The sequence below is a fragment of the Pseudooceanicola aestuarii genome (assembly GCF_010614805.1).
Lineage (GTDB): Bacteria > Pseudomonadota > Alphaproteobacteria > Rhodobacterales > Rhodobacteraceae > Pseudooceanicola > Pseudooceanicola aestuarii.
In genome coordinates this window covers 620321-731737 of the sequence record NZ_JAAFZC010000001.1, presented here as the reverse complement: position 1 = coordinate 731737, position 111417 = coordinate 620321, and the positions used below count along the sequence as shown (strand labels likewise).

Here is a 111417-nt window from a genome sequence, read left to right as displayed (position 1 = left end):
TCGCGTCACGAAGCGGATGCAGAAGCCGCCGCCGAACAGCTGGCCGAGGCCGAGGCTGCTATGCAGGTTCTGCCTGACCTGGACGCCGCGCGCGCCGCGCTGGACGCGGTCAAGACGGCGGTGGATGCCGCGCGCGGCCACATGATGGCCCTGCGCACCGCCCATGACGAGCTGCGCCGCGAAGGCGAGGCCCGCAGCCGCCGCAGCCGGGAGATCGTCACTGAAACCGACAGCTGGCGCACCCGCCTGCAAAGCGCCGACAGCCGGATTTCCGAGCTTGACCAGCGCCGCCGCGAGGCGGAGGCCGATCTGGCCGAAGCCCGCGATCTGCCCGACATGCTGGCCGATCGCCATGCCACGCTGAGCGATCAGATCGCCGTGGCGGAGGGGCGCAAGGCCAATGCCGTCGATGCGCTGTCGGTGGCGGAGACGCATCTGCGCGACGCTGTGCAGGCGGAGCGGGAGGCGGAGCGCACCGCCTCGGAGGCGCGCGAGGCCCGCGCCCGTGCCGATGCCCGCGCCGATGCCGCGCAGGAGGGCGTTGAAACCGCCGCCGAACGCATCGCCGAGGCGCTGGAAATGTCACCGAAGGAGCTGCTCCAGAGCCTCGACGCCGAGGTCGGCAAGATGCCGGGGGTCACCGCGCTGGAGGCCGACGTGACCCGGCTGCGCCGCCAGCGGGATGCCCTGGGCGCCGTCAACCTGCGCGCCGAGGAAGACGCCAGCGAGGTCGGTGCCGAACACGAGACCCTGACGCGGGAGAAAGCCGACCTGGAGGATGCGATCCGCACCCTGCGCGGCGGAATATCGGGCCTGAACCGCGAAGGCCGTGAACGCCTGCTGACCGCGTTCGAACAGGTGAACAGCAATTTCTCCCTGCTGTTCCGGCATCTTTTCGGCGGTGGGGAGGCCAGCCTGATGCTGGTCGAAAGCGATGATCCGCTGGAAGCCGGGCTGGAAATCATGTGCCAGCCGCCGGGGAAGAAGCTGTCGGTCCTGTCGTTGCTGTCGGGTGGGGAACAGACATTGACCGCGCTGGCCCTGATCTTCGGCGTCTTCCTTGCCAATCCCGCCCCGATCTGCGTTCTGGACGAGGTGGACGCGCCGCTGGACGACGCCAACGTCACCCGGTTCTGTGACCTGCTGGACGAAATGTGCCGCCAGACGGAAACCCGGTTCCTGATCATCACCCACCACGCCGTCACGATGGCGCGGATGGATCGCCTGTTCGGTGTGACGATGCAGGAGCAAGGGGTCAGCCAGCTGGTGTCGGTGGATCTGAAGAAGGCCGAACAGATGGTCGCCTGAGGCGGTGCCAAACCTCTGGCCCACGCCTTCGGTCGGGCCACCGGTCCGGCCTGCGACGAGGCCCCGCACCTGATCCGCCGGTGCCAATCGCTGATCAACCTTTTCCGGGTCACCTTTCCCCGCCGCGACCCTTCGGGGTGGAAGGAGGGGATGATATTGAACGATCAACAGTTCAGGACGTGGATGGTCTGTATCGTGGTGGCAACGCTGTTGGTGACGATCATCCGGCTCTTGATCGGTCTATAGGCTGAAAAAGAGCGGCCCGGCGCAGTAGCAGCTCCGCCGGGCCGTTTTGAAAGTGGTGACGTCGGACGCCCTCAGTTCAGGAATGGCCAGGATAATTCCATACATCCAAACAAACCGTAAACGCCTTCAGAGACGGCGCAGCAGCTCCATCGTGGGCCAGGCGTCGGCGGGCAGGCCCAGCTCCTGTTGCACGGATTGCACCGCCCGGCGCGTGCCGGCGCCCAGGATGCCGTCGATCTTGCCCACGTCATGGCCCCGCGCCTGCAACTTCTGTTGCAGCTGCTTCATCTGCGCGCCCGACAATCCCGGATCGGGGTTGCCCGCATCGAACACCGGCGCCCCTTCCAGCCGATTGGCGAAATAGGCGGCGGTCAGAACGTAGGTAAAGCTCTGGTTCCATTCAAAATAGACATTGAAATTCGGATAGGCGAGGAAGGCCGGACCCTTGCGCCCCTGCGGGATGATCACCGATGCGGGCAGGTCCGACAGCCAGCGGCCCGACCGGGGCTGCACCCCCATCGCCTGCCAGTCCTGCGGGCGCAAGGTGGTGCGTAGCCCGGTCTTGGACCAATCCATCTGATCGGGCACGCGGATCTCCTGCATCCACGGCTGGCCTGGTGCCCAGCCCAGATGGCGCAGCATCCTGGCGCCTGACAGCAGGGCATCGGGGGCGGAACCTTTCAGGTTCACATGGCCGTCGCCATCGCCATCCACGCCATTGTCGATGATGTCGCGCGGCAACATCTGGACCATCCCGATTTCACCCGCCCAGGCGCCGGTGGTGCGGGCGGGGTCGAAATCCCCTGCCGCGTACAATTCCAGCGCGGCCAGAACCTGGGGCCGGAACAATTCGGGGCGGCGGCAATCGTGGGACAGGGTGACCAGCGCATTGGCGGTGTTGAAATCCCCCTGGAAGGCGCCGTAATCGGTCTCGAACGCCCAGAAGGCCAGAAGAACCCCGCGCGAAACGCCGTATTCGCGCTCCATCCGGTCAAAGACGCTGGCGAACTGGCGCGCCTTGGATTGACCGGTCTGGATCCGGTTCTGCGAGATCAGGCGCCGGGCAAAGGTGGTGAAGTCGAGGGTAAAGACACCCTGACGGCGATCCGCCGCGATCACCTTGGGATCCTGGCGCACGGGGGCAAAGAACGCGTCCACCGTCGCGGCGTCATGGCCCAGGGCGCGGGCCTCCTGTTTCAACCCGTTGACGAAGGTGCCGAAATTGCCACCGCAGGATTGTGCCGCCACGGGCAGGGCTGCAAGGGCCAGCGGTATGGCAAGGGCTAGGCGGGCGATGCGGGCCATGGCGGTCATGGTCACTCCTCTGACTGGAAACCGGCGCCACCTTAGCAGGCTGCGGCCGTGGGGCAATCCGGTCAGAACAGGGCAATCCCCGCAGATCCCAGCACCAGCACCGCCCACAGGCGCCACAGGACCGCGACCGCGGCGTCTATCCGGGCCGGGTCGGGGTGGCGCGCGCCGCCGGGATGGATGAACGGGTCGTCGGTCGGCACGCCGTCATAGATGCGCGGCCCCGACAGGGCGGTATCGACGGCGCGGGCCATCGCGGCCTCGGCCCAGCCGGCATTGGGAGAGCGATGGCGCCGCGCCTCGTCGGTGATCTCCCGCCAATCGCTCAGCCGCGCGGACAACGCCGCCAGGATCAGCCCGGTGATCCGCGCCGGCACCAGGTTCAGCAGGTCGTCCAGCCGTGCGCTGGCGGCGCCAAAGGCGCGGTGGCGCGGCGTGCGGTGGCCGATCATGCTGTCGGCGGTGTTCACCAGCTTGTAGATCAACAATCCGGGCAGACCGCCGATCAGGAACCAGAAAGCCGGGGCGACGATGCCGTCGCTGGCATTTTCCGCCGCGCTTTCTATGGCGGCGCGGGCCACGGCGGGGCCGTCCAGCGCAGCCGTCTCGCGCCCGACGATCCGGGCGACGGCGCGGCGCCCCTCGGTCACGGAGCCGCGCAGCGCCTGGGCGACCTGGCTGACGTGATCGACCAGCGACCGATGTGCCAGCAAGGCGGTGGCCAGCGCCAGCTCCACCCCCCAGCCAAGTGCGCCCAGCAGATGGCCCGCGCCCCAGCCCAGGGCCACCAGCCCCAGGGCCAGGAACAGCCCGTTGCGCCCTGCCCGCCCGGCGGTGTTGAACCGTTTGTCGGCCCAGTCGATCAGGCGGCCCATCAGCACCACGGGATGCGGCAGGCGGGTCCACAGGCGGCGCGGTTCGCCCAGCAATGCATCAAGGCACAGCGCCAGGGTCAGGATCAGGGCGGTGCTCATGTCAGCGCGGCCTCCAACCGGGCCCAGCCATGGGCGGGCGGCAGCCCCAGGCGCAGCCAATGGCGATTGTAGGGGAAGACGCGGGACCAGATGCGGTGCCGGGCCAAACGCGCCTGTACCTCCAGCGCCGGGCGGGGCGCCGTCTCGTACAGGCGGAACAGCGGCGTGCCTCCGGCCAGGCGCAGCCCCGCCGCATCCGCCAGCCCGTCCAGGCGGGCGGTATCCGCCAGCAGGCTGTCGCGTGCGCATGTGGCCCAGCCGTCGTCCTCCAGCGCCGCGCGGCCCAGCACCAGCGCGGGTCCGGACACCGGCCAGGGCCCCAGCATCGCGGCCAACCGCTCTGTCACCGCGCCCTGCGCAATGACAAAGCCCAGCCGCAGCCCGGCAAGTCCCCAGAACTTTCCGAAACTTTTCAGGATCAGCGTGTCGGGGCGGGTGGTCAGGGCCACGTGGCTGCGGGTCGGCGCGATGTCGCCAAAGCTTTCATCGATGACGGTCAGCGGCCCGGCGGCGGGGGCGGGATGGAACCGACCGTCGGGATTGTTGGGATGAACCAGCACCTGGGCCTGAACGGGGGCGGTGGGTGTCGTTTCGGCATCCACCGTCCAACCGGCGGCGGCAAAGCTGGCGGCGTGTTCGTTATAGGTGGGGCCTGGGATATGGACCCGCCCCGCCGGCGTCAGTCGCGGGATCTGCGCAATCGCGGCCGAGGCACCAGGCACGGGCAGGATCTCCACCCCGCGGGGCACGTCCCACCGCCGCCGGGCGCTGGCGATCAGCGCTCGGGTCAGGTGGCGGTCGGGCAGGGCCTGCCAGGTGGCGGCGGGCAGGTCGGTCAGCAGTCGGGCGATGGGGTAGGGCACCGGGTTGATGCCGGTGGACAGGTCGATCCAGTCGCCGCGCGTGCCGCCATGGTGGGCGATGGCCGCGTCCAGGTTGCCGCCGTGGTCCAGCGGGCGGGCGCCCGTGATCATCGGATCATTCGTCCTGAGGCAGAGGGGGATGGCGGGTCACGAAATGCCCCTTGACCCCCTGGGGCCAATCCCGAAACGGCACGCGCCCGGTGTCGGAGGCCTGGTGCATCTGCGCGTAATCGGCGATCGCCGCTGCGCTGTCGGCATCGGGTTCGAACCGGCCCAGAGTATAGGCCAGCTTGCCCTCGGCCTGGATCGCGATGTTGCAGCCATGGGTGCAGCCCATCAGGCAGGACACGCGCCGGGTGCGCAGGCCGCGTGCGGCGGCTTCGGCCTCCACCAGAGTGGCGAGGGTTTCGCCATGCAGCGGGGTGTCAGGCACCCAATCCTCGCGCTTGCAGGTGTCGCAGATGGTGATCCAGGTGGTCATGCCGCTCTCCGTCAAGTCCGGAATTCTTCGAATTTCATGCAATTTTGTGGAAAGCAATGCGGATCTCGCCAGAACCGGGCGAAAGTTAACGAATTGTTAGTGGTTTGGAGACAGTTTCGATCTCGCCTGCCTTGTGTGAAGGTCAGAGGAGTCGCCAGATGCCAGAACTTGCCACGGTCATGGCCTTGCCCGCACAGGTCAGGCCACCCCTGAACGTCCTGATCGTGGAAAGCGAGCCGGATCTCGGCACCTTGTGGCAGCATTACCTGTCCCGCAGCGGCTGCAAGACTTCCCTCGTTCACGAGGAGGACGCCGCCATTGCCTGTCTGCAAAGCATGACCTTCCAGGTGATCGTGATGAATCTGGTGCTGGAAACCGGCGCGGCGCTGGCCATCGCCGATTTCGCCAGCTACCGCCAGCCCGGCGCGCGGATCATCTTCGTCACTGACACCAGCTTTTTCTCCGACGGGTCGATATTCTCCTTCGCGCCCAATGCCTGCGCCCTGATGCGCAGCGACATGGCCCCCGACGATCTGGTCGCCGTGGTCGAATACCACGGCAGCGCCGCCCGCCCTGGCTAGGCTCCGTCGGAGGCGGCAGACAAGGCGCCGGGGCGATCCCGGCGAGAGGCCGGCGCTGGCGGCGCGGGCAGGGCCGCGAACACAGCACCGGCAGTGTCGCTGTCAGGGCATCTGCGCCGCCGTCGCGGAATCCGCCGCACGCCGGGTGCCACGGCCATGGGGGGCGTCGAAATCCGGCCGGGGGTTGATCGGGATGATCCGGTGGGGGTTCACGCTGTCGTGGCTGTAGTAATAATGGCGCACGATGTGATCGAACCGCACCGTCCCCGCCACGCCCGGCCATTGGTACAGCTCCCGCAGGTAACCCCATATCGCGGGGTATTCGGTCAGGAAGGCGCGGTTGCACTTGAAATGGGTGTGGTAGACCAGATCGAACCGGATCAGCGTGGTGAACAGACGCCAATCCGCTTCGGTCACGCGGTCGCCCATCAGATAGCGGTCGCGGCCTAGCCGGGCTTCCAGCCAGTCGAGCGTGTCGAACAACGGGATCACGGCGGCATCATAGGCCTCCTGCGTGGTCGCGAACCCGGCCTTGTAGACCCCGTTGTTCAGAGTGTCGTAGATCCGGTCGTTCACCGGTGCGATGTCCGCGTGCAGTGCTTCGGGCCAATAATCGTCGGCGTTGCCGGTGATCCCGTCGAAAGCGGAGTTGAACATGCGGATGATCTCCGCGCTTTCGTTCGACACGATGGTGCGCCGCTCCTTGTCCCACAGCACCGGCACCGTGACGCGGGCGGTGACCTGGGGGTCGGCCTCGGTGTAGACCTCGTGCAGGTAGCGTTTGTCCATCAGCGGATCGCCGGTGGCGCCGGGGAAATCGTCGCGCAGCTCCCAGCCCTGGTCCATCATGTCGGGATGCACGGCGGAGACACCGATGTGGTCCTCCAACCCCTTCAGCGCGCGAAAGATCAGTGCGCGGTGCGCCCAGGGGCAGGCGTAGCAGACATAGAGGTGATAGCGCCCTGAGGCCGCCGGGAACCCACCTTCGCCCGAGGGGCCGGGTGCGCCGTCCGGGGTGATCCAGTTGCGAAACGTCGTGGTGGCGCGCTTGAACTTGCCATCCCCGCCCGAGGCGATCAGCGCCTCGGTCTGCCATGTGCCGTCTTTCAGCATTCCCATTCGCCGATCCTCCGTTCATCCTGCCGTGCCGGAGGATCTAGCCCGGCCCGTCTCGCCGACAAAGCTGCGCCGCCGCGCAGGACCCCTGCGTGACCGCACAGGCCCCCGAGCGGCCGCACCGGCCGGCCGTCTGCGGGCAGGTCGCGACCGGCCCGCGAACCGCCGCAGAACCCGATTGCGCCGTTCTCCCCGATTGCCTACACAGGTCCGAAGACGAGCCCCCTGCGGGGCCGGAAAGAAGTGTGCGGCCAGGTCGACCCAAACAGGGGGCCGGGGCGCCGTCGTCGGAGATCTGTCGATCGGCCGCCCCTTTGGGGTGGTCTCTTTCCGCCGCCCGCACGGCCCGCGCCCGACGCGTTCAGGAAAGGACAGGACAGATGCCCCGCTTTGCCCCCGCCATACCCACGACCTTTGCCGCGATGATCCCGGCTGTGCTGACCCCCGGCGCCGCGCTGGCCCACCCCGGCCACCTGGCCGAAGTGGCGGGCCACGGGCATTGGTTGGGGGCTGCGGCATTGGGCGCGGCGATTGCCATCGGGCTTTGGGCGTCGTTGCGTCCGCGCGCCAAACAGCGGCCCGAGGACGAGGCGGCGGACAGTGAAGAGGAGCTTCCCGAAGAGGAGCTTCAGGACGCCTGAGGATGGCCCATGACCATGTGCCCGCCCGCGCCGCCTCCGCCGCTGTGCCGGGGTCCGCTGCCGGGCCCGACAAGATCGGTGTGATGATCTGCGGCCATGGCTCCCGCTCGCAGGCGGCGGTGGATGAATTCGCCGTTCTGGCGGAAAAGCTGCCGGCCCTGCTGCCCGAGGATTGGGCGGTGGATTACGGTTATCTGGAATTTGCCAACCCGGTGATCCGCGACGGGCTGGATCGGCTGCGAGACCAGGGGTGCGACCGGATCCTGGCGGTGCCGGGGATGCTGTTCGCGGCGATGCACTCAAAGAACGACATTCCCACTGTGCTGAACACCTATGCCGCGAAACACGACATCGCGGTCAGTTACGGCCGCGAACTGGGCGTGGACCCGCGCATGATCGCCGCTGCGGCGGACCGGGTGCAGGCCGCCGTCGACCAGGCCAATGCCGACCAGGGGGAGGTGCCGTTGCATGACACCTGCCTGGTGGTGATCGGGCGCGGCGCCTCTGACCCCGACGCCAATGCCAACGTGGCCAAGATCGCGCGGATGCTGTGGGAGGGCATGGGCTTTGGCTGGTGCGAGACGGGGTATTCCGGCGTCACCTTTCCGCTGGTCGAACCCTGCCTGACCCATGTCGCGCGGCTTGGGTACAAGCGGGTCATCGTCTTTCCCTATTTCCTGTTCACCGGCATCCTGATCGATCGCATCTACGGCTTTACCGACCAGGTCGCCGCCGCCCATCCCGATATCCATTTCGTCAAGGCGGGGTATCTGAACGACCACCCCAAGGTGCTGGAGACCTTTGCCGAACGGGTACGCGAACTGGCCTCCGGGGCGGCGATCCCCAATTGCGGCATCTGCGCCTATCGCGAACAGGTGTTGGCGCTGGAGGACGGGGTCCATCGCCACATCACCCCGGATCAGCGCCGCCACCCGGCCTTTGCCGAGATGCCGCCACCGACCTGCGTGCTGTGCAAGTACCGCACCCAGGTCACGGGCTTCGAGGCGGAGGTGGGCGCCATCCAGGAAAGCCACCACCACCATGTCGAGGGGCAGGGCGCGGCCGCCCCAGGCTCCAACGTGGCGGATTGCCGGCTTTGCACCGATTTCTGCACCGGGGAATGCCGGCTTGACATCGTTCACCACCACCATGGGCACGATCACGATCACGAACACGAACACGGCCACGATCATCACCACCATCATGCCGAATACCCCCATGCCGCCCATCCGCTGGGCCCGGAAAGCGCCCGCAGATCCGGGCGCTGATCCGGTGCTCTTTCGCCCGACACCCCGCCGGAGGCGGCGCCTGCCCCTCCCTCCCAGACGAAGGTCCGCCCTTGCGCCCGTATGAGAAGAACCCCGCTGCGATCTATGAACAAAGCTTCGCCACCGTCCGGCGAGAAGCCCGGCTGGAACGGTTCGCGCCGGGGATGCAACGCCTGGCGATCCGCCTGATCCACGCCTGTGGCATGGTGGAGGTCGCCGACCGGCTGGCGTATTCCCCTCTTGCCTGGGACGCCGGTCGGACGGCGATGCTGGCCGGGGCGCCGGTGCTCTGCGATTGCGAGATGGTCGCGGCGGGTATCATCCGCCGGGCCCTGCCGGCGCGGAACGAGGTGATCGTGACGCTGAACGATCCCGCCGTGCCGGCCCTGGCCACGGGGATCGCCAACACCCGGTCCGCCGCGGCTGTGGAACTGTGGGGCGACCGGTTGGCCGGTGCCGTGGTGGCGATCGGCAATGCGCCCACCGCGCTGTTCCACCTGCTGGAGCTGATCGACCAGGGTGCACCGCGCCCGGCGGTGATCCTGGGGTTTCCCGTCGGCTTCGTCGGCGCCGCCGAAAGCAAGGCAGAGCTGGCAGCCCATCCGCGCGGCTGCGATTTCATCGCCCTGCGCGGTCGGCGCGGCGGCTCGGCCATCGCGTCGGCGGCGGTAAACGCGCTGGCTGCCGGGCTGCCCGGGGAGGCGATCGGATGATCTGCCGCGCAGGCTGTGACATGGGCCGCTGGCGGGCGGAACCGGCGAGAGATGAAGGGAGCGGCGCGCGATGATGGATCGCTGGTTGCATATCGTGGGCATAGGAGAGGACGGCCTCGACGGCCTGACCCCGGCCACCCGTGCCGTGGTCGAGGCTGCCGAGATCATCGTCGGCGGGGAGCGTCATCACGGGTTGTCCGACGCGGTGCGTGCCGAACGGCTGGCCTGGCCGCATCCGTTCGACGCGCTGGTGGAGACGCTGCTGGCCATGAAGAGCAGGCGCGTCGTGGTGCTGGCCACCGGGGATCCTCTTTGGTTCTCGGTCGGGGCGCGCATCGGACGGGCGATCCCGGCGGACCAGATCACCTATCACCCGCAGCTGTCGGCCTTTCAGCTGGCGGCGGCGCGCATGGGCTGGTCGATGGCGGATCTGGAAACGCTGACCGTGCATGGCCGGCCGGTGGAGCAGATGATCGCCTTTATCCAGCCCGATGCGCGGCTGCTGATCCTGACCACCGGGGCGGAAACGCCGGGCCGGATCGCGCGCTTTCTGTCTGCGCGGGGCTTTGGTCGCAGCCGGATGACGGTGCTGGCCAACATGGGCGGCGCCGAGGAAGCCCGATTCGACGGGCTGGCCGAAAGCTGGGACCACGACGTGCCGCCGTTCAACACCCTGGCGGTAGATTGCGTGGCCGCTCCCGATGCGGCGCTGTTGCCCCGCGTGCCGGGCCTGGCCGACGACCTGTTCCGTCATGATGGCACGATGACCAAGCGCGAGGTTCGCGCCGCGACATTGGCCCGGCTGATGCCGATGCGTGGGGCGCTTTTGTGGGATATCGGTACCGGTTGCGGGTCGGTCGCCGTGGAATGGATGCGCGCCGCCCGCTACGCCCGCGCCATCGGGATCGAGCCGCGCGCCGACCGGCGCCAGATGGCGGCGGAGAACGCGCTTGCCCTGGGCACCCCCCGGCTGGAACTGATCGAGGGAGAGGCCCCCGCCGCGCTGGTCGGGCTGGAGCGGCCCGACGCGATATTCATCGGCGGCGGGCTGAGCGTGGCCGCGCATGATGCCGCCTGGGAGGCGCTGAAGCCGCTGGGCCGGCTGGTGGTCAATGCCGTCACCCTGGAAAGCGAGGCCTTGCTGGCCGATCTGCATGCCCGCCACGGTGGTGAACTGGTCCGGCTGAGCATCCAGCGCGCCGAACCCGTGGGGCCGCGCCGGGGCTGGCGCGCCGCCATGCCGGTCACGCAATGGAGCCGGGTGAAACGATGACTGCTGCACCCGTTCCTGGAACTCTTTTTGGTGTCGGTCTGGGTCCGGGCGACCCGGAGTTGATCACCCTGCGTGCCGCCCGTCTGATCGCTGCGGCGCCGGTGGTGGCCTATCCGGCGCTGGCGGGCGCGCCCAGTTTCGCCCGCGCCATCGCCGCCGATCTGATCCCGGCAGGCGCGCGGGAAATCGCCATGGACGTACCGATGACCCCCGACCGCGCCCCGGCGCAGGCGGCCTATGACACCGGCGCCGCGCGGATCGCGCAGGCGCTGGAGGCGGGGCAGGACGTCGTCTGCCTGTGCGAGGGCGATCCGTTCTTCTACGGGTCGTTCATGTATCTCTTTGCCCGGCTGTCGTCCCGGTTCCGGGTCGAGGTCGTGCCCGGCGTGACCTCGGTCACCGCCTGTGCGGCGCGGGCCGGTCTGCCCCTGGCGGCGCGGAACGCGCGGCTTGCGATCCTGCCCGGCCCCCTGCCTGAAACGGAGCTGCGGGCCCGGATCGCCGAGGCGGACAGCCTGGCGATCATGAAGGTCGGCCGCCACCTGCCCAAGATCCGTGATGTTCTGGAGGCGCTGGGCCTGACCGGGCGCGCGGTCTATGTCGAACGCGCGACCACGGCGCAGGAGGTGATCCTGCCACTGGCAGAGGCGCCGGAGGCAGCGCCATATTTTTCGATGATTCTGGTGACAAAGGGGGATGACCCATGGCTGTAGGCGACAGGTCGGATGTGGTGGTCATGGCGGTCTCCGGCGCCGGGGCCTTGGTGGCGCGCGCGGTGGCCGATGCGCTGGGCGTGCCGCTGCATGGCCGCGCAGGGCGGGTTGCGGGTGCCGATGTCGCCTTTGACGACGCGTTGGTCCATGCGCGCGATGCCTTCGCCGCCGGGCGGGCGGTGGTTGGGATCTGTGCCAGCGGCATCCTGATCCGCGCTGTCGCGCCTTTGCTGGCGGACAAGCGGGGCGAACCGCCGGTCGTGTCGGTCAGCGACGATGGCGCGGTGGTGGTGCCGCTGCTGGGTGGGCATCGCGGTGCCAATGCCCTGGCGCGCCGCATCGCCGCCGGGCTGGATGGGGTCGCCGCCGTGACCACGGCGGGCGATGTGGCCCTGGGTGTCGCGCTGGATGAACCGCCCGCCGGCTGGCGGCTGGGCACGCCCGACCTGGCCAAGGGCGCGATGGCGGCATTGCTGTCGGGCGCCCGCGCCCGGATCGCCGGGGCTGAGGCCGCCCGCGCCACCTGGTTGAATCAGCTGCCGACCGGGAACACCGCCGAACAGGTCGAAATCGCCGCCACCTGCGCGCCCGGCGCCGACGGAGTGCTGACCTTTCACCCGGTGCGCTATTCCCTGGGCGTGGGCTGTTCGCGCAATTGCCCGCCGCAGGAGCTGGCGGCGCTGGTAGGGGACATGCTGCGCGATGCCGATGTCGCGCCGGGGGCCATTGCCGCCGTGCATTCCATCGACGTGAAGGGCGATGAACCGGCGGTGATCGCGCTGGCCCGTGCGCTGGACCTGCCGCTGCGGCTGTTCACCGCCGCCGAGCTGGAAGCAGAGGCCCCGCGCCTGGCGACCCCCTCCGATGTCGTCTTTGCCGAGGTCGGCTGCCACGGTGTGGCCGAGGGCGCGGCGCTGGCGGGTGCGGGTGCTTCCGGCACGCTGGACTGGCCCAAGCGCAAGACCGCCAACGCCACCTGCGCGCTGGTCCAGGTGCCGCAGGTGATCACCGCCCCGCGCGGACGGGCGCGCGGGCGGTTGTCGATCGTGGGCATCGGGCCGGGGCAATCGGCCTGGCGCACCCCCGAGGCCTCGCGCCTGCTGGCGGAGGCGGAGGAACTGGTGGGCTATGGTCTCTACATTGATCTGCTGGGGCCGCTGGCCCATGGCAAGACGCGCAGTGATTTCCCGCTGGGCGGGGAGGAAGACCGCTGTCGCCACGCGCTGGAGCGCGCGGGGGGGGGGCGCGACGTCGCGCTGGTCTGTTCGGGCGATGCGGGGATCTATGCCATGGGGGCGCTGGTCTTTGAACTGCTGGATCGCGGCGCGGCGTCGGGGGGTGTCAGCGATGCCGCGCGGCGGGTGGAGGTCGTTTGCGCCCCGGGTGTCAGTGCCCTGCAAGGGGCGGCGGCACGGGCGGGCGCGCCGCTGGGCCACGATTTCTGCGCCATCTCCCTGTCCGACCTGCTGACCCCGCGCGACGATATCCTGCGCCGGCTGCGCGCGGCGGCGGAGGGGGATTTCGTCATCGCCTTCTACAACCCCGTCAGCCGCACCCGCCGTACCCTTCTGGCCGAGGCGCGCGACATCCTGCTGCGCCATCGGCCTGCCGATACGCCGGTGATGCTGGCCTCCAACCTGGGTCGGGCGGAGGAGAAGCTGCGCTATCGCCGGCTGGACGCGCTGGAGGTGGACGAGGTCGACATGCTGACCGTGGTGCTTGTGGGGTCGTCGAACTCCCGGCTGGCGCAGCGGGGCGACGGGCCGCGCATGTTCACCCCGCGCGGCTATGCCCGGCGGATCGACGGTGATCTGCGGGCGGTGGGGAACCGGCATCTCGGGGTGGAGGCATCGGCGGAACCTGTTCGCGAAAAGACGAAGGAAGCAGGGGCATGAAGGTCTATTTCATCGGCGCGGGGCCGGGCGACCCCGAATTGCTGACCCTGAAGGCGCAGCGCCTGATCGGGGCGTGTCCCGTCTGCCTCTATGCCGGCAGCCTGGTCCCGGCCGAGGTCGTGGCCGGTGCACCCACGGGCGCGCGGGTTCTGGACACCGCGCCGCTGACGCTGGACGACACCCATGCGGAGATCCTGGCCGCCCGCGACCGCGGGGAGGACGTCGCCCGTGTGCATTCGGGCGATCCGTCTCTCTATGGGGCCATCGCGGAACAGGTGCGCCGCCTGCGCGCCGATGGCATCCCCTACGAGATCATCCCCGGCGTCCCGGCCTATGCCGCCGCCGCCGCCGCCCTGGGACAGGAGCTGACGGTGCCGGAAGTGGCGCAAAGCATCGTGCTGACCCGCGTCAGCATGAAAAGCACCGCCATGCCGGAGCGCGAGACGCTGGAGAATTTCGCCCGCACCGGTGCCACGCTGGCCATCCATCTGGGCGTGCGCAACCTGCGCGAGATCGAGCGGCAGCTGGCCCCGCATTACGGCCCCGATTGCCCGGTGGTGGTCGCCTATCGCGTCGGCTGGCCGGACCAGATGTTCATCCGGGGAACGCTTGCCGATATCCAGGCCAAGGTCCGGGCAGAGAAGATCACCCGCACCGCGCTGATCCTGGTCGGGCCGGTGCTGGGAGAAATCCGGGATTTTCGCGATTCGGCGCTTTATGATGCGGCGATCCCACATGTGCTGCGTCCGCGTGTCACCGTCCCCCGCTGAGCGCGTGCGCGGGGCGGCGGGCCTTGCAGGACAGGGCCGCATGCCGAGACCGGTGAAACTTTAATGAAACTACCGGGAAATTCGCCGGTCCCCAGCTTGACCTGACGGGCCGGACGGCCAATTCTGCAAGGACCGCGCTCCGCGTCGGGGCCGTGACCACGGGGGCTGCCATGACCACCTATCTTTCCGAGGAACTGCGCGCCGGGCTCGAAGCCGCGCGCAAGAAGGCGTTGAAGAAATCGTCCCGCCTGCGCGTCCACGTGGGAGAGGAACGGTTTCGCGTGCTGCGGATGGAGGAAAACGGCTTCACCGTCGACCTGGAGGACGCGCCACGCCTGCGCGGTTTGGTGGACCTTTATGACGGCGGCAAATGGCTGTGCCAGTGCCTGATCGTCGCGTCCGAGGAAGACGGCAGCGAAATGCGCTACGAGTTCAAGCGCAACACCGCCGCCACCGACCGCGCGCCGCTGGATTTCTTCCGGGACGAAAACGCGCCGATCGCATTGCTGGGCTCCTCCTGATCCGGACCTTGGGTCGGACCCTGGCCCAGACCTTCACACTCGGCAGGGGCCGCCATGGCGGCCTGGCGACGTATCACCATTTGACACTGCAAGCCCGCCCATGCATCGTGCGGAGGTAGGACGCGCCCGTGGGGCCGCTGGCCGGTTTCGAAGGCCCCGGCCCGGCAGGGCAGGGCCATCCGACCGACCGCCCCCGAGGCGCTGTCAGGACGATGGGAGGAGACCCGAATGACCTTTATCAAGACCAGCCTGCGCGGCCTTGCGGCCGGCGCGCTCGTGGCCGGGTTCGGCACCGCCGCCCTGGCGCAGGATGTCACCCTGAAGATGCACCAGTTCCTGCCCGCGCAGGCCACCGTGCCGAAGATGATCCTGGACGTCTGGGCCGACAAGGTGGAAGCCGACAGCGATGGCCGGATCAAGGTGGATCGCTACCCCTCCATGCAACTGGGCGGCAGCCCGCCGCAGCTGATCGACCAGGCGATCGACGGCATTGCCGACGTGGTCTGGACCCTGCCGGGCTACACCCCCGGGCGCTTCTCCTCGACCGAGGTGTTCGAACTGCCGTTCATGATGACCGATGCGGAGGCAACCAGCCGCGCCTATTGGGAATATGCCGAGAAACACATGATGGACACCGAGTTCGCCGAGCTGAAGATGCTGGGCCTCTGGGTGCATGGGCCGGGGGTGATCCATTCCTCTGACCCGGTGGCGGAACCGGCGGACCTGAACGGCGTGAAGCTGCGCGCGCCGACGCGGATGACCAACCAGCTGTTCACCCAGCTGGGCGCCACCACCGTGGGGATGCCCGTTCCCGCCGTGCCGGAGGCGCTGTCGAAAGGTGTGATCGACGGCACCGTCATCCCGTGGGAGGTCACTTCTTCCCTCAAGGTCGGGGAGCTGGTGGGCAACCACACGGAGTTCGGCGGAGAAAGCCTGTATACCGCGACTTTCGTCTTTGCGATGAACAAGGCCAAGTATGACAGCCTGCCCGATGACCTGAAAAAGGTGATCGACGACAATTCCGGTGCCGATCTGTCGGCCTTTGCCGGAAAGACGATGCAGGATGCCGATGCCCCGGCCCGCCAGGTGGCCGCCGACCTTGGCAACAACATCATCACCCTGACGCCGGAGCAGGTGCAGGTGTGGCGGGATGCCTCCGCCGGGATCGAAGAAGGCTGGATCGAGGAAATGACCGCCAAGGGCATGGATGGTGCCGGGCTGGTCGAAGATGCGAAATCCCTGATCGAGACCCACACCAAGTAACCGGGCCGGGCGCGGGCGTTCGGATCCCGCGCCCGCGCCGTCCCGCCAGTCCCTTCGCCGAAAGCCGTGCAGGTCGCATGCTCCCTGACGGGTCGGCGAGGCCCGGCGATCCCTGATTTGCCCGCACCGGAACCCGACCGCATGTTGCACAACCTGTTTCGCACCATCGCGAGCGCCATGGCTGTTCTGGGCGGCATCGTCCTGACCGCGCTGATCCTGCTGACCTGCCTGTCGGTCCTGGGCCGGGGCGGCAACACCTTCGCCCATTGGGAGACGCTGGAGCAGGGCTTGCCCGCCCTGTCGAACTGGCTGATCGCCAGCGGCATCGGCCCGGTCAAGGGCGATTTCGAACTGCTGGAGGCCGGGGTGGCCTTTGCCATCTTTGCCTTCCTGCCCTGGTGCCAGGTGACCGGGGCCCATGCCTCGGTCGATATCTTCACCTCCCGCCTGCCGAAGCCTGCGAACCGTGCGCTGACCCTGCTGTGGGACACCATCTTTGCCCTTGCGCTGGTTGTCATCGCCTGGCGGCTCTATGACGGGATGGCGGGCAAGATGCGCTATGGCGAGACGACGTTCATCCTGCAATTTCCGGTCTGGTGGGCCTATGCCGCCAGCTTTGCCGCCGCGTCGGTCGCGGCCGTGGTCGGGGTGCATGTCGCCCTGGTTCGGCTACGCGAATTGACCACGGGCCTTGACATCATCCGCGCCGGGGAGGCGGAGCTGTGACCAATTTCGAGATCGGGCTGGCCTCCTTTCCCGTCCTGCTGATGTTGATTTTCCTTCGGATGCCGATCGGGCTGGCGATGTTCTCCGTGGGGTTCGGCGGGCTGTTCCTGGTGACCGACGGCACGCTGGTGCCGCTGGCGAAGTTGAAGTCGGAAACCTATGTCACCTTCTCGTCCTATTCGCTGTCCATCGTGCCGATGTTCCTGCTGATGGGCCAGTTCGCGACGTTGGGCGGGCTTAGTCAATCTCTGTTTCGCGCAGCGGAAAGCTGGCTGGGCCACAAACGCGGCGGCGTGGCGATGGCTGCGGTGGGGGCCTGTGCCGGGTTCGGCGCGATCTGCGGGTCGTCGCTGGCCACGGCGGCAACCATGGGCCAGGTCGCCCTGCCGGAGCTGAAACGCTACGGCTATTCGGGCGGCTTCTCCACCGCGACGCTGGCCGCGGGGGGCACGCTGGGCATCCTGATCCCGCCTTCGGTCATACTGGTGATCTATGCGATCCTGACCGAACAGAACATTGCCAAGCTGTTTCTGGCCGCTTTCATTCCCGGGATATTGGCCGCCATCGGCTACATGATCACCATTTCCATCTACGTGCGGCTGCATCCCGATGCGGCGGGCACCCGGCCGCCGGTGCCGATGGCCGAGCGCATCCGTGCGTTGGTCGATGTCTGGCCCGTCCTGATGGTCTTCCTGGCCGTGGTGGGCGGGATCTACCTGGGCTGGTTCACCCCGACCGAGGGTGCGGCGGTGGGTGCCTTTGGCACCGGGTTGATCGCATTTCTGAACGGTGGGCTGCGGGGGCGGGCCTGGGCGGACAGTTTCCGGGCCACGGCGAAATCCACCGCCATGATCTTCTTCATCGTGCTGGGGGCGGCATTCTACAATGGGTTCCTGGCGCTGACCCAGGTGCCGCAGGAATTGTCACTCTGGGTGGTTGAACAGGGGCTGAACCCCTGGCTGGTGCTCTCGGGGGTCTTGCTGCTCTATCTTGTGTTCGGATGCCTGATGGACAGCCTGTCGATGATCCTGCTGACCATCCCGATCTTCTTTCCCATCGTCTCCGCGTTGGATTTCGGTATGGGAGCGGAGGAATTCGCCATCTGGTTCGGGATCATCGTGCTGATCGTGGTGGAGGTCGGGCTGATCACGCCGCCGGTGGGGATGAACCTGTTCATCATCAACTCCATGGACCGGGAGACGCCGATCGGGCGGACCTATGGCGCGGTGATGTATTTCATCGCCTCCGACATCGCGCGGGTCATCCTGCTGGTGGCGTTTCCGGGGATCACCTTGGTGTTGTTGCGGCTGTTTTACTAGCGCGACACGCAAACGGCCGCCCCCGGAGGGACGGCCGCCCGAATTCAGATGGAGCAGGTCAGTCCAGCAGGCGCCGGGCGATGACCTTGGCCTGAATTTCGGCCGCGCCTTCAAAGATGTTGAGGATCCGCGCATCGCACAGGAGGCGCGACACCGCGTATTCCAGCGCAAAGCCGTTGCCGCCGTGGATCTGCAATGCGTTGTCCGCGCAGGCCCAGGCGACGCGTGCGCCCAGCAGCTTGGCCATTCCGGCTTCCAGGTCGCAGCGGCGGTCATTGTCCTTTTCGAAGGCCGAGAAATAGGTGAGCTGCCGCGCCACCATGATCTCTGCCGCCATCATCGCCAGCTTGCCCGACACACGGGGGAAGGCGATCAGCGCATCGCCAAAGGCCTTGCGGTCCAGCGCATATTGCAGGCCCACATCCAGCGCCGATTGCGCCACGCCGATGGCGCGCGCTGCTGTCTGGATACGCGCGGATTCGAAGGTCTGCATCAGCTGCTTGAAGCCTTTGCCTTCCTCTCCGCCCAGCAGGTTCTCCCCCTTCACATGGAAATTGTCGAAGCCCAGTTCGTATTCCTTCATCCCGCGATAACCCAGAACCTCGATCTCTCCGCCGGTCATGCCGGGGGTGGGAAAGGGGTCGGTATCGGTGCCGGGGGTCTTTTCTGCCAGGAACATCGACAGGCCGCGGTGATCGGTGCTGTCAGGATCGGTCCGGGCCAGCACGGTCATCACATGGGTGCGCGCGGCATGGGTGATCCAGGTCTTGTTGCCGGTGATCTTGTAATCGTCGCCGTCCTTCACCGCGCGTGTCCGCAGGGAGGCAAGGTCAGAGCCGGTGTTGGGTTCGGTGAAAACGGCGGTGGGCAGGATCTCTCCGCTGGCGATGCGGGGCAGCCAGTGGGATTTCTGGTCGTCGGTGCCGCCGCACAGGATCAGCTCGGCCGCGATTTCCGACCGGGTGGCGAGGGAGCCGACGCCGATATACCCGCGCGACAATTCCTCGGACACCACCACCATCGAGGCCTTGGACAGGCCAAATCCGCCAAGGTTTTCCGGGATGGTCAGGCCGAAGACGCCCATTTCGGCCAGCTCTCCGATGATCTCCATCGGGATCAGCTCGTCCTTCAGGTGCCAATCGTGGGCATGGGGTTCGACCTTGTCCACGGCATAGCGCCGGAACTGGTCGCGGATCATCTCCAGCTCTTCATCCAGGCCGGAGGCGCCGAACATGGTGGTGCCCTGCTGTTCGACCATCAGTTCGGCCAGCCGGCTGCGCGCCGCCTGCGAATTGCCGTGCCGGCACAGGGTCTCCACCGCGTCGGTCGTCAGGGGGGATTCGTCCTGCGCATCGAGACCCAGATCATGCAGGCGCACGATCTCGTTCTGGGACATCTGAATGCCACCGCGCATCTGCCAGAGGTATTCGCCAAAGGCGATCTGGTGCAACAGCTGCTCTGTCTCGCCGAAGCTGCCGTCGGCGGACAGGCGTTCGGCCCATTTCTGCATCTGGCGCAGGGATTCGACATAGGTCGCCAACCAGGCCAGCCCGTGGGTCGCCGTTTGCTGCGCATCGACCAGCGCGTTGGACACCCGGCCGTCGCGTTCGACCATGGCGCGCACGCGGGCGCGGGCGGTGGTCAGGATGGTCTCCGCCGGGGCGATTGCCGCTGCGGTCAGCGCCAGAAGGTCGGGAAGGATCGCGCCCCTGGCGCCCTTCGGGTCCGTTCCGTCATGTGCCATGAAAATCCCCTTTTGCATCTCTTGGACGATTTGGGCCGGGTCTATCCACTTCGCAGGTGCAGCGCAACAATTTTGCTACATGCTGCGTTGTGGCGATGTAAAGTTGCGCGAAGGATTTGGCGCTGGCGCATCCTTGGCGGAGTGGTAAAGCATCGCCATGGACAGTATTCTTCCCGGCCTCAGCCCCGCCGCCTTTGCCCTGTGTCTCCTGATCGGCCTGGTCGCCGGCGTGATCAAGGGGATGGTCGGCTTTGCCATGCCGATGATCATGATTTCCGGCCTTGGCTCCATCGTCGGGCCGGAATGGGCGCTGGCCGGGCTGGTGATCCCGACCCTGCTGACCAATGGCTGGCAGGCCCTGCGGCAAGGGATGGGGGAGGCCTGGTCCTCGGTCAAGCGGTTCCGGGTGTTCCTGTTGGTCGGGCTGGTGGCGCTGTTGATCTCCGCCCAGTTGGTGCGGGTGCTGTCGGCCGAGGCGATCCTGCTCATGATCGGCCTGCCCATCGTGATCTTCGCCATTACCCAATTGATCGGCCTTCCGCTGAAGCTGTCGGGTGCGCCATCGCTGAAGGTGGAGGTCGGCGTTGCCTCCTTCGCCGGGTTCATCGGCGGGTTCTCCGGAGTCTGGGGGCCGCCGACCGTCGCCTACCTGACCGCACTGGACACGCCCAAGGCCGACCAGGTGCGGGTGCAGGGGGTGATCTACGGGCTGGGTGCGGTGGCGTTGTTCTTTGCGCATGTAGGATCGGGGGTCATCCGGTGGGAGACGCTGCCGTTCTCCCTGTCGCTGGTGCCCGTGGCGCTGATCGGCATGACCATCGGCTTTGCCGTTCAGGACCGGATCGACCAGGCGGCGTTTCGCAGGGCGACGCTGGCGGTCTTGCTGATCGCTGGCGGGAACCTGGTGCGCCGGGGGCTTGGGCTGTGAGGGCGGGACCGCCCTGAGCGGGCGGTGCCTCCGGCGGCGGTATTTGACGCCCGAAGGGGCGCGGCGTCGGATCAGGACAGCAGCTGTTGGCCAAAGCAGAGGTCGATGGCGGCGGGGGCCTGCCGCGGTGGCACGACCTCGAAGCTTTGGCGCAGATAGGTCGTGGTGCCATCCGTGATCTCGAACACCCAGGCGCCGGGGCGCAATTCACGGTCGAATTCGAACTCGAACAGCCGCACCCCGTAATCCGTGCCGATTTCGGCGTTCCAGACCTCACGCGTAACCGCGCGGGGGCCGACGGGCGGATGGGTCAGCACCACGCTGTAGGGGCCGGGCGGAGCGCCGGGTGCCAGGCGGATGCGGATGCCGAAGGACAGGCCGATATGTGCGGGCACGCGGTGGTCGTGCAGGGCGACGCGGTGGTCGCCGTCGATCAGGTTGATCACGCCGCTTTCGGTGCCGGGCGCCGGGGCGGTCCCGGCGGAGGGGATCGGACAGAAGATCCCGGCCTCCGACAATTCCAGGCGAGGGGCGATGAAATCGGCGGATTGCGCCAGGGCGGCTGGGCAGAGCAGACATGCAAACGCCCCGCCGAGACCGGCGAGGCGCAATAGATCGGTACCGAAGGCGCGCCGGAGCATCAGCCGATTGCCGCGGCTTTCACGTCTTCGTCGATATAAGGCAGATACTGGGCGAAATTCTCCGAGAACATTGCGACCAGTTTCGCCGCCTGCGCATCGTAGGCGTCGGCGTCTTCCCAGGTGCGGCGCGGGTCCAGAAGGACTTCGGCCACGCCAGCGACCGACACGGGCACGTCAAAGCCGAAGTTGGGATCCTTGCGGAACTCAGCCTCGTTCAGGGATCCGTCAAGCGCGGCGGTCAGCAGCGCGCGGGTGGCACGGATCGGCATCCGGGAGCCGGTACCATAGGCGCCGCCGGTCCAGCCGGTATTGACCAGCCAGCAGGTCGCGCCGTGCTTGGCGATCTTTTCGCGCAGCAGGTTGCCGTAGACCTCGGGCCGGCGCGGCATGAAAGGTGCGCCGAAACAGGTGGAGAAGGTCGGTTCCGGTTCCGTCACACCGCGTTCGGTGCCCGCGACCTTGGAGGTGAAGCCCGACAGGAAGTGGTACATCGCCTGCGCCGGGGTCAGCCGGCTGATCGGCGGCAGCACGCCGAAGGCGTCGCAGGTCAGCATGATGATGTTCTTGGGATGCCCGCCAAGCGCCGTTTCCGACGCGTTGGAGATGTAGTTCAGCGGGTAGGCGCAGCGCATGTTCGCCGTGAGGCTGTCATCCTCGAAGTCGAGTTCCTTGGTCTCCTCGTCGTAGACCATGTTCTCGATCACCGTGCCGAATTTCGACGTGGTGGCGTAGATTTCCGGCTCCGCCTCGGCCGAAAGGGAGATCGTCTTGGCGTAGCACCCGCCCTCGAAGTTGAAGGTGCCGCGATCGGACCAGCCGTGTTCGTCATCGCCGATCAGCACGCGCTGCGGATCCGCGGACAGGGTGGTCTTGCCGGTACCCGACAAGCCGAAGAACACGGCGCTGTCCACCGGGTTGCCCTGTGCGTGGTTGGCCGAACAATGCATCGGCATCACTCCCTTTTCGGGGAGCAGGTAGTTCAGCAGGGTGAACACGGATTTCTTGTTCTCGCCCGCGTATTCGGTGCCGCCGATCAGGATGATCTTCTTGTCGAAGTTCAAGGCGATGACGGTGTCGGACCGACAATCGTGACGTGCCGGATCGGCCTTGAATCCAGGGCAGTTGATGATGGTGAAATCGGCGACGAAATCGTTCAGCGCCTCGCGCACCGGGCGGCGCAGCAGGTGGCGGATGAACAACGAGTGCCAGGCCAGTTCCGTGACCATGCGGACATTGATCGCATAGGCCGGATCGGCGCCGCCGACCAGATCCTGCACGTAATAGTCCCGCCCCTTCATGTGGGCCAGCATGTCCTGGTGCAGCCTGTCGAACCCTTCGGGCGACATGGCGGCGTTGTTGTCCCACCAGATCGTGTCCGCGACCGTGTCGCTGGCCATGACGTGCTTGTCCTTGGGGGAGCGGCCGGTAAACTTGCCCGTGCTGACCAGCAGGGCGCCGCCATTGCCCAACGTGCCCTCGCCATTCCGCAACGAAGCTTCGACCAGGGCCGGCTCCATCAGGTTGTAATAGACATGGCCCAGCCCTTCGATGCCTTGATCCTCAAGCCGGAAATGCGGGTTCACCCGTCCGAATGCCATTGTGCCATCTCCTGTAGCCGCGACCGCGCGGCGGTCCTCCGTAGGGGCGTGGGAAAACGCCCGATCGGCCCTGTAGCAAGGCCGATAGCGCGGCTCTTAACACGTTGGTTCGGCACATGAACAGGCCGGTCTTGGACGTTAGCGCAACCAAATTCGGAATGCCGCAAGGGGCAGGAAACCTCTGCCGCCGAACGGAAATTCGCAGCGGAATTCAGGCTTTGCTAAGACATTTTGGCCACATTTGGCTCCGGCTCGGTCGCGCGAATCGCAGAAGGCCATTGCTAGGCAAGGGGAAAAAGGCGAATACTCATGAAAAAAATAATCGGGCAAGTGCAGTATAGGGAAACCCAAGATGTCCAAGATCGCCCTCGTGGACGATGACAGGAACATTCTGACATCCGTCGCCATCACGCTGGAGGCCGAAGGCTTCGACGTGGAAACCTACAGCGACGGTCAGGCCGCCCTGGACGCGTTCAACAAGAAGCTCCCGGACATGGCTGTCCTGGATATCAAGATGCCGCGTATGGACGGGATGGACCTGTTGCAGCGCCTGCGGCAGAAAACCCAGATGCCGGTCATCTTCCTGACCTCCAAGGATGACGAGATCGACGAGGTTCTGGGCCTGCGCATGGGCGCCGACGACTACGTGAAAAAACCATTTTCGCAGCGTCTGTTGGTGGAACGTATCCGCGCGCTGCTGCGGCGCCAGGACGCGATCGACGGTGACATCGTCGGCGATACCGAAGAGACCAAGGTGATGGAACGCGGACAGCTGCGGATGGATCCGCTGCGCCATTCGGTGACCTGGAAGGGCAACGACGTCTCCCTGACCGTGACCGAATTCCTGCTGCTTCAGGCGCTGGCGCAGCGCCCCGGTTTCGTCAAGAGCCGCGACCAGCTGATGGACGTCGCCTATGACGATCAGGTCTACGTGGATGACCGCACCATCGACAGCCATATCAAGCGGCTTCGCAAGAAGATGCGAACCGCCGATACGGAGTTCTCCGCGATTGAGACACTCTATGGCATCGGGTACAGATACAACGAAGAGTGATGGCACTCGCAGAGAGGATCCGCTTGCGCGACGACGCCCCTGAAAAGAGCGGTGATGTCGTTCTGGGTGACGACTTCGTCGCGCCCAGTGGCGTTGTCGAGGAAGAGCTGCGCGTTCGGCGGGAACGGCGCGGCTTCTTCTCGTTGAAGGCCTCGCCGCTGACGCGCAAGATCATCATCTTCAACCTGATCGCCCTGAACGTGCTGGCGGCCGGGATCCTTTATCTGAACTCCTCCAGGGAATCGCTGGTGGCGGAGCGTGAACGCGCCCTGCGCAGCGAGGCGCAGCTGATTTCCGACGTGTTCGAGGCCCAGTTGCCGGAGGCCGCGCCGCGCCTGACCTCCGCCAATGCGCCGGGGGTGAACCAGACTCTTTCGGCGCTGGATCTGCGACCGGGCTTGCGGCTGTTCATCTTCGATGGCGACGGCGTGCTGGTCGGCCAATCGCAAAGCGACAGCATTCCCGACCTGCCCGAGGACGCGACCCATATCAGCGACTTTCTCAACCTGCTGTGGACCGGGATCACCCAGGTGTTTTCCTCTGGCCGGGTCGATCCGGTGTTGACCACCCCCGAGGCGCAGGCCCGCGACATGGCCGGACCGGCGATGCGGAACGGCACCCGCACCACCACGGCGCGCGGCGCCGATGGCAGTTTCTTTACCGCCGCGGCACCGATCGCGCGCAACGGACAGGTGATCGGTGCCGTGGCGCTGGCCTCCTTTGCGGGGGAGATCGACGCCACCGTCCGGGCGGAGCGGGAACGGGTGCTGCAAATGTTCGTCATCGCGACCCTGGTCTCCATCGGGTTGAGCCTTGTGCTCGCCTCCACCATCGCCAACCCCTTGTCGGATCTTGCCGCCGCCGCCGAGCTGGGGGGCAGCCGGGACAATCACCGCGTCTCCCCCTCGCGCATCCGGATCCCGGATTTGACCGCGCGCCCGGACGAGATCGGGCGCCTGTCGGGGGCGCTGCGCGGGATGGTGGCTGCGCTATACGAACGTATTGATGCGAATGAACAATTCGCCGCCGACGTCGCGCATGAGATCAAGAACCCGCTGGCCTCCCTACGCTCGGCTGTGGGCACTTTGCGGCTGGCAAAGCGGGACGACCAGCGCGCGCAGCTGCTGGATGTCATCGAACATGACGTGCGGCGGCTGGACCGGTTGGTGAGCGATATTTCCAATGCCTCCCGTCTCGACAGCGAACTGGTGAAGGAAGAGGAAGAGCAGTTCGACCTGCTCAAGATGCTTGACGGGATCTGCCGCTACCTGGGCGATCAGGCGGGCGGCAAGGGCGTGGATTTCATTACCGATCTGCCCAGCGGCCCCATCGTCCTGCGCGGGCTGGAGGCCCGGCTGGCGCAGGTCTTCGTCAACCTGATCACCAACGCGACATCGTTCTGCGAGGATGGCGACGCGATCCGCGTCTGGGCGCGCCGGCGGGAGAACCGCGTTCTGATCGTGGTAGAAGACACCGGGCCGGGCATACCCGACCAATCACTGCAAAAGATCTTCAAACGGTTCTATTCCCACCGTCCGGCAACGGACTTCGGGAACAATTCCGGCCTGGGCCTGGCGATTTCCAAGCAGATCGTGGAGGCGCATGGCGGCGTGATCTGGGCGGAGAACATCCGCCCCACCGATGCCGACATCACCTCCGAACCGCTGGGCGCACGGTTTGTTGTCGGCCTGCCGATCTGATCCCATGGGGGCGCATCCTGTCCCGCCCGGCCCTGCCAGACCCGCGCTATGCCTGCACGGCAGCTGCGTCGCGGCCGACGGGCGCGGGCTGCTGATCCGGGGCGCCTCGGGGCGCGGAAAATCCGCGCTGGCGCTGGAGTTGATCGGATTGGGCGCCGATCTTGTCGCCGACGACCGCACTGACCTGACCTGCGATGGCGCCCGGATCATCGCCAGCGCTCCCGCCGCCCTGCGTGGCCTGGTAGAGGCCCGCGGCCTGGGCCTGCTGCGTGCCGATCACCGGCCCGCCGCCCCGCTGGTCGCCATCCTGGACCTGGACGCGGAAGAACCGGAACGCCTGCCGCCGCATCGCACCACCGACCTGCTGGGCGTTACCCTGCCGCTGATCCGGGGATATCACAATGGCGGGATGCGCATTCCAGCGCCGGCCATTCTGCAATATCTGCGTAAGGGGCGCGCGGCATGACACCCAGGCCGCGCCAGAGGACAGGATCGTGAACGCGGAAGCAGAAACAGGCGCCCTGACGCCGCCACGCGGTGGAACCTCGCTGGTGATGGTCACCGGCCCGGCCGGGGCTGGCCGTACCACGGCCATCCGCGCGCTGGAGGATATCGGGTTCGAGGCGATCGACAACCTGCCCTTGCGCCTGCTGCCCGCCCTGCTGGCCAATGCCCCGGCGCGGCGTCCGATCGCCCTGGGCGTTGATCCGCGCAACCGTGACTTTTCGGCCCAGGGATTGGCCGACGCGATGGAGGAATTGTCCCGCCACGCCGAATTGCAGCCGCAGATCCTGTACCTGGATTGCCGCGCCGACGTGTTGTTGCGCCGGTTCTCGGAAACGCGGCGGCGCCACCCCATGGCGCCCGCTGAAACGCCATCCGACGGGATCGCGCGGGAATTCGACCTGCTGGAGCCGATCCGCTCCAGCGCCGACATCCTGATCGACACGTCGGAGCTGACCCCTCATGATCTGCGCGCGGAGGTCGAGCGCCTGTTCGCCGGCCGCGACGGCGCGCCGCTGGCGCTGTCGGTGCACAGCTTCAGCTACAAGCGCGGAATGCCGCGCGGTCTGGACATGGTGTTTGACGTCCGGTTCCTGCGCAACCCATACTGGGTGCCGGAACTGCGCGGGCTGAACGGCACGTCGCAGGCGGTGCAGGCCCATGTGGCGGGCGATCCGCGCTACGATGATTTCCTGAGCCGGGTCACCGATCTGACGGTCAGCCTGCTGCCCGCCTACCGTGCGGAGGGAAAGGCCCATCTGGGCATCGGCTTTGGCTGCACCGGGGGTCAGCATCGTTCCGTCACTTTGGCGGAAACCCTAGGCGCTGCCCTTGCACAGGCGGGCTGGCAGGTGTCTATAAGACACCGAGAACTGGAACGGCGCAGGTCCGGGGGCGCGGCATGAGCAGCGCCCTCCAACCCACAGGAGCCCCGATCTTGATTGGCATCGTGATTGTCGCGCATGGCGGGCTGGCCCGAGAATACAAATCCGCCGTCGAACACGTCGTGGGGGAGCAGAGCAACATCGTCGCCATCGCGATCGAGGTGAACTGCGACCGTGGCGACAAGCAGCGGGAGATCTGCGATGCCGCCGATCAGGTCGATCAGGGCGGCGGTGTCGTGGTGGTGACTGACATGTTCGGCGGTTCTCCGTCGAACCTGTCGCTGCTGGCCTGCCGGCCCGAGGATCGGCGAATCCTCTACGGCGCGAATCTGCCGGCGCTGATCAAGCTGGCCAAATCACGCCACCTGACGCTGCCCGATGCCGTGCGTGCCGCGACGGAAGCCGGACGCAAGTATATCGACAGCCGCAACCTCAGCGGTCTTTGACCCGACGTTAGATTACCCGGAGGCCTGAACATGAACGGATCGGTCACGCGACGCCTGACCATCGTCAACGAAAAGGGCCTGCACGCCCGTGCCTCTGCCAAGTTGGTGGAGGTGGTCGAAGGCTTTGATGCGCGCGCGGAAGTCCGCCGCGAGGGGATGTCGGCGGGCGGTGACAGCATCATGGGCCTTTTGATGTTGGCAGCCGCCAAGGGAAGCACTATTGAAATCGAAACCTCCGGCCCCGATGCCGCGGCTTTGGCAGATGCGCTGGACGCCCTGGTCTCTGACCGCTTCGGGGAGGACATGTGACACGCCAGGGATGGGCGCGCTGCGCCTTCTCCCCGTGAAAGGGCAAGGTACAAGTCTTTGGTAGATCAGACGCACAATCAGGCTGATCGGAAGACGGTGACGTTCACCAAGTACGATCGCCGGTCCCTGACCTATTCCACCACCTTCGAGGATCCGCTGCGGCGGGAAATCGTGCGGACGATGGAATGGTTGACGGGGAAGATCACGATCCTTCGCCTGATCCGCAAGTTCGAGAAACAAGGCGCGCCGCAGGGGCAGGCCTTCTGGCGGGCCTCGCTGGACGTGATGGGCATTCCGCTGCTCACGCCCGAGGAACAGCTGGCGCGCATCCCGACCGACGGGCCGGTGGTGGTGGTGGCCAATCATCCCCATGGCATGGTCGATGGCATGATCCTGGCCGATCTGATCGGGCGCGTCCGGTCGGATTACAAGATCCTGACCCGCGCCCTGCTGACCGGCATCGACGAAATCGCCTCCAGCTACATGATCCCGGTGCCGTTCCCTCATGACGCGGATGCGCAGCGCAAGAGCGTTGAGATGCGGGCCAAGGCAATGGCTCACCTGAAAGAGGGCGGGCTCGTCGCGCTGTTCCCTTCGGGGGTGGTGGCGGCGTCGGAAACCATGTTCGGCCCGGTGATCGAAGCGGATTGGAACGTGTTCACCGCGCAGATGATCCGCCGCTCCGGCGCGCGGGTGGTGCCGGTGTTCTTTCCCGGCAACAATTCGCGCTGGTACCAGATCGCCAACCAGCTATCGCCGATCCTGCGTCAGGGCCTGCTGCTGCACGAGATCGTGCACAGCCTGAACAAACCCCAGACCCCTGTCGTGGGGCAGCCCCTGCGCGAGGCGGAGATGGCCCAGCTGAAGACCGATCCGCGCGGTTTCATGGCCTGGCTGCGCGAACATACGCTGGGCCTGAAGGACTGATCTTCGGGAATTGACGACGCGCGCGCCGATGCGGGCGGGTGCGGCGCGGCCGCTCCGGTCAGCTGCGCAGCATTCGGAACGCGGCCGAGGCCAGCCAGCCCGCCGCAATCGCGATGGCCAATGACAGCAGCCCGTACAGAAACGGCTGTTGCTGCGACAGGTTGAACAGCCAGCGTTCCAGCCCGACCTTGTTGACGTTGATCGCCGTCTCGTAGGTGTTCACCACCCGCCGATCGCGGGTCAGGTGGACGCGGGCGCTGTAGGTGCCTTCGGTCAGGTTGGCGGGCAGGGTGATGGCGGTGCGGAACAGGGTCTGCCGGTCGACCTGCACCTGGCTTTCCAGCATCTGGTAGCTCGCGGATTTGGACCGGATGCGGATCAGCGCCTCCAGGAACTGATCCTCGTCGGTCACTGTCTCGGCCGAGGTGATGGAGCGGACGGCCTTGGGGATGGTGATCCGGTGGCGCAGGTTTTCCGTGGCCGACAGGATGTCCTCAACCGGGGCGGAGGTCGCGATGGCGTAAAAGCTGGGGGCCTGGTAGATCGTCACGTTGTCCGCGTTTACCCAGATCCCGGCGCGCCGCTCCTTGCGGTGGACGCGCAGCGCGCGATGCGGCCCCTCCAGCGTGATGATGACGCCCAGCGGCTCGTCCAGGATCGGGCTTTCGCGGCGCACTGCCCCAAAGATCAGGATTTCCGAACCGTCGAAATTCGCCGTGATCGCGACGCGGTTCTGGCTGAGGCCCAGCACGGCCTCCTCCTCCGCCGCGGCCCAGAGAGGGCGGCACAGGGTGAATACCAGAAGAAGGAGAATGCGCAGCGCCATCTCAGACCCCGACCGGCCCGATGGAATAGATTTCGCCCGGCGGCAGCAGCAGGTCCAGCGCCAGCTTGCCACAGACGGCCAGTACCAGCGCGGCCAACAGGATGCGCAGCTGTTCGGCCTTCATCCGGGCGCCGATCTGGGTGCCGAATTGCGCGCCCACGACACCGCCGATCAACAGCACGACCGCCAGCGCCATGTCCACGGTCTGGTTGGTCGTGGCGTGCAGCAGGGTGGTGAAGGCGGTGACAAAGATGATCTGGAACAACGACGTGCCCACCACCACCTTGGTGGGCATCCCCAGCACGTAGATCATCGCGGGCACCATGATGAACCCGCCGCCCACGCCCATGATCGCCGACAGGATGCCGACGAAGAAGCCGACCAGCACCGGCGGAATGACCGAGATATAAAGCCCGGAGACCCGGAACCGCATTTTCAGCGGCAAGGCATGGACCCAGTAGCGTTGCCGCCGTTTGGGTTTCGTGCCCGTGCCGGGACGGTAGGGGGTGCGGGCGCGTCGCAGGGCCCGCAGGCTTTCCACGAACATCAGCGCACCGACAATGCCCAGGAACACGACGTAGCAAAGGTTCACCAGCAGATCGACCTGGCCGAGTTGACGCAGGTAGTTGAACACCACCACGCCAATTCCCGCACCGGCCAGACCGCCGGTCAGCAGCACGGTGCCCATCTTCAGATCCACCGTGCGCCGCTTGAGATGCGCCAATACCCCCGAGATGGAAGACGCCACGATCTGGTTCGCGCTGGTGGCCACGGCCACGGCGGGCGGGATGCCGACAAAGAACAGCAGTGGCGTGATCAGGAACCCGCCTCCGACGCCGAACATGCCGGACAGCACTCCGACCAGCCCGCCGATCCCCAGCAGCAGGAAGAAGTTGACCGAGACCTCGGCTATCGGGAGGTAGATCTGCATGACGCTCAGTAGCCCGAAATGCCGCGCCGCCGCAACTGGACGCTTTGGGAATCTGCGCGCTCAGCGTTCCTTTACATAAGGCTGGCCACCGGCGCGGGGGGGAATGGCGCGACCGACGAACCCGGCCAGAATGACGATGGTCAGGATATAGGGCAGGGCGTCCATGAATTGCACCGGGATCACGAAATCACCGATGTCGATGTTCTGATACCGCACCGCAACCGCCTGAAGCAGCCCGAACAACATGGTGGAGGCCAGCGCATACCAGGGCCGCCATTTGGCAAAGATCAGCGCCGCCAGCGCGATGTAGCCCCGGCCGGCTGTCATGTCCTTGACGAACCCGGCTTGCAAGGCAGTGGCCAGGTAGGCGCCCGCGATCCCGCACAGCAGCCCGCAGATCGCGACGGCGGCAAAGCGCAGCCCGACGACAGAGACCCCGGCAGTGTCCACGGCGGCCGGGTTTTCGCCCACGGCGCGCAGGCGCAGGCCGAACCGGGTGCGGTAGAGGATCCACCAGGTCAGCGGCACCGCCAGGAAGGCGACATAGACCAGCACCGTATGGCCCGAGATCAGATCATGGTAGAGCGGCCCGAGGACGGGCACGTCGCGCAGCGTGTCGGCCAGCGGCAGGGTGATCGGCGGGAACCGCGCATCGCCCAGCGGCGGGGTGCGGCCCCCCTGCGCGAACCAGTCTTCCGCCACCAGGACCGTGGCGCCGGCGGCCAGGAAGTTGATCGCCACCCCGGAAATCAGTTGGTTCCCGCGAAAGGTGATGGAGGCCAGCCCATGGATTGCCGACAGCACCATGGACGCCGCGATCCCGGCCAGCAGGCCCAGCATCACGCTGCCCGACAGCACCGCCACCGCAGCGGAGAAGAAGGCCGCGGCGAGCATCTTGCCCTCCAGCCCGATGTCAAAAATCCCGGCGCGTTCGGAGAACAGACCGGCAAGGCAGGCCAGCAGCAGTGGCGTGCCCAACCGGACGGTGGAATCGAGGATTTGCAGGATCGTCTGGAAGTCCATGGATCAGACCTTTGTAGTGGCCAGCTTGACCGCGAAGAAGGTGAAGAACACGCCCAGTGTCGCCTCCACGCCCCGACGGGCGCGGGCGTAAAGGGCGCGGAACGGTGCAGAAGACAGCAGCAGCGCCCATAGCGCATGCCCGCCGAAGGAGATGCAGAAGGCCCCGGCCACGAACAGCGCGATCATTGGCGCCGGGGCATCTCCGACACCGCCGACGGCGGCAACGGCGATCCAGAACAGGATCGCCTTGGGGTTGGTCATCTGCATGGCGAAGCCCAGCCCGATATCGCCCGCGCGTCCTGTGGCGGGGGCGGCGACATCGGCCAGCCGGGGCGGGTGCGCGGCCTTGCGGAAGGATTGCCAGGCCAGCCACAGCAGATAGGCGGCGCCGGCGATCTTGATCGCGATCATGGCGATGCGCGCCTCTGCCAGCAGGGTGGCCAGCCCGACCGCCGTGGCCAGTGCCAGCAGCACCGCCGCCGCGCCGATCCCCAGACACAGGCCCAGGGCGGGGGCCCGGCCACGGGCCGTGGCCACGCCCAGAATCAGCATCACCCCCGGTCCGGGGGAGGCGACTCCGGCGGCCTGCACCGACCAGGCCAGAAGAAGTTGCGGCAGGTGCTCGGCCAGCATCAGGCGTCCTTCCGGCGCAGGGCCATGAACAGTTTTTCCAGCGGGATGCGCACCATGTTGTCCAGCGCCCCGGTGAACAGGATCACCAGCGCCTGGATCACCACGATCAACTCTCGCGGGATGTTGGTCCACAAGGCCAGTTCGGCGCCGCCCTGATACAGGAACCCGAAGAGGATCGCGGCCAGCAGCACGCCGAACGGATGGTTGCGCCCCATCAGCGCCACCGCGATCCCGATAAAGCCCGCGCCTTCGGTGGAGTTCAGGATCAGGCGTTCGGCCTCCCCCTGGGTGGTGTTCACGGCCATCATGCCCGCCAGCGCCCCGGAAATCAGCATGGAAACGATGATGATGCGCGACGGCGAGATCCCGGAATAGCGCGCGCCGGATTCCGAATGCCCCTGGGCGCGGATCTCGTAGCCCAGCGGTGTGCGCCAGATCAGCAGCCAGACCAGCACGCAGGCCAGCAATGCCAGGAAGAAGGTGACATTGGCCGGTGCGCCCCGGAACAGGATCGTCTCGCCAAAGGAGAACATGTCGCGGAACGTCGGCAGATGCGTCGGTTCGGGGAATTTTGCCGTCGCCGGGTCCATCGCGCCCACCGGGCGCAGCAGGTTCACCAGGATGTAGTTCAGGAAAGCGGCGGCGATGAAGTTGAACATGATCGTGGTGATCACGATATGGCTGCCGCGTTTGGCTTGCAGATAGGCCGGGATCAGCGCCCAGAGCGCACCAAACACAGCCGCCCCGACCGAGGCGCCCAGGATCGCCAGCGACCAATGCGGCCAGGGGATGTAGAGACACATCAGCGCCACGCCCAGCCCGCCCAGCGTCGCCTGCCCCTCGCCGCCGATGTTGAACATCCGGGCGTGAAAGGCCACCGCGACCGCCAGGCCGGTGAACATGAAATTGGTCGCGTAATACAGCGTATAGCCCCACCCGGCGGACCGCATCAGCGCACCGTCGATCATCAGGGTATAGGCCTCCACCGGGTTTTCCCCGATGGCCAGAATGGCCAGGGTGGACAGGATCGCGGCCAGCAGCAGGGAAATCAGCGGGATCAGGACCACGTCGGCCCAGGCGGGCATTCTATCCATTCTGCGGTGTCTCCCCGTGTTCCACCGCGGTCAGGTTTTCCTCGACCGCCTTCCAGTCTTCCTTGCCCGGATCGCCCTCGATCCCGGCCATCAGCAGGCCCAGTTCGCGCTCGTCCGTCTGGGCGGGGTCGCGCAGGCCCATGATCTTGCCGTCGAACATCACCGCGATGCGGTCGGACAGGGACATGATCTCGTCCAGTTCGACAGAGACCAGCAGGATCGCCTTGCCGGCGTCGCGCAGACGGATGATCTCCTGGTGAATGAACTCGATCGCGCCGATATCGACGCCGCGCGTCGGCTGGCCGATCAGCAGCAGGTCGGGGTTCCGCTCGATCTCCCGGGCCAGAACGATCTTCTGCTGGTTCCCCCCCGAGAAATTCTTGGCGGACAGGTTGGGATCGGGCGGGCGCACGTCATAACGTTCCATCATCCCCGCCGCCTCTTCCTGGATGGCGGCGTTGTTCATCAGCGGGCCGGATTGCCAACGCGGATCGCGGTGATAGCCGAAGACACTGTTTTCCCAAGCCGCGTATTCCATGATCAGCCCTTCGCGCTGCCGATCCTCGGGGACGTGGGCGATGCCGCGCGCGCGGCGGGACCGGCCGTCGGAATGGCGGCCCGTCAGATCGATGGCCTGGCCGTTCATGGTGATGGTGCCGGTGGCGCTGGTGACGCCGCCCAGCACCTGCATCAGTTCGGACTGGCCATTGCCGGCCACCCCCGCGATGCCCAGGATCTGCCCGGCCCGCAGGTCGAAGCTGATGCCTTTGACCCGCTCCACGCCCTTGTCGTCGACGACGCGCAGATCCTCGACCGACAGGACCGTCTCTTTTGGTTCGGCGGGCTTCTTGTCCACGCGCAGCAGCACCTTGCGGCCCACCATCAGCTCCGCGAGATGTTCGGGGCTGGTCTCCGACGTCTTGACCGTGGCGGTCATCTCGCCCCGGCGCATCACGCTGACAGTGTCGGTGATCTCCATGATTTCCCGCAGCTTGTGGGTGATCAGGATGATCGTCTTCCCCTCGCGCCGCAGGTTGTCGAGGATGCGGAACAGGTGGTCCGCCTCCGCCGGGGTCAGCACGCCGGTCGGCTCGTCCAGAATCAGGATGTCGGCCTCGCGGTACAGCGCCTTCAGAATCTCGACCCGCTGCTGATGACCGACCGACAGGTGTTCGATCAGCGCGTCGGGATCGACGTTCAGTTCATATTCCGCCGCAAGGCTTTTCAGGCTCTTGCGGGCCTTCGAGATGGAGGGACGCAGCAAGGCGCCGTCTTCGGCGCCCAGGATCACATTCTCCACCACGGAAAAATTCTCGACCAGCTTGAAGTGCTGGAACACCATGCCGATGCCCGCCGCGATGGCGGCCTGGCTGTCGGGGATGTCGGTCTTGCGCCCGTTGATGAAGATCTCTCCCCGGTCGGCCTTGTAAAAGCCGTAGAGGATCGACATCAACGTCGACTTGCCCGCGCCATTCTCGCCGATGATCCCGTGGATCGTGCCGGGCATGACGCGGATCGCGATGTCCTTGTTCGCCTGAACCGGACCGAAGGCCTTGGAAATGCCCTTCAGCTCGATGGCGGGAGGAACGGCGGAGGCAGCCGTTTCCGGCTGCCCCTGTGTTGCGCTGCTGTCCATCGGGATTATTCGACGGGGCAGGTATTGTCGGAGGTGTAATCATGCACCTCGATCTCGCCGGCGGCGATCTTGGCCTTGGCCTCGTCCACCTGTGCGGTCATTTCGTCGCTCACCAGGTCGGCGTTGTGCTCGTCCATGGCGTAGTCGATGCCGCCGTTGCCGACGCCCATCACGTTGATGCCCACTTCCAGCTCGGTGCCGGCGGTCATCGCGTCATAGACGGCATTGTCCACCCGCTTCAGCATGGAGGTCAGGACCTTGCCGGGGTGCAGGTGGTTCTGGTTGCTGTCCACGCCGACGGACAGGATGTCCTCGTCCGCTGCGGTTTGCAGAACGCCGACACCGGTGCCACCGGCCGCCGCATAAATCACGTCCGCCCCGTCGGAGATCTGGGCCTTCGCCAGTTCGGAGCCCTTCACCGGGTCGTTCCATGCGGCGGGGGTGGTGCCGGTCATGTTCTGGATCACGGTCGCGTCGGGGTTCACCGCCTTCACGCCCTGCACATAGCCACAGGCGAACTTGCGGATCAGGGGGATGTCCATCCCGCCGATAAAGCCGACGGTGTCGGTCTCGGAGGCCAGCGCCGCCATCATGCCGACCAGGTAGGAGCCTTCGTGCTCGTTGAACACGACAGAGCGCACATTGGGCTCATCCACCACCATGTCGATGATCGCGAACTTGGTGTCGGGGTAATCGGGGGCGACTTCACCCAGCACGTTGCCGAAGGCAAAGCCGGTCATGACCACCGGGTTGGAGCCGGCTTCGGCGAACCGGCGCAGAGCCTGCTCCCGCTGCGCTTCGGAGGAGAGTTCGATCTCACGGAAAGACCCGCCGGTTTCGTCGGCCCAGCGTTTCGCGCCGTTGAACGCGGCCTCGTTGAAGGATTTGTCGAACTTGCCGCCCAGGTCGAAGATCAGGGCAGGTTCGGCCATCGCGGCGCCGGCGGTCAGGGCAAGCCCGGCGGCGGCGCTCAGGAATTTGGTCATCAGGGTCATCAGGGTCTCCCAGTTGATGCGGGTCTTGTCGGGCGCGTCGGCCCGGCCCGTCTCACAATCGGATCAGGTTGATCACCGTGGATTTAGGACTGACCGCCCTTGGAGGGTCAATAGCAAACTGGGCGACGCAGGGGGAAGGAGGCGCGATTTCGCGCCACGTCACGCCAGGGAAATGCCCATGATTTCAGCGTCCACGCGGCTGCCGTCGGGGGTGCGGTAATATTGCCTCCGACGTCCCGTCACCTGCCAGCCGCAGGCCAGGTAAAGCGTCCGGGCCGCTGAATTTTCCGCGGAGACCTCCAGAAAGGCCGCCGTGGCGCCGCGCGTGCGGGCCTGTTCCGCGAAATCCGCCACCAGCGCACGGCCCAGCCCCCGGCGCCGGGCCACGGGTGCCACGGCCAGGGTCAGCAATTCCGCCTCTCCGGCGATGACGCGGCCCAGCAGGAAGGCATCGGGCGCCTCCAGCAGGAAACAGGAGGCGTCGTTCAGGAAGCTGGCGATCTCGGCGGCCCGCCACGGGCGCGGGGTGGTAAAGGCGGCATGGTGCAGCGCGGCCAGCCGGTCCGCGCGGGCGTCAGCCGCCGTCACGCCACGATCCTGGGGGGCGCATCCCGTGGCGGCGCGGCATCGGCCGGCCTGACGTAGAGCGGCGCCGGCAATGGCGGCATCAGCCCGGCGCGCTGCCAGGTGCCCGCGATCGCCACCAGCCGGGGGCCGATGTCGCGCAGTTGCGCGGGGCAGGGGGCCAGGTTCAGCAGGGCGGCCGTCTCGGCGGCGCGGTGGCCGATGGCGCGCCCGGCAGTTCCCGCGGCGATCAGGTCGGCATCGGGGGCGGCGGGATCGACCAGGCGCGGCGCGCCCGCGCCTTCGGCGGAATAGACCGCCGCATAGGCCAGTTCGCGCGGCGCGGGCAGAGTGATCAGTTCCACCCCGTCGGCGGGTAGGGCAGCGGTGCCGCGCATCAGGTCAAATCCGCTGACCCCGTGCACCGGCAGGTCCAGCGCCAGCGCCAGCCCCCGCGCGGCCGAGACGCCGATACGGATGCCGGTGAAATTGCCCGGCCCGACGCCCACCGCCAGCGCGCTCAGGTCGGACCAGCCGATATCGGCCTCAGCCAGGCATTCATCAAGCAGCGGGATCAGGCGCTCCGCCTGGCCTCGGGTCATGTCCTCGTGACGCGTGGCGATCACCTCGGTGTCGCGGGCCAGCGCCACGGCGCACCATGGCCCGGAAGTGTCAAACCCGAGAATCATCATCGCCTCAGACGGCGACAGGGCGAACTTCGGTGACTTCGGGAATATAGTGCCGCAACAGGTTCTCGATCCCCATCTTCAGGGTCAGGGTCGAGGACGGGCAGCCCGCGCAGGCGCCCTGCATGTGCAGGTAGACGACGCCGCGATCAAACCCGTGAAAGGTGATGTCGCCGCCATCCTGCGCCACGGCGGGCCGCACGCGGGTGTCCAGCAGATCCTTGATCTGGTCGACGATCTCTCCGTCCTCGCCCTCATGCGCGGCATGTCCGGATGCGGCGGCAGCGTCGCCCGCCATCACCGGCTGGCCGGATTGGAAATGCTCCATGATCGCGCCCAGAACGCCGGGCTTCACATGGTCCCAATCGGTGCCTTCGGCCTTGGTCACGGTGACGAAATCGGTGCCGAAGAACACGCCGGTCACGTCGGTCACGCCAAAGATCCGGGCCGCCAGCGGTGACTTGTCCGAGGCCTCCGCCGTGGGGAAATCCGCAGTACCCGCGTCCAGAACAGTCTGGCCGGGCAGGAACTTCAGGGTGGCGGGGTTCGGGGTGGATTCGGTCTGAATGAACATCTGTGATGCGCCTTTCTGCCAGTGGCCCCCTATGTGCGGCTTTGCGGCGCCGAAGTCAAGATTTGGAACCGTTCTAAATTGTTGCCCGGAGGCCTGCGCCCATCCCCTTTGCCCGCGTCGCGCCGGGCGGTATTGCGCGGGCGACAGGCTGATCAGAGCGTTGCGGGAGCGGTGCCCGCGCAAGGGTGGCGCACGGGTGGCGGGCACCCGTCACGCGGGTTGCAGCAGATCCCAGCGGTTGCCGAACGGGTCGCGAAACACGGCGACAGAGCCATAAGCCTCGTGCCGGGGGGCTTCCTCGAACTCGACGCCGGCGGCGGTCATGCGGGCGTGGTCGCCGGCGAAATCGTCAGTGTGCAGGAACAGGAAGACCCGGCCACCGGCCTGGGCGCCCACCACCTGCTCTTGTGCCGGGCCCACGGCGCGGGCCAGCAGCAGGCGGGTCTGCGCCGCACCCGGCGGCGCGACCATGACCCAGCGTTTGCCGCCGCCCTGGTCCTCGTCCGCGATCAGGGTGAATCCCAGCTTGCCGACGTAGAAGGCAAGCGCCGCGTCGTAATCGGGTACCACCAATGCCACGGCGTGAAGATGCTGGCTCATGTGATCGCCTCCAGCCGGTCCTTGGACAGGTCGCCGGGCACGATGGTCACCGGCACCGGCAGGCTGCCGGAACTGCGCGAGAGCTGGGTCACCAGCGGCCCCGGCCCGGTCTTTTCCGTGCCCGCGCCGAGCACCAGAACGCCAATTTCGCCGTCCTCGCGGATATGGGCCAGGATCTCGGGCATCGGTTCGCCTTCGCGGATGACCAGTTCGGGATCGACCCCTTGGCGGTCGCGCATCCATTTGGCGAAAACCTCGAAATGCGCCTCGATCCGCTCGCGCGCCTCTTCGCGCATGATGTCGCCGACGCCGATCCAGTGGGAAAATTCCTCGGGCGGGATCACCGACAGGATCGCCACACCGCCGCCGGTCCGGGCGGCGCGCATCGCGGCGAACCGCATCGCGTTCAGGCATTCGCGGCTGTCGTCCAGCACGACCAGGAACTTTCTCATGGTATCGTCACTCCCCTGTGGGCGCATGATGGCGCAAGGGGTTCGGGGCGTCCATGGCCAATTGACGGGCCGTCCGCGACGCTTTGTGCGTTGACCGGGCGGGGTTTGCCGCGCTATGGCCCCGCCTGCGCGGAGGGCCGGATGGCCGCGTGATCCCCTCTCCGGGGGTCGCGAGGAAAGTCCGGACTCCACAAGGCAAGGGTGCCGGGTAACGCCCGGCGGGGGCAACCCCAGGGAAAGCGCCACAGAGAACAGACCGCCTCTCGGCCCCACGGTTCGCCACGGGATCCGCCGCAGGGGTAAGGGTGAAACGGTGCGGTAAGAGCGCACCGGGGGGCCGGCAACGGACCCCGCATGGCAAGCCCCACCCGGAGCAATGCCGAATAGGGACTTCGCGCGGGCCGGTCGCGTCAGCGATACCGCCGCAGGGCCGCCTTGGCCCGGAAGTCCGGGTTGGCAGCTAGACGCCCGCGGGCAATCGCGGGCCCAGATGAATGGTCATCGAACCGGTCCCGGCAACGGGCTGGGGAACAAAATCCGGCTTACAGGCCCTCCGCGCATTTCGACATCCTTTTTCATCGGTCGGGACTGGCCCCGGCCCGAAGGCACGGTGCGCCACCCGCGCAGTGGTTCCGCAACAACTTCTCACATTCCCGTGACTGGCCGGAACCCGCCGCGCTGCATCGCGGCGTTGGGCTGGATTCCGCCACGCGGATATCAGGGTGCAGGAACCGGTGCGGGGGTGGCTGGTTGGCTCTCCGACACGCAGCGCCGAGGATGATGGCTTCGGGCTGATGCAATCGTAGAGGAGACTGTCATGAACTTGTTCCAGACCACCAGCCGTGCCGCCCTCGTGGCCCTGATCGCCGCAGCCCCCCTGGCCGCCCATGCCCAGGACGCGACCCAGACCGATCCCCAAGCGGAGGAGACCCTGCCGCAACAGACCGAAGGCACCGAGACCGGCGGCGCCTCGGGTGATTTCCCGACGGAGCAGGCCCAGACCGCACCGGGCGACCAGACCGGCGCCACGGACGAGGCGGGTTCCGACATGGCCGCCGACGACGCCACCACCGAAGACGCGGATGTCGCGGCCGATGCCGATGCGGAAGTGACCGATGACGGCGCCGATGCGACCGCGACAGCCGATGCCGAATCCACCGCGCCGGCGGCTGACACCGGGACTGATATGGGCGCCGACACGGGCATGGCCGCCGACAGCGGCCTGACCGATCCTGCCGCCGATCCCGCCGCCGAGGGTACCGACATGGCCGCGACCGAGGAACCGGCCAAGCCGGTCGAAGGTCAGATCACCATGCAGGACGCGGACACCATGCTGGTCAACGACCTGCTGGGCGCCTCGGTCTACAATGGCCAGGACGAGAACGTCGGCGACATCAACGATCTGATCGTTGGTCTTGATGGCAGTGTCGAGGGCGTCGTGATCGGCGTCGGCGGCTTCCTGGGCCTGGGGGAAAAGAACGTCGCCGTGCAGATGTCCAGCCTGAGCGTGGTTGACGCCGAAAGCGGTGCCCCCCGCCTGATGACCAGCGCGACGGAGGCCGATCTTGAGGCCGCGCCGGAATTCGTCACCGCCGAGGAGCAGCGCGACGCCGCCGAACAGCAGCGCCTGCAAAACGACACCGGCATGGACAACGGCATGACGGGCACCACCGCTCCGGTGGAATGACCGTCGCGGGGCAGCTTGGCCGCACGAGTCGCAAGGTGCACAACTTGTCCCGATGGGGGCGGTCTTCGGGCCGCCCCCCGTTTTTATGCCGGCTCCGGTCGCCGCTGTACCGGTTCCGCGCCGATGCCGCGCTTTTCCGCCCGAAAACGGCAAGACCCGGTTGACTCCCCGTCGATTGCCGGTAAAAGGCGGGCTTCATGAGATTTCGCGGGCGGCCCTCGGGGTGCGCCTTGCCGTAGGAGACCGACAATGGCGAAGCCGACCACCATCAAGATCCGCTTGAACTCGACCGCGGGCACGGGCCATTTCTACGTGACCAAGAAGAACGCACGTACCATGACCGAAAAGATGGTTGTACGAAAGTACGACCCGGTGGTGCGCAAGCATGTCGAGTACAAGGAAGGCAAGATCAAGTAAGATCAACCCCCTTGAAGATGTTGCAAAGCCGCGCCGCAGAGCGCGGCTTTCTTCGTTTACGGGCCGCGCCTGCTTCCTCCCTTCCGAAGCAAGGAGCCCGAGATGTCCGCCCCCGTCCTGCCCCCGCCCGATTGCGCCCCGTCTTCTGCCGGTCCGCACCCTGCCGTGCCGCGCAAGGTCGCCCCGCCTGCGCCCGGCGGTACGCTCTCCGCGCCGGGTTCCCTGCCTGATGACCTTCTGATCCGCCCCGCCCTGCCCGCCGATACAGAGGCTGTCAGCCGGATGCTGGCGCGGTCCTATCGGGCGCTTCTGGCCCCCGATTACGCCCCCGCCCTGCTGCGCGAGGCGCTGCCCCTGATCTCGCAGGCCCGCCCCAGCCTGCTGAGCTGCGGCACCTATTTCGTGGCCGAATCCGATGATCGCATCCTAGCCGCCGGGGGCTGGACGGATTTCTCCCCCCATGGTTCGCCGGGCCGGACCGGAGAGGGGCACCTGCGCCATGTCGCCACTGATCCGATGTTGGTGCGCGCGGGCCTGGGGCGGCGCATCCTGACCCGGATCCTGAGTTCGGCCCGCGCGGCGGGGGTGCGGCGTTTGCATTGCCAGGCAACGCTGACGGCGGTGCCGTTCTACGCTGCTCTAGGTTTTGAGCGGGTGGCGCGGATCGACGTGCGCCTGCCCACCGGCGTGTTGTTTCCCGCCGTGCAGATGCGCCGGCTGGAGTGACGCCGCGCGCCCGGCGGGCATCCACAAGGCGCGGATGCAAAAGGGGCCGATCCTTTCGGATCGGCCCCGCGTCTGTCTGGTTCAGCCTCGGGCGGCTGCGATCACTCGCGATTGCCCAGGAGTTGCAGCAGGAACATGAACAGGTTGATGAAGTCCATGTAGAGGTTCAGCGCGCCCATGATCGCGGCTTTGCCCAGCCATTCGCTGTCCGCGTGACGGGCGTGTTCGATGTAGGTCGTCTTGATCTTCTGGGTGTCGTAGGCGGTGAGCCCGGCAAAGATCAGCACACCGATCAGCGTGATCGCGAATTGCAGCGCGGGGGAGCCGAGAAAGATGTTGATGATCGACGCCACGACCAGGCCGATCACGCCCATGATCAGGAACGACCCCCAGGCGGAAATGTCCTTCTTGGTGGTGTAGCCCCACAGCGAAAGCCCGGCAAAGGAGATCGCGGTCACCAGGAACACCTGCGCGATGGAGAAGCCGGTAAAGGCGACGAAGATCCAGCTGAGCGACAGGCCCATCACGGCGGCAAAGACATAGAAGAACGTCTGTGCCCCGGCCGCGGACAGTCGGTTGATCATCGCGCCGAAGGCAAAGACCATGATCAGCGGGGCGAACATCACGATCCAGCCCAGGATGTTCGGCTGCAACGTCGCGGGATCGCGGAACACGCTCAGCAGTTGCGGTGAAGTCCCCACCGCCCAGGCGACCGCGAAGGTCAGCAACATGCCCACGGACATGGTGCCGTAGACCTTGTTCATGTGGGCGCGAAGGCCCGCGTCGATCGCTGCGGTCCGAGACCCGGCCGCCGTGCGCATGGTGTTGTAGTCAGCCATTCAAGCCTCCGATGGTAAGAACGTTCTCCTGCTTGGAGAATTCGCTACCAATATCGTGCGCGAGGGGCGGTATTTCAAGAATGATACCGCCCCTTCGGACCTGATATTTTCCGGACAGGTCAGGCTGAAGACCGATCAACGGATCGGGTTGTCCCAAAGCGGGCGACCGGCTTCGCGCAGGGCCTGTTCACGGGTCACGCCGATATCGGCCAGCATCTTGTCGTCAAGGCGGGCCAGGCTCTGGCGTTCGCGGTACAGCGACAGCATGGAAAAGACGCGTCCGACCAGGCCACGGAAGGCCGGGGTGGAGGAGGAGATGGAGCCGAGAGTGCGGGTCGTCATGGGGTTAGCCTTTCGTAAATGTCATGTGACAACGCTGGGTGATGATTTCTGTTGATGTATATGGTCCGGTGTGTTCAATTTGTGAAATGAATGTTTCTGAGCCGCAGCATCACAGGGATTGATGATATGAGAAACCTCGACATGACCGCCCTGCGCAGCTTTGTCGCCGTCGCCGACCACGGCGGCGTGACCAAGGCCGCAGGGATGCTGAACTTCACCCAGTCGGCTGTCTCCATGCAGTTGAAACGGCTGGAGGAAATGCTGGGCCTGTCGCTGTTCGACCGCACGGGTCGGCGGATCGCGCTTACCCCTTCGGGGGAGCAGTTGCTGGGCTATGCCCGCCGCATGGTGGAAATGAATGACGAGGCGATGACCCGCCTGACCTGCGATACATTCGAAGGAGAGGTCGTGCTGGGCGTCCCTCATGACATCGTCTACCCGGTGTTGCCGCGAATCCTCGCCCGCTTCAACGCCGAGTTTCCCCGGCTGAAGGTGCACTTGCTGTCGTCCTACACGCGGAAGCTGAAATCGGAACTCGACCAGGGCCGCGCCGACATCATCCTGACGACGGAGCCCGAGGTGATGCCCGGCGGGGAGATCCTGGACGAACGTCCGCTGCGCTGGATCGGTGCGCCGGGCGGCCAGGCCTGGCGGCAGCGCCCGCTGCGCTTCGCCTCCGGCGCCTCCTGCCTGTTCCGTCCGCAATCGCTGCGGGCGCTCGACCGCGCCGGAATCGACTGGGAGCTGGCCGTCGACACCGAATCCGACCGCACGGTCGAGGCGACGATCAGCGCCGACCTCGCCGTCGGCACGATGATCGAGGACACGCAGCCCGCCCATCTGGCGATGATCGTGCATGACGGAGATCTGCCCGAGCTGGGGACGCAGAAGATCTGCATGTACACGCTCGATCGCGGGCGGGGCGGTGTGCAGGACCGGCTGGTCGCCCTGTTGCGTCAGGGCTACACCGCCAATCGCGATATCCGCCCGCCCATCGTCGCCGACAGCCCGCGGCTGTCCGCCGTTTCCTGAGCTGCGCGACCGCGCGGGGCCGGGCGCCACGCGGGGCCCCCTTCGGGCCGAAATACCGCGGGGGTGAATTGAGCCAACGGCTCAAGAGGGGGCAGCGCCCCCTTTGCCACGTCTGCCACGTCCCGAACCGTGGCTGCCCCCTGTCCTGGGACAGCTGACCTGCCGTGTGACCTGGCCGTCGCGATCCTCGTCACCTTCGTCGCCCATCGTGATCACCACCTTCCCGGTGGATGCCCGGCGACGCAGCAGGTCCAGCCCGTCTTCGACCCGTTCCAGCGGCAGGACGTTGCTGACATGGGGTGTGATCTTCCCCTCCTGGTGCCAGCGCATCAGCTGCGCCAGGCTGTCGGTCACGACTTCGGGGCGAAACGACATGTAGCCGCCCCAGTAGAACCCCAGCAGGTCGATGTTCTTCACCAGCATGTGGTTCGGTTTCACCCTCGGGATATCGCCGGAGGCAAAGCCGATCACCAGGATTCGCGCCTCCGGGCGGCAGGCGCGGAACGCGGCCTCGAACTGGGCGCCGCCCACCGGGTCATAGACCACGTCGGCCCCGCCTAATGCCTTGACCGTTGCGCGAATGTCATCCGTTTCCGCGTCGATCAGGTGATCGGCCCCGGCGCGCCGGGCGATTTCCAGCTTCGCCGGGCCCCGCGCGCAGGCGATGACGCGGGCACCCATCAGCTTGCCGATCTCCACCGCCGTCAGGCCGACGCCGCCCGCCGCGCCCAACACCAGCAGCGACTCCCCCGGTTGCAGCCGGGCCTTGTGTTCCAGCGCGACATGGCTGGTGCCATAGGCGATCTGCAACGCCGCCGCGTCGCGAAAGCTCATGCCGTCGGGCAGGGCGACCACCCGGTCGGTTGCGAAGGTGCCATACTCGGCCAACCCGCCCGATCCGCCGTAGACCGCCACACGTTGGCCGGGTGTGAAACCACTGCCCGCAGGCGCGTGATCGACGATGCCGGCGACTTCCAGCCCGGGGGTAAAGGGCGGCTCAGGCGTCTCCTGATAGGTGCCTTTCAGCATCAGGAGATCGGCGAAGTTCAGGCCGCAGGCCCGGATCGACAGGCCGATCTGTCCCGGCTTGGCCACGGGTTTCGGCAAGTTTTCCAAAGCGTTGGTCCCCTGTGGGCCGTGGCAGCGATAGGCGCGCATCGGCATCTCCATATCTTTCGGGCTGTGGTCGCGAGGGTCGGGATAGCCCGGCCTGTTTCAACCTGTCAAATCCCGGTGTCCCGCGACGGCAGGGTGACGTGCACGTAAAGAACGTAAAGGCGGGTTTGCAAATGTTACGCATCCCAGAATTGTGCAAGGAGGGTAGTGTTCTTCTCTACAGGGAGTTATCAGAGGTGCTAATTTCTCATTAGAAATAATTGATGTTACTCTTTTCCAGGTCGGTCAGCGTCATTTTGACCAGTGACTTGTTGCTCCCCGACGCGACGCACAGGGGGGTATTGGATCGAATGAAATGTTTAAGGAGCGCAAGATGACGCATCCCGTGGATAAACATGTAGGTCAGCGTATTCGGCACCGCCGATGGCTTGTCGGCATGACTCAGCAGCAGCTGGCCGAGAGGGTTGGTATAAAATTTCAACAAATTCAGAAATATGAGACAGGTGCCAACCGCGTCAGCGCCTCCCGCCTTTGGGATATCGCGGATGCGCTGGATGTCGAGGTCGCCTTCTTTTTCGAGGGTATCGACGAAGGCGGCAAGCGGGAGCACCTGGGCGTGCCCTCCGACCTGATGGGCGACAAGGAAGCGCTGGACCTGATTCGCTCCTACTACGCGATCCCGGAAAACCAGCGCCGCCATCTCTTCGAACTTGCACGGGTGCTGAGCGACGTCGCTTGATTCGCCCGTCCGCCCGAGGTAGCCGCAAGGGCGGAGACTTCGGGGGCCTTATGGACAAGCAGGACATTTTCGACACGGCCGACGCCATGGCCGATGCGGCGCGCGGGGTTATTTTGCCCCGGTTCCGCACCCCCATGCAGGCCGACAACAAGGACGCCGCAGGATACGACCCCGTGACAGAGGCGGATCGTGCGGCGGAACGGGCGATGCGGGACATTCTGGCCGCGCGTCGCCCGGATGACGCCATCCTGGGCGAGGAATACGGCGCCAGTTCCGGCACCAGCGGGCTGACATGGGTGCTGGACCCGATCGACGGCACGCGCGGTTTCGTGTCCGGAACGCCAACCTGGGGGGTGTTGATCGCCCTGTCCGACGCCGATGGCCCGATCTACGGCATCATCGATCAGCCCTATATCGGCGAACGCTTCACCGGTGGCCTGGGCCGGGCGGAGATGACCGGCCCACTGGGCACGCGCCCCTTGCAGACCCGTGCCACCCGCACCCTGGGCGACGCGGTGCTGTTCTCCACCTTTCCCGAGGTCGGCACCCCCGCCGATGCGGCGGCGTTTCGCGCCGTGGCGAGCCGGGTACAGCTGACCCGCTATGGCATGGATTGCTATGCCTACGCGCTGCTGGCGGCGGGGCAGGTGGATCTGGTGATCGAGGCGGGGTTGAACGCCTATGACATCCAGGCGCCCATCGCGGTGATCGAGGCGGCAGGCGGGATCGTCACCGACTGGCAGGGTGGGCCCGTGCATGACGGCGGGCGGGCGGTGGCGGCGGCAAATCCGCAGATCCACGCCGCGGCGCTGGACATCCTGGCCCGCCATCCGGTTGAGTGATCCCGAAGGGGGAGACCATGGCCGAACGTCTGATCCGCAACGCCGACTACCTGCTGACGATGGACGACGCCGCGACAGAGCTGCGCGGCGCCGATCTGCTGATGCGAGACGGGGTGATCGTGGCCGTGGGGCCGGCGTTGCACGCCCCCGACGCGCAGGTGATCGAGGCGCGCGGCTGCGTGGTCACGCCGGGCCTGGTGAACACGCATCACCATCTGTACCAGACCCTGACGCGGGCTGTGCCGGGGGGGCAGGATGCGCTGCTGTTCGGCTGGCTGAAGACGCTGTACCCCATCTGGGCGCGGTTCGGCCCGGAGGAGATGTTCACCTCCGCCCGGATCGGGCTGGCGGAGCTGGCGCTGTCGGGCTGCACATTGTCCTCGGATCACCTTTACCTGTATCCCAACGGCGCGCGGCTGGATGACACCATCGCCGCGGCGGCGGAGGTCGGGCTGCGGTTTCACCCCACACGCGGCGCCATGTCCATCGGCGAAAGCGCGGGCGGACTGCCCCCCGACGCGCTGGTGGAGGATGAGGCCGCGATCCTGCGTGACTGCATCCGCGTGGTCGATGCCTTTCACGATCCCGCGCCGGGGGCGATGGTGCGGGTCGGCATCGCGCCCTGCTCGCCCTTCTCCGTCAGCCGGGATCTGATGCGCGATGCCGCGCTGCTGGCCCGCGACAAGGGTGTGATGCTGCACACCCATCTGGCCGAGAATGACGAGGATGTCGCCTATTCGCTGGAAACCTTCGGCTGCCGCCCCGGCCAATACGCCGAGGATCTGGGCTGGATCGGCCCGGATGTCTGGCACGCCCATTGCGTGAAACTCGACGGGGCAGAGATCGACCTGTTCGCCCGAAGCCTGACGGGCGTGGCGCATTGCCCCTGTTCCAACTGCCGGTTGGGATCGGGCATCGCGCCGGTTCGGGCAATGGTGGATGCGGGGGTGCGTGTCGGGCTGGGCGTGGACGGATCTGCCAGCAACGACGCCGGCAATCTGATGGACGAGGCCCGGCAGGCCATGCTGTTGCAACGGGTTGCCAATGGCGCCGATGCCATGTCCGCGCGGGAGGCTTTGCGCCTGGCCACCCGTGGCGGGGCCGAGGTTCTGGGCCGCGACGATTGCGGCCAGCTGGCGCCGGGGTTCCGGGCCGACGTGGCGATCTGGGATGTTTCCGGGCTGGAAAGCGCCGGAAGCTGGGATCCGGCGGCTTTGCTCTTGGCAGGGCCACGCCGGGTGCGCGATCTTCTGGTCGAAGGGCGCCGCATCGTGGTCGACGGCGCGGTGGTCAGCTTTGACCTGCCGGCCGCGATCCGGCGGCAGGGGCAATTGGCGCAGAACCTGGCAGGGGGGTCGTGATGCGGATGCGAATTCTGGCGGGACTGTCCGCCCTGGGGCTGATCGCCGGGTTGGCGGGATGCGCCACCATGGGCGTGAGCGTGGCGCAGACCGGGCAGATCCCGGCGCCACCGTTGGAGGCGCCTGTGGCCGCCGCCGATGCGCAGGGGCTGCTGGCGGCGCTGAACGCGGCGCGCGCGGGGCAGGGGCTGTCTCCGCTGGGTTCTTCGACCCAGGCCGACGCGGCCGCGCGGCTGCATGCACGCGACATGGCGGTGCGCGGGGTGCTGACGCATGACGGCTCTGCCGGGTCGTCGGTGGGCGACCGGATGCGCGCGGCAGGGGTGAACTGGTGCTACGTGGCGGAGAACATCGCCAAGGGCCAGCCGGACGTGCAGCGCGTGGTCGCGGACTGGATGGCCAGCCCCGGCCATCGCCGCAACATCCTGTCGGAGGCCACGATTGCCGGCACGGCGGTGTCAGACGGATACTGGGTCACCACCTTCGCCCGTCCCTGCTGAGGCCCGTTGTGTGGCGTTGTCCGGCCGGTCCGGCGGTGCATCCCCGCTGTCCGCTGTGCGATGGACGGCCCGGATGAGGTGCCCCCCGCAACGGCGCCCCCGTCAGGTTCCGGGGCAAGGGCCGGGGCAGCCCCATCGCGCTCCCGCCATTCTTTCGCGCCTCCAGCAGGGCCTGCGGCGCCGCTCCGTCAGGCCACGCGGCGCCCGGCGACCCAGACGTCGCGGATGGCGCGGTCATCGCCCATCATCAACGTGGGAAAGACGGCCTCCCACAGGTCTTCGGCCCGGTCGGCGCGCTGCGCGATGGCAGGGGTGGAGGCCAGGTCCAGCACGGTTACATCCGCCTCGCTTCCCACGGCCAGGGTGCCGATCAGATCGCCCATCCCCAATGCCTGCGCCGAACCGGCGGTGGCCAGCCACAGCAGTTCCGCCGGGTGCAGGGCAGTGCCCGTCAGCTGCCCGACCTCGTAGGCCGCCGCCATCGTGCGCAACATGGAAAAGGACGATCCGCCGCCGGTATCCGTGGCCAGCCCGATCCGGTGCCCGGCGGCCATCAGCCCGGCCATGTCGAACAGCCCCGACCCGATGAAAGTGTTGGAGGTCGGGCAATGCACCAGCGCCGCGCCGACCTCGCGCAGGCGATCACGCTCGCGCGGCTCCAGGTGGATGGCATGGCCATACAGGCCGTTGCGGCCCAGCAGGCCATGCGCTTCGTAGGTGTCCAGATAGTCGCGCGCGGAGGGGAACAGCCCCCGGACCCATTCGATTTCGTCCAGCTGTTCGCTGAGATGGGTCTGCATCAGGCAATCGGGATGCGCGGCCCACAGGGCGCCCATCGCCTCCAGCTGCTCGGGGCTGGAGGTGGGAGAGAACCGCGGCGTGATCGCATAGGACAGCCGGTCCACCCCGTGCCAGCGTGCCAGCAGGGCGGCGCTGTCGTCATAGGCCGATTGCGCTGTATCGCGCAGGTCATCGGGGGCGTTGCGATCCATGCAGGTCTTGCCCGCCACGATCCGCTGCCCGCGCGCCTGCGCCGCCGTCATGATCGCATCGACCGAACCGGGGTGGATGGTGCAATAGCTGGCCACCGTGGTGGTGCCATGGGCCAGCGTCAGGTCCAGATAGCGGTTGGCGATCTCCTTTGCATGGGCGGGATCGGAAAACCGCGCCTCCTCCGGGAAGGTATAGGTGTTCAGCCAGTCGATCAGCCGTTTCCCCCAGGAGGCGATGATGCCGGTCTGGGGATAATGGACATGCGCATCGACAAAGCCGGGCAGGATCAGCCCGGCGCCGTAGTCGATCCGCCGGGCCTGCGGATGGGCGCGGGCCAGGTCATCGGCGGTGCCGCGCGCGGCGATATGGCCGTCGCGGAGCAGCAGGCCACCGTGGTCCTCCACCGTGACGGCATCGGCGCGCGGAACTTCAAAGGGGTTGGCGGTGAAGTCGACCAGGCGTCCGGTCAGAAGGGTCTCGGCGCTCATGGGGATCCTCGGGTTGCATGGCGGGGCGGGAAAAGAGGTCGGCCCACGATATCCTGACCGGCAACGGGGGTAAATCGCACGGCGGCGCATTGTCTCCGTCAAAAACCGTCCTCTATGGTCGCCTCGGAACCGAAAGGGGCAGGCATGAGCGATTCGCGGGCGGAACTGGACGACGAAACGGTGGTCGAGGACGCCGGATACACCTTGGATCGCAAGGCGGTGGCGGCGATTCTCTTCGCCGTGGACATGGGCGACCGCGCGCAGCTGATCGCCCTGATGGAGCCGCTGCACGCCGCCGACATCGCCGACCTTCTGGAACAGATCAACGCCTATGACCGGGGCAAGCTGATCCGGCTGTACGACAAGGAATTCGACGGGGAGATCCTGTCGGAACTCGACGATTCGATCCGGGAGGAGGTGATCCACCTCCTGACGCCCGAAGTGCTGGCCGATGCGGTGCGGGAACTCGACAGCGACGATGTCGTCGATCTGGTCGAATACCTGGAGGAGCCGCAGCAGGAGGCGATCCTGGATGCGCTGGAGGACAGCGACCGCGTCGCCGTCGAACAGGCGCTGTCCTACCCCGAGGAATCCGCCGGCCGCCTGATGCAGCGCGAGGTGGTCGCCACGCCCGAACACTGGACTGTCGGCCAGGCGATTGATTTCATGCGCGAACGCGAGGATCTGCCCGAGCAGTTCTATCACGTCATTCTGGTCGATCCCCGGATGAAGCCGGTGGCCCATGTCACCCTGGGCAAGCTGATGGCCTCCCCCCGCGCGACACCGTTGGTCGACCTGACAGAGCCGAGCTTTCGCACCATCCCCGCCAATCAGGACGAGGGAGAGGTGGCCTATGCCTTCAACCAGTATCATATCATCTCGGCCCCGGTGGTGGACGAGGACGACCGCCTGGTCGGCGTGATCACCATCGACGACGCGATGATCGTCCTGGGGGAAGAGCATGACGAGGACATCCTGCGCCTTGCCGGGGTGAGCGAGGAAAGCTCGCTCAACGACCGGGTGATCGACACGACGAAACGACGGTTCCCCTGGCTGGCGGTGAACCTGGTGACGGCGATCCTGGCCTCGCTGGTCATCGCGCAATTCGAAGAGACGATCGCCCAGTTCGTGGCGCTGGCCGTGCTGATGCCCATCGTTGCTTCCATGGGGGGCAATGCGGGTACCCAATCCCTGACCGTGGCGGTGCGCGCCATCGCGACCAAGGACCTGACCGGATCGAACGTCTGGCGTGTCATCGGGCGCGAGGTCACTGTGGGGTTGGTGAACGGCGTGGCCTTTGCCGTGGTGATGGGGATCATCGGCGTGGCCTGGTTCGGATCGCCCATGTTGGGCGTGGTGATCGGCACGGCGATGGTGATCAACCTGGTGATCGCAGGGTTCGCGGGTACGGTGATCCCGGTGATCCTGGACCGGCTGAAGGTCGATCCGGCGCTGGCCTCCGGCGCCTTTGTGACCACCGTTACGGATGTGGTGGGCTTCTTCGCCTTTCTCGCGCTGGCCGGGGCGCTTCTGTTGTGAGCGGCGCAGGTGATCTGGCGGCGGTAAAGACCGCCGCGCGGCAGGCGGCGTTCGACCGCCGGGCGCTGGCCCATGCGGCGGGCGGGCAGGCGGCGCCGCTGCTATCGTCCGTGCTGGCGGGCTATCGCGGGGTTCCGCTTGCGGGCTACCTGCCCATGCGGACCGAAATGTCGCCCCTGCCGGCCATGGCGGAGGCGGCGGCCCACGGCCCCGTCGGCGTACCGGTGATGGAGGGCGCCGGGCGGCCCCTGCGCTTTGCCCTGTGGGAAGAAGGCTGCCGCCTGATCCCCGGCCCCTTCGGCACGCAATTGCCCGATCCCTGCGACTGGATGGTGCCGGAGATCCTGATCGTGCCGCTGGTGGCCTTTGACCGGCAGTTCAACCGCCTGGGCTATGGCGGCGGGTTCTATGATCGCACGCTTGAGGGGCTGCGTGCCCGGGGTCCGGTGCTGGCCATCGGGCTGGCCCACGCCGCGCAGGAGGCGGAGGCCCTGCCCCTGGAACCCACCGACCAGCCGCTGAACATGATCGTGACAGAACGCGAAGTCCTGACCCCCGTTCCGTGATACCCTGCACGTGTCGCCCCCGGTTTCCAACCGCCAAAGGATCGCCAAATGGCCGAGAACAAGACACGCCCCACCCCGATCGATCCGCGCGATTTCATCGCTACGGTGGAGAACGGCACCCGGCGCCGGGACGCGCTGGCGTTGCTGGACCTCTTTGCCGAGGTGACAGGCTGGCCGCCGCGACTGTGGGGGGACAGCATCATAGGCTTCGGGCGCTACCACTACCGCTATGACAGCGGGCGGGAGGGTGATTTTCTGGCCACCGGATTTTCCCCGCGCAAAGCGGCGCAATCAATCTACATCATGCCGGGCTACGGCGATTTCGCGCCGCTGCTGGACCGGTTGGGGCCGCATCGGACAGGGAAATCCTGTCTCTACATCACGCAATTGGCGCGGGTGGACACCGATGTGCTGCGCCAGCTGATCGCCGCCGGGCTGGAGCGGCTGCGCGGGATCTACCCGGTGCATGCGCAATAGCTGCCGAACCTGCGCCCCCATCCGGCCAGGAGGCGCCGAATGCCGCGCCGGGGCCTTCCCTTTCGCGACGGCGCGCCTATCTGCCAGACAGCCGCCACCCCGGCGGCGGATGGGCGGATCACGGATATGCGGCTCTTTACCTGTACCTGCGGCAACACGCTGTTTTTCGACAATACCGCTTGCACGGCCTGCGGGCGGCGCACCGGCTGGTGCCAGTCCTGCGCCGCCGTCACCGCGCTGGAGCCTGCGGGCGATCACTGGATCTGCCAGGGCACCAAGACCGGCGGCGCGTGCGGCGCGCGGGTGGCGCTGTGCCGCAATTACGCCCAGCACGATGTCTGCAACCGCACCGTCCCGGCGGGGCACGGGGCGTTCTGCGATTGCTGCCGCTACAACGAGACGGTCCCGGACCTGACCGTCCCCGGCAACCGCGCGCGCTGGGCCCGGCTGGAGGCGGCGAAACGGCGGCTGTTCCACACGCTGGATCAGCTGGGCCTGCCCTACGGCGCGGAGGGCGAGGGGGTCAGCCCGCCGCTGTCCTTTGCCTTCATGGGGGACCGGATGGCGGCACAGGGCCTGTGGCGCCCGGTGGGCGAGGCGGAGCGGGTCTATACCGGCCATGCCGACGGGTTGATCACCATCAATATCGCGGAGGCCGACGCCGCCGAACGCGAATCCCTGCGGGTCGACCTTGGCGAGGCGCATCGAACCCTGATCGGTCATTTCCGCCATGAGATCGGGCATTATTACTGGGATGTGCTGATCAAGGGCCGGCCAGAGGCCGAGGCGGAGTTCGCCGCGCTTTTCGGCGATCCGCAGAATCCGCCCTACGGCGAGGCGCTGGAACGCCATTACCGCGATGGTCCACCCCCCGGCTGGGAGGGGGGCTATGTCTCAGCCTATGCGACGATGCATCCGTGGGAGGATTGGGCAGAAACCTGGGCGCTGTATCTCGATATCGTGTCGGTGCTGGACACGGCGGCGAACCTGGGTCTGATCCACCCCGAACCCGATGCGGAGACCGATGTGATGGTGCGCCGCTATCAGACCCTCGGCCTGGTCCTGAACGAGCTGAACCGGGAGATGGGCTTGCTGGATTTCGTGCCCGAGGTCATCACCCCTGCCATCGCCGGGAAACTGGCTCATGTGCGGGCCACCATCGCCCGTGGGCCCGGCGCAACGCCATGACCCGCGCCGCAACGCATGATCGCCCCGCGCGGCCTGCCGGCACCGAGGCCCCGCACCGAGGGGCTCGCGCGTATCCCCCGCGCGGCCCGATTTCTGGACAAAGCCCCGCGCTTGTGCCATGCGGCGGCTCAACAGGAGATCCCTCATGACCGTGACCCGTTTCGCCCCGTCGCCCACCGGATACATCCACGTCGGCAACCTGCGCACCGCGCTGATGAACTACCTGATCGCCCGCAAGTCCGGCGGCACCTTCATCCTGCGCATCGACGATACGGACCCGGAACGGTCCAAGGAAGAATACGTCGACGCGATCAAGGAAGATCTGGACTGGCTGGGCCTGCATTGGGACCGGGTGGAGCGGCAGTCCGAACGGCTGGACCGCTACGCCGAAGCCGCGCAAACCCTGCGCGAGATGGGGCGGTTCTACGAATGTTTCGAAACCCCGACCGAACTGGACCTGAAGCGCAAGAAGCAGCTGAACATGGGTCGCCCGCCGGTCTACGACCGCGCCGCGCTGGACCTGCCCGAAGCCGAAAAGGACCGCCTGCGCGCCGAACGCGGCCAGGGCCATTGGCGGTTCAAGCTGGACCAGGAACGGATCGAATGGACCGACGGCATCCTGGGCGATATCTCCATCGACGCGGCCTCTGTCTCTGACCCGGTGCTGATCCGGGGAGACGGGCAGGTGCTTTATACCCTCGCCTCCGTGGTGGATGACACGGAGATGGGCGTGACGGACGTGGTGCGCGGCTCCGACCACGTGACCAACACGGCGACGCAGATCCAGATGATCCGCGCCCTGGGGGGCACGCCCCCCGCCTTTGCCCACCATTCGCTGCTGACCGGCCCGCAGGGAGAGGCGCTGTCGAAACGGCTGGGCACCCTGTCGATCCGCGATCTGCGCGCGCGTGGCGTGGCGCCGATGGCGCTGCTGAGCCTGATGGCGCGGCTGGGATCCTCGCAACCGGTGGAGCTGCGCGCCTCGGTCGCGGAGCTGGTGGACGGGTTCGATATCTCGCAATTCGGCTCGGCCCCCACGAAGTTCGACGAACGCGACCTGTTCCCGCTGACCGCGCGGGTGCTGCAAGGCCTGTCGCTGGACGCCGTGCGCCCCCGCATCGACGCCGCCGGCGTGCCCGCCGACAAGGCCGAAGTCTTCTGGCTGGTGGTGCGGGACAACATCACCACTATCGACGAGGTCGACGGCTGGTGGAAGCTCTTCTCCGAAGGGGCCGAGCCGGTGATCGACCCCGACGATGCCGAATTCGTCGCCCAGGCCATGGCGCTGCTGCCTGAGGGGCCGCATGACGCGGACACCTGGGGCAAGTGGACGGCCGAGGTGAAGGCCGCGACCGGCCGCAAGGGCAAGGGCCTGTTCATGCCGCTGCGCAAGGCCCTGACCGGCCGCGCCCACGGGCCGGACATGTCGCAGGTGTTGCCGCTGCTTCAGGTGATCCGCGCGCGCGGCTGACAGGGCGACGCTGCGACAGGGGGCGCCCGTGCCGGGCGCTGCCCGCTGCGCGGCGGTATTTGGCGCCCGAAGGGGGTGGGGTTACGCCCTGCGGCATGGGCCGGATCTACCGGATCTAGGTGAACGTCGGCGGCCCTGTTGCTCGACTGCACCTCCAAGGGTCTTTCCCCCTATCGCCTGTCCCTTCGCTCAGGGCAGCGCGTTCAGCCCCATCCGGTGCAGTTCTCCATCCACAAAGGCGGTCTCAGCTGTGCTGAGCCGTTGCGCACGGGGATAGAGCGGCGCGGCCCTGTCGTCGCGGATCCCGCCCCAGCCGTCGGTGGTGTCAAAGAAGCGGCGGGCGCCGTCCTCTCCGAATTCGCGCAGGTAGCCCTGCACCACCACGTCCAGATAGGACAGCAGCACCGGGCGCGGGGCGGGGGCGGCGGGGTGTTTTGTCTCCGGGATCGAATAGATCGAAACGGCGGGGGACAGGCCGGTCTCGTGCAGGACGCTGTCCCCGGCCAGCAGCCGGTCGTAATCGACCTCGCGTTCGTCCAGTACCGCCCAGTCGCCTCCGGGCACGGCGGCGATCAGCCCGTCGATCTGCACCCCCGGCGCGGGCACGGCGGTCAGGATCGCCACGTCGCGCCCGGCCGTGTGCCGCCAGGTCCGCCGCCAGCCCTGCGCGCGGGCGGGATGGGCCTGTGCATAGCTGTGGGTGGCGCGGTTCACGAGGCTGCCATAGCCAAAGAAATGCGGGTCGGTGATCACGATATCCTCCTGCGATTGACGCAGATCAAACCCCGAACGGCACCGAAGGGCAATAAATGCCGAAGCGGAAAGCGGGATTGCGGGATGCGTCTGACCAAACGAACAAACCTGGCGCTGCGGGTGCTGATGTATTGCGCCGTGCATGACGACCGGCTGGTGACCAAGGCGGAGATCGCGGCCATCTGCAATACCTCCGAGAACCACCTGGCGCAGGTGATCCACCATCTGGCGCAGCTGGGGTTCCTGCACACGCAGCGCGGGCGGCGCGGTGGCATGACCCTGGGCCGCCCGGCCGAGGGCATCCGCGTCGGTGCGGTGTTCCGCCAGTTCGAAGGGGCGCTGCCCGTGGCGGAATGTTTCGACCAGACCACCAACACCTGCCCATTGGTCGCGGGGTGCCGCCTGCGCCGTGCCATCGCCCGCGCGGCGGAGGCCTTCTATGCCGCGCTGGACGACGTGACGCTGGATGCGCTGGTCTGCGGCAATGTCGCCCTGGCAGAGATCATGACGCCGCCGGACTGCTCTGGCGCGATGGATGTGGCGGACAGGGCGCCCGCGCCCGAGACCGAGATCGAGACCGCCCCGGCGCCGGACACCGCCGCCCTGCCGCGCATCTGAGCCCTTGCCAGACGCGGGGGGAGCCGCTATGCCCCCCGCATCGGATCGGGAGAACCGGCTTTGCCGGTGCCGAAGGAGCAACCGCCCCGGAAACTCTCAGGCCCAAGGGACCGACCGACCAAAGAACTCTGGAGAGTGGCCCCCGGGCCCGCCGAAGGGATAGCGATCTCAGGCCGAAGGACAGAGGGGGCATCGTGGCGCAGGCTGGTTCTGCGCGTGACTGATGCCCGGCATTCCGCCGGACAGGACCGGGAGGGTTCCGATGGCCGAACAGAGCGATCTGCAACATTTGCCGCTGCATGACCTGCATGTCGAACTGGGTGCGAAGATGGTGCCCTTTGCGGGCTATGCCATGCCGGTGCAATATCCCGCCGGGGTGATGAAGGAACATTTGCACACCCGTGCCCACGCCGGGCTGTTCGACGTGTCCCACATGGGCCAGGTCAGCGTCACCGGAGGCGATTGGGCCACGCTGGCGGGCGGGTTCGAACGGCTGGTTCCTGCCGATATCCTGGGGCTGAAGGAGGGGCGGCAACGCTACGCCCTGTTCACCGATCCTTCGGGCGGTATCCTGGACGACCTGATGGTGGTGAACCGCGGCGACAGCCTGTTTGCCGTGGTCAACGCCGCCTGCAAGTCCGCCGATCTGGCCCATATGACCGCATCCCTGCCCGAGCTGACGGTGAGCGAGATCACCGATCGTTGTCTGCTGGCGCTGCAAGGGCCGGAGGCGGAAGCCGCGCTGGCCGCGCTCAACCCCGAGGTGGCCGAGATGCGGTTCATGGACATGCGCGTTGTGACGCTGGCAGGGGTGGAATGCTGGATCACCCGCTCGGGCTATACCGGGGAGGACGGCTTCGAGATCTCCGTCCCCGCCGAGGCCGCGCCCGCCCTGGCCCGCCGCCTGCTGGAGGACGCCCGCGTCCTGCCCTGCGGTCTGGGCGCCCGCGACAGCCTGCGGCTGGAGGCCGGGCTGTGCCTTTACGGTCATGACATGGACACCGCCACCACCCCGGTGGAGGCTGCGCTGCACTGGTCCATCCAGAAGGTCCGTCGCACCGATGGCGCCCGCGAAGGCGGCTTCCCCGGTGCGGATCGTATCCTGCCTCAGTTGACGCAGGGCGCCGACCGCCTGCGTGTCGGCCTTCGCCCTGAGGGCCGCGCGCCCATGCGCGAGGGCGTGCAATTGTTCGAGACCGAGACCGCCGAATCTCCCATCGGCACCATCACCTCCGGCGCCTTCGGGCCCAGTGTTCAGGCGCCGGTCGCCATGGGCTATGTCCCCACTGCGCTTGCCATGGCCGGAACCGATCTATTTGCCGAACTCAGGGGCAAGCGTCTGCCGGTGCGCGTTGACAGCCTGCCCTTCGTGCCTGCCAACTTCAAACGCTGACACCAACGCCGGAGAGATCCCGATGAAATTCACCGAAGAACACGAATGGCTGCGCCCCGAAGACGACCTGATCGTCGTGGGCATCACCGAACACGCCGCCGAACAGCTGGGCGATATCGTCTTTGTCGAACTGCCCGAGGTCGGGACCGAGGTCAGCAAGGACGATGAATGCGTCGTGATCGAAAGCGTCAAGGCCGCCTCCGACATCCTGGCGCCGCTGGACGGGGAGATCGTGGAAGTCAACGACCCGCTGGTCGATGATCCCGGCAAGGTCGGCGAAGACCCGATGGGCGAGGCCTGGTTCTTCAAGATCAAGCCCTCGGACCCGTCCCAGATGGACGATTACATGTCCGAGGCAGAGTACAACAAGATGATCGGCTAGGGCCGATCCGGCGCGGCGGCCGGCCCTCTCCCGCTGCCGCGCCCCCTGAACTTCCCGACCAGCCGCGTTGCCCAAGGAGGCGTCATGCCCTTCTCTCCCACGTCCTACGATCCCTATGATTTCGCCAACCGTCGTCACATCGGCCCCTCGCCTGAGGAAATGGCGCAGATGCTGGAGGCCGTGGGTGCCGACAGTCTGGAGGCGCTGATCGACGACACCGTGCCGCAGGCGATCCGCCAGCAGGCCGCGCTGGATTTCGGCGCGGCCCTGTCGGAGAAGGAGCTTCTGGAGAAACTGCGCGGCGTGGCCCGCAAGAACAAGGTGATGACCAGCCTGATCGGGCAAGGTTACCACGACACGATCACCCCCCCGGCGATCAAGCGCAACATCCTGGAAAACCCCGCCTGGTACACCGCCTACACGCCCTATCAGCCGGAAATCTCGCAGGGCCGGCTGGAGGCGTTGCTGAACTACCAGACGATGATCACCGATCTGACCGGGTTGGACATCGCCAATGCCTCCCTTCTGGACGAGGCGACGGCCGCCGCCGAGGCGATGACCATGGCGGAGCGCGCCTCGAAGTCCAAGGCGCGCGCCTTCTTCGTGGACGAGGCCTGCCATCCGCAGAACATCGACGTGATCCGCACCCGGGCAGAGCCGCTGGGAATCGAGATCATCGTCGGCCGCCCCTCCGAGCTGGAGGCCGAGAAGGTGTTCGGCGCGATCTTCCAATATCCTGGAACCAACGGCGTCCTCCGTGATTTCGCCCCCCAGATGGAGGCGCTGCATGGTGCCCGCGCCCTGGGCATCGTGATCGCAGATCCCATGGCGCTGTGCCTGCTGAAGGAGCCGGGCGCGATGGGGGCCGACATCGCCGTCGGCTCCACCCAGCGGTTCGGCGTGCCGCTGGGCTATGGCGGGCCCCATGCCGCCTACATGGCCTGCCGCGACGCGCTGAAACGGTCGATGCCGGGGCGGATCGTCGGCGTGTCGATCGACGCGCGCGGCAACCGCGCCTATCGGCTGGCCCTGCAAACCCGTGAACAGCACATCCGCCGGGAAAAGGCCACGTCGAACGTCTGCACCGCGCAGGCGCTGCTGGCGGTGATGGCCTCGATGTATGCCGTCTTCCACGGGCCCAAGGGGCTGAAAGCCATCGCGCAACGCATCCACGCCCGCACCGTCACCATGGCCGAGGGGTTGCGCGAGGCGGGGTTCGATGTCTTCCCGAAGAAGGTCTTCGATACCGTCACGGTGGAGGTCGGGCCGTTCCAGGCCGCGATCCTGAAATCCGCCCGCGAAGAGGGGATCAACCTGCGCCAGGTCGGAGAGACCCGCATCGGCATCGCGCTGGACGAATGCACCACGCCCGAGGTCATCGCCGGCATCTGGCGCGCCTTCGGCATCACCGACCGCGCGGTGGGTGCCCTGGACCGTCATGACCTGCCGGAGGCGCTGCTGCGCCACTCCAGCTACATGGATCACGACATCTTCCATATGAACCGCGCCGAGACGGAGATGATGCGTTACATGCGCCGTCTGGCGGATCGCGATCTGGCGCTGGACCGGGCGATGATCCCGCTGGGTTCCTGCACGATGAAGCTGAACGCCGCCGTGGAGATGGAGGCGATCTCCTGGCCCGAATTCTCCGCCCTGCACCCCTTCGCCCCCGAGGATCAGGCCCAGGGCTATGCTCAGCTGCTGGGCGACCTGTCGGCCAAGCTGTGCGACATCACCGGCTATGACGATTTCTCCATGCAGCCCAATTCCGGCGCGCAGGGGGAATATGCCGGGCTGCTGACCATCGGTCGCTATCACGCCGCGCGCGGCGAGGGCGGGCGCAACGTCTGCCTCATCCCCACCTCCGCCCACGGGACCAACCCGGCCTCGGCCCAGATGGTCGGCTGGAAGGTGGTGCCGGTGAAGTCGATGAACAACGGCGATATCGACCTTGACGATTTCCGCGCCAAGGCCGAGGCCCACGCCGATGCGCTGGCCGCCTGCATGATCACCTATCCCTCGACCCATGGTGTCTTCGAGGAGACGGTGAAACAGGTTTGCGAGATCACCCATGCCAATGGCGGGCAGGTCTATATCGACGGCGCCAACCTGAATGCCATGGTGGGCCTGTCGCGCCCCGGCGATCTGGGCGGCGACGTCAGCCACCTGAACCTGCACAAGACCTTCTGCATCCCCCATGGCGGGGGCGGTCCCGGCATGGGCCCCATCGGGGTCAAGGCGCATCTGGTGCCGCATCTGCCCGGCCACGTCGCCCGCGGCGGCACTGGCGCGGTGTCGGCGGCGCCTTTCGGCTCCCCCTCCATCCTGCCGATCTCCTGGGCCTATTGCCTGCTGATGGGCGGCGAGGGGCTGACCCAGGCCACCCGCCTGGCGATCCTGAACGGCAATTACATCGCCGCCCGGCTCAAGGGCGCCTATGACGTGCTCTACAAGGGGCCGACGGGGCGCGTGGCGCATGAATGCATCCTCGACACCCGTCCCTTCGCCGAGGTCGGGGTGACGGTGGACGACATCGCCAAACGGCTGGTGGATTGCGGCTTCCACGCGCCCACCATGTCCTGGCCCATCGCCGGCACGTTGATGGTCGAACCCACGGAAAGCGAAACCAAGGCCGAGCTGGACCGCTTCTGCGACGCGATGCTCGCCATCCGGGCCGAAATCGCGGAGATCGAGGCCGGAACCATCGCGGCCGATGCCTCGCCCCTGAAACACGCGCCCCACACGGTGGAAGATCTGGTGGGCGACTGGGACCGCGCCTATGCCCGCGAACAGGGCTGCTTCCCCCCCGGGGCCTTCCGGGTGGACAAGTACTGGCCGCCGGTCAACCGCGTGGACAACGCCTGGGGGGATCGCAACCTGACCTGCACCTGCCCGCCGATGTCCGATTACGCGGAGGCGGCGGAATAAGGCGCGCCGCCCGCCCCCTTCGGGCCGAAATACCGCAAGGGGTGAATTGAGCGCAGCTCAAGAGGGGGACAGCGTCCCCCTCTCTTCGGGTCAGACCGCGGTGGCCGCAGACCGCAGACCCGGTTCCGATCCCGCGCAGATCAGGCCCCGCACCGGTGCCGGGCTGTCGCTGGTCCTGTTCAATCCGCGCTGCGCAGCACCCGCGCGGGACGGGCCGCCAGGGGCCGCCAGGCGAACAGCAGACCGGCGGCGAGGTTGGCGGCCAGCCCGCCCAGCACCACGGCCAGCGCATTCGGCCAGATCACCTCGAATTTCGTCTCCATGACGAAATGCATCACGGCCCAGCCGCCCGCGATGCCCGCCCCGATGGCGACCACACCAGCCGCCGCGCCCAGCAGGGCCGCGCGCAGGGCAAGGCTGGACAGGATGCGCCCGCGCGTGGCGCCCAGGGTCTTCAGCACGGCGGCCTCGTACATCCGGTCCCGCTCCCCGGACAGGGCGGCGCCGATCAGCACCAGGAACCCGGTCAGCAGCGTCGCCGCCGCGCCATAGGAGGTCGCCGCGGCGATCCCGGTCAGCAATTCGCTGACCCGCCCGATGGCATCGCCCACCCGGATCAGCGTGATGTTGGGAAAGGCCCGGCCCAGGTCGCGCAGCAGATCGGCCTCGGCCTCCGGATCGGCATAGATGGAGGCGATGAACGTATGCGGCGCCCCCTCCAGGGCAGCGGCATTCATCACCGTGACGAACCCCATCCCCGCGCCAGAGAAATCGACCTCGCGAAAGCTGGTCAGGGTGGCGGTGATGTCCCGTCCCAGGATGTTCATCGTGATCTCGTCGCCCAGGGACAGGCCCATCTCGGCGCCTTCCTCGGCGGCGAAACTGATCTGCGGGGCGCCGGTGTACCCTTCGGGCCACCATTCCCCCGCCGTCACGGTGGTGTTCTCCGGCACGGCATCGGCATAGCTGGCGCCGCGATCGCCGCGCAGCACCCAATGATCGCCCGCCACCTCGCGGGCGGGTTGGCCGTTGATCTGCGTGATCACGCCGCGCAGCATCGGAGCCCGGTCCACCCGATCGACAGCCGGGTCACCTTCCACCCGGTCAAGAAATGCGGGCATCTGGTCCTTCTGGATATCGACCACGAAGAACGCCGGTGCCCGGTCCGGCAGGTCGCGGGTGATGGCGGCGCGCAGATTGCCGTCGATCTGGCCGACGGCGGCCAGCACCGACAGCCCCAGCCCCAGCGACAGAACCACCGGCAGCGCCTCGCTGCGCGGCCCGGCGATGGCGGCCACGGCCCACCGCAATGGCGGCATCCCGCGTGCGCGCCGGGCCAGGCGACCGGTCAGGCGTCGGATGCCCACCCCCGCCGCCGCCAGCAGGATCAGCGCAAAGCCGATACCGCCCGCTGTCCACAGCGTCAGCGCGGCAGAGCCGCTGAACCCCACGGCCACCGCCAGCAACAGCGCCAGCAGCGCTGCCGTGACCACCAGGTAGCGCCGCGCCGGCAGCAGCGGCCCGGCGGCGCCTGCATCGCGGAACAGGGTGGCGGCGCGGATCTCGTCGGTGCGCGACAGCGGCCACAAGGTGAAGATCAGCGCGGTCAGCGCGCCATAGATCGCCGCTTCGGCCAGCGGTGCGGGATACAGGCCGAAGACCGCCGGGATCGGCAGCTGCGCGGTGATCACCGGGGCCAGCAGCAGTGGCACCGCAGCGCCCAGCAGCAGACCGATGGCGATGCCCAGCAGGGCCAGCGCGCCGATCTGCAGGAAATAGGTCAGGAAGATAACCCGCCGCTCCGCGCCCAGGGTGCGCAGCGTGGCGATCACCGAGGTCTTGGCCGCCAGGTAGGCGCGCACCGCCGCCGACACGCCGACACCGCCAACCGCCAGACCCGACAGGCCGACCAGGATCAGAAACGCGCTCAGCCGTTCGACGAAACTGGCGATGCCCGGCGCGCCGTTGCGGCTGTCGCGCCAGCGGATGCCGCTTTCCGCGAAACGGTCGCGCGCGGCGGCTTCCAGCGCGGGCAGATCGGCGGCGGGGGGCAAGAGCAGGCGGTAATTCGTGTCAAAAAGCGTTCCGGCCGCCAGCAGGCCGGACCCGTCCAGCCCCGCCCGTGCCACCAATGTGCGCGGCCCGAGGGAGAAACCCGCGGCGGCGCTGTCCGGCTCCCGCTTCAGCGCGGCGGTCAGGCGCAGGGGATGGCCGCCCAGCTCGAACCGGTCTCCGATGTCCAGCCCCAGCCGGGCGATCAGCACCGGGTCCATGACCGCGCCCGCCACGCCGTCGCGCGACGCCAGCGCCGTGGCCAGCGGTTGCGCCGGGTCCAGCACGACGTCGCCGACCAGCGGATAGGCGTCATCGACGGCCTTCACCTGGGTCAGGGCGCGATCCTCGCCGACAACCGCCATGGAGCGGAAATCGGCGATCTCGGACACCGCCTCGGCACGATCCTCCATCCAGGCGCGTTCGTCCTCGGTGGCGAAGCGGTATGTCAGCTCGATCTCCGCATCGCCGCCCAGCAGGGCCGCGCCCTCGGCGGCCAGGCCCGCGTCGATGGCGCTGCGCACACTGCCCACGCCGGCGATGGCGGCCACGCCCAGGGCCAGGCAGGCGACCAGGATGCGGAACCCTGACAGCCCGCCGCGCAATTCCCGTGCGGCCAGCCGGGCGGCGATGGCCGCGTCGCGGCGCAGGCTCATGTCGCGGCCTCCCGGGGCGTGGCCTCCGCCCGATCCTGCGGGGCGACATGGCCGTCGCGCAGGTGCACCACCCGGTCGCAGCGCGTGGCCAGGTCATCGGCATGGGTGACCAGGATCAGCGTGGCGCCGTGGCGGTCGCGCAGACCGAACAGCAAGTCGATGATCGCCGCGCCGTTGCTGCCGTCCAGGTTGCCGGTCGGCTCGTCCGCCAACAGGATCTCGGGGCGGGGCGCACAGGCGCGGGCCAGGGCGACGCGCTGCTGTTCGCCGCCCGACATCTGCGAGGGGTAATGATCGGCGCGATGCGACAGGCCCACCGCCTCCAGCTCGGCCGCGGCGCGGTCGAAGGCGTCGCGATGGCCGGCCAGTTCCAGCGGCGTGGCGACATTTTCCAGCGCGGTCATCGTGGGAATCAGGTGGAAGGATTGGAAGACCACCCCCATATGTTCCCTGCGAAACCGGGCCAGCGCATCCTCGGACATCGCGGTCAGATCCTGCCCCAGTGCAATGATCTGTCCGCCCGTGGCACGTTCCAGCCCACCCATGAGCATGAGGAGAGACGATTTGCCCGATCCGCTTGGCCCCACCAGCCCGAGAGTTTCGCCCTTTGCGACATCAAGGTCGATCCCGTGGAGGATCTCCACCCGGCCCGCATTGCCATCAAGGGCCAGCCGGGCCCCGCTGAGAGAGAGTACATTGTGCGTCATGGCGGCCTTTTCCGGGGTCTGGTCCAGGGTGTCATATGGGGGCCGAGCGATTGCCCGCAAGGCACGGTCCGGCATTCTTGGCCCGCTGGCAGGGGTGGCGCTGCTGGCGGCGGCGCCGGTCACGGCCCAGGACACGGCCCAGGACACGGCCCGGAATACGGCAGGCGATGCGGCCCGGACGCGGATCCTGGCACTGGGCGACAGCCTGACCCAGGGCTATGGCCTGGCGCCCGAGGACGGGCTGGTGCCGCAGTTGCAAGCCTGGCTGGAGGCGCGCGGCCACGACGTGCGGATCATCAATGGAGGCGTTTCGGGTGACACCACGGCCGGTGGGCTGGCACGGGTGGAATGGTCGCTGTCCGATGATGTGGACGCGATGATCGTGGCTCTGGGCGGCAATGACGTGCTGCGCGGGCTGGACCCGGCGCAGACCCGCGCCAACCTGGACGGCATCCTGAAGGCCGGGGCGGGGCGCGATCTTCCGATGATGCTGGTGGGCCTGCCCGCCGCAGGCAATTTCGGCGCGGTCTACAAGGCGGAGTTCGAGGCGATCTTTCCCGAACTGGCCGCGAAACATGACACCTTGCTGGTGCCCAGCATCTTTGCCGGGCTGGGCGATCCCTCGGACCCGACGGCGCTGCGTGGCCTGATGCAGGACGACGGCATCCACCCCAACGCGCAGGGCGTCACCCGCATCGTCAAGGCCCTGGGCCCCGAGGTCGAGGCCCTGATCCTTCGGGCGGAGGCGGATCCGGCAGGCTGAGGGTGACAGCGGCCTCGCCCGGTCCTAGCCGTCGGCGCGGCGCTGGCCGCCACGCAGGGCCTTCCAGGCAAAGACGGGCAGGCGCCGCAGGGTGGCGCGGGTCATTTCCGGATACTCGATCTCGCCGGCCAGCAGGCGGAAGTAGAGATGGCGCAGCGTCCCCGACCCCCGGAATGCCCGCACGAAGGCGCCGCGCAGCGGTCGGGAGAAGATCAGCACCCGGATCGCCCGTGCTTGTCGCAACGACCGATGGATCGGGCGCAATTCCGCACGGTAGCGCGGCAAGGCGCTGTCCGGTGCGCGCGCGGCGATGGCGGCCACGGCGGAGCGTGCCGCCAACTGGCCCGAGCGCATGGCAAAGGCGATGCCCTCACCGGTGATCGGATCGACCAGCCCGGCCGCATCCCCGGCCAGCAACACCTTGCCGCGCCCCGGCACCCGGCGGAAATCGCCGAAGGGCAGGAACTGACCCTTGCTGGCCATCGCCGGGTCATGGCCCAGCAGCGCCAGGTAGTCGCCCATGGCGGATTTCATGTCCGCATTGCGCGCCAGCACACCGCCCACCCCGATGGTGGAACTTCCACGTTTGGGGAAATGCCAGCCATAGCCCCATTCGGCGGCGCCGAAATCAATGCGCAGCGGCGCGGCGGTATTGTCGCCCTTTGGCGGGGCCTCGACCTCCAGCCCGAACCCGATCCGGGCGCGGTTGAAACTCTCCCCGAACAGGGCCCGCGCCACCTGGCTGTTGGCGCCATCGGCCCCGATCAGCAGGGCGGCGGTCAGACTGCGCCCGGATTTCAGCGTGAGGGCCGGGGCCTCCGTGTCGATCGCGGCGATGGGTTGACCGGTAAGATCGGTGGCCCCGGCCTCCAGCGCCAGGGCGACCATGTGCCGGTCCAGCTCGCGGCGCATGGTCAGGTGCATCGGCGGGATGTCCCGGATCAACCCCAGGTCCTGGCCATGCGCGGCAAAGCGGACGTCGGTCTTTGTCTCCAGAATGGCACGGGGCGGAGCGGCGCCGAAGATGCGGCGGTAATACCGCAGGCTGCGCCCGGTAAAGCCGCCGCCGCACAGTTTCTCGCGCGGGAACCGGTACCGATCCACCAGCGCCACCCGCAACCCGGCCCGCGCGACCGTGATCGCGGCAGCCGCCCCCGCCGGGCCGGCGCCCAGCACGATCACGTCAAAGGCATCCTTCATCCGGCGGGCTTCCCGTCAAAGAAGAACCGGCGGATATCGTCCCACAACCGGTTCGAAGTGATGAACAACAGGTGGCCCTGACCGTCGTAGATATAGAATTTCTCGGCCGCGACCTTGCCCGCGAACCGGCGTGTCCGGTCGACGGAGAACACGGAATCGGCCCCGCCGTGGAAAAAACCGATGCGCACGTCGGACAGCTGTTCGGGGTGTTGCAGGCGCCAGTACAGCAGATCCGCAGTATGGGCCATCGTCAGCTTTTGCGCCGGGGTGGTCAGGCGCGGGCGTGAGGTCTTTGCCAACTGGGCGCTGCGGGCGGCCTGTTCACGGTTGGCGTAATGGTCGCGACCGTACAGCAGGGTACGGTAATTCTCTGCCCAGGCGTCGGCCATCGACTTGCCATCGGCCCGCAGCAGGGCCGTCACCACGTCGCGGAACCCCTTGAGTGAAGCGACGATCGCCGCCGGGCTGTCGGAGGCCGAAGAGAGCATGGCGATGGAGATATCGCGGGTCTTCAGGTGCTTGGCCGCTTCCAGCGCGACGGGGCCGCCGGTGGAATAGCCGATCATGTAGACCTCCTGCGCGTCGATCCGGTTCAACGTGTCGGCGATCAGCTGGCCGGCCAGTTCGATGTCGACGCGGTGGTCCAGTTCCAGCCCGTCCATGCCGGGATAGCGATAGGCGATGACGGCGCTGTCGGGTTCCTGCCAATTCAGCACAGGACGGAAAATCCCGACGGAGGCCAGAGCACCGGGGATCACCACGATGGCCTTCTGCACGCCCTGATGGACTTTGCCGTCGTCCAGCATGGGAAAGCTGGCCGCCTCTTGCGGGGGCGGCAAGGCGGTGCAGGCGGCAACGAGCAGCAAGAGGATCAGGCGGGCGTAGGGCAGGAACATCCGTCGGTGCTTTGGACTGGGGCCGGTGGTCCCTGCGACCTTAGCCGCTGTGGGTCCGGGGGAAAACCGAAACCGACGGGCGCGCGCGCGACGCGGCACCGCGGGGTATGGTGACGGCCCGGCCCCCGGCAGCATGGGGGCGGGCCGTACCTGAGGGGCGGGGCCGGCCAGTGCGGCCGGCCATTGTTTGGCTACAGGACGGTGACCTTGGTGCCGATCGGAACCTGGTTGTACAGCGCGATCACGTGGTCGTTGACCATGCGGAAGCAACCGCTGGAGGCCGCGCGCCCGATGGAGGACGGGGCGGTCGTGCCGTGGATGCGGATATAGGTGTCCTTGTCTCCCTCGTAGAGGTAAAGCGCCCGCGCGCCCAACGGATTGCCCGGGCCGCCGGGCATCCGCTCGCGGTTGCCCTTGAACTTGCCGTAATCGCGGGGGTTGCGGTCGATCATGTCGTCGGTCGGGCGCCATGTGGGCCATTCGACCTTGCGTTTGATCGTGGCGGTGCCGGTCCAGCCCAGACCGGGCTGCGCGACCGCGATGCCATAGCGCATGGCGACGCCGGGTTCGACGATGTGGTACAGGAAGTAGGATCGCGGCAGGATCACGATCTGACCGGGCTGATAGGCCGGGCTGAAGGTCACGCGGGTCGGCATGAAGATCTGGTCGACAGCCTGCGCGTCGCGCGGCAGGAACGGCAGGGCGGTTGCCGCAAGGGCGGAGGCCATGAAAGAACGGCGGGTCGGCATTGGCAGCACTCCATTTGGCAGAGGTGAGGCGGTATTTTGCCACCTCGTTGCTGCATTGTAACGACAGGCCGGCAGGGAACGTTCCGCCTGAGCCGGCGAAGTGTGGCATCCGTGCCGCTATTTCCGCTCACATTTGCGTCAGGATCGCCGGGCGTTCTGGATTCGCCCGGTGCGGTATGCCGGGCGCGGTCCGGTCCGGCAGGCGGAGGGCGCTCACGTAGCCGCGGCCACTGCCAGATCGGCCATCGCCCGGATCGCGTCGCGGCTTTGGGCCACGGCGATGAACCGCGCATTGTGACAGAACTTCGCGCCCGCCACGCCGGAGGCCTCCTCAAGCGCGGCGTCTGTCAGGCCCGCCCAGCTTTCGGGCAGGTCTGCACGGCTTTCGAAGGTATCGCCGCTTTTGCGGATGGTGGTGAGGGTCCAGTCGTCCTGGCGCGGGTGGATCACGAACAGCAGGTGGTCGGCGCCTGCCTTCTCAACGGCGGAGCGGAAGGGCATCCCCATGGGCAATTCCAGCACCTGCCCGTCGCCCGCCGCCGCGATGGCGGCCGTCACCATCGCCTCGGCCCGGCGTTTGGCCGCGCGCTTGGCGATCGCGGCCTCTATGAAGGCGCGTGCCACCGGCAGCGCGGCGGCAAAGGCATCGTCATCCGCCGTATCGCCGCGCGCGTCGAAGGCCGGTTTCAGCGATTCCAGCAGCACCGGCAGCGTCATCCCCGCCAGCGGCCCCGCGACAGAGGGCTCCAGCGCCCCGTTGTCCATCAGGTCGATCGGCAGGACAAAGCCCTGGTCGAAGGCCTCGTGGATATCTTCCAGGTCGGATTCGGGCACGTTCAGCGCGTGCAGGTAATCGCGGCCGTAGTGCCGCCAGATCAACCCGAAGGAGCTGTAGGGTCGGCCGTCCTCGCGCAGGGGGTTGGGGCGTTGGTGGTGGTCGAAGATCCGTGCCGCCGCGTCGTAGTCACGCCCGACGTCAAAGATGATCCGGCCTTCTCCCGGCGTGATCCATGCCGCATCCCGTGATCGCACCAGCGCGGCCTCAGGGTACAGTCGGGTCAGAATGACCGCGGAAAGCAGCTCATCCGCGTGAAAGCCACCGGAATGGGTGACGAGGTGGGTCATGGTCATCTTTGGCACTCTGTCAGGTCTGGACCGGCCCCGGCGGATAACCGTGATCCGCTGCGGCCCGTGGGGGTCGCCGTACCTTGCCACGAAACGCGCCGGGGGGCCAAGGTGCCGACCGCCGCCCGCGACACTTGATGCATGGCCACGGAGAAAATGTCCCTATCCCTGTCCCTATCCCTGTCTCGGTTGCGGGCCAGCGCCAGCCCTGGGGATCGCGCCGGTGGGCCTTCCGGGGCGGGTGCTAGTAGACGGCGGCGTAGGCGGCGCAGGCCTCGTCCATGGACCGGCTGGACAATTCGTCCAGCTCGCCGCGTTTATGGGCGATGTAGACCTCGCGGAACCCCTCGGGCAGCCAGCCCTGCACCACCTCTTCCGCGGCCAGTCGGTCCAGCGCGGCCTCCAGTGATTGGGGCAGCCGTTCGATCCCGCGATCGGCCAGGGCCTCGGGGGATAGCAGGGACAGGTCTTCCTGCGTGGCGGGCGGGGCGGTCAGCCCCTCGTCGATGCCCTGGCATCCGGCATGGAGCAGCATCGCCAGCACCAGATGCGGCGCTGCGGCGGCATCGGCGGCGCGGTATTCCAGGTTGAACTGGCGGGCGATCCTGTCCGGGTCGGTCGCGGCGACCGGGCAGATCCGCAGCGACGATTCGCGGTCCCTGTCCCCCAGGTTGTTGTAGGCCGCGCTCCACCGATGCGGGGTCAGGCGCAGATAGGAGACCCGGGATGGCGCGGTGAAGGCCAGTATGGCGGGCATGTATTTCAGAATCCCCGCGGCGAAAGCTGAGGTGACAGGCGCCAGCCCGTCCTGCCCCGCCGCGTCCCAGGTACAGGGCTGCCCCTGCGCATCGACAAAGCTGAAATGAACATGCACGCCATTGCCGACCCCGGCCGCGTCGCGGATCGGGGTGAAGGTCGCGCGCTCCCCTTCGTCGGCGGCGATCAGTTTCACGATCTCGCGCAGCATCGTCGCCTGGTCGGCGGCGGTCAGGGCATCGGTCGGGTCGATGGTCAGTTCGTATTGCCCGGCGCCGAATTCCCGCAAAAAGGTGTCGGGCTGCATCCCCGCCGCGCGCAGCGCCGCCATCACCCGTTCGCCCAATCGCCGCCCGACGGAGAACCCCGCCAGGCTGAAGGCATCGCCCGGTGTCGCGTCATGATCGAGCAGCTGGAATTCATGTTCGAACGTCGCGATGGCCCGGACCCCGGCGACCCGTTCCAGCCGCGCGATGGCGCCTTTGAGCAGCGACCGCGTACAGCAGGCCCACGGCGTGCCGTCCAGCGTGGTGATGTCGCCCAGCATCACCCGTTCGACCCGATCGCTCAGCGGCAGCTCCAGCTGTGTGGCGGCGTCGGGCATCAACAGCAGATCCCCGAGAGAGCCAAAGGGCCCCTCCGCGATGCCGTCGAAACAGGAGATCATGACGTTGGTCGGGGTCCAGCCCACGCCTTTTTCCAGACGCTTGTCGAGCGCGGAGAGAGGGAACCCCTTGCCCCGGACCTTGCCGGCGATATCGCAGGTCGCCGCAAACACGAGGGGGTCGCTCATGTCTCCGGCCCGGAGGGCGGCATCAGGGTCTGCCGGTACTCGTCCCATTGTTCGATCCTTTGTTTGGCTTGGTTCCAGTCGCTTTCGGCGACACGGGTCATGATGGCTTCCATGACGGACAGCGCGCCGGCGTAGCTGTCCCAGAAGGTCCCGTTCTCGATCGGGACGGCCAGGACTTCGTGGGCGTGGCGGGCGATCGGGGAAATCCACTTGTCGGTGATCAGGACGATCCGGCAGCCGCGTTTGGACGACGTCATCGCCGCCAGCCGTTCCAGGTTCACCTGGTAGCGGCGGAAATCGACGATCAGCAGGATATCGGATTTCCGCATCCCCGTGACATAGCCGGGCCAGGTTTCGGGGTCGGCGGGCAGGTGGTGCACCTTGGGCCGGAACTGGCGCAGGTGGCGGAACATGTATTGCGCCAACCCGTCCGATACGCGCCCGCCGATCATGTAAAGTCCCGGCCCCGGTTCGGAGAGCAGCTTGCACACCCGCGTGAACTGCGCATCCGAAATTGTGGTCGCGACCTCGGCCATCAACATTTCGGCGCGGCGCATGAATTCGGCGAACCAGGCCTCTTCAAAGGGTTTTTGCGTGGCCATCAGCTGGATCGGGGATTTCTGCCCCTCCTTCAGCTCGCCGATCAGGGCCTGCTGAAACGCCTGGTAGCCGGAATAGCCCAACTTGCTGACAAAGCGGGAGACAGTGGGCCCGGAGGATTGCGCGGTCTTCGCCAGGTCCTGGATCGATTGCAGCCCCGCAAAGGGATAGTCGGACAAAAGCACCGAGGCGAGCGTGCGCTCCGCCGGGGTGAAGGTTTCCGTAAGCTGCTCAATTTTCTCGCGAACTTGCATGGAGGCTATCCATGCATTCGGAATGAAATGTGTCAACATTAAAAAAATCATTGACTCTGAAAGTATTCTATCAATCCTCGGGAGGCGAAGGCGATGCGGAAAAATTGCCCGCTCGCAAGGAAAAAGAAGGTAAGATGTTGACGACTGCCCCCCTGTTGGACGCCGGCGTGGACCCCGCCCCGGTGGAGAAGATCGCCGCAACAGGCGACATGCCGGCGCTGCTGGTCTGCGAACACGCCGGACAGGCGGTGCCCCGGCGGCTGAACGGCCTGGGGCTGACCGCGCAGACCCTGGACCTGCATGTCGGCTGGGACGTGGGCGCCGCCGCGGTGACCCGCCGAATGGCGCGGCGGCTGGGATGTGCCGCGGTGTTGCAGCGCTATTCGCGGCTGGTGATCGATTGCAACCGTCCGCCGGATGCTGCCGATGCGATCCCTGCCGTGTCCGATGGCGTGCAGGTGCCGGGAAACCGCGACCTGTCCGCCGCGCAGCACGGGGGCCGGGTGGCGGAGATCTTCCAGCCCTTTCACGAGGCCGTGCTGGCCGCCCGCGCCGCGCCGCTGTCGGTGATGCTGTCGATCCACAGCTTCACCCCTCGCCTGGCCGCGACCGGGGCGCTGCGGCCCTGGCATATCGGCTTTCTGGGGCGGCGGGACTTGCGCAGTTCGGAACGGCTGATGGAGGTCATCGCCGGGCTGCGCCCCGATTTCGACCTGGCGTTGAACGAACCTTATCAGATCGACGACGACAGCGACTGGTTCGTGCCCCGCCATGGCGAAGCCTCGGGGCTGCCGCACAGCCTGATCGAAATTCGCCACGACCTGATTGCCACCGAAGCCGGGCAGGCGGAGATCGCCGATCTTCTCTGCGATGCCGTGACAACCTTTCTGGAGACCGGATGCTGACCCGAGACATTCCCCTAGATCCAAGCGCCTCGGCCCTGCTGTTCATCGATGTGCAGAACTTTTCGGCCCGGCGTGACGGGGGCGAATTCGCCCATCTGTCCCCCGAGACGTTTCAGGCCCAATACGGCGCCTTCTTCGACCAGTTCGAGGCCGAGACCCTGCCCAACATGCAGGCCCTGCGCGCCGCTGCCCGCGCCGCCGGGGTGGAGGTGATGTACACCACCATCGAAAGCCTGACCAAGGACGGCCGGGACCGCAGCCTGGATTACAAGATCACCGGCTTCAACGTGCCCAAGGGATCCTGGGACGGCAGGCCGCTGGACGCGCTGGCCCCGGAGGAGGACGAGATCTGGCTGCCGAAGACCTCTTCCTCCGTCTTTGTCTCCACCCATATCGACTATGTCCTGCGCTGCCTGGGCGTTCGGCAGATCGTCCTGTCCGGCCTGCTGACCGACCAATGCGTCGAAAGCGCGATCCGCGACGCCTGTGACCTGGGCTACCTGGTGACGCAGGTGACCGACGCCTGCCTGACCTACACGCCCGAACGCCAGGCCAATTCCATCGCCACGATCAAGGGATACTGCCGTCAGGTCACGACCAGAGAGCTGATCGAAGAACTCGAAGGAGCATCCGCATGAGCCTGCACCAGAAGATCTGGGACGAGATCGACACCAATCCCGACCGCGTCATTTCCCTGACGCAGGAGATGGTGCGCATCCCCTCGGTGAACCCCAAGTTCGAGACGAAACAGGGGCTGAACAACGAAACCGCCGTTGCCGCGCTGGTGGAGGACCGGCTGAAATCCCAGGGCTACCAGACCGAAAGCTGGGAGGTCTTCGAAGACCGGCCCAACGTGGTGGGCAGTCTGCCCGGCACTGAGGATCGCAGCCTGATCCTGTGCGGTCATATCGACACCGTGCCGGTGGGCAATGCCGCCAACTGGACGGTGGACCCCTTCGGCGCCGAGCTGCGCGATGGCCGCCTGTACGGGCGGGGCAGCGTGGATATGAAGGCCGGGCTGGCCGCCTGCATCGCGGCGGTGGAATCCATCAAGGCCGCCGGGATAGAGCTGGAGGGCCGGGTATCGATCCACGCCGTGGTGGACGAGGAAGCCGGTGGTTTCGGCGCCATGGATGCGGTGAAGAAGGGGCACCTGGCAAAGAACGCGATCATCGCCGAACCCACCTGGGACAAGGTCGTTCCGGCGGAGGGCGGGCTGGAATGGGTGCGTGTCACGCTGATCGGGCGCTCCGGCCATGCCGGAATGCGCTACAACGACATCTTCCCCCAGCCTGATGTGCCCGGCCGCCTGATCCCGGCTGTCAACGCGATCGAGATCGCGGCACGGTTCCTGGCCGCGCTGAAGGAATTCGAGGCCTCGCGCTGCCGCACCAATTACCACCCGCTGTGCCCGCCGGGCCTGTCCACGATCAACCCCGGCGTCATTCACGGCGGTGTCGGCATCGGGGACGACGGCTTGCCCTTCATCCGCACCAACCCCGCGATGACCCCGGACCGGGTGACGCTGGATCTGGACCTGAAATTCCTGCCCAACGAGACATCCGCCGAAGTCCGCGCGGAGTTCGAAGCCTTCGTCGCGGCCTTCGCCGCGCTGGACCCCTGGACCCGCGCCCACCCGCCCGAAGTGACCTGGGAACTGGGCGGCCTGCATTTCCCGCCGATGGATACGCCGGTGGACCATCCCATCGTGACCTCGTTGGTGGGCCACCATTCCACTCTCGCCGAGACGCCCGAGGTGCGCGGCTTCGACGCCGTGACCGATGCCGCCCATTACGCCGGCGCCGGGGTGGATGCCTGCATCTACGGCCCCTCGGGCGACGGGTTTCATGGCGACAACGAATATGTCGACGTCGCCTCTCTGCATCGCAGCACCAAGGTGATCGCGGCGGCGATCCTCGACATCTGCGGCACCCGCTAGGGCGGGGCGCACAAGAAAGCCGGGAAACGGCACGCACCCACACACAGCACCAACAAGGAGAGCCAACATGCCTACCCGAAGAAATCTGATCACGGCCAGTATCATGGCCCTGACGCTGGGGCTGCCCGCCCTGGCGCAGGCCGAAACCGTCAAGATCGGCGTGCTGGCGCCGGTATCCGGCCCGGCGGCCGCCGATGGCCAGGAGATGGTGAACGGTGCGCAGCTGGCGGTGGACGAGCTGAACGCCGCCGGCGGCATTGCCGGCTACACGTTCGAACTGGCCGTGGGCGACGCGGCCGACCAATCCGCCGCCTCTGTCGCGACGGCGGCGGAGCGGCTGCTGGGCGACCGGGAAATGGGCGCCATCGTGACCGGCTATGCCTCCGGCTCCAATTTCGAGATCGAGATCATGGCCGAGATGGAGATGATCTATCTGGTCTCCGCGAATTCCTCCCAGACCCGCGACATCATCTCCGAAGACCCGGAGGCTTTCCCGACAATCTGGTCCTTCACCCCGTCCTTTGACGCCTACAATACCGGTGTGGTGCCGGTGATCGACCGGCTGGGCGACGGCACGATCGAACTGCCGAACAAGAAGGTTGCGATCATCTCCTCGGACAACCCGTATTCCAAGACCATCGCAGAAGGGCTGGTGGACAGTTTCGGCGCAGCCGGATGGGAGATCACGGTGAACGACCTGGTGCCCTTTGGCGAGGTCGGCGACTGGCGCGGCTTTTTGGCCAAGGTACGGCAGGATCCCCCGGCGGTGGTCATCAACACCGACTACCTGTCGGGCAACGCGGCCGCCTTCATGTCGCAATTCATGGAACAGCCGACCGACAGCCTGGTGTTCATCCAATACGCCCCCTCCGTCCCGGAATTTCTGGACCTGACGCAGGAGGCAAGCTCTGGCGTGCTGTATAACCTGCTGGGGGGCGTGTTGCCCGTCAGTGCGTCCGAACGCGCAAACAAGGTCGTCTCGGCCTATGTGGAGGCCTACGGCAACGAGCCGGGAACCTACGGCCCGATGCTTTACGAGGAAGTCATGCTGTATGCCGATGCCCTGAAGGCGGTCGGCGACCCGCAGGACCGTGTGGCCATCGGCGAATACATCGGGTCCGCCAGCAAGGAAACGGCAGCCGGGCTGATCGAATTCGATCCCGAAACCCACCTGGCGGTGCAGGGCGATGCGCATATCCCGTTGCAGTTCTACCAGATCCAGGATGGCAAGCGGGTTCTCTTTGCGCCCGAAGGCTATGCCAACGGCGCATTCATGACCCCGCCGTGGATGGACTGACCTGACATGCCGGACCCGATACTCGAACTCTCAAATGTCACCAAGACTTTCGGCGGGCTGACGGCCGTCAACGACGTCGGCTTTCAGGTCAGGCGCGGTGAAATCTTCGGGGTCGCGGGGCCGAACGGGTCCGGCAAGTCGACGATGTTCAACTGCATCACGGGCATCCCCTTTGGTCCGACCCGGGGGGATATCCGGTTCAAGGGCGCGCCGATCCACAATCTGCGCCCGCATCAGATCTTTCGCCGGGGTCTGTCCCGCACCTTCCAGAAAGATGCGGAATTTCCCGACCTGTCGGCCCGCGAAACCACCGCGCTGGGCGCCCATTTCGCCGCCGGGCTGCGCGGTGGCGCGATGCGCGACGCGACCGAAGAGGCGCTGGACCTTGTGGGGTTCGACCCCGTGCGCCGGGACATGGAGACGGCCGACCTGTCCGTCTACCAGAAGAAACAGCTGATGATCGCCTCGGCGTTGGTGACACGCCCCGACATCCTGATGCTGGACGAACCGGCCTCTGGCCTGACCCGCCCGGAAATCGCGGAGCTGGACGCGCTGCTGCTCAGGGTGAACCGGCATGGCGTGACGATCCTGATCATCGAGCATGTGCTGGGTCTGCTGCTGTCGGTCAGCCAGCGGTTGCTGGTTCTCAACCACGGCGCCGTCCTGATGGAGGGCGATCCGCAGACCGTCATCCGCGACGACCGCGTCGTCGAAGCCTATATCGGAGGGGCCACCGTATGAGCCGACTACTGGACGTCAGCGGGTTGCAGGCGGGCTATGGCCAGATGCCGGTCCTGCACGGCATCGACATCCATGTCGACGCGGGCGAGGCAATCGGCCTGTTCGGTCCCAACGGCCACGGCAAGACGACGCTGCTGCGCGCGGTGTCGGGCCTGCTGCGGGTCAGCGCCGGCACGATCACCTTTGACGGGCGTGACATCACCCGTGCCAAGCCGTCGGACATTGTCGCGGCCGGGCTGGTCCATGCGCAGCAGGGCAACACCCTGTTCGGCGACATGGGCGTGGAAGAGACGCTGGAGCTTGCCGCCTTCAACCGCCGCGCGCGGACCGGATGGCGCGACCGCATGGCGGAGGTGCACAGCCTGTTCCCCCGCCTGGCAGAGCGGCGGCGGCAATCGGCCCGGACCCTGTCCGGCGGGGAGCGGCAGATGCTGTCCATCGGTTGCGCGCTGATGTGCAACCCACGCCTGCTGATCCTGGACGAACCCACGCTGGGCCTGTCGCCCCGCCTGAAGGGAGAACTGCGCGACGCCATCGCCGCCATCGCCGAAAGGGGTATCCCCCTGATCGTCGTCGAACAGGATGTGGAATTTCTGCTGGCGCTGTCCAGCCGGCTCTATCTGGTGGAGCAGGGCGAGGTGGTCAACGAAATCGACAAGGCCAACGCGCCGGATCATCAGGAGATCATGGATATGTATTTCGGCGAAGGGGCCCGATGATGGATGGCGTTCTGATTCCAACGCTGGTGTCCGGGCTGCTGCTCGGGTCGCTTTATGCGCTGATGGCCTCCGGCCTGTCGCTGGTCTGGACCACGCTGGGGGTGTTCAACTTTGCCCATGGCGCGCTGATGACCCTGGGAGCCTATGTCGCCTGGACGGTCACCGAACCGCTGGGTCTGGGCCTGTTTGCCGGCATCATCGCGGGCATCGGCGCCGCTGCCCTGGCGGGCGTGCTGATCGAATGGTTGCTGGTGCGGCCCTTCTACGAAAGCCGCAACATGATGCTGATCACGGTGATGACGACGCTTGCCGCATCAACCATCATCGAGCGGGGCAGCTCCATGATCTGGGGTCCGCGGCTGAAGCAGCTGCCGCGGGTCATCGACGGCCAGGTCAACATCCTGGGCGCGCCGGTTTCGGCCCATGAGGCGCTGATCATCGTATTGGCGCCGATCGTGCTGCTGGCGCTGTGGTGGTACACCGGGCGCACCCGGTCGGGCCGGTCCCTGCGCGCTGTGGGCCAGAACCAGGACAGCGCCGCGCTGATCGGGATCGACGTGCCGCGCACCTTCTCGCTGGCCTTCGGATTGTCGGCGGCGCTGGCGGGGCTGACAGGTGTTCTTCTGGGGTCCATCCGATTTGTCACGCCGGGGCTGGGGGCCGATCCGCTGGTCAACGCGATGATCGTGGTGATCTTCGGCGGGCTGGGCAGCCTGGGCGCCACCGCCGGTGCCGCCTATGTCATCGGCTTCTTCGAGGCGCTTCTGGTCCTGTGGCTGGGACTTTACTGGACGCCATCGGTGCTGTTCGTGGCGCTGATCTTCATTCTGGTCTTCCGGCCGAACGGACTTTTCGGGAAAGCGTCATGACACGAAATCACTGCCTTTTCGCGCTGGCCGGGCTGATCCTGCTGCTGCTGGTCCCTTTCGTCTTTACGGACAGCTACACGCGCCATGTCTTCATCGTCGCCTTCATCTACGCCACGGTGGCGGCCAACTGGGATCTCAGCCTAGGGATCGGGGGCCTGTTCAACTTCGGGCACCTCGCCTTCTTCGGGATCGGGGTCTACACCGCCGCGATGCTGACCAGCCACCTGGACCTGTCGCCCTGGCTGGCGATCCTGGCGGGCGGGGCGACGGCGGCCGGGGCCGGGCTGTTGATCTCCCTTCCCGTTGCGCGGCTCAAGGGGATCTACGTCGTGCTGGTCACCTTTGCCTTCGGGCAATTGTGCATGCAGATCGTCCTCAGCCAGGGGGATCTGACCGGCGGGGCCGAGGGGCTGGTACGGCTGCCCTACCTGAAGCTGGGTGACTACAACTTCATCCGCGATTTCAAGTTCGCCTATTACTACGTCGCCCTCGGCCTGCTGACCCTGTCGGTCATCGCCCTGCTGTTCATCGCCAGATCGCCCTTCGGCCTGTCGCTGCGGGCGGTGCGGGACAACCCGGAATATGCCCAGTCGCGCGGAATTTCCGTTGCACGGCAGCGCGTGCTGGTCATGGTGGTCTCGGCGGTCTTCACCGGGATAGCGGGCGGGCTTTACGCGATCTATTTCCGCGTCGCCTCGCCCGAGGTTTTCGGGTTCTCCCTCGGAACGCTGATCCTTTCGATGGTGCTGATCGGCGGCGCCGGGTCGATCCTGGGGCCCGTCTTTGCCGCGCTGGCGCTGACCTTCCTGACGGAAGCGATGGCCGGGGTGCGCGGGCTGGAAGAGGCCCGGTTCATCATCGTGGCCGTGGCCATGATCCTTGTCCTGCGCCTGGTGCCCAGCGGCGCAATCGACATCTTCTCACGTCTGACACGGGCGGGCAGGAACAGTTGAAGGAGACCACCATGAAGACCCACTCGATCAAGACCACCCATGGCACCATTGCCGCCTCGGACACCGAAGCCGAGGGCCCCGTGGTCCTGATGATCCACGGCAATTCCTCCTGCCGGCAAGTGTTCCGCAACCAGCTGGACGGTGCCATCGGCACCGAATTCCGGGTCATCGCCTTTGACCTGCCCGGCCATGGCGAAAGCAGCGATGCCCCGGACCCGGAGCGGACCTACTGGATGCCCGGCTATGCCGATGCCGCGATCGAGCTGATGGCCGCGCTGGGCATCGACCGCTACGCCGTGCTGGGCTGGTCGCTGGGCGGTCACATCGGTCTGGAGATGCTGGCCCGGACCAAGGCCATCACCGGCCTGATGATTTCCGGCACGCCCCCCGTCGCGCGGGCGGAGGATTCCATCGCCGCCGGTTTCCGCGCCAGTGAGCATATGCACCTTGCCGGTCAGGAGGCGTTCACCGAACAGGACGTGTCGAACTACGCGCATTCCACGTGCGGACAGAACGCCCCGTTCGAACCCTTCCTGCTGGATTGCGTGGCCCGTACCGACGGGCGCGCGCGGCGGTTGATGTTTGGCCGCCTGCTGGCTCCCGAGGCCGGCGACCAGCAGGAGATCGCGATCAACAGCCCCGTGCCGCTGGCCATCGTGAATGGCGAAGACGATGTGTTCATTCAGAACGATTTCATCGCGGGCCTGCCTTATGCGAATCTGTGGGAAAACACGGTCTACCGGCTGGAAGGCATCGGCCATGCGCCGTTCTGGGAAGTGCCGGACCAGTTCGACCCCTATCTGCGCCGCTTTCTCGGCTCGCTCTGAGCGCGGTTGCGGCGGCCCGGCTCATCGGGCCGCCACCCCACCGTTCGGGGGCCTTCGGATCGCGTCGGGGGACATCGCGACAACGGTCAGGGCGGAAGACCTGGTGATCTCCTCTTGCCGAACCGCAATTCCGGGACTTCGCTGCCGGTCAGGGCAACCGCCCTGGAGCGGGTCGGAAGTTTCCTGTTGTTAACGGTCCGGTCTCTTGGTTTCTATGGCCCAGCCAGGGGGGCCGATCTTGATCAAAATACTGCATACCGCTGACGTTCACCTCGATTCTCCCCTCAGATCGCTTGCCCTGCGCGATACCGCGCTGCACGAGACGGTCGCCGCTGCCTCCCGATCGGCCTTCGTCGGGCTTGTCGATCTTGCCATTGCAGAACAGGTCGCGGCGCTGCTGATCGCCGGGGATCTGTTCGACGGCAAGGAACGCAGCGCCCGGACCGGGGCCTTTCTGATGGCCGAATTGCACCGGCTGGGCGCGGCGGGGATCCGGGTCTTCTACATCAAGGGCAACCACGACGCGGAGAACCCGATCACCGGCACGCTGGACTTGCCCTCCAATGTGCATGTCTTCGATGCCCGTGGCGGCCGGGCGCAGCTGACCGATGACATCTGGATACACGGCGTCAGCTTTGCGGATCGCCACGCGCCCGACAGCCTGCTGCCCCGTTTCAAGGCGCCGGTGGCGGGCGCGGTGAATATCGCGATGCTGCACAGCTCTCTGGGCGGGGCAGCCGGTCATGATGTCTATGCGCCTTGCAGTGTCGCGGAGCTGACCGGCATGGGGTTCGATTACTGGGCCCTGGGGCATATCCACAAGCGGCAGGTTCATTCGGAACGGCCCTGGGTGGTCATGCCGGGCATCCCGCAAGGGCGCGATATCGGCGAGGCCGGCCCGAAATCGGCAACCCTGCTGACTATCGCTGACGGGCAGGTGGCGGTGACCGAAATCGCCACCTCCGTCGTTGAATTCCTGCACGCAGATCTGGACGTGACCGAAGCGCGGAGCGACGAGGCCCTGCGTGAGATGCTGAAACGTCGGCTGACCGCCTTGCGCGGGCAGATCGCCGCGCCCGTCGGGGTGATCCGCCTGACCTTGACCGGCCGGCCGGCGCGCCATTGGCAATTCTTGCGAGACCGCGATGTCTGGGTTGAACAGGCGCATGAATTGGCCGGGGCGGTCGGTGATCTGCGGATCGACAAGCTGCTGTTCGATTTGCTGCCGCCTGAGACCGGCGCGGAAGCAAGCGGCGCCGCCGATGAACTGGCGGCCATAATGGCGACGATCCGTGCGGAACCCGGATTCTCCACCCAGGCGCTGGAGGAGGTGGAAACCGTCCTGCAAGACCTGCCTGCCGCCCTGCGCGCGCGTCTGATTGCGGACGAGGCGGCCCGCGACGCGATGGTGGCGCGGCTGACCCGCGCCGGTGCCGATCTGGTGCTGGCGCAGATGAAGGGGGCCGACAGCTGATGCGGATTCAACGCCTGTCCCTGGACCGTTTCGGCCATTTCACCGACCGGCATTTCGATTTCGGATCGGCAGGCGGTGGCCCCGACTTCCATATCATCTACGGCCCGAACGAGGCCGGCAAGACCACCACGATGGAGGCGGTGTTGCGGCTGTTCTACGGCTTTCCGATGCGCGAGGGCTATGCCTTCAAGCATCCGCGCAACAATCTGCAAGTCTCCGCCACGCTTGAGATCGACGGCGCAACCCGCAGCTTTACCCGGCTGCCCAAGCGCGGCGGCGCGCTGATCGACGAGACCGGCACCGCCCTGCCCGAAGCGGCCCTGTCGGCCCATCTGGCAGGCCTGTCGGAGCAGGATTACCGGCGGCTGCTGTGCCTTGACGACGAGACGATCGAACGTGGCGGCGAGGAGATCGCCAATGCCGAAGGGGATATCGGGCGGCTGCTCTTCTCCGCTGCGGCGGGGGTGGCCGATCTCAGCACCGTCCTGGATGGCGTACGGGAGCGTGCCGATGCGCTGTGGAAAAAGCGCGGGCGCAACACCCGGATGGCCGAGCTGAAACGCGCCCTGGCCGAGGTGGAGGCCGAGATCAAGGACCGCGATGTGACCGCCAGCGCCTGGAAGGGGCTGAAACGCGCGCTGGTCACGGCGCAGGAGGCAGAAGATCGCGCGCGCCGGGATCGCGATGGGCTGAATACGGCAAAGGCCGGGATGGAGGCGCAGAAACGCGCCCTGCCGCTGCTGGCTGAAATCCATGACCTGGAGGCGGCGATCGCGCCCTGTTCGGATGTTCCCGAACAACTGGATTTCGACCCTGAACGCCTGATCGAGCTGCGCAGCGATCGCGGTGTCGCCAGCCAGAACATCGCGCGCCTGACCGAAGAGCTTGCCACCCTTCGGGAGCAGAATGCGCGTGCGCCCGTCGATCCGGGGCTGATCGCGCTGTCGACCGCGCTGGACGACCTCGCGGATCTGGGCGCACGGGACCGGACCGCGCAGCTTGACCTTGAGCGGCGCCAGGACGACCAGAAGGTGGCGCAGGATGCGATGCGCCAGGCGGCACGGGAGCTTGCCATCGCAGTGCCGGACGAAAAGCTGCCTCGGCTGGTGCTGTCCGGCGCCGATATCGCGACACTGGAAACCGCGCGGGAGGCCCTGCGCGCGGCCACTTCGTTGGCGGAGACGGAGGCGGAGGAGGTTGCGGCGCTGCGCGAGCGGGTGCGCATGGCGGAGGAGGCACTACAGGACGTCGTGCCAGCGCAGGACGGTCGGCGGGTTGCGGATGTCCTGCACAGGTTCGACGCGGATCACCTGGCCCCGGCCCATGCGGCCGCGTTGCAGGTCATCACGGCGGCGCGCAGCGCGGCCGACCGCGCGCTCTCCGCGCTTTCCCATGGAGGGGTGACCTTCGAGAAGCTGCCCGCCTGTCCGACGACGCGCCTTCAGGCCAGCGCCTGGGCCGAGCGTTATCAGGAGCTGACCCGCGATCTGCGCGCGACAACGCAAAAGCGCGACGAACACCGGGGCGATGCGGCGGCGCGACGCGCCAAGGCGGAGGCGCTGACCAAAGGGGCGGTGATCGTCCCGGACACCGAGGTCCAGCAGCGGCGCGCCCTGCGCGATGCCCGGTGGACGGCACATCTGGCCGCGCTGGACACCGCGACGGCCACCGATTTTCACGCGGCGATGCAGGCGCATGACACCGCGGTCGAGATGCGCCTGGCCCAGTCCCGCGAACTGGCGCAGCTGCGCGAGATCGCGCTGGCCGAAGCGGAGGCCGACGCCCGCGCCGCCCAGACCGACACGCAGCTTGCCACCCTTGGGGGGGAATGCCGGGCCATCGAAGAAGCGGTCGGCGCGGCGGCCGGGCTGGTCGGGCTGCCCGCCATGACAGCCGCCGAATGGCTGGACTGGGTGACCCGGCACGAGGCGGCTCTTGCGGATGCGATGGCGCTGCGCGAGGCGCAGCAGGCCCACCGGGCCACGCTGCACCGCGCGGAGGATCTGCTCGCGGCGCTTGCGGGGGTTCTGCCTGTACCGCCGACAGACCTGGCCAGCGCCCTGGCCAGCGCCCGCCGCCATGCGGAGGAAGAGCAAAAGCAGGCCGACCGCCGCACCAAAGCGGAGGAGACCCTGAAATTGGCGCAGCGCGACCTGTCCCGGCGCACGGCCCGCCAGGCGGAGGCGGACACACAAAAGGCCGCCGCCGACGCGGCCTGGCGGGCGCGGGTCCGGGAACTGCTGGGCGAGGCGATCGCGCCGGATCATCTGATCGCCTCGCTGGAGCCTCTCCGGGAATTGCGCGAACACGAGAAGGCGCGCGCGGCGGCGGAACGCCGGGTCAGGACGATGCAGGTCGACCAGGCGCAATTCGCCGAAGAGGTCGACAGCCTGGCCCGCGCCCATGCTCAGCAGCCGCAGGCCACGGCCGCCCAGACATATGCCGCCCTGAAGGCCCTGACCGAGGAGGCCCGTACCGCCCGGCAAGCCGGCCGCGCCCGCGACACCGCCATCGAAACCGCCGAGGCGGAGAAAGCCCGGAACCAGCAGAAGCTGGAGGCCATCGACCAGGAGGTTGAGGCCATCGCCGCCGCGTTCCCAGATCCCGCCACCCCGCGCGAGATCGACGCCCTGCGCCAGTTGGTGGCCCGCACCCAGCAGGTGATCGCGAACCGCGACAAGCTGGAGAAACTCAGACGACAGGTCCTGTCGGAGATGGGCATTGCCGAGATCGAGGCGGCGCGGAGGCAACTGGCCGGCACCTCGGTCGCCGCTTTGGAGGCACAGCTGGACAGCAATGCCTCGGACCTCGCGCATGCAGAGGAGATGCTGACGCGGGCGATCCAGGACCGGGTGACCGCCGCACATGCCCTGGCGGAGGTGAAGGGCGACGCCCGGATTGCCGCGTTGGTGGAACGGAAGGCGACGATGGAGCTGGAGCTGGAGGAGACCGCCTTGGCCCATCTTGAACTGTCGCTGGGGCACCGCCTTGCCTCCGACGCCATCCGGCGCTACCGCGACAGCCATCGTAGCGGGATGCTGGCCGCGACGGAACGCTGCTTTGCGACCCTCACGCGGGGGGCCTACCCATCGCTGAGTGCCCAGATGGACAAGGAGGCCGAAGTTCTGCTCGCCGTTGATCGACACGGGGTCAGCAAGCGGGCGTCGGAGATGTCGAAGGGCACGCGGTTTCAGCTGTACCTGGCGCTGCGCGCAGCGGCGCAGGAACAGCTGGTGGCGCAGGGCACCCGGCTGCCGTTCTTCTGCGACGATATCTTCGAGACCTTCGACGAGGCTCGCACCAGCGCCGCCTGCCGGGTCATGGAAACCATTGGCGGGCGCGGGCAGGCCATCTACCTGACCCACCACCGTCACGTTGTGGAGATCGCCCGCGACGTCTGCACCACGCCTCCGGTCATCCACGAGATGTGAGCGCGCGCGCCGTGTCTGGTCGCTCCCGGACGGCGCAGCACACCTTGAAGCGGGCTTTGGAGCTGTGCCGTCGGGGGCGACATGGCTGGTGCGCGAGAAATATGGCGCTACATCGCCATGCGTGTCGGAGGCCCGGTTACGTCCTTTTCGAATTTCTTTTGAAGCGAAGCGACGGAGGCCGGTTTCCTGGCCGTTCAAGGTCCGGTGGTCGTCGCGGCATCATTCCGCGTCAGTCAGCGCACCGGGGTTTGCCTGTCGCGCCAAAGGAGAGAACAGATATGTCGAACAGAGGTCTATACGGGACGGCCGCGGGCGCCGCCGTAGTTGCCGCCATTGTTTTCAGCCAATCCCCCTTGGGCGCGCAGGTTTTCTCGACCGGGGTCAATGATACTGCGGCGGCCGTCGAAGGTGCCGCATGGGCGGATAACGTGACGATCACGATGAACCCCGCAGACAACACGTTCCGTTTTGAATCCGATGGCATCCCCAGCCACGGGTTCGCAGAGAAATACCTGATCCCCACGAACCCGGCCGCCCAGCCTTTTGCGGACAAGCCGGCGAATTTCTTCAAGGTCGTCGACTCGTCCGAGTATTTCGCGGAAACACCGGTAGACACCACGATAACCACGCAGCCCGTCCTTGCGGAGGCGCCGACCGAAACCTCGTTGGGGCGTATCGGCGTTGCCCTGAGCGGCGCGCAAATCTTCAACGATTACGAGAATATGGAGCGTTCGGTCGTCGCCAAGGACGACCAGGTGATCCACGACCACGTCGCATTTCTGGATGAATGCAACGGGCACACACTCGTGGATGGCACAAGCTACCACTACCACGGTATTCCGGTCTGCATCGCCGAAGCGGCGGCACAACCTGGGGCGCATTCCGCGATGATCGGCGTGTTGGAAGATGGATTTCCGGTCTATGCCAACCAGGACGTGGGGGGCGTGATCGTCACCAATGGCGATCTTGACGAATGCAGCGGTCATTTCGGTCCGACGCCGGAATTCGCGGAAGGTATATACCATTACCATCTGACAGCCGACGAAGCGCCCTACATGATTGATTGTTATCATGGCGAGGTGGAAGAAAACTTCGGCGGCGGGGCGCCCGGTCAAGGGCCGGATCTCGCGGCCGTGGCAGAAGAGCTTGGCGTGAGCGAGGACGATTTGATGCGCGCGCTAGGTACCACGATGCCGCCGGATTTCGCGGCGGCGGCGCAGGCCCTCGGACTGAGTGAGGAGGCGCTGCGCGCCGCGATGCCGGGGCCCGGCCGGTAGGCGCGCAATGGAGAGGATTGCCTACCTCGTTATTGGTGCCTCTGTCGCCGTCGTTCTCATGACGCTGTTGCAATCAGGCTATCCGGGCCTGACTGCGCAACCCGCGGGGGCGGAGGTGTCGCGCACAGACACGCCGCACATGACCATGGCGCCGGGCGCGGCGCCGGCCTTGGCGATGACGCATCAGCACCCGCCCCGCGAAGTGTCGCCGGACCTGCCCGTGCCCGGCGTGACTCACCTGATGTTCCCGGACATCATGGGAGGCTACAACGTCCAGATCCTGGTCCGCGATTTCCGCTTCACTCCAGCCAACATAAACCGAGACCCGCAGGACAACGAGGGCCACGCCCACATCTACGTCAATGGCGTGAAGGTCGCGCGGGTTTATTCCGACTGGTATCATCTCCCCGCCGAGTTTGTTCAGCCGGGCGAGAACGAGGTGAAAGTTACCCTGAATGCGAACGATCACGGCGAATGGGCCGTGGATGGGGTCCCGATCTCTTCTGTGGTGCGCATCGTGCTGCCCACGGCCGGAGAGTGAACTGGCGGTGCACAAGGCTGATATCACTTGCGCTCGTGCCGCGCGATGGACCGGCTTGTCGCGCCTCAGCCGCTTCGCGGTCGTTGCTCAGCGCCGGTCGCGCGAATCCTGCGAAACCAGGGCATGCCGACCCCGGTCCATCAACTGTTCTGGATCTGCCGAAGGGTGTTCCCTGAGATCGGAACCTATTCCGGCGGTACTGCCAGCAGTCGTGACGCCCTGATCATGCCCTCCCAGACGATATCCAGCGCCGCGCCAAGGGACAGGTCTTGTTCGTGCTCCCACAAGTGGATCGTCCTGTCGATCACGTCGGTGACAGTGCTGGCGAGGGCGGCGGCGGCCTGGCGATCGTTCACACGCGGGAGCAGGCATTCCGCAAGCGCGATGCGCTCGATGTTCAGGAACCCTTCAAGGATGCCGCGCGCCTTTTCGTTGGACCGAAGGACCGCGCCAATCATCCTGAGGATGGGTTCATCCCCGGACAGGTCTTCCATGTGCCGGTCCAGGAACCGTTTGAGGTCTTCGGCCAGCGTCCCTGTCCCTTCGCGCAAGGCGTCCTTTTCCTCCTCCCGGAACGCGGGCGGGGCCCCGATCGCGGCGGCTTCCTTGTTTGTATAATAGTTGAAGAAGGTGCGCGCGCTGATCCCGGCGGCTGCGGCGATTTCTTCCGTGGTGACGTTCTCCAGCCCGTGCTGCGCCGCCAGTTCCAGCGTGACCATCTGGATATCGCGCGCCGTTTGCTGCCGTCGTCTTTCTCGTAACGAAAGTGTCATTCTTCATAACGTTGCGTAGTGTGCATTGTTTGCGTATCAGGCACGAAATATCGCCGACAGTCAAGGATCAGAGACAGATGAATGGCAGTGTTTGGAAGGTGATTGGTGCGGCCCTTGTGCTGACGGGAGGCGCGGCGTTGGCAAGTGCACAGCCCGGGCCGTCCGGCGCCACTGGCCCTGTCGAGGCGGGCCCCGTCGAGGTGGGCGTTGTCGAGATGAGCTTGCAGGAAATTCCCCGTGTCGTGACCGCGCCGGGACATGCCGTGGCGTTTCAAGAGGTCGAGGTGCGCCCCCGCGTGGGCGGTGTCGTGGAGGAGGTTCTCTACACGCCCGACCACCTGCTTGAAGTGGGCGACCCCTTGTTCCGCATCGACGATTCCTCCTATGTCGCGGCAGAGGCTTCGGCACGGGCAAGCCTGGCGACGGCAGAGGCGCAGCTGCCGGTGATGCAGGCGGCCTATGACCGGGCGGAGCAATTGGCAGGCCGTGGCTACACCGAGGCCGAAGTGGAGGCCGCGCGCGCCAGCCTGGCCGAGGCAAAGGCCACGCTGGACGCGGCCAGGGCCGCGCTGGATTATGCGCAGACAGAATTGTCCTGGACCACCATGAAAAGCCCGATCGCCGGGCGTGCCGATGTCGCCACCGTATCCGTCGGTGACCTCGTGACAGCCGGGCAGTCCGACGCATTGACCGCCATCGTCCAGGCCGATCCGATCTACGTGGATATCAAGGAAGCAAGCACGCGCATCCTTTCTGTCCGGAAAGGCTTCGCCGACGGGACGTTGCAACCGAACGAAGGTCTGAAGGCGACCTTGACGCTTGAAAACGGGGAGGTCTATCGCGGGACAGGTCAACTGGTCACCGCCGGCACCACGGTTTCCACCTCGACCGGCACGGTGACGATCCGGTTCAAGTTCGACAATCCCCACCACGTCATCATTCCGGGGATGTTCGTCCGCGGGGAGGTCGTCATCGGCACAATGAAGGCGTATCTCGTTCCCCAGCGTGCCGCCACGCGGGGAAACTCAGGCAAGCTGACGGCTTATATCGTGGGTGAAGACGGCACCGCGCGGCAGGTCATCCTGGAGGATGAGGGCAGCCATGAAAACGCATGGATCGTCCGCGAAGGGCTGAGCGACGGTGACCGGCTGATCGTGGACGGGCTGTCGACCCTTCGGCCGGGGCAGGCCGTGACACCCGTGGCAGCGATCATTGATGAAGACGGTATCTCACGCGATGCCGATACCTCCGCCGTGGAGGATTGATCCATGGCGGCGTTCTTCATTCACCGCCCGGTTTTCGCCTGGGTGCTTGCCATCGCGACCATGTTGCTGGGCGTCTACAGCATGAGCAGCCTGCCGATTTCCCAGTATCCCGATATCGCGCCGACGACCGTCCGGATTTCCGCGACCTACACCGGGGCCTCGGCGGAGACGGTGGAAAACTCGGTTACGGCGGTCATCGAGGACGGGCTGACCGGGCTGGACGGCCTGACCTACATGACATCTTCGTCCAGCGAGGGGTCTGCCAGCGTCTCGCTCACCTTTGATGATACCATCGACCCCGACATGGCGCAGGTGCAGGTGCAGAACAAGCTGCAACTGGTTGAATCGCAACTTCCCGATGCAGTCACCAGCCGGGGGGTGTCCGTCACCCGCTCGACCAGCTCGATCCTCATGGTGGGCGCGCTGGTCAGCCAGGACGACAGCTATACCTCGCTCGAACTTGGCGACATCCTGAGCAACACGATCCAGGATGCGGTACAGCGTACAGATGGGGTCGGGTCGATCAATGTCTTCGGCACCGAATACGCGATGCGGATCTGGTTGAACCCGGAGCGCCTGTACCAGTATCAGCTGACCCCTTCGGATGTCACCACGGCCGTCTCGCAACAGAATACCAATGTCACCGTCGGCAGCCTGGGCGATCAGCCGGTGACCAAGGGGCATCAGTTCACCGTCTCACTGTCGGCTCAATCGCAGTTGGAGACGGTGGCGGATTTCCAGGCGATCCTGTTGAAAACCGACACGGACGGTTCCACGATCTATCTGCGCGACGTGGCAACCGTCGAATTGGCGGAAGAGGATTACGGCAGTGTGAGCCGCTTTGACGGCCACCCGGCTGCGGGCTTCGCCGTCAACCTGTCCACCGGGGCCAATGCGGTCGATACCGCGGAGCGTGTCCGGGAGGTCATGGACGGTCTGTCCTCGGCCCTGCCCGAGGGCGTGAGCGTGGAGTATCCCTTTGACACCTCCCCCTTCGTGGAGGCGTCTATCGACCAGGTGTACGAGACGTTGATCGAAGCCGTGGTCCTGGTGTTCCTGGTCATCTTCGTCTTCCTGCAAAGCTGGCGCGCGACGCTCATTCCGACCATTGCGGTTCCGGTGGTTCTGCTTGGCACCTTCGGCGTGCTGTCGGCCTTTGGCATGTCGATCAACACCCTGTCGATGTTCGCGCTGGTTCTGGCCATCGGGCTTCTGGTCGACGACGCGATCGTCGTGGTGGAAAATGTCGAACGCGTGATGGAAGAAGACGGGCTGGACGCGGTGGCGGCCACGGAAAAGAGCATGGGCGAGATCTCTACCGCGCTGGTCGGAATCGTCATGGTCCTGTCGGCGGTGTTCCTGCCGATGGCCTTCATGGACGGCTCCACCGGGGTCATCTACAAGCAATTCTCGGTCACGATCATCTCGGCGATGGTGCTGTCGCTCTTCGTGGCGCTGATCCTTACCCCGGCGATGTGCGGCCAACTGCTCAAGAGAGGCCAGGCCAAGGCCCCGGTGGCACCTCTGCGCTGGTTCAACGCCGGGCTGGACCGTCTGACGGGTGGCTACGGCGGGCTGGTGGGACGGCTCTGCCGGCGGCCCTTTCGCATGCTGCTGCTGTTGGGGCTGGCCGGGTTCGGGGCCTATTGGGTCTATGACCGTCTGCCCAGTTCCTTCCTGCCGACCGAGGACCAGGGTGTCCTGATGGCCATGGTCGAACTGCCCCAGGGCTCCACCGTGCAGCAGACGGAATACACGATCTCGCAGATCGAAGAGTACCTGCTGACCGAGGAAACCGGCATCGTTGACGGCGTGTTCGCCAATGTCGGCTTCAGTTTCGGCGGGTCAGGCCAGAATTATGGTGTGCTGTTCATCCGCCTCAAGGATTACGAGGATCGCCCGGACCAGGATGCGGCCGACCTGATGGTGCGCGCGAACCAAAGGTTCTTCCAGTCGCGGCTGGGCAGCATTTTCGTGCTCCAGCCCCCCGCGATCCCGGGCCTGGGCACCTCCTCGGGCTTCACAGTGTACCTGGTCGATCAGTCCGGCGCGGGGCAGGAGGCCCTGACCGCCGCTGCCGATCAGTTGGTGACGGACGGGCGTGCCAGTGGACAGGTCACCAACCTGCGCGGCAATGACGATGCGGCCGAACCTGCCCTGAAATTGCGGATCGACCAGCAGAAGGCCGAGGCGCTGGGCGTTTCCTTGTCGGATGTGAACGCCATGCTTTCCACGGTGTTTTCCGGCTCCTACGTGAACGACTTCCCGCTTGGCAACGACCTGCGCGAGGTGATCGTGCAGGGCGGGTCCGACTGGCGCATGCAGCCGGAGGACATCGACCATTGGTACGTGCGCAATTCCAGTTCCGAAATGGTGCCGGTGTCGGCTTTCGTCAGCCGCGAGTGGGAGATGGTCACCCCGCAGCTTGCCCGCTATGGCGGAACGCGGGCATTGGAGATCTCGGGCGAGGCGGGGGCCGGCGTCAGCTCCGGCGACGCGATGGAGGCGATGGAACAGCTCACGGCTGACCTCGATGGCTCCTACGCTGCCGCCTGGACAGGGCTGAGCTACCAGGAAAGGCTGTCGGGCGACCAGGAGGCCGTTCTCTACGCGATCTCGGCGTTGGTGGTCTTTCTCTGCCTTGCGGCGTTGTACGAAAGCTGGGCGGTGCCCTTCGCGGTGATGCTGTCGGTTCCGATCGGTATCCTGGGCGCCTTGCTGGCGACCTGGTATTTCGGCCAGTCCAACGACGTCTATTTCAAGGTTGGGCTGCTGACCACGATCGGTCTGGCCGCCAGAAACGCCATCCTGATCGTCGAGTTCGCGGAGACTTTGCGTGCCGCAGGCAAGAGCCTGTTGGAGGCTGCCACCTCGGCCGCGCGCCTGCGGCTGCGTCCGATCCTCATGACGTCGCTGGCATTCGGTTTCGGCATCCTGCCGTTGGTTCTGGCTTCGGGGGCGGGGGCAAATGCGCAGAAATCGATCGGAACCGGCATGCTTGGCGGGATCGTCTTTTCGGCGGTGATCGGGATCGTGATGGTTCCGGTCTTCTACGTCGCCGTCATCAGGACAACCGAACTATTCCGTACTCGAAGGGAGACGGCCCAGTGAACCCCCATTACCTCTTGCTGACATGTCTTGTTGCCGGCTGTGCGGTCGGTCCGGACTACCAGAGGCCCGACGTGGCCCTTCAGACCCGCTTTGTCGCGGGCAGTGCCGAGACCATAGGCGCAGTCGCGACGCAGAAATGGTGGCTGGAGTACAAGGATCCGACACTGACCCGGCTGGTGACGCGCGGACTGGCACAGAACCTTGACGTGATGGCCGCAAGCGAGGCGATCCGGCAGGCACAGGCAGAACTGCGCAAGACAGGGGTCAATTCCGCGGCGGACGGCGCGCTGTCCGGGTCGCGCACGACCTCTGGCGGTGACGTGGCCATTGGCAGCACGCGCAGCGATAGCGCCGCTTTGGGGGCATCTCTGGTGCTGGATATCTTCGGTGGTCTGCGCCGGGAACGTGATGCGGCCGCCGCCTCGCTTGCGGCCGCACGGGCCGATGTCGAGACCGTGAGGCTGGCCTGGCTGGCCGAGTTGCTCTCGGCCTATTCCGACGCGCGATATTATCAGGAGGTGCTGGCGTTGACGCGTGCGACGATAAAAGCACGCGAAGAAACAGTCGACATCACCCGCAGCCAGTTCGAGGCCGGGGCCGCAACGGAATACGAGCTTGCCGAGGTGCAGGCGCTTCTTTCCACGGCACGTGCAAGCCTGCCGCAATATGCGGCTCAATTCGAGGCCAATGTCTATGCCATTGCAACGCTGCTGAACGAGCCTGCCGGCCCGATCATGGCGGAACTGCAAAAAGGTGCGCCGCAATTGCCTTCTCCGGCCGGCGCAGGCACCGGGGTGCCCGCCGATCTGTTGCGTAACCGTCCCGATGTGCGCAGTGCGGAGGCCGACCTCGCCGCCGCCGTGGCTGCGGTTGGCGTGGCGGAGGCCGCGCTCTATCCCTCGCTGACGCTGAGCGGAACGGTCGCCCGCACCGATGGCGCGAACAGCTGGAGCTTTGGCCCCCAATTGTCGCTGCCGGTGTTCAACCAGGGACAGTTGAGGGCAAGCCGCGATGCGCAATTGTCCGCAGCCAGGCAGGCAGAGATCAATTGGCGCGGCGCCGTCGCCTCTGCGGTGGAGGATGTCCAGGTCGCCCAATCCAGCCTGTCACGCTACCGCCAGCGCGCCACCCTGTTGAGAAAGGCGGCCAGCGATTATGGCCGCGCCCTGGAGTTGGCACAGCAGAACTACCGCAATGGTGCGATCACGTTGCTGGCCCTGCTGGAAACGGATCGGAATGCCGCGTCTGCCAGGATTTCGGCAGCCTCTGCGGTGAATGATGCGGCGCAGGCCTGGGCCACGTTGAAGATCGCCACGGGGGCCGGCGCGGCCGTGACGGGTCAGGGCGGCACGTGACCCGCGCCATCGCGGAAAATATAGAGGCAGGGCCAGGCTGGTCCGCGCAATGCAAAAGGGGTTTGCAAGACCTATGAGACTGATGCGACATGCCGGAAAAATCGCTTTCTCGGTCGCCTTGATCGGCGCGGTTTGCGTTGTGCTGATGCTGTTCGGGGCACGTCTGGGGCTGTGGGAGCCGATCACCGGCTTCGGGTTCTATCGGACCTATCTGAACCCGCTGGGGATGATCGTTGCCGCGGTAGGTCTGTTGGCGCTGCTCCTTCACCTGGCGCGCAAGGAACGGGGCGGGGTGCTCCTGGGCGGTGTGGCCCTGCTTGTCGGCCTGGCCTGCCTGGCGCCGATGATTGGCGGGATGCTCAACCCGCAGCAGCGGGCGGCGCCGATCCACGACATTTCCACCGATACTGCCAATCCGCCCCTATTCGAGGCACTGGACGAGACCCGCGCTGGCGCGCGCAACACTCTGGACTACGGCGGCCCGGACCTTGCCGCGGCCCAGGCCAGCGCCTACCCGGATATTGCCCCGCTGGACACGGCGCTGGCTCCCGATGCCGCCTACGATCGCGCCTTGGCGGTGGCGCGGGACATGGGATGGGAGATCGCCGCATTGGATCCGGCGCGGCGCCGTTTCGAGGCAACCGCCCGTACCCCCGTCTTTCATTTTGCCGATGATGTCGTGGTCGTGGTGACGGAAAAGGGCGCGGGGAGCCGCGTAGACATGCGCGGTGTATCCAGGGTTGGCCGCAGCGATCAGGGCGTGAACGCCGCGCGCATCCGCGATTTCCAGCAGCGGTTCGGCGGCTAAGCTGGATTTGGCACCTCAGGTGGCAATTCCCCCGTTTCTGCGGGGGCTTGGTGTCAGACTTGACGCGGCCATCTTCAGTTTCTGGGCGGGTGTCATGCCGCCGTTGCCCAAGTTGGGACGCTTGTTGTTGTAGGACCAGAGCCACCGGGTGGCAATCTGGCGCATGTCGTCGATGCTCAAGAAACAGACAGTCCGAGACCGCCGGTCGCAGCACCAAGTCGCTGCCGCAGGTCTGATCGTGCCGTCGGCGCAGGCCAACAGATCTCCACGCCGTCCCTGCCGCCGCAAGAAGAACAAAGTGGCCGGTTCCTATGCCGCCCGCAGCAGGACTATCCCGCCGCCACCGTGGACAATTTTTGCACCGCCGTTCTCAGGCGCAGCGCGGGATCGCAAGCTGCACCGGCTCCGCCATGATCGAATGGCCATCCTCGGTGAGGGTCGAAGCCGAAGGGATCCCCATTACGGAAATCAAAGCCAATCCGTCGTCTTGGCAATGCGCAGCATGGGGGCACGGTCTGCCATGACGGTCAATGCTGCCTCGTGCAGGGGCGCAGAGCCGGCGGCGCAGGTATCTTGCAGAAGGTGAACGCTGCGGCCATCGTCCACCGCCTCCAGGGCCGTGCCCAGGACACAGCAATCCGTGGCGACCCCGCAGATGCACAGGGGCGCCCCTGCGGGCACATGCGGTCGCGCTTCGATCCACTTGGCGAAGCGAGGGCTTGTGACCTGCGGTCCGTCCAGCCTTGGGTCCAGCTTCCAAAGATGCCGTTGCGCGGGATCGAGGGCAAAGGACCATTGGTCATAATAGGCCACCCACGCGTCTTCGGGCTGACTTGGCGGGACAAAGCGGGTGAACAGGGTCCGTCCTGCGAACCGGGGCAGCAGTGCTGCAATCCGCTCCATGCACGTCTCGAAACCCGGCGTGCACCAGGGGCTGTCGGGCGCGCCGAAGCCCGGTTGCATGTCGACGACGATCAACCAGGGGTCGGGTTGGGTCATGCGGCCTCCTGCGGGACTGCCATGGTATCGGCACTGTCCCAGGACACCCAGACCTGTGCGTCTGAAGACAGATCGGGCAGGTCGCGGTCGCGCGCGATCAGCTTCCAGGGCTGGCCTTCGACGGTGACGAGACAGGTCGCCATGGCCCCGGCAAAGACCCGCTGGTCGAGCCGCGCCGGCAGGGCGTTGCCGGAAGCGGGGCGCTCCACGTTCAGCGACAGCGCCTCCGGGCGCACGGCAAAGCGGTGGCCGGCAATCGGGCCGGGCAGCGCCAGCTGGTCGAGACTCGTCTCCGGCAACCAGTTCGCCTCGCCAAGGAAATCGGCGGCGAATGCGCTGTTTGGTCGATCATAGACTTCGCGCGGGGCACCGGCCTGGACGATGCGACCGTCGCGCAGGATGCCGATGCGGTCCGACAGGGTCAGCGCCTCTTCCTGGTCGTGGGTCACGAAGATCGTGGTGATGCCGATCTCGCGCTGGATGCGCTTCAGCTCGATCTGCATGTCGACGCGCAGGGTCTTGTCCAGCGCCGACAGCGGCTCGTCCAGCAGCAACACCTTGGGATTGGTGACGATGGCCCGGGCCAGCGCCACGCGCTGGCGCTGGCCGCCGGACAATTGGTGCGGCATGCGCCCGCCCTTGTCGCCCAGCTGCACAAGGTCGAGCGCCTCGGCGATGCGACGCTTTTCCTCGGAGGCCTCGACCTTGCGTACCCGCAGGCCGAAGCCCACGTTATCTGCCACGGTCATGTTCGGAAACAGCGCGTAGCTCTGGAACATCATGCCGATGTCGCGCTTTTCCACCGGAACACGCTCGACGTTCCTTTCGCCGATGCGGATGGTCCCGTTATCGGGAAAGGAAAAGCCCGCGATAGTGCGCAGCAACGTCGTCTTGCCCGAGCCGGATGGGCCAAGGAGCGCGAAGAAGCCGCCGTTCTCGAAGGTGATGTTGACATCGTCCAGCGCGCGCGCCTTGCCGAAGGTCTTGGTGACATTGTGAATTTCGACGGATGACATCAGCGGCTTCCTCCGAAGCTGGATTTGCGGGTGGCCAGGAACATGATCCCCATCGACAAGGTGATGATGATCGTCGAGATGGCGTTGATTTCAGGCGTGAACCCCTTGCGGATCGCGGTGTAGATCAGCACGGGCAATGTGCTGTCGCCCGGTTCGGCCAGGAAGTAGCTGACGACGAACTGGTCGAAGCTGACGGCAAAGGCAAAGAGCGCCCCCGCCACGATCCCCGGCGCGATCCACGGCAGGGTGACGCGGCGCAGCACGGTCCAGCTGTCGGCCCCCATGGAACGCGCCGCCTCTTCCAGCGTCACATCGAAGGAGGACAGCCGCGCGGTCACGGTGACGATGACGTAAGGCAGCGCAAGGGCCACATGGCCGATCAGCACCGCCGGGGTGCCACGCCCGATGCCGATGGCAAAGAAGAACACCAGCATGGCGGTGCCCGTGATAAGCCACGGAATGGCAATCGGCGGGAACAGCAGCACCTGAAGGATGCGCTTGCCCGGGAACTCGTAACGGAACAGCGCCACCGAGGCAGCAGTGCCCATCACGGTGGCCAGCGCCATGGTCGCGAAAGCGATCAGGATCGACCGGAGCGAGGCCTCGATGATCTGCGGGTTGCCGGCCATGTCCGCGTACCAGCGTGTCGAGAACTCGAACGGCAGTTGGTAGAAGGGCGAGGCGTTGAAGCTCATCGCCGCCATGACGAGGATCGGCGCGTAGAGGAACACGAGGATCAGTGCGAGCCAGACGCGGCCCAGTGTGGGAAGAAAACGTCTCATGTTCTGGCCTTTCGCAGGACCGGGCTGGAAAGACCAAGGATCAGCAGCACCACAGCCAGAAGCACGAAGCTGAGCGCCGCGCCAAGCGGCCAGTTGTAGACGGCGACGAACTGGTCCTCGATGACGGTTCCGTAATAGGTGCCGTGACGACCGCCAAGGATGCGCGGCTCCATGAACGATCCCACCACGGGGACGAAGACCAGCACCGCCCCGGCCAGCAGCCCCGGCAGCGACAGCGGCAGCAGCAGGCGGCGCAGGATGGCCAGCGTGCTCGCCCCCATCGAGCGCGCGGCGTCGATGATGTCATCGTCGATGGCCTGCAACGCGAGGTAGGAGGTCAGGATCACGTAGGGCAAATAGCTGTGCACCAGCCCGATCACCACGGCATGGGTGGTGAACATCAGGTTCAGCCGGATGTCCCAGGGCAACACCGCCTCCAGCGCGCGTTCCAGCACGCCGTTCCCACGCAGCACGATGGCCCAGGAAAAGATCCGCACCAGCGAGTTCGACCAGAAGGGCAGGATCACCAGCAGGAACAGGGTCTCGCGGGCGCGTCCCTTGATCGTGCGGGCCAGCACCAGCGCACAGGGATAGCCGATGAGGATGCAGAAGAACGTCACCGTGAAGCCAAGCTTCAGCGACTTCCACAACAGGGTCGAGTAGACCGCGCTGTCTCCGAACTTCAGGTAATTGTCGAGGGTGAAGCCCCAGTCGGGGGCATCCTGCGGCAGGTCGGTGAGAAAGCTGAAGAACAGCATGGCCGAGAGCGGCAGAAAGACGGCGAGGGTCAGCCAGAGATAGGCGGGGCTCAGCAGCGTGAACAACCGTCTCCGGTCCTCGGGCGCGAGGGTGTCGGCCATGTGGTCCTCCTTGGGAGGAGGGCCGCAGGAACGCGGCCCTCGGACGTGTGAAAACCAGGCGAAACCGGTTACATCTACCGGACGCGGTTACTGCGCGGCCTTCAGACCCTGCCAGACCTCGAGGTATGTCTCGCGGGTGGCATCGTCGATCGGCGCCTGGAAGTGCACGCGGGCGGCCACCTCGGGATCGCCCAGAACGGCCTTGTTGAAGGCATCGTCCGGCAGCGCATCCACGGCGGCGGCATTGGCGGAGGCCGGCGCGCCCTCGGTGTCCCATTGCACGTAGAACTCCGGGTCGATCATGTAGTCGATGAACTGCAACGCGGCCTCCTTGTGTTCCGAGGTCGACGGGATAGACAGGCCATCCAGCCAACCTACCGCGCCTTCCTGCGGGATCACGAAGGCCACCGGAAGACCCATGGAGGCAGAGCGGCTGGCCGACCCGGACCAATAGGTCGCGGCGTCCAGCTCCCCTGCGGCCATGAACTGGTTCCAGTCGTTTTCGCTGCTCCAGAAGGTGCGCAGGTTGGGCAGAAGCTCGGCCACCTTGGCGGCGGCGGCGTCGACGTCCTGAATGTCGTTGATGTCCTGACCGGTCGCCAGCGCGCCCAGTTGCAGCGCCTCGACGGCGTCGTCACGGATCGACACGCGGCCCGCATGCGCCGGATCCCACAGCGCGAGGATGGAGGTCGGCGTCTCGTCCCATTCCTGCGTGTTGATCGCAAAGGACGTCAAACCCCAGGTCCACGGCACACCAAAAGTCTCGCCATCGATGTTCAGCTTGGGATCCTCGGCGAAGGAAGCCGGGATGCCGGCAAAGTTCTCGATCCCCGAGGTGTCGATCGGCGCGATCAACTCTTCGGCTACCGCCTGCGGCGTGAAGGCCGCGTTGATCATCACCACGTCATAGGCACCAGGGTTGGTGCGCAGCTTGGTCAGCATCTCCTGTTCGGAGTTGAAGTATTCGTGCACGACGCTGTGGCCGGTGGTCTCGGCAAAGGTGTCCACGGCCCACTTCAGGTCGGTGCCGTATCCTTGCCAGTTCAGCACGCGGATCTCGTCGGCCAGTGCGCCCGACGCTGCAAGCGCCACGGCAGAGGTAAGAAGGATGGTCTTCATGATCTGGTCTCCTGGTTGAGGGATGGCCGTTGACCGGCCTTATCGTCGTTGAAAATCGCCTCGACCGCGTTGCGGTCGGGGGGTGTGGCGGGGCCTTGGCGCAGGGTGGACAGCGCGGCGGCGATATTGGCGTAGCGAGCGGCCCTCAGCGGGTCGCCGTGGTGTGACAGTTCCGCCAGGAAGCTGCCGATATGGGTGTCACCCGCCCCGTTGGTGTCGACAGGGTCGACGGCATGGGGCGCGATGGGCTGGACGGATTCTTGCGCCAGCAGGCACCCGTCGCCCCCCATGCGCACCAGGGCCCCCTGCCGATCCTGCGCCAGCACCTTCGCGGCCACCTGCGGATCGTCCTTGCCGGTCAGACCTGCCGCCTCGGAGGCATTGGCACTGACCCAGTCGGCGCGGCGCAGGACGCGGCGCAGCAGGTCGGCGTCAAGCAGATGCACCACGGGCGAAGGATCGAAGGCCAGCATGATCGTGTTGGGCAGGGCGGCGACCCAGTCCACCAGCGCGCGGGCGGCCTTGGGATAGTGCAGCGAATAGCCCGACAGCAGCACCTGCGAGACGCCGGACAGGTCGATCTGCACAAGGTTTTCGGCGCGGACCGCCCCTTCCGCACCGGGGTAGCCCACGAAGCTGCGCTCGCCATCCGGCTCCAGCAGAACCGTACAGCAGCCCTGATCCTGCGACAGGCGCGGACGGGCAGTCTCGATCCCCAGGCGGGCAAGATCATCCGCCACGCGGTCGGCCAACGGCCCGGACCCGAGCGAGCCGCCCAGCACCACGCGCTGACCTGCGGCGCGCGCCGCGGCCATGGCGTTGAAGCCGCCGCCGGAACACATGGCAAAGCCGGTGCAACGCGCCTCCTGCCCACGCAGCGGCAGGGCGGTGACATTGTACACCAGGTCCACCACCGGCCCGGTCATCTGCAAGAGGGCCCCCATCAGGCGGCCACCCGGCGCAGGGCCAGCAGTGGGGCAGCCAGCCCGTCAAGATCCTGGGCATTCGCGGCGCGCAGCTGCGTGACCACGTCATCCGGCAGCGCGAGGCCAAGCGCCCCCCCCATGGCCCCGGTGATCGCGCCGATCGTGTCGGTGTCGTCGCCGATGTTGGCCGCCATGCGGAGCGTATCCCAGAGCGGCAGGCCCATGCTCAGCAGGCCAAAGGCGCAGGCGACACTTTCGCGGCTGGCCACCGAGGTGCCGATGCCCGCGATCAGCGCGTCCTCGCCCTGTTGCGCCAGTTCGATGGCCAGGGCGATACGCCCCGCCATGTCCGGCTCACCCCTGGGGTGGCCGACCTGCTGGCCGGCGCGCGCGGCCTCCAGCACGCGCGGCAATGCGGTGTCGAAATCCATGCCCGCCACGCCGCAGCTGACCATCATCGCCACGGCAGAGGCGCTCGCGATGGCCTCGCCGGTGTTGTGCGTCACGCGGCAGGTCTGTCCCACGCGGGCGACCAGCGGCGCGACCTCGGGTGCGACCGACAGGCCCACCGGCACGATCCGCATCGCCGCGCCGTTGGTGGTGCCGTTTTCGCCTGTCTGCTCGGGCGGCACCCCGTCAAGCAGCGCCGCAATCGCCGCCTTGGACGAGGGGCCAAGAAGGTCCGCCAATCCCTTGGCGCGGATCTCCGCCTCCCAGTCAAGCAGGTCCTGCGCCCAACCTTTGGCATCGAAGCCCTCCGGGTCGCGCAGCAGCCGTTCAGCCAGCAGCAGCGTCTGCTCGGTATCGTCGGTGATCTGCGCCGCGGCGAGCCCGTGCGACACCGGGTGTCCGTCAAAGGGCGCGACAAAGGCGGTGATCCGCCCGTAGTGCCGTGCAATGGCGTCCCGTGGAAGGGTTTGCGCCGGCATTCCGAGGGCATCCCCGGCGGCCAGTCCCAGAAGGCAGCCGCGCGCACGGCTCAATACGATGTCGGGCATCGGAAGTCCTGTTCAGAAAGTCATATGGAGGCCGAATAGCTCCGGATCGAGGAAGCTTTCGACAAATTCGATGGGATGCTCGGCGGCATCCCGGGTGAGACGGCGCAGCCGCAGCATCGGCGCTCCGGAGGTGCGCCCCATGAGGGCCGCATCCTCGGGCGACAGCGCGGGCAGCACGTTGGCCCATTCCTCGCCTGAGGCTGGATGCAGGCCGCGCGCGGACAATGTCTGGCTCAGCGAACCACCGTCGAGACCATCCTCGATCAAGATCTCGAAATCAGCGCGCCACGGCACCCGCGCCCGTTCCAGCGACAGGCCGCGCCCGGTCTCTTCGCGAAAGCGCAGCCGGTCCACGGCGAGCACTTCGCCCGCAAGGCCGGTGGGACAGTCCAGGTCCATCTGAATGCGCGCGATACGCAGGATGCGCGTGCCCGTGCGCATGTCCGAGGCGGACAACGCCAGCGACCAGCCCGGCCCGCTGTCGATCACGCTGCCCGCGTAGGTGACGAAGGAGCCGATGCCCACCTTTGTCCGGATCAGACCCTTTTCCGCGAGAATGCCGAGACTCTTGCGCACGGTCGTCCGCGAGACGGCGAAACGGGTCACCAGGCTATTTTCGCTCGACAGCGTGGAGCCGTCCTGAAGCTGACCGGACCGGATCTCGGCTTCGATCAGGCGCGCGATGCGCTCGGATTTGGATTCGTGGGCAGGCTGTTCGGTCTGGGACATGTTCGCTCCTGTCTGGTGCAGACTAGACAGGAATATACAGGTTGCGCGAGTCTTTTGTTGCCTCAGAAGCCATATTTCTTGCGTAAACAAAAAAAGCGCCCGAAAACGGGCGCTGAAATAGAGGGGTGTGGGTGTACAGGTAAGGACAGGCTACAATCCGCCCAGCCATTCTGCGATATCGTCGGCATCCGTAACATCAGCGTATTTCTGGTGCATGTCGTACAGGTTCGCGTCATGCGGCGCCTGTGCCCGGTCGGCGCAGCAATCGGCCGGGACCAGCACATTGAACCCCGATTGCACCGCATCGACCACGGTGGCGCGCACGCAGCCGGAGGTCGTCGCGCCGCAGACCACCAGCGTGTCGGTGTTTGCCCCTGCCAGCAGCGCGCCCAGCGTCGAGCCGAAGAAGGACGAGGCTCCCTTCTTCTCGACGATCGGATCGCCGGGCTGGATGCCGGTGGCGGCGTCGATCTCAACCAGCCGCGAGCCCTGAAGCAGCGCGCGCATTCCCGTTGCCTTCTTCAGCCAGGGCAGCAGGTCCAGCTCTCCGGGGTGGTAGGCGATGGTGGTGAAGATCACCGGAAAGCCCTTGGCCCGCGCGCTGTCGCACAGGCGTTTCGTCTGCGCCATCTGCGCGGTCGCATCGGACGCGGTCGGATAGGCGGGATCGGTGAATCCGTAGGAGAAATCCACCACCACTACGGCGGGGCGGGTGCCGCGCGGAACGGCGGCACCGAAGCCCGCCTGCGCATAGGTCTGGTCCTGAGACATGTCGTGTTCTTCCTGTTGCCCCCGCCGCCGAGGGCGGGGGCCATGCGGCTCAGTGGCGGGCCATCTGGAGTTCCTTGACGACGATATCGCCGTCGATCACCACCGGCTCATCGTCGAGGAACAGCGAGCAGCCGCGCATCGGGATGTCGAGGTGGCAGGCGGTGTCGTTCGGCCCGCCAAGCTCGTTGTTTGGCCCGGTCGAGAACATGACGTTGCCATAGAAGCTGCGCGGCTCCATGCCCATGCCGCCGGGGAAGGCGCCGGGCAGCATGTTGTGCCACTTGGCATGCGGGTTCATGCCCCAGCCCACATGGGACATGCCCATGCCGCGCGGGTCGTTGAAATCGTCCATGTAGGATTTGACCAGCTCCGCATCGAGCCCGCCGCGAATGTCCGTCACCCAGCCCTTTTCGATGGTGTAGGTGATCGGGTCGCGGACGTAGATGTTCTGCGGCAGCAGGATGTCGCCCGGCGCCACCACGATCTGCCCGTCGACGCCATCGTCGTCCCCGCCGGTGAACACGAAGCCCGACGGCCAGTGATCCCAGCGCCCCGGCTCGTCGGTGCAGGCGTATTCGGTCACCGTAGGATAGGTGTTGAGCTTGTAGGTCACGTCGGTGCCATGAGGCGAGGTGATGCGCATGACCTTGGCCTTGGCCAGCATCTCACCGCCAATCTCGACCTTCTCGCGGATCTCCTGCGTCGGCAACAGGCGCGCCAGCAGCTCCGGTGGCTCGACTGCGGTCAAGATGCGGGTGCCCGACTCCTGGATGGCGAATTGCTCGGGCGAGAACAGCAGGAAGATACAGTCGATCAGCATGTCGCAGTTCTTGAGGGCCTCGACCGCCTCGGGCATCGCCGCAAGACCGGTCTGGCCGACGGCCCAACTGCCGACAACGGGCGGCGCGGGCAGGCGCATGTGGTACATGTTCGCGCCGAGCCTGCGCCCGGCGGCCATGAAGGCGTCGGCGTAATCGAGGCGCTCATTGCCTTGCGTCAGCACGATCAGGCGTTCGTCGGACTTGACGCCGGACATTTTCAGCTGGTGCAGGCAGATCTCGGTAAAGCTTGCGTGGTCCATGTTTTTCCCTGTTTCTTTTTAAGCTTCGAAGTCCATGACCGCGGCAAGGAACCCCTCGAGGTCGTCCCACGGGATCATGTGGCCCGCACCGGCGACGATGCGCTGCTCGATCGCCGGGTTGAGGTCGCGCACCTCCTGCTGATCGTCCGCATCGACGACCGTGGCGCCGCCGGCGATCACGAGACGCGCGGGCTTTTCCAAGCCCGGGATGTCCTGGTGGATGTCGTCGGTGTGAAAGCCGTCGAATGCCTGCCGGATCGCGCCCCAGTGGCAGGTGTGCAGCCATTCCGCGCGCAGGGCGATCTGTTCATCGCTCCATGTGGGGCAGAAGGCTTTCATCTCGTCGAAGGTAATGGCGCGCTTGGCCAGCATGATGCTGTCGCCATACCAGGGCCATTTCGACGGGTAGGCGCGACGGTTCGGCCCCGACATGGGCGGATCCACGAGGATATGACCGGCAAAGGCGTCTGCGTCGCAGGTGTTGGCTCTGAGCGCGATGCGTGCGCCCATCGAATGGCCCATCAGGACCGGCGTGTCCAGCGTCCTGGCGACGGCAATCGCGTCATTCGCCAGCGCATCCAGCGTGTAGTCGAGATCGCCGGTCTCTGACAGGCCGCGCCCGCGCACGTCAAGCACATGGACCTCCCATTTCGCGGCCAGTCGCTCCGCGACGAAGTCCCAGGTCACGGCGGGCGAGGTGATGCCCGGCACCAGCAGCAGCTTCTGCGCGCCCGACGGCCCGTCGTGGCGGACAAGGTGTTGGCGAATGCCGTTTGCGTTGATGTTGTATCCGAAAGCCATGTGATCCTCTCTCAATATGCGCCGGAGAGCAGGGCGCCGCCGCCGGGCACGCGGGTCGGCACGCCGATCGCCTTGAGCATTTGCCAAGTGGTCGCGATGGCGGCGGTCAGCACCGGCTTGCCGGTCTGCGCCTCGACCATCGGCACGGCAGGCAGCGAAGGCATCTGAACGCAGGCGCTCAGCACCACGACGTCGGCCTCTTCGATGTTCATGCCGGCGACGATGCCGGGCAGATTCATCGGATCATACGCCGCGACGGCAAGGTTGTCGGAAATCTCGAGCGCGCGGCTGTCCACCACCTCGAAGCCCTCGTTGCGGATGTAATCCACCACCATGTCGGTCAGCGGCTGCATATAGGGGGTCACGACCGCGATCTTCTTCGCGCCCATGGCGTGCAGCCCATCCACCAGCGCACCGGCGGAGGTCACGACTTCGGAGGGCATGTCATTGGCGCGGGTCACGCCGGACAGCCGTTCCTGCGAGGCGCGGTGATACCCATGGCCCATCGACATGATCGCCACGAGGCAGGCATAGCCCATGACGTCGACTTTGGCATCCGACAGCTCCAGCGCGCAGCGGTCGCTGTCGGTGTCCATCTTGGCCAGCTCTTCGCGGGTCACATGCTTCATGCGCATCCGCGACGAATGAAAGGTGAACCGCTCGTCCGAGATCTGCTCGCGGGCCCGCAGCAGCGCCGGAATCTCGGTTTCCATGGTCACGTTCGAGGAGGGCACGATCTGTCCGATACGATAGGTCTTCATTTCCATTCCCCTGTGGAGTCGTCCTGTTCCCCAGAAGATGTGGGCCAAATAATTGTTGGTGTACACCCAAATTTAGGAAAGATGCATGTTTTTTCCCGCCCATGTCATGCGGCGCCTGTTTCCCGGGCACGGAATCCTCGGGCGCCGGGCCGTGTCGCCCGCCGCCAATTCAAAGCTACCGTTCTGAAAGTAGGCGAAAAACCGGCTCAGACGATCCGGCTTAGAAGTGCGAGCAGGGTCTGCGCCTCTTTTTTGGACAGGGGCGCAAGGGTGTCGGCGGTGATCCTCTTCATCGTCGGAACACATTCTGTCAGCAGGGCGCGGCCCGCCTCGGTGGTGCGCAGCATGTAGCGGCGCTTGTCCACCATGTCCTTTTCCATCTCGATCAAGCCGCGCGCCTGAAGCCGTGCCACAACGCCCTTGGTGGTCGAGGCATCCATCGCCACGAGCCGCCCCAACGCATTCTGCGAGATCGGTCCCGGTCCCATCGCAAGGCCGTACAGCGTCGAGAACTGCATGGCCGTCAGCCCGCCGGGATTGGCCTCGCTAAAGATGGTCTGATGCCGCTGGTAGGCCTTGCGCAACACGAAGCCCACCTGCTCGTCCAACTTGTAATCGGGGTCTTCCAGCATTGCCATGCGCCTGTCTTTGTCGTGCCAGCGTGTTGTTGCATCCTTTGCAGCATGGCACCAGAGGCGAGGGCTGCGCGAACGTCATTGTATCTTTGTTGAGCGGCCAGGCGGCTGCGCGCTCAAAACCTGTGCGATAGGTCTGGCCTTTTGCTGCAAAAGCTGACTTTCTGGTAGAACTTGTTTGTATACGTTCAAATTTTCCTGTTCTCACTCCCCAACCAAGATCCGCCAGGAAAGGATTTACCGTGCCCCGTGACGCCCTGTCTTTCACCTTGAACGGCCAGACCGTGATCTGCGAGGCCAACGGCTCGGCGCTTGATGTGTTGCGCGACCGGTATGGGCTATGCGGGCCGAAATACGGCTGCGGCATGGGGCAATGCGGGGCCTGCACCGTACTGGTGGATGGCCAGGTGGCGCGAGCCTGCGTGCTGCGCGCGGCGCGGTTGCAGGCACGGTCCGTGGTCACGCTGGAGGGGCTCGCGGGGGCGGACGGCCTGCACCCGGTGCAGGCGGCCTTTGTCGAGAAGCAAGGCGCGCAATGCGGCTACTGCCTGAACGGCATGGTGATGACGGCGGTGGCGCTGCTGGAGCGTGACCCCGATGTCAGCCGGGGCGAGATCCGGCAAGCGCTGCGCGACAACCTGTGCCGCTGCGGCACGCATCAGGAAATTCTCGACGCGGTGGAACACGCGGCACGGCAGATGCGCCTCAAGGCGGAGAACGTCGCATGACCGGACTGGTTTCCATTTTCGAAGACCGCCCCGAGGGGCGGATCAGCCACGTGCAGATCGGTGCAGGTGGCGCGGTCGTGGCCCACAACGGCCACGTCGATCTTGGCACCGGGATCGAGACGGCCCTGGCCCAGATCGTCGCCGAGGAACTGGACGTGCCGCTCAGCGATGTGCGCGTCGTTCTGGGTGATACGGCGGTGACGCCGAACCAGGGGCCTACGATTGCGTCGGAAACGATCCAGGTCGCGGCCTTGCCTTTGCGGCGCGCCGCGGCGCAGCTGCGGCACTGGCTGGCAGGACAGGGGGCCCGCCGGCTGAACGCGTCGCCCGACGGGGTGGAGCTGCGCAACGGCGCGGTCTGCTGGAAGGACACGCAGGTGAGCTTTGCCGCGCTGGTCGAGGGTCAGGAGCTGGCGATGCGGCTGGACGAGACCGTCCCGGTAAAGGACGTGAAGGACTATCGCATTGTCGGCCAGCCCGTGGGCAAGCGCGACCTGCCGACCAAGGTCGTCGGGGATTTCCAGTACATCCAGGACGTGCGCATCGACGGGATGCTGCATGGTCACGTCATACGCCCGCCCTATGCCGGGCGCGATTCGGGCAACTTCATCGGGCGCGCATTGAAGGGATATGATACGGCCGCGATTGCCGCACGGCCCGGTTTCGTGGCGGTGGTGCAGGAAGGCGACTTTCTTGGCGTCGTGGCCGAAACCCCGCAGCAGGCCCGCGCGCTGGCCGAGGCGCTGCCGGTGGACTGGGTCGTGCCGCCCGAGATGCCCGACCTTACCGACCTGAAACACGCGTTGAAGGATGCGCCCTCGACCCCGCGCGCGTTGGACCGTCGTGGCGATTTCGACCGGGGCATGGCCGAGGCCGAGACGCGGCTCGCCCGCACTTATGTCTGGCCCTATCATCTGCACGGCTCCATCGGGCCAAGCTGCGCAATTGCCGAATGGAACGACGGCAAGCCGGTGATCTGGTCCGGGACGCAGAACCCGCACATGTTGCAGGGCGACCTTGCCACCCTCGTAGGACTGGAGGCCGGAAGCGTCGAGATCAAGCGGTATCAGGCGGCGGGCTGTTATGGCCGCAATTGTGCCGACGACGTCTGCGGCGATGCGCTGCTGATGGCGCGGGCCGTCGGTCGGATCGTGCGGGTGCAGCTGACCCGCGCGCAGGAAACCCTGTGGGAGCCCAAGGGCGCGGCACAGCTGATGGAGGTCGCAGGCGGGCTGAAGGACAGCGCGCTGCATGCCTACAGCCTGGACACCTGGTACCCGTCGAACCGGGGGCCGAACCTGTCGTTGCTGCTGACGGGGCGGATCTCGCCGGAGCCACGCCCCAGCGACATGGGCGACCGCACCACGGTGCCGCCCTACCGCGTGCCCAACAAGCGCATCACCGTGCATGACATGGCGCCATTGGTGCGCGCCGCCTGGATGCGCGGCGTCTCGGCGCTGCCCAACACTTTTGCCCACGAAAGCTATATCGACGAGATGGCGCAGGAGGCGGGCGAGGATCCGGTGGCCTTCCGTCTGAAGCATCTCGACGATCCGCGCGCCCGCGAGCTGGTGCAAAAGACCGCCGCCGCCGCCGGCTGGGAGGCAGGCACCGGACCACGGCTGAAGCGCGAGGGGCGCATGGCCTACGGGCGCGGCTTTGCCTATGCCACCTACGTGCATGGCACCTTTCCGGGCACGGCGGCTGCGGCGGCGGCCTGGGTCTGCGACGTCACCATCGACACGCTGACCGGCGAAGTCACGCTGACCCGCGTCTTCGTCGGGCAGGACCAGGGGCTGGTCATCAACCCGGCAGGCGTCACGGCGCAGATCAACGGCAACGTGATCCAGACCGCCAGCCGTGTCCTGACCGAAGAGGTGGTTGTCGATGCCATCACCCCAGCGCCGCAAAGCTGGGCCAGCTATCCGATCGACACCTTCGACAAGGTGCCCGAGATCCGCTCCATGCTGATCGAGCGGCCCGAGGATCCGGCGTTGGGTGTCGGTGAAAGCGCGGCCGTCCCGGCAGCGGCGGCGATTGCCAATGCGATCTTCGATGCGACGGGTGTGCGCCTCCGCGAGGCGCCCTTCACCCCCGACAGAATGCGCGCCGGGCTGGCCGCGCTTGACGGTCCGGCGGCGCTGCCCGCTCCGGTGGCCGCGCCCGCTGCGAAGCCATCGAAACTGAAATGGATCGCCGCGCTTGCCGGGGCGGTGACATTGGGCGCGGTTGCCATTCCCATGGCCCGCCCGATCCCGCCGCAGCCCGCGCCGCTGGCCACGACCTTCTCCGCCGAGACGCTGGAGCGCGGGCGGCAGGTCTTTGCGGCGGGCGATTGCGCGGTCTGCCACACCGCCGAGGGTGGCCCCGAGAACGCCGGGGGCCGCCCGATGGAAACGCCCTTCGGCACCGTCTACACCACGAATCTGACCCCCGACCCCGAGACGGGCCTGGGGATGTGGAGCTTTGCCGCCTTCGAGCGCGCCATGCGCAAGGGCATCAGCCGCGACGGCCACAATCTGTATCCCGCCTTTCCCTACACCGCCTTCGCCAAGATCGACGGGCCGGACATGCAGGCGCTTTATGCCTACCTCCAGACGCTCGACCCGGTGCACGCGGAATCCCCGCGCGCGCAGATGCTGGCCGGCACCAACCTGCGGCCGGTGAACGCGGCGTGGAACCTGATGTTCCACGATGCCGCTCCCTTCCGGCCCGCACCGGAGCAGTCCGAAGAATGGAACCGCGGCAAGTACCTCGTGGAGGCGGCGGGCCACTGCAGCGCCTGCCATGCGCCGCGCAACGCGCTGGGGGCAGAGGTCGCCGTGATGAGCGGTGCCGCCATCGACGGTTGGTACGCACCGCCGCTGCAAGGCACGGTCGAGGGCTGGAACAAGAATGCACTTGAAGCCTACCTGCGCGAGGGCCATGCGCCGGGTCGCGCCGTCGCCTCGGGGCCGATGGCAGAGGTGGTGGCCAGCCTAAAGGGGCTGCCCGATGCCGAGATTTCCGCCATGGCAACCTACTTGGCCGACCTTGCAGGGGATGCGCCGATGCCCCAGGTGGTCCAGCCCGACCTGGTGCCGGGGCCGGGATCACGCCTGTTCCGGTCCGCCTGTGCCAGCTGTCACGAACCCGGCCTGCCAGGCATGACCTCGGCGCTGGAGCCGCTGACGCGGTCGGCTGCTCTGCGCGCGCCGACACCGGAGGCGCTGCGGACGATCCTGGCACAGGGCATCGAATCGCCCGAGTCGCTGGATCTGCGCGACATGCCCGGCTTCGGCAAGGAGCTGTCGGCGGCCCAGACCGACGCGATCATCGCCTACCTGCGTGCCCGCTACGCCTCCGATCTGCCCGCATTTGACGGGCTGGAGGCCGCGCCGGTGGCCCGCGTGGTGAAACCACAGGCGGCGGCAGAGTAAAAATGCATGTTTCATCCAGATTTCTTCGCCATGCGCGACGCAAATGGATGACGTTCCCAATATCGTTGGTGTACAAACAAATTAACTGGAACTTTCGGACAAGGATAACAGCATGACCGTAGAACGGATCGACATTGCGGTGATCGGCGCGGGCCTTGGTGGAGCGGCAGCGGCTGCATTGCTGGCGGATGCGGGCTTCTCGGTGCACAGCTTCGAGCAGGCGCCCGAATTCGACCGTCTGGGCGCAGGCATTCATATCGGCCCCAACGTGATGAAGATTTTCCGCCAAATCGGGCTCGAAGACACGCTGGCCAGGATCGGCTCGCACCCGTCGCACTGGTTCTCGCGCGATGGCAACACCGGCGAATACCTGTCGGAAATCCCGCTGGGCGACTTTGCCCTGAAGGAATACGGCGCGCCCTACATCACCATCCACCGCGGCGATATGCACGCCGTGCAGATCGAGGCACTGGCCCCATCCACCGTGCATTTCGGCTACAAGCTGACCAAGCTGGAGGAACGCGACGACCACGTTCTGCTGAGCTTCGACAATGGCAAGCAGGTCGAAGCCGGGCTGGTCGTGGGCGCCGACGGCATCAACTCCAAGATCCGCGAAGTCCTGCTGGGTGTGGAAAAGCCGCGCTTTTCCGGCTGGATCGGACATCGTGCGCTTGTCAACATGGACAAGCTGCGCAGCACCGGACAGGAATACGAGCGCTGCGTGAAGTGGTGGTGGGAACAATCCCGTCACATCATGGCCTACGCGACCAAGAACGACGCCAGCGAATACTACTACGTGACCGGCGTGCCGGTCGACAGCTGGGAACACGAGGCGTCCTTCGTCGACAGTTCGCGCGAGGAAATGGAGGCGATCTTCGGTGGCTCGCACAAGATGGTGCAGGGCCTGATCGACGCCACGGAGGGAGTCACCAAATGGCCATTCTGGAACCGTGATCCCATGGGACTGTGGTCGCGCGGCCGGCTTGTCATGATCGGCGATGCCTGCCACCCGATGCGCCCTCACATGGCGCAGGGGGCCTGCATGGCGATTGAAGATGCAGCAGTGCTGACCCGTTGCCTGTCGCTGACCGGCGAAGCAGGCTATGCAGATGCCTTCCGCATGTACGAGAATACCCGCAAGGAGCGCGCCACCAAAGTGCAGACGATTTCCAATGCGAACACCTGGCTCAAGGAACCGGAAGACCCAGCCTGGGTCTATGCCTATGACCCGATGACCGCTGAACTGGGGTAACGCGCACGGGGGCCGAGGGCACCCCGAGCAGCACAGCACTCACGGTGAACATGGTCGCCGACGCGGCCCCTGGCGGACCCTTGGCCGCAACAAGCCGCGTATCCGACCGGCTGCCTGCAACCTAGACAGCAGGGATATAACGGGAAATGACGCGGACCACGGCATTGCTGGCGGTGATGGTCATCGCCAGTAATGCCGTGCCCTACCTGGCGATCGGTCAGGTGGCGGCATGGTTTGGGTTTTTCCTCCAGCCGTGACCGGAACCGGATTGGTGTTTACGCTGTTTGGCGCAGGTTGCCGCGACATCCTTCTCGGGCACGTCCACCGCACGCCAATAATCGCGACCATATTGCGCCCAGATCAATCCGAACGAGCAGTAGGGCTGGCCATTTTCGCGCAGTGAATTGAGCCGTTGGTGGTGATTGAAAATCTGCGCGGCGGCATCAAAGTCGCCGCCGACGTCACAAATAATCCGCCCTTCATCAGGTGCGATCCACGCCTTGTCCCGCGTGCGACCCAGATCGGTCTTTGGGAATAGCCGTGTCAGGTTGACCGAGGAAAAGCTCATCAGCATGG

The 111417-nt window shown here is 66.6% G+C and carries 107 protein-coding genes, 1 other RNA gene, 1 pseudogene and 2 riboswitches (2 of these 111 only partly in view); of the genes and pseudogenes, 60 read left to right on the top strand and 49 right to left on the bottom strand.

All coding sequences use genetic code 11. The features are described from left to right. Positions 1–1308, top strand: partial view of a chromosome segregation protein SMC gene (gene smc, locus G5A46_RS03390; protein WP_163847324.1) — the 3' end only. It extends 2148 nt beyond the left edge of the window; the window shows 1308 of its 3456 coding nt (coding positions 2149–3456); the start codon falls outside the window, past its left edge; its stop codon occupies positions 1306–1308. Between the two features lie 372 nt (positions 1309–1680). Here the strand turns inward: smc and G5A46_RS03385 are convergent, their stop codons facing one another. From G5A46_RS03385 to G5A46_RS03370, 4 genes are all read right to left on the bottom strand, one after another. Further along, positions 1681–2868 carry a lytic murein transglycosylase gene (locus G5A46_RS03385; protein ID WP_420821344.1) on the bottom strand — a complete coding sequence of 396 codons (1188 nt, stop codon included), beginning with the start codon at positions 2866–2868 and terminating at the stop codon, positions 1681–1683. A 62-nt stretch (positions 2869–2930) separates the two neighbouring features. Next, positions 2931–3839 carry an adenosylcobinamide-phosphate synthase CbiB gene (cbiB, locus tag G5A46_RS03380; RefSeq protein ID WP_163847322.1) on the bottom strand — a complete coding sequence of 303 codons (909 nt, stop codon included), beginning with the start codon at positions 3837–3839 and terminating at the stop codon, positions 2931–2933. Beyond that, the gene (locus tag G5A46_RS03375; RefSeq protein ID WP_163847320.1) at positions 3836–4813 is read right to left on the bottom strand and encodes a threonine-phosphate decarboxylase; all 978 of its coding nucleotides are present in this window, start codon (positions 4811–4813) and stop codon (positions 3836–3838) included. Before G5A46_RS03375 ends, cbiB begins: the two co-directional genes overlap by 4 nt. Before the next feature lie 4 nt (positions 4814–4817). After that, a complete protein-coding gene (locus G5A46_RS03370; protein WP_163847318.1) occupies positions 4818–5183 on the bottom strand; it encodes a DUF1636 family protein in 366 nt (121 codons plus the stop codon). A 158-nt stretch (positions 5184–5341) separates the two neighbouring features. Here G5A46_RS03370 and G5A46_RS03365 point away from each other — a divergent pair, with 158 nt between their 5' ends. Next, entirely contained in the window at positions 5342–5764 is a 423-nt protein-coding gene (locus tag G5A46_RS03365; protein WP_239520599.1) for a response regulator, read from the top strand. A gap of 102 nt (positions 5765–5866) precedes the next feature. Here the strand turns inward: G5A46_RS03365 and G5A46_RS03360 are convergent, their stop codons facing one another. Then, positions 5867–6883 (bottom strand): glutathione S-transferase family protein, encoded by a 1017-nt coding sequence (locus G5A46_RS03360; protein ID WP_163847316.1) that lies wholly within the window; start codon positions 6881–6883, stop codon positions 5867–5869. Positions 6884–7260: 377 nt separating this feature from the next. Here G5A46_RS03360 and G5A46_RS03355 point away from each other — a divergent pair, with 377 nt between their 5' ends. The 11 genes from G5A46_RS03355 (at position 7261) to G5A46_RS03305 (ending at position 17982) form a co-directional block, all read left to right on the top strand. After that, positions 7261–7521, top strand: coding sequence for a DUF6732 family protein (locus G5A46_RS03355; protein WP_239520597.1), 261 nt, complete (start codon positions 7261–7263; stop codon positions 7519–7521). An 83-nt stretch (positions 7522–7604) separates the two neighbouring features. Further along, positions 7605–8789 (top strand): sirohydrochlorin chelatase, encoded by a 1185-nt coding sequence (locus G5A46_RS03350; RefSeq protein ID WP_239520836.1) that lies wholly within the window; start codon positions 7605–7607, stop codon positions 8787–8789. Positions 8790–8860: 71 nt separating this feature from the next. Continuing rightward, positions 8861–9502, top strand: coding sequence for a precorrin-8X methylmutase (locus tag G5A46_RS03345; RefSeq protein WP_163847311.1), 642 nt, complete (start codon positions 8861–8863; stop codon positions 9500–9502). A gap of 70 nt (positions 9503–9572) precedes the next feature. Then, positions 9573–10775 (top strand): precorrin-6y C5,15-methyltransferase (decarboxylating) subunit CbiE, encoded by a 1203-nt coding sequence (gene cbiE, locus G5A46_RS03340; RefSeq protein WP_163847310.1) that lies wholly within the window; start codon positions 9573–9575, stop codon positions 10773–10775. Then, entirely contained in the window at positions 10772–11488 is a 717-nt protein-coding gene (gene cobI, locus G5A46_RS03335) for a precorrin-2 C(20)-methyltransferase (protein WP_239520595.1), read from the top strand. The genes cbiE and cobI overlap by 4 nt, the downstream gene beginning before the upstream one ends. Beyond that, positions 11479–13383, top strand: coding sequence for a precorrin-3B C(17)-methyltransferase (gene cobJ, locus G5A46_RS03330; RefSeq protein WP_239520593.1), 1905 nt, complete (start codon positions 11479–11481; stop codon positions 13381–13383). Before cobI ends, cobJ begins: the two co-directional genes overlap by 10 nt. Next, on the top strand, positions 13380–14153 hold the full coding sequence (gene cobM, locus G5A46_RS03325) for a precorrin-4 C(11)-methyltransferase (protein ID WP_163847305.1): 774 nt from the start codon (positions 13380–13382) through the stop codon (positions 14151–14153). Before cobJ ends, cobM begins: the two co-directional genes overlap by 4 nt. Before the next feature lie 170 nt (positions 14154–14323). Then, entirely contained in the window at positions 14324–14674 is a 351-nt protein-coding gene (locus tag G5A46_RS03320; RefSeq protein WP_163847303.1) for a hypothetical protein, read from the top strand. Between the two features lie 228 nt (positions 14675–14902). Then, entirely contained in the window at positions 14903–15937 is a 1035-nt protein-coding gene (locus tag G5A46_RS03315) for a TRAP transporter substrate-binding protein (protein ID WP_163847301.1), read from the top strand. A 141-nt stretch (positions 15938–16078) separates the two neighbouring features. After that, entirely contained in the window at positions 16079–16663 is a 585-nt protein-coding gene (locus tag G5A46_RS03310; RefSeq protein WP_163847299.1) for a TRAP transporter small permease, read from the top strand. After that, positions 16660–17982, top strand: a complete 1323-nt coding sequence (locus tag G5A46_RS03305) for a TRAP transporter large permease (RefSeq protein ID WP_163847297.1) — start codon at positions 16660–16662, stop codon at positions 17980–17982. Before G5A46_RS03310 ends, G5A46_RS03305 begins: the two co-directional genes overlap by 4 nt. A 58-nt stretch (positions 17983–18040) precedes the next feature. On the opposite strand, the gene G5A46_RS03300 is transcribed toward G5A46_RS03305, so the two are convergent. Next, positions 18041–19726: an acyl-CoA dehydrogenase family protein gene (locus G5A46_RS03300; protein ID WP_163847296.1), complete on the bottom strand. Its 1686-nt coding sequence runs from the start codon at positions 19724–19726 to the stop codon at positions 18041–18043. Between the two features lie 157 nt (positions 19727–19883). On the opposite strand from G5A46_RS03300, the gene G5A46_RS03295 reads away from it, so the two are divergent. Continuing rightward, positions 19884–20654 carry a sulfite exporter TauE/SafE family protein gene (locus tag G5A46_RS03295; RefSeq protein WP_163847294.1) on the top strand — a complete coding sequence of 257 codons (771 nt, stop codon included), beginning with the start codon at positions 19884–19886 and terminating at the stop codon, positions 20652–20654. Between the two features lie 71 nt (positions 20655–20725). Here G5A46_RS03295 and G5A46_RS03290 read toward each other — a convergent pair whose 3' ends face one another. Together G5A46_RS03290 and G5A46_RS03285 are read right to left on the bottom strand one after the other, a co-directional pair. Further along, the gene (locus G5A46_RS03290; RefSeq protein WP_163847292.1) at positions 20726–21295 is read right to left on the bottom strand and encodes a DUF3859 domain-containing protein; all 570 of its coding nucleotides are present in this window, start codon (positions 21293–21295) and stop codon (positions 20726–20728) included. Further along, positions 21295–22893, bottom strand: coding sequence for a phosphoenolpyruvate carboxykinase (locus tag G5A46_RS03285; protein ID WP_163847290.1), 1599 nt, complete (start codon positions 22891–22893; stop codon positions 21295–21297). Before G5A46_RS03285 ends, G5A46_RS03290 begins: the two co-directional genes overlap by 1 nt. A 352-nt stretch (positions 22894–23245) precedes the next feature. Here G5A46_RS03285 and G5A46_RS03280 point away from each other — a divergent pair, with 352 nt between their 5' ends. The 7 genes from G5A46_RS03280 (at position 23246) to G5A46_RS03250 (ending at position 28717) form a co-directional block, all read left to right on the top strand. Then, positions 23246–23947 (top strand): response regulator transcription factor, encoded by a 702-nt coding sequence (locus G5A46_RS03280; protein ID WP_163847288.1) that lies wholly within the window; start codon positions 23246–23248, stop codon positions 23945–23947. After that, positions 23947–25647, top strand: coding sequence for a sensor histidine kinase (locus G5A46_RS03275; RefSeq protein ID WP_163847287.1), 1701 nt, complete (start codon positions 23947–23949; stop codon positions 25645–25647). The genes G5A46_RS03280 and G5A46_RS03275 overlap by 1 nt, the downstream gene beginning before the upstream one ends. 4 nt (positions 25648–25651) lie before the next feature. Beyond that, positions 25652–26113: an HPr kinase/phosphorylase gene (locus G5A46_RS03270; protein WP_163847285.1), complete on the top strand. Its 462-nt coding sequence runs from the start codon at positions 25652–25654 to the stop codon at positions 26111–26113. Positions 26114–26201: 88 nt separating this feature from the next. After that, positions 26202–27056: an RNase adapter RapZ gene (gene rapZ, locus G5A46_RS03265; RefSeq protein WP_163849858.1), complete on the top strand. Its 855-nt coding sequence runs from the start codon at positions 26202–26204 to the stop codon at positions 27054–27056. Positions 27057–27088: 32 nt separating this feature from the next. Continuing rightward, positions 27089–27481: a PTS sugar transporter subunit IIA gene (locus G5A46_RS03260; protein WP_163847283.1), complete on the top strand. Its 393-nt coding sequence runs from the start codon at positions 27089–27091 to the stop codon at positions 27479–27481. A gap of 30 nt (positions 27482–27511) precedes the next feature. After that, positions 27512–27790, top strand: a complete 279-nt coding sequence (locus G5A46_RS03255; protein WP_163847281.1) for an HPr family phosphocarrier protein — start codon at positions 27512–27514, stop codon at positions 27788–27790. A gap of 96 nt (positions 27791–27886) precedes the next feature. Beyond that, positions 27887–28717: a 1-acyl-sn-glycerol-3-phosphate acyltransferase gene (locus G5A46_RS03250; RefSeq protein ID WP_204318682.1), complete on the top strand. Its 831-nt coding sequence runs from the start codon at positions 27887–27889 to the stop codon at positions 28715–28717. 58 nt (positions 28718–28775) lie between these two features. Here G5A46_RS03250 and G5A46_RS03245 read toward each other — a convergent pair whose 3' ends face one another. From G5A46_RS03245 to G5A46_RS03190, 12 genes are all read right to left on the bottom strand, one after another. After that, complete coding sequence (locus G5A46_RS03245; RefSeq protein WP_163847277.1) at positions 28776–29543, bottom strand: TIGR02186 family protein; 768 nt, start codon at positions 29541–29543, stop codon at positions 28776–28778. Between the two features lies 1 nt (position 29544). Continuing rightward, positions 29545–30474, bottom strand: coding sequence for a sulfite exporter TauE/SafE family protein (locus G5A46_RS03240; RefSeq protein WP_163847275.1), 930 nt, complete (start codon positions 30472–30474; stop codon positions 29545–29547). A gap of 60 nt (positions 30475–30534) precedes the next feature. Beyond that, positions 30535–31497 carry an ABC transporter permease gene (locus tag G5A46_RS03235; protein ID WP_163847273.1) on the bottom strand — a complete coding sequence of 321 codons (963 nt, stop codon included), beginning with the start codon at positions 31495–31497 and terminating at the stop codon, positions 30535–30537. Positions 31498–31500: 3 nt separating this feature from the next. Beyond that, complete coding sequence (locus G5A46_RS03230) at positions 31501–32130, bottom strand: LysE family translocator (RefSeq protein ID WP_163847271.1); 630 nt, start codon at positions 32128–32130, stop codon at positions 31501–31503. Continuing rightward, complete coding sequence (locus tag G5A46_RS03225; protein ID WP_163847270.1) at positions 32130–33224, bottom strand: ABC transporter permease; 1095 nt, start codon at positions 33222–33224, stop codon at positions 32130–32132. Before G5A46_RS03225 ends, G5A46_RS03230 begins: the two co-directional genes overlap by 1 nt. Further along, positions 33217–34860, bottom strand: a complete 1644-nt coding sequence (locus tag G5A46_RS03220; protein ID WP_163847268.1) for an ABC transporter ATP-binding protein — start codon at positions 34858–34860, stop codon at positions 33217–33219. Before G5A46_RS03220 ends, G5A46_RS03225 begins: the two co-directional genes overlap by 8 nt. Positions 34861–34865: 5 nt before the next feature. Next, on the bottom strand, positions 34866–35855 hold the full coding sequence (locus tag G5A46_RS03215; protein ID WP_163847266.1) for a BMP family lipoprotein: 990 nt from the start codon (positions 35853–35855) through the stop codon (positions 34866–34868). A 159-nt stretch (positions 35856–36014) separates the two neighbouring features. Continuing rightward, positions 36015–36443: a GNAT family N-acetyltransferase gene (locus tag G5A46_RS03210; protein ID WP_163847264.1), complete on the bottom strand. Its 429-nt coding sequence runs from the start codon at positions 36441–36443 to the stop codon at positions 36015–36017. After that, on the bottom strand, positions 36440–37108 hold the full coding sequence (gene tsaB, locus G5A46_RS03205; protein ID WP_163847262.1) for a tRNA (adenosine(37)-N6)-threonylcarbamoyltransferase complex dimerization subunit type 1 TsaB: 669 nt from the start codon (positions 37106–37108) through the stop codon (positions 36440–36442). Before tsaB ends, G5A46_RS03210 begins: the two co-directional genes overlap by 4 nt. 7 nt (positions 37109–37115) lie before the next feature. Next, complete coding sequence (locus tag G5A46_RS03200; protein ID WP_163847260.1) at positions 37116–37679, bottom strand: NifU family protein; 564 nt, start codon at positions 37677–37679, stop codon at positions 37116–37118. 210 nt (positions 37680–37889) lie between these two features. Further along, entirely contained in the window at positions 37890–38279 is a 390-nt protein-coding gene (locus tag G5A46_RS03195) for a VOC family protein (RefSeq protein WP_163847258.1), read from the bottom strand. Continuing rightward, positions 38276–38731 (bottom strand): universal stress protein, encoded by a 456-nt coding sequence (locus G5A46_RS03190; protein WP_163847256.1) that lies wholly within the window; start codon positions 38729–38731, stop codon positions 38276–38278. The genes G5A46_RS03195 and G5A46_RS03190 overlap by 4 nt, the downstream gene beginning before the upstream one ends. A gap of 129 nt (positions 38732–38860) precedes the next feature. On the opposite strand from G5A46_RS03190, the gene rnpB reads away from it, so the two are divergent. The 4 genes from rnpB to G5A46_RS03170 all read left to right on the top strand — a co-directional run bounded on the left by rnpB (position 38861) and on the right by G5A46_RS03170 (position 41561). Then, positions 38861–39292: RNase P RNA component class A (gene rnpB / locus G5A46_RS03185), an RNA gene on the top strand. Positions 39293–39548: 256 nt separating this feature from the next. Continuing rightward, positions 39549–40418, top strand: a complete 870-nt coding sequence (locus G5A46_RS03180; protein ID WP_163847254.1) for a PRC-barrel domain-containing protein — start codon at positions 39549–39551, stop codon at positions 40416–40418. Between the two features lie 249 nt (positions 40419–40667). Next, a complete protein-coding gene (gene rpmG / locus G5A46_RS03175; protein WP_007814563.1) occupies positions 40668–40835 on the top strand; it encodes a 50S ribosomal protein L33 in 168 nt (55 codons plus the stop codon). Between the two features lie 102 nt (positions 40836–40937). Then, a complete protein-coding gene (locus tag G5A46_RS03170; RefSeq protein ID WP_163847252.1) occupies positions 40938–41561 on the top strand; it encodes a GNAT family N-acetyltransferase in 624 nt (207 codons plus the stop codon). Positions 41562–41662: 101 nt separating this feature from the next. Here the strand turns inward: G5A46_RS03170 and G5A46_RS03165 are convergent, their stop codons facing one another. Both G5A46_RS03165 and G5A46_RS03160 read right to left on the bottom strand, forming a co-directional pair. After that, positions 41663–42400, bottom strand: coding sequence for a Bax inhibitor-1/YccA family protein (locus G5A46_RS03165; protein WP_163847250.1), 738 nt, complete (start codon positions 42398–42400; stop codon positions 41663–41665). Positions 42401–42535: 135 nt separating this feature from the next. Beyond that, on the bottom strand, positions 42536–42742 hold the full coding sequence (locus G5A46_RS03160; RefSeq protein WP_163847247.1) for a DUF1127 domain-containing protein: 207 nt from the start codon (positions 42740–42742) through the stop codon (positions 42536–42538). A gap of 126 nt (positions 42743–42868) precedes the next feature. Here G5A46_RS03160 and G5A46_RS03155 point away from each other — a divergent pair, with 126 nt between their 5' ends. Further along, positions 42869–43774, top strand: coding sequence for a LysR family transcriptional regulator (locus tag G5A46_RS03155; RefSeq protein ID WP_163847245.1), 906 nt, complete (start codon positions 42869–42871; stop codon positions 43772–43774). An 81-nt stretch (positions 43775–43855) separates the two neighbouring features. On the opposite strand, the gene G5A46_RS03150 is transcribed toward G5A46_RS03155, so the two are convergent. After that, positions 43856–44932 carry an NADPH:quinone oxidoreductase family protein gene (locus G5A46_RS03150; protein ID WP_163847243.1) on the bottom strand — a complete coding sequence of 359 codons (1077 nt, stop codon included), beginning with the start codon at positions 44930–44932 and terminating at the stop codon, positions 43856–43858. A 331-nt stretch (positions 44933–45263) separates the two neighbouring features. Here G5A46_RS03150 and G5A46_RS03145 point away from each other — a divergent pair, with 331 nt between their 5' ends. From G5A46_RS03145 to G5A46_RS03130, 4 genes are read left to right on the top strand one after another with little or no spacing between them, the layout of a single operon-like run. Continuing rightward, positions 45264–45629 carry a helix-turn-helix domain-containing protein gene (locus G5A46_RS03145; RefSeq protein WP_163847241.1) on the top strand — a complete coding sequence of 122 codons (366 nt, stop codon included), beginning with the start codon at positions 45264–45266 and terminating at the stop codon, positions 45627–45629. Positions 45630–45679: 50 nt separating this feature from the next. Continuing rightward, complete coding sequence (hisN, locus tag G5A46_RS03140; RefSeq protein ID WP_163847239.1) at positions 45680–46471, top strand: histidinol-phosphatase; 792 nt, start codon at positions 45680–45682, stop codon at positions 46469–46471. Positions 46472–46488: 17 nt separating this feature from the next. Next, on the top strand, positions 46489–47832 hold the full coding sequence (locus G5A46_RS03135) for an 8-oxoguanine deaminase (RefSeq protein ID WP_163847237.1): 1344 nt from the start codon (positions 46489–46491) through the stop codon (positions 47830–47832). Further along, positions 47832–48332: a CAP domain-containing protein gene (locus tag G5A46_RS03130; RefSeq protein ID WP_239520591.1), complete on the top strand. Its 501-nt coding sequence runs from the start codon at positions 47832–47834 to the stop codon at positions 48330–48332. Before G5A46_RS03135 ends, G5A46_RS03130 begins: the two co-directional genes overlap by 1 nt. A 188-nt stretch (positions 48333–48520) precedes the next feature. Here the strand turns inward: G5A46_RS03130 and guaD are convergent, their stop codons facing one another. Further along, entirely contained in the window at positions 48521–49813 is a 1293-nt protein-coding gene (gene guaD / locus G5A46_RS03125; protein ID WP_163847235.1) for a guanine deaminase, read from the bottom strand. A 144-nt stretch (positions 49814–49957) separates the two neighbouring features. Here guaD and mgtE point away from each other — a divergent pair, with 144 nt between their 5' ends. The 5 genes from mgtE (at position 49958) to gltX (ending at position 55054) form a co-directional block, all read left to right on the top strand. Then, entirely contained in the window at positions 49958–51352 is a 1395-nt protein-coding gene (gene mgtE / locus G5A46_RS03120; RefSeq protein ID WP_163847232.1) for a magnesium transporter, read from the top strand. Continuing rightward, the gene (locus tag G5A46_RS03115) at positions 51349–51918 is read left to right on the top strand and encodes a 5-formyltetrahydrofolate cyclo-ligase (protein ID WP_239520589.1); all 570 of its coding nucleotides are present in this window, start codon (positions 51349–51351) and stop codon (positions 51916–51918) included. Before mgtE ends, G5A46_RS03115 begins: the two co-directional genes overlap by 4 nt. Before the next feature lie 48 nt (positions 51919–51966). Beyond that, positions 51967–52395: a DUF1801 domain-containing protein gene (locus G5A46_RS03110; RefSeq protein ID WP_163847230.1), complete on the top strand. Its 429-nt coding sequence runs from the start codon at positions 51967–51969 to the stop codon at positions 52393–52395. A 39-nt stretch (positions 52396–52434) separates the two neighbouring features. Continuing rightward, positions 52435–53583: a zinc-binding metallopeptidase family protein gene (locus G5A46_RS03105; RefSeq protein ID WP_204318681.1), complete on the top strand. Its 1149-nt coding sequence runs from the start codon at positions 52435–52437 to the stop codon at positions 53581–53583. Positions 53584–53728: 145 nt separating this feature from the next. Next, a complete protein-coding gene (gene gltX, locus G5A46_RS03100) occupies positions 53729–55054 on the top strand; it encodes a glutamate--tRNA ligase (RefSeq protein WP_163847229.1) in 1326 nt (441 codons plus the stop codon). Positions 55055–55243: 189 nt separating this feature from the next. On the opposite strand, the gene G5A46_RS03095 is transcribed toward gltX, so the two are convergent. Beyond that, the gene (locus G5A46_RS03095; RefSeq protein ID WP_338050021.1) at positions 55244–55807 is read right to left on the bottom strand and encodes a gamma-glutamylcyclotransferase family protein; all 564 of its coding nucleotides are present in this window, start codon (positions 55805–55807) and stop codon (positions 55244–55246) included. An 84-nt stretch (positions 55808–55891) separates the two neighbouring features. Between G5A46_RS03095 and G5A46_RS03090 the strand changes: the two genes are divergently transcribed. The 4 genes from G5A46_RS03090 to gcvP all read left to right on the top strand — a co-directional run bounded on the left by G5A46_RS03090 (position 55892) and on the right by gcvP (position 61128). Beyond that, a complete protein-coding gene (locus G5A46_RS03090; protein WP_163847227.1) occupies positions 55892–56425 on the top strand; it encodes an RrF2 family transcriptional regulator in 534 nt (177 codons plus the stop codon). A 36-nt stretch (positions 56426–56461) separates the two neighbouring features. Continuing rightward, positions 56462–56548: riboswitch (glycine riboswitch) on the top strand. A 3-nt stretch (positions 56549–56551) separates the two neighbouring features. Continuing rightward, positions 56552–56611, top strand: a riboswitch (glycine riboswitch). A gap of 76 nt (positions 56612–56687) precedes the next feature. Further along, positions 56688–57818, top strand: a complete 1131-nt coding sequence (gcvT, locus tag G5A46_RS03085; protein ID WP_163847225.1) for a glycine cleavage system aminomethyltransferase GcvT — start codon at positions 56688–56690, stop codon at positions 57816–57818. Positions 57819–57840: 22 nt separating this feature from the next. Beyond that, on the top strand, positions 57841–58200 hold the full coding sequence (gene gcvH, locus G5A46_RS03080; RefSeq protein WP_163847223.1) for a glycine cleavage system protein GcvH: 360 nt from the start codon (positions 57841–57843) through the stop codon (positions 58198–58200). 84 nt (positions 58201–58284) lie between these two features. Next, entirely contained in the window at positions 58285–61128 is a 2844-nt protein-coding gene (gene gcvP / locus G5A46_RS03075; RefSeq protein ID WP_163847221.1) for an aminomethyl-transferring glycine dehydrogenase, read from the top strand. Positions 61129–61307: 179 nt separating this feature from the next. Here gcvP and G5A46_RS03070 read toward each other — a convergent pair whose 3' ends face one another. Continuing rightward, a complete protein-coding gene (locus tag G5A46_RS03070) occupies positions 61308–63836 on the bottom strand; it encodes an ABC transporter permease (protein ID WP_163847219.1) in 2529 nt (842 codons plus the stop codon). Next, positions 63833–64543 carry an ABC transporter ATP-binding protein gene (locus G5A46_RS03065; RefSeq protein ID WP_163847217.1) on the bottom strand — a complete coding sequence of 237 codons (711 nt, stop codon included), beginning with the start codon at positions 64541–64543 and terminating at the stop codon, positions 63833–63835. Before G5A46_RS03065 ends, G5A46_RS03070 begins: the two co-directional genes overlap by 4 nt. Here G5A46_RS03065 and G5A46_RS03060 point away from each other — a divergent pair. Further along, complete coding sequence (locus G5A46_RS03060; RefSeq protein ID WP_163847215.1) at positions 64542–65306, top strand: arylesterase; 765 nt, start codon at positions 64542–64544, stop codon at positions 65304–65306. The genes G5A46_RS03065 and G5A46_RS03060 overlap by 2 nt on opposite strands. A gap of 24 nt (positions 65307–65330) precedes the next feature. Here G5A46_RS03060 and G5A46_RS03055 read toward each other — a convergent pair whose 3' ends face one another. The 6 genes from G5A46_RS03055 to G5A46_RS03030 form a co-directional block, all read right to left on the bottom strand. Further along, the gene (locus G5A46_RS03055; RefSeq protein ID WP_163847213.1) at positions 65331–66506 is read right to left on the bottom strand and encodes a geranylgeranyl reductase family protein; all 1176 of its coding nucleotides are present in this window, start codon (positions 66504–66506) and stop codon (positions 65331–65333) included. Next, a complete protein-coding gene (locus G5A46_RS03050; RefSeq protein WP_163847211.1) occupies positions 66503–67402 on the bottom strand; it encodes an alpha/beta fold hydrolase in 900 nt (299 codons plus the stop codon). Before G5A46_RS03050 ends, G5A46_RS03055 begins: the two co-directional genes overlap by 4 nt. Before the next feature lie 191 nt (positions 67403–67593). Beyond that, on the bottom strand, positions 67594–68151 hold the full coding sequence (locus G5A46_RS03045; RefSeq protein WP_163847209.1) for a L,D-transpeptidase: 558 nt from the start codon (positions 68149–68151) through the stop codon (positions 67594–67596). Between the two features lie 213 nt (positions 68152–68364). Continuing rightward, positions 68365–69282, bottom strand: coding sequence for an MYG1 family protein (locus tag G5A46_RS03040; protein WP_163847206.1), 918 nt, complete (start codon positions 69280–69282; stop codon positions 68365–68367). A 238-nt stretch (positions 69283–69520) separates the two neighbouring features. Continuing rightward, positions 69521–70825 carry a glutamine synthetase family protein gene (locus G5A46_RS03035; protein ID WP_163847204.1) on the bottom strand — a complete coding sequence of 435 codons (1305 nt, stop codon included), beginning with the start codon at positions 70823–70825 and terminating at the stop codon, positions 69521–69523. Continuing rightward, positions 70822–71679, bottom strand: coding sequence for a MurR/RpiR family transcriptional regulator (locus tag G5A46_RS03030; protein ID WP_163847203.1), 858 nt, complete (start codon positions 71677–71679; stop codon positions 70822–70824). Before G5A46_RS03030 ends, G5A46_RS03035 begins: the two co-directional genes overlap by 4 nt. A 134-nt stretch (positions 71680–71813) precedes the next feature. Between G5A46_RS03030 and G5A46_RS03025 the strand changes: the two genes are divergently transcribed. The 13 genes from G5A46_RS03025 to G5A46_RS02965 all read left to right on the top strand — a co-directional run bounded on the left by G5A46_RS03025 (position 71814) and on the right by G5A46_RS02965 (position 86652). Beyond that, positions 71814–72584, top strand: coding sequence for an N-formylglutamate amidohydrolase (locus tag G5A46_RS03025; protein ID WP_163847201.1), 771 nt, complete (start codon positions 71814–71816; stop codon positions 72582–72584). After that, positions 72578–73222, top strand: a complete 645-nt coding sequence (locus tag G5A46_RS03020; RefSeq protein WP_163847199.1) for a cysteine hydrolase family protein — start codon at positions 72578–72580, stop codon at positions 73220–73222. The genes G5A46_RS03025 and G5A46_RS03020 overlap by 7 nt, the downstream gene beginning before the upstream one ends. After that, positions 73219–74523, top strand: coding sequence for a M20 family metallopeptidase (locus G5A46_RS03015; RefSeq protein WP_163847197.1), 1305 nt, complete (start codon positions 73219–73221; stop codon positions 74521–74523). Before G5A46_RS03020 ends, G5A46_RS03015 begins: the two co-directional genes overlap by 4 nt. A 67-nt stretch (positions 74524–74590) precedes the next feature. Then, the gene (locus G5A46_RS03010) at positions 74591–75820 is read left to right on the top strand and encodes an ABC transporter substrate-binding protein (RefSeq protein ID WP_163847195.1); all 1230 of its coding nucleotides are present in this window, start codon (positions 74591–74593) and stop codon (positions 75818–75820) included. A gap of 6 nt (positions 75821–75826) precedes the next feature. Beyond that, a complete protein-coding gene (locus G5A46_RS03005; protein WP_163847193.1) occupies positions 75827–76561 on the top strand; it encodes an ABC transporter ATP-binding protein in 735 nt (244 codons plus the stop codon). Further along, positions 76558–77280, top strand: coding sequence for an ABC transporter ATP-binding protein (locus tag G5A46_RS03000; protein WP_163847192.1), 723 nt, complete (start codon positions 76558–76560; stop codon positions 77278–77280). Before G5A46_RS03005 ends, G5A46_RS03000 begins: the two co-directional genes overlap by 4 nt. Continuing rightward, complete coding sequence (locus G5A46_RS02995; RefSeq protein ID WP_163847189.1) at positions 77280–78149, top strand: branched-chain amino acid ABC transporter permease; 870 nt, start codon at positions 77280–77282, stop codon at positions 78147–78149. Before G5A46_RS03000 ends, G5A46_RS02995 begins: the two co-directional genes overlap by 1 nt. Continuing rightward, positions 78146–79102, top strand: a complete 957-nt coding sequence (locus tag G5A46_RS02990) for a branched-chain amino acid ABC transporter permease (protein ID WP_163847187.1) — start codon at positions 78146–78148, stop codon at positions 79100–79102. Before G5A46_RS02995 ends, G5A46_RS02990 begins: the two co-directional genes overlap by 4 nt. 11 nt (positions 79103–79113) lie before the next feature. Beyond that, complete coding sequence (locus G5A46_RS02985; RefSeq protein ID WP_163847186.1) at positions 79114–79929, top strand: alpha/beta fold hydrolase; 816 nt, start codon at positions 79114–79116, stop codon at positions 79927–79929. 238 nt (positions 79930–80167) lie between these two features. Further along, positions 80168–81403: a metallophosphoesterase family protein gene (locus tag G5A46_RS02980; protein WP_204318680.1), complete on the top strand. Its 1236-nt coding sequence runs from the start codon at positions 80168–80170 to the stop codon at positions 81401–81403. Then, on the top strand, positions 81403–84834 hold the full coding sequence (locus G5A46_RS02975) for a YhaN family protein (protein WP_163847182.1): 3432 nt from the start codon (positions 81403–81405) through the stop codon (positions 84832–84834). Before G5A46_RS02980 ends, G5A46_RS02975 begins: the two co-directional genes overlap by 1 nt. A gap of 278 nt (positions 84835–85112) precedes the next feature. Further along, positions 85113–86111 carry a YHYH protein gene (locus G5A46_RS02970; protein WP_163847180.1) on the top strand — a complete coding sequence of 333 codons (999 nt, stop codon included), beginning with the start codon at positions 85113–85115 and terminating at the stop codon, positions 86109–86111. Positions 86112–86118: 7 nt separating this feature from the next. Further along, positions 86119–86652, top strand: coding sequence for a hypothetical protein (locus tag G5A46_RS02965; protein WP_163847178.1), 534 nt, complete (start codon positions 86119–86121; stop codon positions 86650–86652). Positions 86653–86837: 185 nt separating this feature from the next. Here the strand turns inward: G5A46_RS02965 and G5A46_RS02960 are convergent, their stop codons facing one another. Continuing rightward, complete coding sequence (locus G5A46_RS02960; RefSeq protein WP_163847176.1) at positions 86838–87425, bottom strand: TetR/AcrR family transcriptional regulator; 588 nt, start codon at positions 87423–87425, stop codon at positions 86838–86840. A 77-nt stretch (positions 87426–87502) separates the two neighbouring features. Between G5A46_RS02960 and G5A46_RS02955 the strand changes: the two genes are divergently transcribed. From G5A46_RS02955 to G5A46_RS02940, 4 genes are all read left to right on the top strand, one after another. After that, complete coding sequence (locus G5A46_RS02955) at positions 87503–88690, top strand: efflux RND transporter periplasmic adaptor subunit (RefSeq protein ID WP_163847174.1); 1188 nt, start codon at positions 87503–87505, stop codon at positions 88688–88690. A gap of 3 nt (positions 88691–88693) precedes the next feature. Beyond that, on the top strand, positions 88694–91801 hold the full coding sequence (locus G5A46_RS02950) for an efflux RND transporter permease subunit (protein ID WP_163847173.1): 3108 nt from the start codon (positions 88694–88696) through the stop codon (positions 91799–91801). Beyond that, a complete protein-coding gene (locus G5A46_RS02945; protein ID WP_163847171.1) occupies positions 91798–93156 on the top strand; it encodes an efflux transporter outer membrane subunit in 1359 nt (452 codons plus the stop codon). Before G5A46_RS02950 ends, G5A46_RS02945 begins: the two co-directional genes overlap by 4 nt. Before the next feature lie 73 nt (positions 93157–93229). Then, positions 93230–93964 (top strand): DUF1499 domain-containing protein, encoded by a 735-nt coding sequence (locus tag G5A46_RS02940; protein ID WP_163847169.1) that lies wholly within the window; start codon positions 93230–93232, stop codon positions 93962–93964. A 15-nt stretch (positions 93965–93979) separates the two neighbouring features. Here G5A46_RS02940 and G5A46_RS02935 read toward each other — a convergent pair whose 3' ends face one another. From G5A46_RS02935 to G5A46_RS02870, 14 genes are all read right to left on the bottom strand, one after another. Next, the gene (locus G5A46_RS02935; protein WP_163847167.1) at positions 93980–94144 is read right to left on the bottom strand and encodes a transposase; all 165 of its coding nucleotides are present in this window, start codon (positions 94142–94144) and stop codon (positions 93980–93982) included. A gap of 288 nt (positions 94145–94432) precedes the next feature. Then, a complete protein-coding gene (locus tag G5A46_RS02930; RefSeq protein WP_163847165.1) occupies positions 94433–94963 on the bottom strand; it encodes a cysteine hydrolase family protein in 531 nt (176 codons plus the stop codon). Then, positions 94960–95979, bottom strand: a complete 1020-nt coding sequence (locus G5A46_RS02925) for an ABC transporter ATP-binding protein (RefSeq protein WP_163847163.1) — start codon at positions 95977–95979, stop codon at positions 94960–94962. Before G5A46_RS02925 ends, G5A46_RS02930 begins: the two co-directional genes overlap by 4 nt. After that, on the bottom strand, positions 95979–96761 hold the full coding sequence (locus G5A46_RS02920; RefSeq protein ID WP_163847161.1) for an ABC transporter permease: 783 nt from the start codon (positions 96759–96761) through the stop codon (positions 95979–95981). The genes G5A46_RS02925 and G5A46_RS02920 overlap by 1 nt, the downstream gene beginning before the upstream one ends. Beyond that, the gene (locus G5A46_RS02915; RefSeq protein WP_163847159.1) at positions 96758–97621 is read right to left on the bottom strand and encodes an ABC transporter permease; all 864 of its coding nucleotides are present in this window, start codon (positions 97619–97621) and stop codon (positions 96758–96760) included. Before G5A46_RS02915 ends, G5A46_RS02920 begins: the two co-directional genes overlap by 4 nt. Positions 97622–97708: 87 nt before the next feature. Beyond that, positions 97709–98740 carry an ABC transporter substrate-binding protein gene (locus G5A46_RS02910; RefSeq protein WP_163847157.1) on the bottom strand — a complete coding sequence of 344 codons (1032 nt, stop codon included), beginning with the start codon at positions 98738–98740 and terminating at the stop codon, positions 97709–97711. Then, the gene (locus G5A46_RS02905; RefSeq protein ID WP_163847155.1) at positions 98737–99684 is read right to left on the bottom strand and encodes a PfkB family carbohydrate kinase; all 948 of its coding nucleotides are present in this window, start codon (positions 99682–99684) and stop codon (positions 98737–98739) included. The genes G5A46_RS02910 and G5A46_RS02905 overlap by 4 nt, the downstream gene beginning before the upstream one ends. After that, complete coding sequence (locus tag G5A46_RS02900) at positions 99684–100664, bottom strand: ADP-ribosylglycohydrolase family protein (RefSeq protein ID WP_163847153.1); 981 nt, start codon at positions 100662–100664, stop codon at positions 99684–99686. Before G5A46_RS02900 ends, G5A46_RS02905 begins: the two co-directional genes overlap by 1 nt. Positions 100665–100676: 12 nt before the next feature. Then, positions 100677–101393, bottom strand: a complete 717-nt coding sequence (locus G5A46_RS02895) for a GntR family transcriptional regulator (RefSeq protein ID WP_163847151.1) — start codon at positions 101391–101393, stop codon at positions 100677–100679. Between the two features lie 150 nt (positions 101394–101543). Then, complete coding sequence (locus G5A46_RS02890) at positions 101544–102164, bottom strand: isochorismatase family protein (RefSeq protein ID WP_163847149.1); 621 nt, start codon at positions 102162–102164, stop codon at positions 101544–101546. 49 nt (positions 102165–102213) lie between these two features. After that, positions 102214–103245 (bottom strand): 2,5-dihydroxypyridine 5,6-dioxygenase NicX family protein, encoded by a 1032-nt coding sequence (locus G5A46_RS02885; RefSeq protein WP_163847147.1) that lies wholly within the window; start codon positions 103243–103245, stop codon positions 102214–102216. 18 nt (positions 103246–103263) lie between these two features. Beyond that, positions 103264–104046, bottom strand: coding sequence for an alpha/beta fold hydrolase (locus tag G5A46_RS02880; protein WP_163847146.1), 783 nt, complete (start codon positions 104044–104046; stop codon positions 103264–103266). Positions 104047–104057: 11 nt separating this feature from the next. After that, positions 104058–104807: a maleate cis-trans isomerase family protein gene (locus G5A46_RS02875; protein WP_476705131.1), complete on the bottom strand. Its 750-nt coding sequence runs from the start codon at positions 104805–104807 to the stop codon at positions 104058–104060. Between the two features lie 206 nt (positions 104808–105013). Next, on the bottom strand, positions 105014–105445 hold the full coding sequence (locus G5A46_RS02870) for a MarR family winged helix-turn-helix transcriptional regulator (RefSeq protein ID WP_163847144.1): 432 nt from the start codon (positions 105443–105445) through the stop codon (positions 105014–105016). Between the two features lie 239 nt (positions 105446–105684). On the opposite strand from G5A46_RS02870, the gene G5A46_RS02865 reads away from it, so the two are divergent. The 3 genes from G5A46_RS02865 to G5A46_RS02855 all read left to right on the top strand — a co-directional run bounded on the left by G5A46_RS02865 (position 105685) and on the right by G5A46_RS02855 (position 110841). After that, positions 105685–106170, top strand: coding sequence for a (2Fe-2S)-binding protein (locus tag G5A46_RS02865; RefSeq protein WP_163847142.1), 486 nt, complete (start codon positions 105685–105687; stop codon positions 106168–106170). Next, complete coding sequence (locus G5A46_RS02860; RefSeq protein ID WP_163847140.1) at positions 106167–109589, top strand: molybdopterin cofactor-binding domain-containing protein; 3423 nt, start codon at positions 106167–106169, stop codon at positions 109587–109589. Before G5A46_RS02865 ends, G5A46_RS02860 begins: the two co-directional genes overlap by 4 nt. A 112-nt stretch (positions 109590–109701) precedes the next feature. Further along, positions 109702–110841, top strand: a complete 1140-nt coding sequence (locus tag G5A46_RS02855) for an FAD-dependent monooxygenase (RefSeq protein WP_163847138.1) — start codon at positions 109702–109704, stop codon at positions 110839–110841. 295 nt (positions 110842–111136) lie between these two features. On the opposite strand, the pseudogene G5A46_RS02850 reads toward G5A46_RS02855, so the two are convergent. Next, a pseudogene (locus G5A46_RS02850) lies at positions 111137–111417 on the bottom strand (MYG1 family protein) (its annotated part continues 38 nt past the right edge of the window); the annotation flags it as partial.

What these genes read in the sequence shown, in the direction of transcription:
- G5A46_RS03015 (WP_163847197.1), top strand. Translation starts at nt 73,219, where the DNA reads ATGAGCCTGCACCAGAAGATCTGGGACGAGATCGACACCAATCCCGAC.
- G5A46_RS03025 (WP_163847201.1), top strand. Translation starts at nt 71,814, where the DNA reads ATGTTGACGACTGCCCCCCTGTTGGACGCCGGCGTGGACCCCGCCCCG.
- G5A46_RS03130 (WP_239520591.1), top strand. Translation starts at nt 47,832, where the DNA reads ATGCGGATGCGAATTCTGGCGGGACTGTCCGCCCTGGGGCTGATCGCC.
- mgtE (WP_163847232.1), top strand. Translation starts at nt 49,958, where the DNA reads ATGAGCGATTCGCGGGCGGAACTGGACGACGAAACGGTGGTCGAGGAC.
- G5A46_RS03050 (WP_163847211.1), bottom strand. Translation starts at nt 67,402, where the DNA reads ATGTTCCTGCCCTACGCCCGCCTGATCCTCTTGCTGCTCGTTGCCGCC.
- gcvT (WP_163847225.1), top strand. Translation starts at nt 56,688, where the DNA reads ATGGCCGAACAGAGCGATCTGCAACATTTGCCGCTGCATGACCTGCAT.
- G5A46_RS03170 (WP_163847252.1), top strand. Translation starts at nt 40,938, where the DNA reads ATGTCCGCCCCCGTCCTGCCCCCGCCCGATTGCGCCCCGTCTTCTGCC.
- cbiB (WP_163847322.1), bottom strand. Translation starts at nt 3,839, where the DNA reads ATGAGCACCGCCCTGATCCTGACCCTGGCGCTGTGCCTTGATGCATTG.
- G5A46_RS02855 (WP_163847138.1), top strand. Translation starts at nt 109,702, where the DNA reads ATGACCGTAGAACGGATCGACATTGCGGTGATCGGCGCGGGCCTTGGT.
- G5A46_RS02900 (WP_163847153.1), bottom strand. Translation starts at nt 100,664, where the DNA reads ATGCCCGACATCGTATTGAGCCGTGCGCGCGGCTGCCTTCTGGGACTG.
- G5A46_RS03385 (WP_420821344.1), bottom strand. Translation starts at nt 2,868, where the DNA reads ATGACCGCCATGGCCCGCATCGCCCGCCTAGCCCTTGCCATACCGCTG.
- cobI (WP_239520595.1), top strand. Translation starts at nt 10,772, where the DNA reads ATGACTGCTGCACCCGTTCCTGGAACTCTTTTTGGTGTCGGTCTGGGT.
- G5A46_RS03045 (WP_163847209.1), bottom strand. Translation starts at nt 68,151, where the DNA reads ATGCCGACCCGCCGTTCTTTCATGGCCTCCGCCCTTGCGGCAACCGCC.
- G5A46_RS02875 (WP_476705131.1), bottom strand. Translation starts at nt 104,807, where the DNA reads ATGAAGACCTATCGTATCGGACAGATCGTGCCCTCCTCGAACGTGACC.
- G5A46_RS03360 (WP_163847316.1), bottom strand. Translation starts at nt 6,883, where the DNA reads ATGGGAATGCTGAAAGACGGCACATGGCAGACCGAGGCGCTGATCGCC.
- G5A46_RS03070 (WP_163847219.1), bottom strand. Translation starts at nt 63,836, where the DNA reads ATGAGCCTGCGCCGCGACGCGGCCATCGCCGCCCGGCTGGCCGCACGG.
- G5A46_RS03310 (WP_163847299.1), top strand. Translation starts at nt 16,079, where the DNA reads ATGTTGCACAACCTGTTTCGCACCATCGCGAGCGCCATGGCTGTTCTG.
- cobJ (WP_239520593.1), top strand. Translation starts at nt 11,479, where the DNA reads ATGGCTGTAGGCGACAGGTCGGATGTGGTGGTCATGGCGGTCTCCGGC.
- G5A46_RS02995 (WP_163847189.1), top strand. Translation starts at nt 77,280, where the DNA reads ATGGATGGCGTTCTGATTCCAACGCTGGTGTCCGGGCTGCTGCTCGGG.
- G5A46_RS03280 (WP_163847288.1), top strand. Translation starts at nt 23,246, where the DNA reads ATGTCCAAGATCGCCCTCGTGGACGATGACAGGAACATTCTGACATCC.
- G5A46_RS03270 (WP_163847285.1), top strand. Translation starts at nt 25,652, where the DNA reads ATGGGGGCGCATCCTGTCCCGCCCGGCCCTGCCAGACCCGCGCTATGC.
- G5A46_RS03005 (WP_163847193.1), top strand. Translation starts at nt 75,827, where the DNA reads ATGCCGGACCCGATACTCGAACTCTCAAATGTCACCAAGACTTTCGGC.
- G5A46_RS02890 (WP_163847149.1), bottom strand. Translation starts at nt 102,164, where the DNA reads ATGTCTCAGGACCAGACCTATGCGCAGGCGGGCTTCGGTGCCGCCGTT.
- cbiE (WP_163847310.1), top strand. Translation starts at nt 9,573, where the DNA reads ATGATGGATCGCTGGTTGCATATCGTGGGCATAGGAGAGGACGGCCTC.
- G5A46_RS02985 (WP_163847186.1), top strand. Translation starts at nt 79,114, where the DNA reads ATGAAGACCCACTCGATCAAGACCACCCATGGCACCATTGCCGCCTCG.
- G5A46_RS02930 (WP_163847165.1), bottom strand. Translation starts at nt 94,963, where the DNA reads ATGACCCAACCCGACCCCTGGTTGATCGTCGTCGACATGCAACCGGGC.
- G5A46_RS02885 (WP_163847147.1), bottom strand. Translation starts at nt 103,245, where the DNA reads ATGGACCACGCAAGCTTTACCGAGATCTGCCTGCACCAGCTGAAAATG.
- G5A46_RS03010 (WP_163847195.1), top strand. Translation starts at nt 74,591, where the DNA reads ATGCCTACCCGAAGAAATCTGATCACGGCCAGTATCATGGCCCTGACG.
- G5A46_RS03245 (WP_163847277.1), bottom strand. Translation starts at nt 29,543, where the DNA reads ATGGCGCTGCGCATTCTCCTTCTTCTGGTATTCACCCTGTGCCGCCCT.
- G5A46_RS03255 (WP_163847281.1), top strand. Translation starts at nt 27,512, where the DNA reads ATGAACGGATCGGTCACGCGACGCCTGACCATCGTCAACGAAAAGGGC.
- G5A46_RS03065 (WP_163847217.1), bottom strand. Translation starts at nt 64,543, where the DNA reads ATGACGCACAATGTACTCTCTCTCAGCGGGGCCCGGCTGGCCCTTGAT.
- G5A46_RS03285 (WP_163847290.1), bottom strand. Translation starts at nt 22,893, where the DNA reads ATGGCATTCGGACGGGTGAACCCGCATTTCCGGCTTGAGGATCAAGGC.
- G5A46_RS03350 (WP_239520836.1), top strand. Translation starts at nt 7,605, where the DNA reads ATGATCTGCGGCCATGGCTCCCGCTCGCAGGCGGCGGTGGATGAATTC.
- G5A46_RS03275 (WP_163847287.1), top strand. Translation starts at nt 23,947, where the DNA reads ATGGCACTCGCAGAGAGGATCCGCTTGCGCGACGACGCCCCTGAAAAG.
- G5A46_RS03195 (WP_163847258.1), bottom strand. Translation starts at nt 38,279, where the DNA reads ATGAGCCAGCATCTTCACGCCGTGGCATTGGTGGTACCCGATTACGAC.
- rapZ (WP_163849858.1), top strand. Translation starts at nt 26,202, where the DNA reads ATGGTCACCGGCCCGGCCGGGGCTGGCCGTACCACGGCCATCCGCGCG.
- G5A46_RS03105 (WP_204318681.1), top strand. Translation starts at nt 52,435, where the DNA reads ATGCCGCGCCGGGGCCTTCCCTTTCGCGACGGCGCGCCTATCTGCCAG.
- hisN (WP_163847239.1), top strand. Translation starts at nt 45,680, where the DNA reads ATGGACAAGCAGGACATTTTCGACACGGCCGACGCCATGGCCGATGCG.
- G5A46_RS02940 (WP_163847169.1), top strand. Translation starts at nt 93,230, where the DNA reads ATGAGACTGATGCGACATGCCGGAAAAATCGCTTTCTCGGTCGCCTTG.
- G5A46_RS02975 (WP_163847182.1), top strand. Translation starts at nt 81,403, where the DNA reads ATGCGGATTCAACGCCTGTCCCTGGACCGTTTCGGCCATTTCACCGAC.
- G5A46_RS03320 (WP_163847303.1), top strand. Translation starts at nt 14,324, where the DNA reads ATGACCACCTATCTTTCCGAGGAACTGCGCGCCGGGCTCGAAGCCGCG.
- G5A46_RS03110 (WP_163847230.1), top strand. Translation starts at nt 51,967, where the DNA reads ATGGCCGAGAACAAGACACGCCCCACCCCGATCGATCCGCGCGATTTC.
- G5A46_RS03355 (WP_239520597.1), top strand. Translation starts at nt 7,261, where the DNA reads ATGCCCCGCTTTGCCCCCGCCATACCCACGACCTTTGCCGCGATGATC.
- G5A46_RS02955 (WP_163847174.1), top strand. Translation starts at nt 87,503, where the DNA reads ATGAATGGCAGTGTTTGGAAGGTGATTGGTGCGGCCCTTGTGCTGACG.
- G5A46_RS03000 (WP_163847192.1), top strand. Translation starts at nt 76,558, where the DNA reads ATGAGCCGACTACTGGACGTCAGCGGGTTGCAGGCGGGCTATGGCCAG.
- G5A46_RS02960 (WP_163847176.1), bottom strand. Translation starts at nt 87,425, where the DNA reads ATGACACTTTCGTTACGAGAAAGACGACGGCAGCAAACGGCGCGCGAT.
- G5A46_RS03230 (WP_163847271.1), bottom strand. Translation starts at nt 32,130, where the DNA reads ATGCTGGCCGAGCACCTGCCGCAACTTCTTCTGGCCTGGTCGGTGCAG.
- G5A46_RS02915 (WP_163847159.1), bottom strand. Translation starts at nt 97,621, where the DNA reads ATGGCCGACACCCTCGCGCCCGAGGACCGGAGACGGTTGTTCACGCTG.
- tsaB (WP_163847262.1), bottom strand. Translation starts at nt 37,108, where the DNA reads ATGATTCTCGGGTTTGACACTTCCGGGCCATGGTGCGCCGTGGCGCTG.
- G5A46_RS03200 (WP_163847260.1), bottom strand. Translation starts at nt 37,679, where the DNA reads ATGTTCATTCAGACCGAATCCACCCCGAACCCCGCCACCCTGAAGTTC.
- G5A46_RS03220 (WP_163847268.1), bottom strand. Translation starts at nt 34,860, where the DNA reads ATGGACAGCAGCGCAACACAGGGGCAGCCGGAAACGGCTGCCTCCGCC.
- G5A46_RS03225 (WP_163847270.1), bottom strand. Translation starts at nt 33,224, where the DNA reads ATGGATAGAATGCCCGCCTGGGCCGACGTGGTCCTGATCCCGCTGATT.
- G5A46_RS03035 (WP_163847204.1), bottom strand. Translation starts at nt 70,825, where the DNA reads ATGAGCGACCCCCTCGTGTTTGCGGCGACCTGCGATATCGCCGGCAAG.
- G5A46_RS03055 (WP_163847213.1), bottom strand. Translation starts at nt 66,506, where the DNA reads ATGAAGGATGCCTTTGACGTGATCGTGCTGGGCGCCGGCCCGGCGGGG.
- G5A46_RS02910 (WP_163847157.1), bottom strand. Translation starts at nt 98,740, where the DNA reads ATGAAGACCATCCTTCTTACCTCTGCCGTGGCGCTTGCAGCGTCGGGC.
- G5A46_RS03155 (WP_163847245.1), top strand. Translation starts at nt 42,869, where the DNA reads ATGAGAAACCTCGACATGACCGCCCTGCGCAGCTTTGTCGCCGTCGCC.
- G5A46_RS03090 (WP_163847227.1), top strand. Translation starts at nt 55,892, where the DNA reads ATGCGTCTGACCAAACGAACAAACCTGGCGCTGCGGGTGCTGATGTAT.
- G5A46_RS03030 (WP_163847203.1), bottom strand. Translation starts at nt 71,679, where the DNA reads ATGCAAGTTCGCGAGAAAATTGAGCAGCTTACGGAAACCTTCACCCCG.
- G5A46_RS03145 (WP_163847241.1), top strand. Translation starts at nt 45,264, where the DNA reads ATGACGCATCCCGTGGATAAACATGTAGGTCAGCGTATTCGGCACCGC.
- G5A46_RS03165 (WP_163847250.1), bottom strand. Translation starts at nt 42,400, where the DNA reads ATGGCTGACTACAACACCATGCGCACGGCGGCCGGGTCTCGGACCGCA.
- G5A46_RS03150 (WP_163847243.1), bottom strand. Translation starts at nt 44,932, where the DNA reads ATGCGCGCCTATCGCTGCCACGGCCCACAGGGGACCAACGCTTTGGAA.
- G5A46_RS02950 (WP_163847173.1), top strand. Translation starts at nt 88,694, where the DNA reads ATGGCGGCGTTCTTCATTCACCGCCCGGTTTTCGCCTGGGTGCTTGCC.
- G5A46_RS03290 (WP_163847292.1), bottom strand. Translation starts at nt 21,295, where the DNA reads ATGCTCCGGCGCGCCTTCGGTACCGATCTATTGCGCCTCGCCGGTCTC.
- G5A46_RS02990 (WP_163847187.1), top strand. Translation starts at nt 78,146, where the DNA reads ATGACACGAAATCACTGCCTTTTCGCGCTGGCCGGGCTGATCCTGCTG.
- G5A46_RS03060 (WP_163847215.1), top strand. Translation starts at nt 64,542, where the DNA reads ATGGCGGCCTTTTCCGGGGTCTGGTCCAGGGTGTCATATGGGGGCCGA.
- G5A46_RS03160 (WP_163847247.1), bottom strand. Translation starts at nt 42,742, where the DNA reads ATGACGACCCGCACTCTCGGCTCCATCTCCTCCTCCACCCCGGCCTTC.
- G5A46_RS02860 (WP_163847140.1), top strand. Translation starts at nt 106,167, where the DNA reads ATGACCGGACTGGTTTCCATTTTCGAAGACCGCCCCGAGGGGCGGATC.
- G5A46_RS02870 (WP_163847144.1), bottom strand. Translation starts at nt 105,445, where the DNA reads ATGGCAATGCTGGAAGACCCCGATTACAAGTTGGACGAGCAGGTGGGC.
- G5A46_RS02895 (WP_163847151.1), bottom strand. Translation starts at nt 101,393, where the DNA reads ATGTCCCAGACCGAACAGCCTGCCCACGAATCCAAATCCGAGCGCATC.
- G5A46_RS03190 (WP_163847256.1), bottom strand. Translation starts at nt 38,731, where the DNA reads ATGAGAAAGTTCCTGGTCGTGCTGGACGACAGCCGCGAATGCCTGAAC.
- G5A46_RS03020 (WP_163847199.1), top strand. Translation starts at nt 72,578, where the DNA reads ATGCTGACCCGAGACATTCCCCTAGATCCAAGCGCCTCGGCCCTGCTG.
- G5A46_RS03135 (WP_163847237.1), top strand. Translation starts at nt 46,489, where the DNA reads ATGGCCGAACGTCTGATCCGCAACGCCGACTACCTGCTGACGATGGAC.
- G5A46_RS03235 (WP_163847273.1), bottom strand. Translation starts at nt 31,497, where the DNA reads ATGGACTTCCAGACGATCCTGCAAATCCTCGATTCCACCGTCCGGTTG.
- gcvH (WP_163847223.1), top strand. Translation starts at nt 57,841, where the DNA reads ATGAAATTCACCGAAGAACACGAATGGCTGCGCCCCGAAGACGACCTG.
- G5A46_RS03240 (WP_163847275.1), bottom strand. Translation starts at nt 30,474, where the DNA reads ATGCAGATCTACCTCCCGATAGCCGAGGTCTCGGTCAACTTCTTCCTG.
- G5A46_RS03295 (WP_163847294.1), top strand. Translation starts at nt 19,884, where the DNA reads ATGGACAGTATTCTTCCCGGCCTCAGCCCCGCCGCCTTTGCCCTGTGT.
- gltX (WP_163847229.1), top strand. Translation starts at nt 53,729, where the DNA reads ATGACCGTGACCCGTTTCGCCCCGTCGCCCACCGGATACATCCACGTC.
- G5A46_RS02925 (WP_163847163.1), bottom strand. Translation starts at nt 95,979, where the DNA reads ATGTCATCCGTCGAAATTCACAATGTCACCAAGACCTTCGGCAAGGCG.
- G5A46_RS03375 (WP_163847320.1), bottom strand. Translation starts at nt 4,813, where the DNA reads ATGATCACGGGCGCCCGCCCGCTGGACCACGGCGGCAACCTGGACGCG.
- G5A46_RS02905 (WP_163847155.1), bottom strand. Translation starts at nt 99,684, where the DNA reads ATGGGGGCCCTCTTGCAGATGACCGGGCCGGTGGTGGACCTGGTGTAC.
- G5A46_RS02965 (WP_163847178.1), top strand. Translation starts at nt 86,119, where the DNA reads ATGGAGAGGATTGCCTACCTCGTTATTGGTGCCTCTGTCGCCGTCGTT.
- rpmG (WP_007814563.1), top strand. Translation starts at nt 40,668, where the DNA reads ATGGCGAAGCCGACCACCATCAAGATCCGCTTGAACTCGACCGCGGGC.
- guaD (WP_163847235.1), bottom strand. Translation starts at nt 49,813, where the DNA reads ATGAGCGCCGAGACCCTTCTGACCGGACGCCTGGTCGACTTCACCGCC.
- G5A46_RS03300 (WP_163847296.1), bottom strand. Translation starts at nt 19,726, where the DNA reads ATGGCACATGACGGAACGGACCCGAAGGGCGCCAGGGGCGCGATCCTT.
- G5A46_RS03040 (WP_163847206.1), bottom strand. Translation starts at nt 69,282, where the DNA reads ATGACCATGACCCACCTCGTCACCCATTCCGGTGGCTTTCACGCGGAT.
- G5A46_RS03215 (WP_163847266.1), bottom strand. Translation starts at nt 35,855, where the DNA reads ATGACCCTGATGACCAAATTCCTGAGCGCCGCCGCCGGGCTTGCCCTG.
- G5A46_RS03370 (WP_163847318.1), bottom strand. Translation starts at nt 5,183, where the DNA reads ATGACCACCTGGATCACCATCTGCGACACCTGCAAGCGCGAGGATTGG.
- G5A46_RS03315 (WP_163847301.1), top strand. Translation starts at nt 14,903, where the DNA reads ATGACCTTTATCAAGACCAGCCTGCGCGGCCTTGCGGCCGGCGCGCTC.
- cobM (WP_163847305.1), top strand. Translation starts at nt 13,380, where the DNA reads ATGAAGGTCTATTTCATCGGCGCGGGGCCGGGCGACCCCGAATTGCTG.
- G5A46_RS02970 (WP_163847180.1), top strand. Translation starts at nt 85,113, where the DNA reads ATGTCGAACAGAGGTCTATACGGGACGGCCGCGGGCGCCGCCGTAGTT.
- G5A46_RS03180 (WP_163847254.1), top strand. Translation starts at nt 39,549, where the DNA reads ATGAACTTGTTCCAGACCACCAGCCGTGCCGCCCTCGTGGCCCTGATC.
- G5A46_RS02920 (WP_163847161.1), bottom strand. Translation starts at nt 96,761, where the DNA reads ATGAGACGTTTTCTTCCCACACTGGGCCGCGTCTGGCTCGCACTGATC.
- gcvP (WP_163847221.1), top strand. Translation starts at nt 58,285, where the DNA reads ATGCCCTTCTCTCCCACGTCCTACGATCCCTATGATTTCGCCAACCGT.
- G5A46_RS02880 (WP_163847146.1), bottom strand. Translation starts at nt 104,046, where the DNA reads ATGGCTTTCGGATACAACATCAACGCAAACGGCATTCGCCAACACCTT.
- G5A46_RS03365 (WP_239520599.1), top strand. Translation starts at nt 5,342, where the DNA reads ATGCCAGAACTTGCCACGGTCATGGCCTTGCCCGCACAGGTCAGGCCA.